The sequence below is a fragment of the Streptomyces sp. NPDC057963 genome, assembly GCF_042887155.1.
Taxonomy (GTDB): domain Bacteria; phylum Actinomycetota; class Actinomycetes; order Streptomycetales; family Streptomycetaceae; genus Streptomyces.
In genome coordinates this window covers 1-100,882 of the sequence record NZ_JBHVPX010000019.1, presented here as the reverse complement: position 1 = coordinate 100,882, position 100,882 = coordinate 1, and the positions used below count along the sequence as shown (strand labels likewise).

Below are 100,882 nucleotides of genomic sequence, written 5' to 3'. Positions count from 1 at the left end.
GACGCCTGCAACCCCGCATTCGCCAGCGCACGCCGAATCACCCGCTCCTGCGCAGGACCGTTCGGCGCCGTCAGCCCATTACTCGCCCCATCCTGATTGACCGCCGAACCAGCCACCACCGCCAGCACCGGATGCCCCAACCGCACCGCATCCGAAAGACACTCCACCACCACCACACCAGCACCCTCGGCAAAACCAGTGCCATCCGCCCCCTCCGCAAACGCCCTGCACCGGCCATCCGGGGAGAGTCCGCGTTTGCGCGCCATTCCGTCGATGGCGGCGGGCGTGGACATCACCGTGACACCACCGGCAAGTGCCAGGGAACACTCTCCCGACCGAACCGCCTGCGCCGCCAGATGCAACGCCACCAACGACGACGAACACGCCGTGTCCACCGTCACCGCCGGACCCTCCAACCCCAGCACATACGCCACCCGGCCCGACGCGACACTGCTCGTGCCGTTGTCGCTGAGGTAGTCGGCGACCTCCTGAGGCGCGTCGCCGGCGAAGCCCGTGATGTAGTCGGAATAGGTCACGCCGGTGTACACGCCGGTCGCACTGCCCGCCAGTGAACCCGGATCGATCCCCGCCCGTTCCAGCGCCTCCCACGACACCTCCAGCATCAACCGCTGCTGGGGATCCATCGCCGACGCCTCACGCGGACCGACCCGGAAGAACCCCGCATCAAACTCCGCGACCCCCTCCAGAAAACCACCACGCCACACCGACCCCCCAACCCCCCACCCACGATCCGCAGGCACCTCCGACGTCGCATCCCCACCCTTGGCAACCAACTCCCACAGGCCATCCATCGACACCACACCACCAGGCAACCGACACCCCACGCCCACCACCACAACCGGGTCGCCCACCACAACCGGGTCGTCCACCACAACCACCGACGGCACGGCCTCGGCGGACCGGGCCGCCGGGAACACGGCGTCGACCACCGCGCTGATCGTCGGGTGCTCGAACAGCAGGCTCGGGTCGAACCGGCGGCCCAGGAACTCCGAAAGCCTGCCGACCAGCTCCACAAGACCGCGGGAGCCGAGGCCGAACTCCGCCAGTGGGCGGTCCGCTTCCACCCGTTCAGGAGCCAGGTTCGCCTGCGCAGCGATGGCTTCGACCAGCCAGAGCCGAACCGACTCCGGGGTCACGACCGCTGCCGTGGTGGCGGGCGGTTCCTCGCTCCGCGCACGCGCGTCGGTCTCGTACCCACCGTCGAGATAGGCCGCGCGGCAGGCGTGCCGCTGGATCTTGCCGCTGCTCGTCTTGAAGATGGTGCGCGGCGGGATGAGGACCACGTCTCGCAGCGCCAGCCCGTGTCCGGCGCTCACCGCCCGCCGGATACGCTCTTCGATCTCCGCCGGTTCCCCTGCCCCGGGTTTCACCTCGGCCACCACGACCGGCTGTTCCCCGTCGACACCACCGTCGGCCGAAAACGCCGCCACGCAACCTGGACGGACCGCGCCGTGCGCGCCCTCCACGGTCAGCTCCAGATCCTGCGGGTAGTGGTTCACCCCGTCGATCACCAGCAGGTCCTTGTGCCTGCCGGTGACGAAGAGTTCCCCGGCCCGGACGAAACCGAGGTCTCCCGTTCGCAGGTAGCCTGCGCGCCCGCCGCCGAAGACCTCGCGGGTGGCCTGCTCGTCACCCCAGTACCCACGTGCGACACTCGGTCCGGCGACCCGGATCTCGCCTTCCTCGCCCTCGGCGCACTCGCCGTTGGCGGTGAGGTCGGCGATCACCACCGACACCCCGCTGGGCGGTTTGCCCGCTCCGACCACCTCGGCCCCCCGCCGGTCGCCGTCGGCCCGCGGCCGCTCGACCACGGTCGGCGCACTCCCGATCGCGGTCCCGCTCACCAACAGGGTCGCCTCGGCCAGACCGTAGACCGGTTGCAGAGCTTCCGGCCGGAAACCCGCCGACGCGAACCGGTCCGCGAACCGCCGCAGCGTGTCCGCCCGCACCGGCTCCGCGCCGTTGAAGGCCACGCGCCAGTACCCGAGATCGAGGCTGTCCACCCACTCCGGCGAGGCGCGGCGTGCGCCGAGTTCGTAGGCGAAGTTGGGTCCGCCGCTGGTGTGCGCCCGGTAGTGCGACACCGCGGTGAGCCACCGCTGGGGCCGTTCCAGGAAGTGCAGCGGCGAAAACAGGACAGAGCTCATCCCGGTGTACACGGTCTGCAGCACGGGACCGATCAGTCCCATGTCGTGGAACATGGGCAGCCAGCTGACCGTGAGCACGCCGTCCCACGAAGCGGCCAGTTCGGGCGTGTGGCCCATGACTTCGGCGATCGCCTGCTGATTGTGCAGGAGGTTGCCGTGGGTGACCACGACTCCGCGCGGGGCACTCGTCGAGCCGGAGGTGTACTGGAGGAACGCGACCGAGTCCGCTTCAAGCGCCGGCCGGTGCCAGGGCGTGGTGTCGTCCGGTATTTCCTCGGTGGCCACCCAGGTCAGCCCGGCCAGCTCCGGCAGGGACTCGACCGCGGCACCGACGCCGTCGATGACGTACCTGGTTGACAGCACGGTGTCGATGCCCGCGTCGGCAACCACCTGGCGCAGCCGACGTAGCGACCGGTCGACGTCCCCCGGCCGCGGCAGCGGCGCAGGCACGGCCACGACCGCGCCGGCCAGGCAGCCGAGGAAACCGCTGACGAACTCCAGCCCCGGCGGGTACAGCAGCAGCGCCCGCCGGCCGGCCCGCCCGCGCTCCCGCAGGAAAGCCGCGATCGACCGCACCCGGCGCCCGAGCTCGCCGTAGGACAGTTCGGTGACATCCCCGTCGACGTCCCCGGTCTCCAGGAACCGATAGACGATGCGCTCGGGCTGCTGAGCCTCCCGAGCCGCCAGCACGTCCGAGAACGAGGGGTAGGTCATCTGACTCCAGCCATCAGAGTGCGCCATACGCGGCTCAGTCTAGCCTCGATCGTGCATGATGGTCCGTCAATTCGCTTACTGGCTCTTGCTGTTAGTTCAGAGCGGGGAATTCCGTTTGGGGCAGGATGATGGCCCGGTTGTCGCGTCGGGTGGGCGCCGGGCTCCACTTCGCCGGTGGGACGGTGCGGGTTGTCGGGATGTTCGGAGTGGCTGGTCAGCCTGGATTCGGAGGGTGTGGAGCCTGTCGGTTGCGTGGGCCGTCCGGACCCGCATTCGAGCGGCGGGTACAGCCACGACGCGCCGTGGACCGCCCGCGTCGGGCAGGGCCGAGGGCGGCAACGGCACCTACCCGTCGAGACCGCCCCGAGGCCCCTGCCGCATTCCTTGGCGGGCCCGGACCGGCCGGGGCTGCCGGTGCGGCCGGCCGCCGCTCACCGTGCGCGTCGGACACCTCGATCCGTAGGACGGCCCCGGGAGCGCGGGGCAGCACCAGCTCGAAATCCCGCCCCGGCATCCGATGCGCCAGGTGGTCCCGGCCGGCCTGAAGGCCGCCCCCTCACAGGACAGCCATCAGCCTCCCAAAACCCACCAGGCCACCGCGATCGCACTGAGCATCAGCGGCGGCGCCAGCCACCAGGGGCCCATCGCGCGCCGAACCGTGGGAGGGACGACCGTGACGAGCAGTCCGAGGCCGCTGACCACGATGGCGAGAAAGCACATCAGTGTGATCGCACCGTACGCGTCCTGGTCCCAGCTCCCCGAAGGGCGAGTGATCAGCGCCGTACAGCAACAGAATGCTGCGATCGCATAGAGGAGTGTCAGCGGTACAGCCATGACCCGTCGAAGGCAGCCGCTGTCGTCCCCGGGCGCACGTGTGGTTTCGAACTGGTCGGACATCAGCGCAGTACTTTCCTGGCGTTGTCGAGGCCGTTTGAATCCCCGGCCGTACGCCTGGGCCTTGTCGCCCTCCCAGTAGGGCCCACCGTCGTACCGCGCGGCAAGTTCTTGGTACTGGGCTGACGCCATCTCCTCTGCGGGCACGTTGGCGAACTCACCCTCCTCTTTGAGTTGCGCCAGGTATTCGGACGCGATGAAGATGTTCCGCCCGGGGTCCTGGAGGGACTCCTCCACGACGGCGCGCTGGTGCTCGGTCAGGTTGTCCGGATCATAACTGCCGAGCTGTGCCGTGTAGTCCTGTTTCGGTCCGCTGCCGGGCAGACGAGTCAGAGGGTTGCTGCCGGCCTCGTGGGCCTCACGCTGCATGGCGGCGGTGGCGGCGGTGGCGGCGGTGGCAGAGAAGATCTCCACCCGTGGGCCGCCACGGTCGTCTGCGTCGACGAGCTCGGGCCGGTGATCCCGCGTACTTCCGCAGTGTGAACCCGGGTTCGCAGAGGCCCGGCCGGCGTGCCGGTGCCGTAGGTCCTCGGCCGCCGGTACGGACGTCAAAGAGGCGGCAGGTTGAGCTCGGTGCGGGTCTCACCGACGAGGCGGTGCGAGCCGAGGACGACGATCAGGCCGCCGGGGCCCGCGAGTTCGGCGGCCCGGCGCAACGCCGAGGGGGTGTCTTCGGCGGTGAGGCAGGAGCCTCGGCCGGCGGAGGCGAGGCTGTCGCGCAAGGTGGTGGGGGCGGCGGCCTGGTGGAAGTCGGTGCGGGTGAGAACCAGGGGCCAGTGGGAGGGAAGCGGGGCCAGCATGGCGGCGACGTCTTTGTCCTTCGTCGCGGAGAAGACCAGTACGGGTGACGGTCCTGGGCGGCCGTCAGCGTGGGCGTGACGCAGGATCTCCGGAGCGACGGTGGTGACGCCCTGCGGGTTGGTGGCGCCGTCGAGAAGGACACGGCCGGTCCACTCGTCCAACCGGGCGTCGGGGACGAGTTCGAGACGGCCGGGCCAGCGTGTGGCAGCCAGTCGTTCGCAAAGCCGTTCGCTCTCCGGCTCGCGGATGTGGCCGCGCTCGGCCATCGCGTCCACCGCGGCGATGGCGACCGCGAGGTTGTGGTGCTGGTGTGCACCGGGCAGCGGGCAGGGGAGGTCGCGGTGCGTGGCACGGGGGGTGGTGACGTCGACCCGTGTCACCGGGCCGCCGTCGTCGGCGCTGCCGACGGTGCGGGCGGTGTAGTGGATCTCGCGGTCCATGCGCCACACCGAGAGTCCGGCCCGCTCCGCAAGGACCTGCTCCGCGGCGGTGGCCGCCTCGGGGGCGAGCCGTCCCAGGACCACGTGGTCCCCGTCCTGCGCGGCTGCGACCTTGGCCCGGGCGATCTGCGCCAAGGACCCTCCGAGCAGCCTGATGTGATCGAGGCCGATGCCGGTGACGACCTTCACGTCCATGCCGAGCTCCCTGGCCGCGGCCCTGCTCCCGCCGATGCCCGCTTCGGCCACCGCCAGGGGCACGCCCGCCCGGCGGAAGTGCACGGCTGCGGTTGCCGCGAAGATGCCCTGAGCCAGCACGGGCAGTCCGTGCCGCTCGATGGCCTGCCACACCTCGGAGAATGCCGCGGTGTACTCGGCGCGCGTGACAGGAACCCCGTCGATCCGGATCCGCTCCCTCGGCTCCTGCAGGTGCGGGCTGGGCATGCTGCCCACCCGTGCGCCGGTGGCGGTCACGGCCGACACCGCGAACGCGCAGGTCGATCCCTTGCCGTTCGTCCCGACCACCAGCATCCCGCGCAATCCGCGCTCGGGATGCCCCAGCACCTCCAGCAGTCCGGGAACGTTCGCCTGCCGCACCGACCGGGGCAGACCATGGGGATTCTCGTGCATCCTTTCAAGGATGTTCACGCATTCCTGGTAATCCATCCCATGATGATGCCCCTCCGAGCACCGGTCAGATGCCTTGCCACGCAGGCGAGTTGCTCCTGCGCGGGGCGGTCCGCCGCGGCGGCCCGACTTGGTCGGTCCCGGTGCTGCTTCCTGTACTTCGACTGCCCAGCCCCCGGACGGACGGACACGGCCGCGCCCCGAACCCTGGTCTCAGCCGGCGATGTGCCGCCCGAGGGACTGCGGCAGGGGCGGCCCCTCCTCCTGACACCTGCTGATACCGCGCGCGCTTCCCCGCTCCGGGGTCGAGACCGGCTGGGGAAGGGGTAAGGCTTGGAATGACAACCTGAAGCCACTTGATTCAATGTGAAACGACCGGCGGCCCGACCGGGGGTCGACAGCCCAGCTGGTTCTCTTCGGTTCGGCTTCCTCCCGGCAGCGCCGCGCGTTTACTCCGTGCCCGGCGTGCGCTCCGGGCGCCGCCGTGCGGCCGGTCCTGCCGTGTCCCGGGCGGTCGGTCGGCACCGCCCCGGGGCGTCGGAGCAGAGAAGGAGCCTCCGGTGAAGTTCATCAATGAGAAGCTGCGTGCCCCGCCCCGGTCGGCGGCCCGCGTGCCGGCAACGCCTTCGGTCTCCGCCGGCGACTGCGGTCTGCTCCTTGTCAGGATCACCTTCGGCCTCCTCATGGCAGGACACGGGTGTCAGAAACTCTTCGGAATATTCGGCGGTGAAGGTCTCACCGCAACGGGCAGGGGCTTCGCCGATCTGGGCTACCGCCCCGGAGTGGTGTACGCCGCCGTCGGCGGCGCCTCCGAGTTCTTCGGCGGCCTCGGTCTGGCTCTGGGACTGTTCACCCCACTGGCGTCGGCCGTACTGATCGGCGTAATGATCAATGCCATGGTGACCGTCACCGCGGTACACGGCCTGTGGGAGACAGAAGGCGGCGTCGAGTACAACGTGTGCATCGCGGTCGTGGCACTGGCCGTCGCCGCCATCGGCCCCGGGCGGCTCGCCCTCGACAGACCCTTCCGCTGGGGGAAGGGCGGCTGGCCGGAAGCCGCCTTCGCCCTGTGTGCCGGCGGCATCGGCGCCGCCGTCGTCCTGAGCCTTTGAATTCCGGACAGAAGAGGGTGACGCGGATCGTTCCGGCCCATCAGACGCCCGCACCCTGCGTGCAGCCGGCCTGCCGCACCGCCGGTGAGTCCGGGGGCGGTTCCGCAGCCGTACGGCGTCGGGGCCGGTGAGCGAGCAGGCGGCCGCCGATCGGAATCAGTCACCGCCCCGCCCACCCCCCTGTTGCCCCGTGCACCCCGTGCGCGGGGTGCACCCTGTTGACCCGTGCACCCCGCAGGGATGCAAACGGGAGGTGGTCTCCGCGCGGTGCGTGTCCGGCGCGCGCGTCACTTGGTATGACGGTCGAGCGGCGAGTCGTAGGCCCGGCCGTCCCCAGGCAGGTTTCCGATGGGCCGACCGCGGCTGGTCACCAGGCGCGGTGGTGAGCTGCCCCCGCCGTTCACCCGGCATCTCTGGAGGCGCCGTGACAGAGCTGGACCGGCCATACACGCGCACACCCCTGGACGGCCCGAATCCACGGGTGAGTTCGGGGATCAGGATCAGAAACTACCTGTCCACAACCGATCACAAGACGATCGGCAACATGTACCTGGCCACGGCGTTCGGATTCTTCCTGCTCGCCGGCATCCTGGCGATGCTGATGCGCGCGGAGCTGGCGCGGCCGGGGCTCCAGATCGTGAGTCCGGATCAGTACAACCAGCTGTTCACCATCCACGGCACCGTCATGATGCTGTTGTTCGCGACTCCCACGTTCGCCGGGTTCGCGAACGCCGTCATGCCGCTTCAGATCGGCGCGCCGGATGTCGCGTTCCCGCGCCTCAACGCGCTGACGTACTGGCTCTATCTCTTCGGCGGCCTGATCGTCGTCTCGGGACTCCTGCTTCCGAGTGGCGCCGCCTCCTTCGGATGGTTCGCCTACGCTCCGCTGAACGATGCCATCCACTCCCCGGGAGCCGGTGGGGACCTCTGGGCCATGGGGCTCGTCCTGGCCGGGCTGAGTACGACGCTGGGTTCGGTGAATTTCATCGCCACCATCGTCAGCTTGCGCGCCCCCGGCATGACGATGTTCCGCATGCCGATCTTCACGTGGAACATCCTCTTCACCTCCATTCTCGCGCTGCTGGCGTTTCCCGTGCTGACGGCGGCTCTGCTGGCGCTGATGGCGGACCGGAAGTTCGGCGCGCACGTCTACGACCCGGCCAATGGAGGTGCGCTGCTGTGGCAGCACCTCTTCTGGTTCTTCGGCCACCCGGAGGTATATATCGTCGCACTGCCGTTCTTCGGCGTGGTCACCGAAATCATCAGCGTCTTCAGTCGCAAACCCGTCTTCGGGTACATCGGCATGGTGGGGGCGACGATCGCCATCACCATGCTGTCCGCGGCGGTGTGGGCGCACCACATGTTCGCGACGGGCGCGGTTCTGCTGCCGTTCTTCTCGCTGATGTCGTTCCTCATCGCGGTGCCGACCGGGGTCAAGTTCTTCAACTGGATCGGCACGATGTGGGGAGGGAGCCTCACGTTCGAGACGCCGATGCTCTGGTCGATCGGTTTTCTCGTCACCTTCCTCCTGGGCGGGCTGAGCGGCGTGCTCGTCGCCTCACCCCCCATGGACTTCCACCTCACCGATTCCTACTTCGTCGTGGCCCACCTGCACTACGTTCTTTTCGGCACCATCGTCTTCGCCACGTTCGCCGGGTTCTACTTCTGGTGGCCCAAGATGACCGGGCGAATGCTTGACGAACGCCTCGGCAAGATTCATTTCTGGACGCTGTTCGTCGGCTTCCAGACCACTTTTCTGGTCCAGCACTGGCTGGGCGAGAGCGGAATGCCTCGACGTTATGCGGACTACCTCGCGGCCGACGGCTTCACCGCCCTCAACACGATCTCGTCGATCGGTGCCTTCCTGCTCGGCCTTTCCACCCTTCCTTTCCTGTACAACGTCTGGAGGACCGCCAAGCACGCGGCGAGGGTCGACGTGAACGATCCGTGGGGGTTCGGCCGGTCGCTGGAGTGGGCGACCTCCTGTCCGCCGCCGCGGCACAACTTCGAGGCACTGCCACGGATCCGCTCCGACTCCCCCGCCTTCGACCTCCACCACCCCGAGGTGCCCCGGTCGGGGACCACTGATCGTGAGGTGCCGACCCCTGATACGTCTGATACGTCCGGAGGACCTGGCGAATGAAATCCGAGGCGTATCTCTTCGCGGGTGTCGCGCTGTTCTTTCTCCTTACCGACGCGGCCTACATCGTGTTCGCCCGTGAGCCCGTGGGAGGAACCGCTCTCACGGTGTCCTTCGCCATGTCGGCGGTGATCTCGTTCTTCTGCGCCATGAACTACCGCCGCAAGGGCGAAAGGCCCGAAGACCGCCGGGATTCCCAGATCCAGGAACGCACCGGTGTGCTGGACTTCTTTCCGCCGCACAGCTTCTTCCCGGCACTGACGGCCGCCGGTATGGCACTGCTGAGTCTCGGCATCGTGTACGGGCTGTGGCTCTTCCTCATCGGGCTCGGCATCGCACTCGCCGGCGTCTTCGGGATGACCTTTCAGTTCGCCGGACGCGACGACTGACGCCTGGTGTCCCGGACGGTGCGTGGTCGGGCCCGCCCGGCGCCGGCCCGGTACGGGAGCGCTGTCAGCGCTCCTTGTCCGCCCCCGCGGTCGGCTTCTCCTCCGTTGCGGCGGCCGGGTCCTTCACCAGCTCCGCGATCCGCGCGCGTTCCTTCGCCGTCGCCGGCATGTCGACCCGATCGCGGTAGTACCAGGTGCTCAGCGCGGAGCGGAGTCCGGCCGTGTGCGATGCCCGCGTGCGCGGCGGGGCCGACGGCCGCGGGACGTCCCTGACCAGCAACCGGTAGCGCCGTTCGGCGGACAGCGGTTGATGGCTGTCGCTGATCCGCCCGTAGACACTCTGGCTCACTCTGCCTTTCGCCTCGCCCTCCTCCAGCAGCCGGCGGTCATGCGCTTGCATGGCCAGGCACACGCGCTTGGTGACCATGAAGGCGATCACCGGGCCCGCGATCAGGGCGGTCCTGAGGATCCAGGTCAGTGTTTCGACGGAGACGCGGAAGATGAACGCGCTCACGTCATTGCCCCCCGCGACGAGCAGGACCGCGTAGAAGACGATCGCCGCCACGCCCAGACCCGTACGAGTGGGGCGGTCGCGCGGCCGGTCGCACAAGTGATGCTCCATCAGGTCACCTGTCACCCATCTCTCGAAGTACGGGTACAGGTAGAGGACCATGAAGAGCACTCCGGGCAGCACCACAGCGGGCAGCAGGACATTCCACATGATGGTGTGCCCGACCGCTGTGGTCTCCCAGGGCGGCATCACCCGCAGCGCGCCCTCCAGGAAGCCCACGTACCAGTCCGGCTGCGAGCCGGTGGAGACGTGGTCGGTGCGGTAGGGGCCATAGCTCCAGACGGGGTTGATCTGGACGGCGGCCCCCAGCCAGGAAAGGACACCGACGACCATCAGGCTCAGGCCCGCGGACTTCGCGGTGAAATGCGGGAACATCGGCTGCCCGACGACATTTCGATTGGTCTTTCCCCGGGACGACCATTGCGTGTGCTTCAAGTAGACGACCAGCAGCAGATGCACGACGACCAGGGCGATCAACACGCCGGGCACGAACAACACATGAACGATATAGAGTCGCGGAATGATGACATCGCCCGGAAAACTCCCGCCCCACAGGAAGAAACCCAGGTAGGTGCCGACAACGGGAATAGCGGTCACGATCGTGTAGGCGGTGCGCAACCCGGTACCGGACAACAGGTCGTCCGGCAGGGAATACCCGGCGAATCCCTCCACCAGGGCAAGCATGAACAACGTGACGCCGATCATCCAGTTGATCTCGCGGGGCCTGCGGAACGCACCGGTGAAGAAGACCCGGAGCAGGTGCACGCCCAACGCGGCGACGAAGATGAGGGCCGCCCAGTGATGCATCTGACGAATCAGCAGCCCGCCCCGCACGTCGAAGCTGATGTCCAGCGTCGTCGCGTACGCCTGTGAGACCAGAACTCCTTGCAGAGGGACGTGCGAGCCCTCGTAGATTTCCTGCTCCATGCCCGGGTCGAAGAACAGGGTGAGGTAGCTGCCCGTCACCACGAGAGCGATGAGGCTGTACAGGGCGAGTTCACCCAGCAGAAAAGACCAGTGGTCGGGAAATGCCTTGCGCAGGAGCGCTCCGCCCGCCTCGGACACCGGCGCCCGGCGATCCATCGCAACGTATCCGGCAACGGCTGCCTGACGGACCTTCCGTTCCATCCTTTGCCTTCGTCTGCGGAACATCAAATCCGTCAGCTCCTTTCCTCTTGCGAGCCGTGTGGGGGCAGCGGCAGCGCCCGGGGCACGGACGGATATCGGCACTATGCGCGGTCGGGGGAGCACCGTTCCCGCATTAGGCAGAACATGGGCACGGCCTTCCTGCCGCATCGGCACGGGCCGCGCGCCGCTCGATTCTTCCGGGGCAGCATTCTCCCGGGGCCGGCGCCGAATCCCGCGTACACCGCCACGGTCGGCCCATTCCCCGGTCGGCACCCTCTGGGACAGCCCTTACGCGGGCGGCTGCGGCCGGGACGAAGAAGGTAATGCCTCGTTGTGTTTCAGCGGGGTGCCGGCCGTTCCGGGATGTGCTGGTGGCCGACGTCGCGGACGAGGTCCAGGCCGAGGACCCGGTCGAGGTGGGCGAAGGTCTCGAACTTGGCGCCGGACGGCACATCGGAGCGTTCCGCCACATCGGCGAGCAGGTCCAGTACGGCGGCGACATCGAGGTCGTCGACGAGCGCCGCGTGTGACTCCCGCAGCAGATCGGCGGGGATCGGCCGGGACGGCTCCTGCGCCCAGTCGGCCACCTGCCGGCGCCATTGCCGCAGCGTCCGCCGGGCCTCGGCCAGCGCCGCACCGGTGACCGTGACCGGCGTGGCGTAGGGACGGTGGAGTAGCAGCAACCGTACCGCCAGGGGATCGGCGGTCTCGGGCACGAGTACGTCCGGCCGGTCCGGGGAGAGGAGATGGCCGGGGTCGGGGACGCCCTCCTCCAGCAGGACCGTACCGACCCGGCCCACCTCGATCCGGCCCCCGCCCGTGGCATCACCGATGTCGGCGCCCTGGGCGACCACGTGCACGTCGGCGGGGCCGCCGAGTGCCGCGTCCGGGTGGTGGGCTCCGACGACGACGGGGGGATGGATGCCGAGCACCGCCATGACCCGGTCGAGCGCCGTGGTCTGGTCGGGGGTCAGCTCCGGGGTGGTGAGGACCGTGACGACCTGGAGGCCGTTCAGCTCCGCGGTGCGTGCCAGTACGTCACCGACCAGCGGCACACGCAGGTGCACCGGACCGATCCCGGTGCCGGTCCCGGTGGCGATGGCCGGCAGATGGACACAGCTGCGCAGCAGACGGCGGGGCGCGGCGGGGATTTCGACGAGGTGACCGGTGCGGGTGTCGGCGATACGCAGCATGGTCGGAGGCTAGTCGCGGGTGCCACCCGCGTGTGGGAGAAACCCGTCGGGGAGTCCAGCCGTCGTCCCGGCGCGGGGCCGGGGCAGGGCCGGGGCAGGGGCAGGGCCGGGGCAGGGGCAGGGCCGGGACGGGGCCGGGGCAGGGCAGGGGCAGGGCAGGGGCAGGGGCAGGGCCGGGACGGGGCCGGGACGGGGCCGGGACGGGGCCGGGGCACCCGTCCCCCGGCGACGCCCGTTCGTGGACCCATCGGGGTCGCCCTCGGCCGCCTGCCGTCCGCCGTTGGACGCGGCGCCGTGCGCCCCGCACGGCGGCAATCTCAGTTCTCCTCGGTCAGTTGCTCGTCCAGTTCGTCGAAGAGCAGTTCGCCGTGGTCGATCTGGCCGGTCCGGTAGGCGGATCGCGCCACCAGGTGGGCGGCGACCGGGCCGGTCATCAGCTGGAAGAACCCGATCAGCGCGAGGGTGGCGAGGTCCATGCCGCTGCGCAGCCGCAGGGCCACCCCGGCGAGGACCAGGAGCATGCCGAGGGTCTGCGGTTTGGTGGCGGCATGGCTGCGGGACAGCACGTCCGGCAGCCGCAGCATTCCGATCACACCGAGCAGGCAGATCGCCGCACCGATGAACACCAGTGCCGCACCGGCCGTGTCGAGGATCTGGAACCAGATGGTCATCGCGCGTCCCCCTCGGTCCCGTCCGTACCGCCGCTTCCGTCGCCGCGCTCGGTTCCGACCGCGTCTGCTCGCAGCGCCGGCCGGTCGCGCGCGGCGATGAATCGTGCGATGCCGACCGATCCCGTGAAGCCGAGGAAGGCCAGCACCAGCATGATCGGGAAGTAGAACGGGTCGCGCGCGAAGGCGGACTTGGCACCCAGGCCCGCGATGATGAGGGCGGCGCACACGTCCAGCGAGATGGCCCGGTCCAGCATGGAAGGGCCTCGCCAGATCCGGGTGAGGAGCCCCGCTCCGGCGATGACGATCACGACGACGGCCGCGGTGAGCAGCACCCGGTCGACGGTCTCCGGCGCGCTCACCCGCCCTCCCCCCTGCCGGGTCCAATCGGTGGGGGCGGTTCGGCGACGCGGGCGATCTCGTCGGACGTGCCGAAGGCCCGTACGGTCAGCTCCTCGATCCGCCATACCGAGCGCCGCGCCGCGTCGAGTACGGCGGGTCTGTCCGCGTCGAGGACGTGCAGGAAGACGGTGGCGGTGGCGCGGCGGACTTCGACGATCGACCCGCCGGGCACGTTCGACACCGCGACGGCGGTGGCCGCGAGCATCAGGTCCGAGCGGCACCGCAGCGGTACGGCGATGACGGCGGCCCGGTGCGGGTGGTCGACGAAGATCTGCCGGGTGACCCGTACGCCGGAGGTGTACATGTCGTAGAGCAGATAGCCGGCGAGCATGATGATGCCCCACGGGTGCAGGCGGAGCCCGAGGTCGACCCGGGGCAGCGGGAACGCCAGGCAGACCGCGACCGCGACGACCGCGCCGATCAGGATGTTGGCCCAGTTCAGGCTGGACCAGAGCAGCACCCAGATGAAGGTGAGCCAGGCGATCAGCGGGAGGTCCAGCACGCGTCCCCGGCCGCCGAACTCACAGCTGAAGGGGGGCAGGTCCTTGTTCCGGAAGGACAGCTTGACGAGGCGTTTCACCGGCCGAGCACCGCCTCCACGTAGGGGGTGCGTGCGATGAGTTCGGCGGCCGCGCGGTCGGTGTAGGAGGTCAGCGGACCGGCGAACACGGTGAAGGCGAGTCCGAGGGCGACGGCTGCCGCGGTGGCCGCGGTCATCGGCCGCGGCAGTTGCGTCGTGGTGGTGACGGCGTGTCCGTGCAGGGTGGCCGCGACCGCGAGCCCGGCGGGCTGATGGCGGTGGCGGACCGGTTCGTCGCCGCTGCCGCGGATGTGGTCGGGGCCCGCGTCGGCGTCGTTGTCCTCCTCGTCGGAATCGGCCTCCAGAACGGTGCCGGCCACGACCTGTCCCGGGGGCGCGGCCCGCCAGAACGCCAGGTTCCAGACCTTGGCCATCACGTACAGCGTGAGGAGGCTGGTCACCGCCGACCCGATGACGAGGAGCCACGCCCACACGCTGCCGTCGGCGACCCCGGCCCGCATCAGCCCGAGCTTGCCGATGAAGCCGGACAGCGGCGGGATACCGGCCAGGTTCATGGCGGGCACGAAGAAGAGGACGGCGAGCAGCGGGGACGCCTTGGCCAGTCCGCCGATCCGGGTGAGTTCGTTGGTGCCGCCCCGGCGTTCGATGAGCCCGGCCACCAGGAAGAGTGTGGTCTGGACGGTGATGTGGTGGGCGACGTAGACGATCGCGCCGCCGTACCCGTCCCGGGTGGCGAGGCCGATGCCGAAGACCATGTAGCCGATGTGGCTGATGAGGGTGAAGGAGAGCAGCCTCTTCAGGTCGGTCTGGGCGACGGCTCCGAGGATGCCGACGACCATCGAGGCGAGCGCGGCTGCCATCAGCAGGTCGCCGAGCCGGTTGCCGGGGAAGAGCAGGGTCTCCGTGCGCAGCATGCAGTACACGCCGACCTTGGTGAGCAGACCGGCGAAGACCGCGGTGACGGGGGCGGGCGCGGTCGGATAGGAGTCGGGGAGCCAGGCGGCGAGCGGGAAGACGGCGGCCTTGATGGCGAAGACGGTGAGCAGCATCGCCTGGATCAGGGTCTGCACCCCGAGCGGGAGTGCGGCGAGCCGGCCGGCCAGCTGCGCGAGGTTGGCGGTGCCGGTCGCCGCGTAGGTCATGGCGATGGCGGTGAGGAACAGCATCGACGAGAACAGCGAGATGATCACGTAGGTGGAGCCCGCGCGGATGCGGGATCCGGTGCCGCCGAGGGTGAGCAGGACGAAGCTGGCGACCAGCATGATCTCGAAGCCGACATAGAGATTGACGAGGTCACCGGCGAGGAAGGTGCAGGAGACCCCGGCGACCAGGATCAGGTACGCGGGGTGGAAGACCGCCACGGGTGTTTCCTCGTCCCGGTCGGCCATGCCCTGGCCCAGGGAGTAGACCAGCACGCAGAGCGTGATGGCGGAGGAGACGGTCAGCATCAGTCCGGAGAGCCGGTCGGCGACCAGGGTGATGCCGAGCGGCGGCGCGAAGTCCCCGAGGTGGACGGTGAGCGGGCCGCGGGTGTCGGCGGCGATCATCAGCGTGACGGAGAGCCCGAGCACGGCGGTGAGCACGGCGACGCTGACGAGGCGTTGGATCTTCTTGAGCCGGGTGCCGACGGCGAGGCTCAGGCCGGTGGCACAGAGCGGCAGCAGCACCGGCAGGGGGACGAGTGCGTTCATCCGGTGTCTCCCGGGTCGGCGTCGGGGCGGGAAGGTTTCTGTGCGCGGCCCTCGGGGTCCGCGTCGGCGTCGGGGCGGGACGTTCCCCGCGCATCGTCCTCGGGGCCGGCGTCGGGGCGGGACCGGCCCTGTGCGTAGTCCTCGGGGTCCGCGCCCAGTACGTCGTGCCAGAGGTCTCCCGTGGCGTACCGGCCGCGGGCCTGGAGTGCGCGGTCGGCGCGCAGCCTGGCCCGCAGGCGGCGGCGCTCCTCGCGGTACCGGGCGCGTTCCTCGTCCGTGACGTCGGAGGCGGCCCGGTACCGCTCGCGCAGTTCGTCCCGCTCCCCCAGCACCTCGGAGCGCAGTGCGATGCGCCGGTCCTCCTGGTCGTCGTGGACCTCGTCGGTGCCGGTCAGCTGGTGGCTTCGGTAGGCCATGGCGAGGAGGAACGCCGTGGTGGCGAGGGTGATGACGATCGCGGTCAGCGCGATGGCCTGCGGCAGGGGGTCGGTGACCTGCCCCAGCGGGACGCCGTAGAGGAGCGGTTCGCGGCCGGCCGATCCGGTCGCGGCGAGGACGAGCAGGTTGATGCCGTTGCTCGCGATCACCGCGCCGAGCAGGATGCGGGTGAGGGGCCGGGTGAGCATGAGGATGCCGCCGACCGCGCACAGCACCGCGGCGGTGGCCAGGAGCGAGGCGCTGACCGTCATCCGGGGCTTCCTCCCGTCCCGGGCGCCGCTCCCGGTGGCGTGCCGGTGCTCGCCGCCGCCTTCTCGAACGCCGCTCGCTCGATCTGCCGGTCGATCTTGGCGCCGAGCGCGCGCACGATGTCCAGCACCACACCCAGGACCAGCAGATAGACCCCGAAGTCGAAGAGGATCGGGGTGCCCAGGTGGTATTCACCGATCAGCGGCAGCCTGCCGTGGTGGGTCCAGGCGTGCAGGACCGTTCCGTCGATGAGACCGAGCAGGGCGACGCCGGTGGAGATGAACAACCCGAGGCCGGTGAAGAGTCCGGGCTGCAGCGGCGCGGCCTCGGCGAGTTCGAAGCGGCCGCCCGCCAGGTAACGAGTGATCAGGGCGAGTCCGGCGACGAGTCCGCCGACGAAGCCGCCGCCCGGCATGTTCTCGGCGCAGAACAGCAGGTACAACGAGAGCACCAGGACCGGGTGGAACAGCAGCCGGGCCACGACCTCGAAGACGATCGAACGGTGCTCGGGGGCGAGCGTGGCACCGGCAGCGAGCCAGCCGCGCTCCGGCGCCCCTTCGTCGCCGTGCGGAAGTCCCGTCATCTCCGAAGCGGTCAGCGACCAGGCGGTACGCCCCCGCGCCTCTTCCCGCAGCGACGCTCCCTCGGCGCGGCGGTGCAGATAGATCAGGCTCGTCACCCCGATCGCCGCCGCGGCGAGCACGGCGGACTCCCCCATCGTGTCCCAGGCGCGCAGGTCGACCAGAATGGTGGCCACGACGTCCTTGAGGCCGTGGTGGGCGGTCTCCTCCACCATGGCCGCGCCCGCCGGGCGTGCCGTACGGGCGGCCGCCGCGACCCAGACCACGACGCCGAGCGTCGCCGCCGCTGCCAGCGCCACCGGAATGCGTGCGGCACGCCGCCAGGCGCTGACCGATTCCTGGAAGTACACCGGCATCCGCCGCAGCACCAGCACGAACACGATCATCGACACGGTCTCGACGCAGAACTGGGTGAGTGCCAGGTCCGGAGCGCCCTGGACGACGAACAGCAGCGCCGCGCCGTATCCGGTCAGCCCGGCCAGGACCACGGCCTTCATCCGCCGGCTGACGGTGAGGCAGAGGAGAGCGGCCGCGCAGGTCAGCACGGCGATGGCGCCCTGCAGCGGGACGTCCCAGGCCCTCGGGACGACCGCCCCGTGCCAGGGCCGGTCCACACCGAGGACGGTGAGCTGGCCGGCCAGCATCACGAGCAGGGTGGTGGCGAGGTACACGGAGAGCGAGCCGCGCTGGACGAAGCCGGTGAGCTGGAGGGAGAGCCGCTCCAGGCCGAGCAGCAGATGCCCGAAGACACTGTCGGCGGTCGGCCAGGCGATCCGCCGGGACAGCCTGGTCACGGTGGTGCGGGCCATGAAGAGCACCACGCCGGCCGCCATGGCGACGGCCGAGAGCAGCAGGGCCGTCCCGAGTCCGTGCCAGAGCGCGAGATGGTAGGGATGCGCGGTCGGCGGGAACGTGTCCGCGTACGCGCTGAGCAGCCGGTCGACCCATCCGGCACCCGGTCCGAGCACCAGCCCGCCGACCGCGAGCAGCGCGGGCGGTGCGAGGAACGCCGGGCCGACCCGGTGCACCGGGGTGTCCTCGACCCCGGGTTTGCGGGCGAAGGCGCCCCAGATGAACCGCACGGTGTACGCGACGGTCAGCGCCGAGCCCGCGACCGTGACGCCCAGCGCCCAGCGGTCGGCCGTGTCGCCGTGCAGCAGTGCGTCGAACGCGGCCTCCTTCGCGGCGAAGCCGAGCAGCGGGGGCAGGGCGGCCATGGACGCGGCGGCGAGTACCGCGACCGCGCAGACGTGCGGCAGCGCCCGGCCGACGCCGGAGAGCTTGCGCAGATCGCGGGTACCGGCGGCGTGGTCGACGATGCCGGTGACGAGGAACAGCGGGGCCTTGAACAGGGCGTGGCCCAGGATCATGGCGGCGGCGGCCAGGGCCGTGTCCCGGTTGCCGGCCCCGGCGAGCAGGGTGAGGAAGCCGAGCTGGCTGACGGTGCCGTAGGCGAGGACGAGCTTGAGGTCGTTCAGGCGCAGTGCCCGCCAGCCGCCGAGCAGCATGGTCGCGGCACCGAGGACGATCACGACGGGCCGCCAGACCGGCACGTCGGCGAAGCCGGGGGCGAGCCGGGCGACCAGGTAGACACCGGCCTTCACCATCGCGGCGGCATGCAGATAGGCGCTGACGGGGGTGGGCGCGGCCATGGCGTTCGGCAGCCACAGGCTGAACGGCCAGATCGCCGACTTCGACAGGGCCCCGCACAGGATCAGCACGACCGCGACCGAGACGGCGAGGCTCGCCCCGGGCGGGTCGGCGAGGATGGCGGAGATCCGGAACGTGCCCGCCGACCGGCCGATGATCAGGAAACCGACGAACATCGCGAGGCCGCCGAGCGCGGTCACGACGAGTGCCTGGAGCGCGGAGCGGCGGCTGTGCCTCTGCTCGCTGTCGTACCCGATCAGCAGGTACGAGAAAACCGTGGTCAGCTCCCAGAACACATAGAGCGAGATCAGGTCGTCGGCGAGGACCAGGGCGAGCATGGCGCCCGCGAACGCGAGGAGGTTCCCGGCGAAGCCGGCCAGTTGAGGGGTTCCGTCGGTGAAGTACGAGGCGCAGTAGAGCAGGACGAGCGTGCCGATTCCGGCCGCGAGCAGCACCATGAGCTCGGCGAGCGCGTCGAGCCGAAGGTCGGCGGTGACGTCGTAGGCCGGCATCCACTGCCACGACCAGGTGACCGAGCCACCGGATGCGGCGGTGCTCCATTGCGTGGCCGCCCACCCGGTGGCGGCGGCCGGTGGCAGCGCGAGCACGACGAAGGCACGCCTGCCCAGCGCTCGTACCAGTGGTCGCGCGCAGGCGGCCAGGACGAAGTGACAGACGATGAGCGCGGTCATACGGCCCCGGGGGGCGTCCCGCGCCCGCCCCGGTCGGGCGTCCGGGGCCTGGACGATGCATCACGAACAAAGGGCACTAAATAGAGATATATCCCTGAACCCGCTTCACCCGTACGGCGCGCCGCGCCCGGCACGTCGCGCCAAGTTCACCGGTACCCCGCGCCGGCCCTCGCGGGCACCGGCCGGCGGCTCTCCCACCGGACCTCTCCCGCACCCTCGCGCTCGCTCGTGCTCGCCACAGACCCCGCTGCGGTCGCGGTACGGCGTGTTCCCGGTGCGTCCGCAGCCGCACAGCATCACCCGGGCCTCCTGGCGCGGCCCCCAGGGAGTGGCCGCTTCGAGGCCGCCGCGCAGATGGAGTACACCGTCGGCGTGCAGCGAGACATGGACGGGCACCTCCGATGGCCATCCGGCCCGCTACTCGAACCACCCCGGATCAGCTCGAACCGGGCACTCCGGGCCACGGTGATCGAGTTGTGCGTGATCAGTGATGCACTTGTGAGCCCACTTTCTTTTCATTTTTGCAGTGTGACTACTATCGATGTGTCGAAGTTCTCAACGGATTTGACCAGTCGTGAGGCTGGCATCATCGTCAAGGAGCACGCCCTGCGCACGCGCGCCTCACGGCGGACCGAATCGACCACCATGTCGTTGCGGACAGCCCTGCTCGTCCTGGCCATCGTCCCCGGCGTCGCCCTGGCCGCCCTCTGGGCCGTCACCAGTGGTCAGACCCTGCTGGACTTCCAACGCCAGGCAACCCAGGGGAAGTTGGCCCAGAAGGCGGGCCAGCCGTCCAACATCGTCTACTACAACCTGCAGGAGGAGCGCCGGCTCAGCGCCGAGGCGCTCTCCCGGCACAAGGGCCCCACCGACGCACTGGAGCGGCAGCGCAAGAAGACCGACGACGCGATCAGGAGTTTTCAGTCGCTCTCCGACGTGGCGACCGACGACGCCCCCGCCGAGGTCCGTGACGCGGTCGGCAAGGCCCGCGCGGAGATCAACCAACTGCCCGCCCAGCGCACCCTCGTCGACAACGGCGGCAGCGACCAGCAGAAGGCCGTGTACGGCTACTACACGGACCTGATCGCGGTCGACCTCGAACTCTTCACCGCGCTCAGCCATGTCGACAACGGCCGCATCACCACGCTCTCGCAGCCGCTCGTCGACCTCTTCTGGACCAAGGAGATGATCTCCCGTTCGGACGCGCTGCTGGCGCGCGGCTGGTCCAAGGGGAAGCTGAGCACCGAGGATCTGGCGCTGATCCGGGAGGCTGTTTCCGGCCAGTCGCTCCAGTACTCCACCAAGGTCGTCCCGTATCTGCCGTCGGACGAGAAGGCCATGTGGGAGAAGATCACCCGCAGTCCGGCCTGGCAGGCCAAGACGCGGGTGGAGAACGAGGTGCTGCGGCCGGCCGCTGCCGACGCCGGCGGCTTCGTCGGCGTCGGCGCCCAGGAGAGTACCTGGCGCGGCGCGATGGACGAGGTCTCTCCGCAGATCGAGAAGCTGCTGGAGCACCGCACCGCCCTCGTGGTCGAAGAGGGCAAGGGCAGTGTGATGTCGCTGCTGTTCAAGATGGTGCTGACCACGGTGGTCGGTCTGGTGGCCGTGATCGCGGTCATCTGGACCACCTGGCGCCTCACCCGCAACCTCCGCCGCAGGATCAGCAGGCTGCAGGAGCGGGCCGAGGAGCTGGAGAAGGACCTGCCCGATGTCGTCGAGCGGCTGGGCCGCGGCGAGCGCATCGATGTCGAGGCCGAGGCCCGCGCCATCGAGCACGACGGCAAGGGCGCCAAGGACGACGAGCTGACCCGGCTCGGTGAAGCGCTCAACCTGGCACGCACCAGTGCGCTGGCGGCCGCCGTCAAGCAGGCCGACCAGCACCGCGGCTTCGAGCGACTGCTCCAGCGCATCGCGCGCCGCACCCAGCAGTTGATCGGCCAGCAGCTGAAGAGGCTGGACGAGCTGGAGCGCAAGCACGAGGACCCCGAGGTGCTGGACGGCCTCTTCGACCTCGACCACCTCACCGCCCGACTGCGGCGGTACGAGGAGAACCTGGTGATCCTCGCGGGCGGCTCCCCGCACCGGCGCTGGCGCAAGCCGGTCCCGCTGCTGGACGTGATGCGTTCCGCCCAGGGCGAGGTGCAGGACTACCGGCGTGTGGTGCTGGACCTCGACGGCAGCCCCTGGCTGTCGGAACGGGCCGTCGGCCCGGTCTCGCACGTGCTCGCCGAGCTCATCGAGAACGCGCTCAGCTTCTCCCGGCCGCCCGCCCCGGTGGAGGTCAGGGCCGCCAGGGTGAGCCGCGGTCTGGCCATCGAGGTCGAGGACCGGGGCCTGGGGATGGAGGAGGACCAGCTGGCCGCGGCCAACGAGCTGATGGTCCGGCCGCCCCGGATGGACGTGCTCGCCCACTCCGACGACATCCGGCTCGGTCTGTACGTGATCGCACGCCTCGCGGACCAGCACGGCCTGCGGGTGGAGTTCCGCTCCTCGGCGTACGGCGGTACGCGGGTGGTCGTACTCGTCCCCGACGAACTCACCGTCTCCGAACCGCACTCCGGCCCGGTCGGGGTGCCGTCCCCCGCCGCTTCCTCGACAGCGGCCGCCGCGGCCCCCGCGGCCGGTGACGCACTGCCGACCCGTGTCCAGGGCCAGGCACTGGCCGGAGTCACCGCGCTGAACGCGGCGGGCGCGCCCTACGCCGCCGAGGAGCCGCCGTACCCGGCACCGGAGCGGGAGCGGGAACGGGAACGGGGACACCAGCCGTACCAGGCCCCGGACCAGCCGTACCCGGCTCCGCAGCAGCCGTACGCGGGACCGGAGAACGCGGTCCCGGCGCAGGACGATCCGTACGGGATGCCCGTCGGCCCGTACTCTGCACCGGCCGCACCGGCCGGGCCGTACGCCGCGCAGGAGACGCCTTACGACGCGGCCGAGCAGCCGTACATGACGGCCGCCGGCCAGTACCCCGTGGACCAGCCGCCGTACGCGACGCCGGAGAACCCGTACCCGGTGTCCGAGCAGTCCTACCCGGCTCCGCAGGGTTCGTACGCCGTCCCGTACCCTTCGGGCGGCATCGGGGCGGACCGTTCCGCCCTCCCCGGTTCGGACGTCGCCCGCCCCGCGCAGTTGCCGGTGTCCGTGCCCGACCATCCCGCGCCGCCGGAGCCGGACGCCGTCCGCCCGGAGGGCGGGTCCGGCCGGCTCGCCCTTCCCGCGCCCGGTGCGGAGCCCCCGCTGCCGCGCCGGGTGCGGCAGGCCAGCCTGGCGGACGAGCTGCGGATCGCCCCGGCCGCCCGGCCCGCCGCGCCCACGCCGCCGGGCCACGACGAGAACCCGCAGCTGCGACCGGCCCCTCGGCGGGCCGGAGCCGCGATCGGGGCGTTCCAGCGCCGCTCCCGCGCGGCCCGCGCGACCGACGAGACGACGACGCAGCCCACTCCGCCCGCCACCCCCCTCCCCACGAGAGAAGAACGGTCATGACACGCACAACCGCCACTCACCAGGATCTCGACTGGCTGCTCGACGGCCTGGTGGACTCGGTGGCCGAGACCCTGAACGCCGTGCTGCTCTCCGACGACGGTCTGGTGGTGAGCCACTCGCGCACCATCGACCGTGCCGACGCCGAGCGGCTGGCCGCCATCTGCACCGGCCAGCAGAGCCTGGCCCGCGGCGTCGGCCAGCTCTTCAACGGTGGCGGCGTCCACCAGGTGATCGTCGAACTGGCGGACCTCTGGCTCTTCATCATCTCGGCGGGCCAGGGCACCCACCTCGCGGTGATCGCCTCCCAGGAGGTGGACGCCGAGATCATGTCGCTGGCCATGCACAACCTCGTGCAGCAGGTCGGCAAGAAGCTCAGCACCCCCGTCCGTGGCGAGTTCGACGCCTTCGGTACCGGGGACGGGCAGCGCGCGTGACCCCGTACTGGGAGGAGGAGGCCGAGGAGGACGGGGCGGGCACGATGGTGCGCCCGTACACCATCACCCGGGGCCGGACCGCTCCCGAGCGGGACGACTTCAGTCTCATCACCGTGCTGACGACCGCAGAGGACCCGCGGGACGAGCACGGAGCGCCGATCCTGCCGGGGAGGCTCCAGCCGGAGCACCGGCTGATCCTGGAGCGCTGCCGCCGCCCGTCCGCGGTCGCCGAGGTCGCGTCCGACCTCGGCCTCCCGGTGTCGGTGACCAAGATCCTGCTGGCCGACCTCGTCGCCCAGGGCCTGCTGCTGGCCCGTGCCCCGCTCTCGGTGGCGCGGGCGGCGGGCGGGGCCGGCATGGGCCTGCTGGCCGCTGTTCGTGACGGACTCCGGAGACTCTGAACCAACATGACAAGCAGTCAGGCGGCCCCGGCCGCAGTCAAGATCCTCATCGCCGGAGGTTTCGGCGTCGGCAAGACCACCCTGGTGGGAGCGGTCAGCGAAGTCGCACCACTGCGCACCGAGGAGTACCTGACCAAGGCCAGCATCGGTGTCGACGACCTGGCCGGTGTCGGTCAGAAGGACACGACCACCGTGGCCCTGGACTTCGGCCGGATCACGGTCAGTTCCGAGCTGGTGGTCTACCTCTTCGGCACCCCCGGCCAGGAACGCTTCTGGTTCATGTGGAACGACCTGGTGAACGGGGCGCTCGGCGGTGTGGTGATCGCCGACACCCGCAGGCTGGAGACCAGTTTCGCGTCGATCGACTTCTACGAGAGCCGGGACATCCCGTTCGTGGTCGCGATCAACTGCTTCCACGGCCACAACACCCGCACACCGGACGAGATCAGAGCCGCTCTCGACCTCGATCCGCACGTTCCGCTGCTGATCGGCGACGTCCGCGAGCGGCCGTTCGGACGGGACGTGCTGCTGGCCCTGGTGGACCACCTGATGAGCCTGCCCGCCGCGGCCGGCTGACCGTTCCCTCCCCCGTACCTTCCGTACTTCTTCTCGTTCTGGAGAGATCTGAGATGGCATCACCCCTGCGCGTCCTGATTCACGGCGGCGGCATCGGCGGGCTCACCCTCGCCACCGCGCTGGCCCGGCGCGGCCACACCGTCGAGGTCGCCGAGCTCCGCGACGCACTGGAAGCGCTCGGCGTCGGCATCATCCAGCCGTCCAACGCCCTGCACGTCATGCGGGAGATCGGGGTGCTCGACGACTGCCTCAAGGCCGGCTTCGAGTGGGAGATCCTGACCATCGCCGACCCGGCCGGCACCACGCTCGCCGAGATACCGCAGCCGAGGATGGGCGACGCGCCCTCCAACAACGGCATCCCGCGCCCGGCCCTCGCCCGGGTGCTGAACACCGCAGCGGTCGCCGCCGGGGCCACCGTCCGCTTCGGCACCACCATCACCGAGCTGGCCGACGACGGCTCCGGCGTGGACGTCACCCTCTCCGACGGCTCCACCGGCCGCTGGGACCTCGTGGTCGGCTTCGACGGCATCGGGTCGCCTCTGCGCACCAGGCTGTACGGGGACCGCTACGTCCCCGAGTACACCGGTTTCGCCAACTGGCGGGTGACGGTTCCCCGGCAGCCCGGGGTACGGGGTGTGGTGATGGGCACCGCGGGCAAGGAGGCGAAGGCGCTGCTCACGCCGATCACCGAGGAGCTGATGTACCTGGGTGCGGTGTTCGCGGAGTCCGAGGACTTCCGCCCGGACCCGGAGCGGGCCCACGAGCAGCTCACGGAGCGGCTGGCGATGTTCTCCGGGCCGGTCGCCGAGGCGCTGGCCACGGTCACCGACCCGACCGCGGTGGTGTACTCGCGGATCTCCCAGGTGACGGTCGAGGAGCCGTGGCACGTCGGCCGGGTGGTGCTGGCCGGTGACGCCGCGCACGCCTCCACCCCGCACATCGCGCAGGGCGCGGCGATGGCCGTCGAGGACGCGCTGGTGCTCGCCGAGTCACTGGACGCCGAGGCCGACGTGGCCGCGGCCCTCGAAGCGTGGGAGGCACGCCGCCGGCCCCGGGCCATGTGGGTGCAGGCCATGTCCCGCGCGGTGCTGAAGGAGGAGACGGGCTGCGGGACCACGCCCGAGGAGGACGAGCTGCTGAAGGTCGGCATTCCCGGCGCGGCGCACGTGCTGGTGAAGCCGTACTGATCCCCGCCGGTCGGCGCCGGAGCGCATCCGTCCGCACCGGCCCGCGCCGGCCGGCGCGTCACCGGAGGTGGGTCCGGCCGCTCCGGCCCGTTCACGGCAGGACCGCCACCCCGTCGATCTCGACCAGCGCCTGTTCGTCCCAGAGCCTCGCCACGCCGATGACCGCCATCGCCGGATAGTCGCGGCCCGCCAACCGCCGCCAGATCCGGCCCAGTTCCCCGGCGTGGGCGCGGTAGTCGGCCACGTCGGTGGCGTACACGGTGACCCGGGCCAGGTCCGCCGGGGCGCCGCCGGCCGCGCGCAGGGCGGTGAGCAGATTGGTGAGCGCCGTCGCGAACTGCTCGGGCAGGCCCGCGCCGACGACCTTGCCGCCCTGGTCGAGGGCGGTCTGCCCGGCCAGGAAGACCAGTTGGCCGCCGGTGACCGTGACGGCGTGCGAGAAGCCCGCGGGCGGCGACAGCTCGGTGGGGTTGATCCGGTGGACGGGACTCATGCGGACGCCTCCCGGTTCGCGTACAGCTCCTTGGCGATGATCGTGCGCTGGACCTCGCTGGCGCCCTCGTAGATCCGTGGGGCACGGACCTCCCGGTAGAGGTGTTCGAGGAGGTGGCCGCGGCGCAGGGCGCGGGCTCCGTGCAGTTGGACGGCGGTGTCGACGACGTACTGCGCGGTCTCGGTGGCGTACAGCTTCGCCATGGCCGCGCGGCGCGGTACACCTGCCTCGCCCGCGTCGTACGCGGCGGCGGCCGCGTACACCAGGAGCCGGGCGGCTTCGGTGCGGGTGGCCATCTCGGCCACCTGGTGGGAGACGGCCTGAAGGTCCTTCAGCGGCCCCCCGAAGGCCGTACGCCGGGCGGTGTGCGTCACCGTGGCGTCGAGGGCGGCGCGGGACATGCCGACGGCGAACGCGCCGACGCTGGGGCGGAACAGGTTGAGGGTGTCCATCGCGACCCGGAAGCCGCGGTCCGGTTCGCCGAGCACATCGTCGGGGGTGACCGGGACGCCGTCGAAGACCAGCGCCCCGATGGGGTGCGGGGAGAGCATGTCGAGGGCCGTGCCGGTCAGCCCCGGCCGGTCGGCGGGGACCAGGAACGCGGTGACGCCACGGGATCCGGCGCCCTGGGTCGTGCGGGCGAAGACGGTGTAGAAGTCGGCCTCGGGCGCCTGGGAGATCCAGCACTTCTCGCCGGTCAGCCGCCAGCCGCCGGGCGCCTGTTCGGCCTTCAGGGCGAGGGCCGCCGCATCGGAGCCCGCGCCCTGTTCGCTCAGTGCGAAGGCGGCGACGGCGCGGCCCGCGCGCACTTCGGGGAGCCAGCGCTCGCGGTGGGCCGGGGTTCCCGCCCGGAGCACGGGGTGGGTGCCGAGGCCCTGGAGGGCCAGCGCCGTCTCGGCCTCCGTGCAGCCGCGGGCCAGGGACTCGCGGAGCAGGCAGAGGTCGAGGGCGCCGGAACTCAGCAGCCGGTCGAGGAGGCCCGACTCGCCGAGTGCGGCGATCAGGGGGCGGTTGACACGGCCCGGGTCGCCTTTCTCGGCGAGGGGGCGCAGTTGCTGCTCGGCAAGGACTCTCAACTCCTCGCACCAAGCGGTTTGTGCCGGATCGAGCGAGAATGCCGTCATACCGGCGCCTCTCTTGTCGCGTCTCGTCTTCTCGTCTTATCGCGGACCGTTGACTACCGTCACCCAAACGATACGCTCCAGAGGCGACAAGGGGGCGATCCGTTATGGAACCGAAGACCTCAGCGCACCTCGACACGTTCGCCAGGGAGCACCTGCCACCCACGGACCAGTGGCCGGAACTGCTCTTCGACCTTCCCGAACTGCGGTACCCGGTCCGCCTCAACTGCGCGGCCGAACTGCTGGACCGCACGGCCGACCGCCTCGGCCCCGACCGCCCCGCCTTCCGTACCCCCGACGGCGGGGTCTGGAGCTACGGGGAGCTGCGGGACCGGGTGGACCGGATCGCCCATGTCCTGACGTCCGGTCTGGGGGTCGTCCCCGGCAACCGCGTCCTGCTGCGCGGCCCCACCACACCCCATCTGGCCGCCTGCTGGCTCGCGGTGCTGAAGGCGGGCGCGATCGCCGTCACGGTGCTGGCCCAGCAACGGTCCGCCGAGCTCGCCACCATCTGCTCGATCGCCCGGGTGAGCCACGCGCTGTGCGACATCCGGTCGGTCGACGACCTGGTGGGGGCTCAGGTGCCGGGGCTGCGCATCACGGCGTACGGAGGTGACGGCCCGGACGATCTGCTCCGGCTGGCCGAGACCAGGTCGGGGCCGTACCGGCCGGTGGACACGGCGGCGGACGATGTCGCGCTGATCGCGTTCACCTCGGGCACCACCGGGCGCCCCAAGGGCTGCATGCACTTCCACCGGGACGTGCTCGCCGTCGCCGACACGTTCTCGCGCCATGTGCTGCGCCCCACGCCCGACGACGTCTTCGCGGGCAGTCCGCCGCTCGGGTTCACCTTCGGGCTCGGTGGTCTGGTGGTCTTCCCGCTGCGGGCGGGTGCCAGTGCCCTGCTGCTCGAAAGGTCCGGCCCGGCGCAGCTGCTGCCCGCGCTCGCCGCCCACCGTGTCTCGGTGCTGTTCACCGCGCCGACCGCGTACCGCGTGATGCTCGACCACCTCGACGAGCACGACCTGGGCGCGCTGCGCCGCTGCGTCTCGGCCGGCGAGAACCTCCCGGTCGCCACTTGGCGGTCCTGGTACGAGCGGACGGGTCTGCGCATCATCAACGGCATCGGCGCCACCGAGCTGCTGCACATCTTCATCTCCGCCGCCGGCGACGCGATCCGCCCCGGTTCCACCGGCATGCCCGTGCCCGGGTGGCAGGCCCGGGTGCTGGACCACGAGGGCAGACAGGTGCCGGACGGCGAGCCCGGACTCCTCGCCGTACGCGGTCCGGTGGGCTGCCGCTATCTCGCCGACGAACGTCAGCGGGACTACGTGGCCCACGGCTGGAATCTCACCGGCGACACCTATGTGCGCGACGCGGACGGCTACTTCCGCTACGTCGCCCGCGCCGACGACATGATCATCTCCTCCGGCTACAACATCGCGGGCCCCGAGGTCGAGGACGCCCTGCTGCGCCACCCCGCGGTGGCCGAGGCCGCGGTGGTGGGCCGGGCGGACGAGCTGCGCGGCCGGATCGTGGTGGCGTACGTGGTGCTGCGCGAGGGCACGGAGCTGTCGGCCGACGAGCTGCGTACGTACATGAAGGGCGAGCTGGCCCCGCACAAGTGCCCGCGCGTCGTCGAATTCCTGTCCGAACTCCCCCGGACGGCCACCGGGAAGCTCCAGCGCTTCCGGCTGCGGGACGGATGACCCGGTCCGAGGACCCGCCGAGGCGGCCGGCCCGGAAATACGGGTGCCGCCCCCGCGCACACCAGGCAGGATGAGGCATGCCCTGGACCTTCACCGATGACGTCGATGTCTTTCTCGATGCGGCGGGCGCCTCGCTGGCCGCCCGGCCCGCCGACAACACTCTGGTTCTCACCGTCACCGCGACCCTGCGCGCCGACGGCCCGCACGCCTACGGTGACGCCGCCCCGCTGCTGGGCTGGTGGCGCGGGGCGGACGGCGAGGTCGCGGGGACGCTGGTGCAGACCCCGCCGTATCCGCCGCTGCTGGGAACCGTCGCCCCGGAGGCGGTCGCCCCGCTCGCCGCCGCGCTCCCTCTGACCGGGATCAACGCGGACCGGTCCACCGCCGAGGCGCTGGCCGCCCTGTGGCCCGGCCACCGGGTCGACCAGGAGCAGCGGCTCTACCGGCTGGAGACTCTGGTTCCGCCCTCCCCGGCACCGTCGGGGAGGCCCCGGGCCGCCACCGCCGCGGACCGGGAGCTGCTGGTGCGCTGGCATCTCGCGTTCGCCGACCAGGTCGGCCAGCCCGGCACCCATGCCGAACGGGTCCTGGACGAGCGGACGGCGTCCGGCAGGCTGACCCTTTGGGAGGACGACGGCGTCCCGGTGTCGATGGCGGGCCTCTCACCGCGGATCGCGGGCACGGTACGAGTCGCGGCGGTCTACACGCCTCACGAATACCGCGGCCGGGGCTACGCGGCCGCGGTGACGGCGGAGGCCAGCCGGGCGGCACGGGAGGCCGGCGCGCAGGAGGTGCTGCTCTTCACCGACCTCGCCAACCCGACCAGCAACGGCGTGTACCGGCGCATCGGCTACCGGGCGGTCTCGGACCGGCTGCTGATCAGCGTGGTGGAGGAGCGGTGAGCGGACCGCCCGCACCGGCGTGGCCGCTGGATCACCGTCGGCCGTCACGGGCCCCGGCCCCGTGCCTCCGCCCCGCGTGCCCGTCCGTCACCCCAGAGTGAGCCGGGGCTTCGGTGCGTCCGTACGGCCGGTCGGCGGGGTGCGGCTGCCCGCCCGGTACGGGAGCGGCCAGGGCGCTCCCGGTCCGCTGTAGCCCTGGTCGGCCGCCGCGTGCAGCGTCCAGTGCGGGTCGTAGAGATGGGGGCGGGCCAGGGCGCAGAGGTCGGCCCGGCCCGCGAGCAGCAGGGAGTTGACGTCGTCCCAGGAGGAGATCGCGCCGACCGCGACGACCGGCACGCACAGTGTGTTGCGGATCCGGTCGGCGTACGGGGTCTGGTAGGAGCGGCCGAACTCCGGGTGCTCGTCGGGGACGACCTGGCCGGTCGAGACGTCGATGGCATCGGCTCCGTGGGCGACGAAGGCGCGGGCGATCTCGACGGCGTCCTCGGCCGTCGTGCCCCCCTCGGCCCAGTCCGTGGCGGAGATGCGGACGGTCATGGGCCGGTCGTCGGGCCAGGCGGCGCGGACCGCGTCGAAGACTTCGAGGGGGAAGCGGAGCCGGTTGTGCAGCGGTCCGCCGTACTGGTCGGTGCGGTGGTTGGTGAGCGGCGAGAGGAAGCCGGAGAGCAGATAGCCGTGGGCGCAGTGGAGCTCCAGCAGGTCGAAGCCGCAGCGGTCGGCGCGCCGGGCCGCCGCCGCGAACTGTTCGCGTACGGCGTCGAGTCCGGCCCGGTCCAGGGCGTGCGGGACCTGGTTGACGCCGTCCGCGTACGGGATCGGGGAGGCGGCGGTGAGCGGCCAGTTGCCGTCGTCGAGTGGCTGGTCGATGCCCTCCCACATGAGTTTGGTGGAGCCCTTGCGTCCGGAGTGGCCGAGCTGGACTCCGATGGCCGTCCCGGGCGCGCTCGCATGGACGAAGTCGGTGATCCGGTTCCAGGCCGCGGCCTGTTCGGGGGTGTAGAGGCCGGTGCAGCCGGGGGTGATGCGGCCCTCGGCGCTGACGCACACCATCTCCGTCATGACGAGCCCGGCGCCGCCGAGCGCGCGTGCGCCCAGATGGACGAGGTGGAAGTCGTCCGGGACGCCGTCGACGGCCGAGTACATGTCCATGGGTGAGACGACGACGCGGTTGCGGAGGTGGAGGCCGCGCAGCCTCAGCGGGGTGAACATCGGCGGGGTGCCCGGGGCGCAGCCGAACTCCTCCTCGACGGCGGCGGTGAAGGAGGCGTCGCGCAGCCGCAGGTTGTCGTGGGTGACACGGCGGCTGCGGGTGAGGAGGTTGAAGGCGAACTGGCGGGGCGGCTGGTCGACATGGGTGCCGAGCTCCTCGAACCAGCGCAGGCTGGCCGCGGCTGCCCGCTGGGTCGATTCGACGACCGGGCGGCGCTCGGCCTCGTACGCGGACAGCGCGGCGGGCAGGTCGGGCTGTTCCTCGATGCAGGCGGCGAGCGCGAGGGCGTCCTCGACGGCGAGTTTGGTGCCGGAGCCGATGGAGAAGTGCGCGGTGTGGGCGGAGTCGCCGATGAGGACCGTGTTGCCGTGCGACCAGCGGTCGTTGACGACGGTGCGGAAGGTGAGCCAGGAGGAGTGGTGGGAGCGCAGCGGCCGGCCGCCGAGCGCCTCGGTGAAGATCTCGGCGCAGCGCACGGTCGAGTGCTCGACGTCGCAGGTGTCGAATCCGGCGGCCCGCCAGACCTCCTCGCGCATCTCGACGATGGCGGTGGAGGAGCCGGCCGAGAAGGGGTAGGCGTGGAGCTGCATCACCCCGTACGCGGTCTCGGCGATCTCGAAGCGGAAGGCGTCGAGGGCGAAGTCGGCGGCGAGCCAGATGTAGCGGCATCGGTGGTCGGTGAGGCGGGGACCGAAGGTTTCGGCGTGCGCGGCGCGGGTGAGGCTGTGGACTCCGTCGGCGGCGATCACCAGGTCGTGGGTCGCGGCCAGCTCGGCGGCCGGCGGGGCCCCGGTGCGGAAGCGGAGGCGTATGCCGAGGGAGTCGCAGCGTTCGTGCAGGATCTCCAGGAGCCTGCGGCGGCCCAGCGCCGCGAAGCCGTGGCCCCCGGAGGTCTGGGTCACACCGCGGTGGACGATGTCGATGTCGTCCCACCGTACGAACTCGTCCTGGAGGGCCCGGTGGACGACGGGGTCGGCGTGCTCGATGCCGCCGAGGGTCTCGTCGGAGAGGACGACGCCGAAGCCGAAGGTGTCGTCCGGGGCGTTGCGCTCCCAGACGGTGATGTCCCGTTCCGGATCGAGCCGCTTGAGCAGGGCCGCGGCGTAGAGCCCGCCGGGCCCACCGCCTATGACGGCGATCCGTTTCACGCCGGACCGCTTCGCGGCGGAAGGATCTGCGCCGGGCGGCGCCGCCACCGAGGCGGACGGGCGTGCGCCGGGCGCCGCCACCACCATGCCTGACGGGTCTGCGCCGGACACCGCCACCACCGCGCCGGACGGGCTTGCACCGGACGGGCCTGTGCCGGGCGGCTTCGTGGCGGACGGTCCCGGGTCGGTCGCGCTCGGGTCGGTCGCGCTCGTGTCGGGTGGCATCGCGCTACCGCCCCTGCCACTTCGGTGGCCGCTTCTCGGTGAAGGCGGCGTGGAATTCGGTGTAGTCCTCGCCGTGCATCAGCAGGGCCTGGGTCGCGGCGTCCATCTCGACCGCGGCGGCGAGCGGCATGTCGAGTTCGGCGGTGAGCAGCGCCTTGGTCTGGGCGAGGGCGAGGGCCGGTCCGTCGGCGAGGCGGCGGGCGAGCGCCGCCGCGCGTACATCCGCCTCGCCTTCTTCGGTCAGTTCGCTGATCAGCCCGATCCGTTCCGCTTCGGGAGCCCGGACCGGTTCGCCGAGCATCAGCAGCCGGGTGGCGTGGCCGAGGCCGACGACGCGCGGCAGCAGGTAGGCGGCGCCCATGTCGCCGCCGGAGAGGCCGACCTTCGTGAAGAGGAAGGCGAAGCGGGCGGACGGGTCCGCGATCCGGAAGTCGGCGGCCAGCGCGAGAACCGCACCAGCACCCGCGGCCACGCCGTGTACGGCGGCGACGACGGGGAAGGGGGTTTCACGAAGGGCCCGCACCACCTGCCCGGTCATGCGGTTGAAATCGAGGAGCTGGGCGGTGTCCATGGCGAGTGTCGCGCCGATGATGTCGTCGACATCGCCGCCCGAGCAGAAACCGCGGCCCTCTCCCGCGAGCACCAGAGCGCGCACGGTGCGTTCGCGGGACAGCTCGGCGAGCAGATCGCGCAGGTCGGCGTAGGCGCCGAAGGTCAGCGCGTTGAGTTTCTCGGGACGGGCGAGGGTGACGGTGGCAACGCCGTCGTCCGTCGTCAGCCGGAGATGGCGCCAGTCGTCCGTACCGGGGGCGGAGCTGGGAAACGGACTCATGGAGGGGGCTCCCCTTCAGCCGTCGGGCCGCTGCCTGCAACTACCTGCGACCGAACTTATCACTCGTGCGTGACTCCCGTCACGAGCGCGCGATACGTGGAGCGTGAGAACCGCGAGACGAGGAGCGTGAGAACGCAGTGCCGAACGTCCCTTCCATTCCGGTCGGCAGACCCTTGTCCGACTCGTTGCACTTCGTAAGGTTGAAACCGAGAAGAGCTGTCGCCCAGAAAGCCCGCGAACTCCGGAACGGAAACGCCGCTGTGCCCCCCGATGTCCCCCTTCCCGCCTCCTGGCGGATTGCCCTGCCGCACTCGACGGTCGCCGTACCGGTCGCCCGCGCCCTGATCCGTACGGCCCTGGCGGACATCGACGCACCGGCCGATTCCGACACCGCCGAGCTCCTCACCGCCGAACTGGTCACCAACGCGGTGGAGCACACGCGCGGCGAGGAGCCGATCGAGCTGGTGGTGGAGCTGCTGCCGACCGGCTGCCAGGTGGAGGTGCACGACCGCAACCCCGCCCCGCCCGGCGATCTCTCCCATCCGGGGCCCGGTGGTGAGCCGGACCCCTGGCAGGAGCACGGCCGGGGTCTGCTGCTGATCCGCACGCTCAGCTCGTCGTGCGGTCACCGCACGACGGAGCACGGCAAGGCCGTGTGGTTCACCCTGCCGTCCCCTGCGCCTCGGAGCTGACCGGCCGCCCGCACCTCACCCCGGACCCCCGGTCACCCCGCCTCCGCGGCGGCCAGCCGGGAGCGGCCACGGCCGTAGAAGGCGTACACCGTCGCACCGACGGCCAGGAAGGCGGCGAACTGCACCCAGGTCGCCCAGCCCGTCCCGTACATCAGGTAGAGGCAGAAGCCGACCCCCAGGAGCGGGCTCAGCGGGTAGAGCGGCACCCGGAACGAGCCGGTCACCTCCGGGTTGCGGCGGCGCAGCACGATGACCGCGATGTTCACCGCGACCATGGTGGCGAGCGCGCCGATGGTCGTCAGGTTCACCACCACGCCGAGCGAGGAGAAGGCCGCCGGGACCGCGAAGACGACGGCCACGATCCAGGTGTTGGCGACCGGCGTCGACGTCCGCGGCGAGACCCGCTCGAAGATCCGCGGAATCAGGCCGTCACGGGACATCGACATCAGGATGCGGGTCTGTCCGTACATCACGGCGAGCACGACGGACGCGATCGCGACGACCGCCCCGAAGGCGATGACCCCGCCGCCGACGTTCGAGCCGGTGACCTGGTCGACGACGATCGAGAGCGCGGCCGGCCGGTCGGCGACGGCCTTCGGGCCGAGTGCTCCGATGGCGGCGAGCGCGACGGCGCAGTAGAGCAGGGTGACCAGACCGATGCAGATCAAGATCGCGATCGGGATGTTCCGCCGCGGGTTCTTGACCTCCTCGCCCGCGGTGGTGATGGCGTCGAAGCCGATGTACGAGAAGAACGCGAGCGACGCACCGGCGGTGACCCCGCCCGCCCCGTGGGCGAAGAACGGCGTGAGGTTCCCGTGTTCGAAGGCCGTGAACGCGATGGCGCAGAACATGACCAGAATGGTGATCTTGAGGACCGCCATCGCGGTGGTGGCCCCCGCGCTCTCCCGGACACCGCGCACCAGCAGGGTCGCGGCCATCGCGACCACCAGGACGGCGGGCAGATTGATCACTCCGCCGTCGCCCGGCCCCGCCGAGAGGGCCGCGGGCAGCTGCCGGCCGAACAGGCTGTTCAGCAGCTCGTTGACGTACTGGCTCCAGCCGACGGCGACCGCCGAGACCGAGACGCCGTACTCCAGCAGCAGACACCAGCCGACGAGGAAGGCGACACGCTCGCCGAGCGTCGCGTAGGCAAAGGAGTAGGAGCTGCCGGAGACCGGGATCGCGCTGCCCAGCTCGGCGAAGGAGAACGCGGTGAAGATGCAGGTGATCGCCGCGAGCACGAAGGACAGCACGACGGCGGGGCCCGCCTCGGCGACACTGTCGGAGAGGCCGACGAAGATGCCGGTGCCGACGACGGCGCCGACCCCGAAGCACACCAGCTGGAAGAGGCCCATGGTGCGCTTGAGGCCGTGCCCCTCCAGGTCGGCGCCGGACTCGGCGATCAGCTGGTGAGGGCTCTTGATGCGCGGCCCGGACGGGCGCGGGGGGCTCGGTGGGCGCAGCGGGCTCACGGGATGGTCTCTTCTCTGGTGGAGCATGTGGGGGAGGTGCGCCCCGGCGCCTGTGGGGGGCTCCGGGCGCCGTGGGCGGCACGCACGAAAGTGGGGTTCGAGCGTGCGAGCTCGAACCCCACCAAGAGGCACCATATTAGTCGTCTTCACGCATGTTCACCCAATCGGGCGCATGATCATGCAGTCACTGCCGCAGTCGCAGTCGTCAGCTCGCGGCCGCCGGGGCCGCGTCGCCCGGCACGCCCGCCAGGGTTGCCACCAGGACGGCCTTAATCGTGTGCATCCGGTTCTCGGCCTCGTCGAAGACGACCGAGTGCGCGGACTCGAAGACCTCGTCGGTGACCTCCAGCTCCGTCAGCCCGTGGGCCGCCGCGATCTCCTGCCCGACCTCGGTGCCGAGGTCGTGGAAGGCGGGGAGGCAGTGCAGGAACTTCACGTCGGCGTTGCGGGTGGCGCGCAGGACGTCCATGGTCACGGCGTACGGCGCGAGGGCCTCGATGCGCTCGCCCCAGACCTCCTTGGGCTCCCCCATGGAGACCCAGACATCGGTGGCGACGAAGTCCGCCCCCTCGACGCCTTCGGCGATGTCCTCGGTGAGCGTGATGGTCGCACCGCTCGCCCCGCCCACCCGGCGGGCCTCGGCGACGATCTCCGCGGCCGGCCAGTACGGCTTCGGCGCGACGATCCGCACGTCCATGCCCAGCAGCGCGCCGGTGACCAGGTAGGAGTTGCCCATGTTGAAGCGGGCGTCGCCGAGGTAGGCGAAGGCGATCCGCTCCAGCGGCTTCTCGCTGTGCTCGGCCATGGTGAGGACGTCGGCGAGCATCTGGGTCGGGTGCCAGTCGTCGGTGAGTCCGTTGAAGACCGGAACGCCGCCGTGGGCGGCCAGCTCCTCGACGGCCGCCTGACTGTCGCCCCGGTACTCGATGCCGTCGAACATCCTGCCGAGGACGCGGGCCGTGTCCTTCACCGACTCCTTGTGGCCCATCTGCGAACCGGAGGGGTCGAGATATGTCGTGGACGCACCCTGGTCGGCGGCGGCCACTTCGAAGGCGCAGCGGGTGCGGGTCGAGGTCTTCTCGAAGATGAGCGCGATGTTCTTGCCGCGCAGCCGCTGCGCTTCGGTCCCCGACTTCTTGGCAGCCTTGAGCTCGGCCGCGAGATCGATCAGGCCGCGGAACTCCTCGGCCGTGAAGTCCAGCTCCTTGAGGAAGTGGCGGCCTGCGAGGTCTATGGCCATGGGACTGCTCCTGGGTAGGGCGAGGATCGCACGTACGGTGAATTTGGAAGTCTATACGACACCATGCATCGCTATACGGAGCGCCTTCCTTGCGCCGCCCCGGCCCGCCTCTGCACCGCGTCCTCCGGGACTACACCGGGTCGCGCACCACGGGGCAGCTCATGCAGCGGGGGCCGCCCCGTCCCCGCCCGAGTTCGCTCCCGCGGATCTCGATGACCTCGATGCCCTCCTTGCGCAGATAGGTGTTGGTGGTCGCGTTGCGTTCGTACGCGACCACGACACCCGGCTCGACGGCCAGCACATTGCAGCCGTCGTCCCACTGCTCGCGCTGGGCGGCGTGCACGTCCTGAGTGGCCGTGAGGACCCGGATCGAGTCCAGGCCCAGGGCGTGCGCTATCGCGTCGTGCATGTGCTCGGGCGGATGGTCGGTGACCTTCAGGTCCCTCGGCCCGTCACCGGGCTCGATGGTGTACGAGCGGAGCATGCCCAGGCCCGCGTACTTGGTGAAGGTGTCGCCGTCGATCATCGTCATGACCGTGTCGAGGTGCATGAACGCCCGGCGCTTGGGCATGTCGAGCGCCACGATCGTGCGCGCCGAACCGGCGTCGAACAGTCCTCGGGCCAGCATTTCCACCGCCTGCGGGGTGGTGCGCTCGCTCATCCCGATGAGTACGGCGCCATGGCCGATGACCAGTACATCGCCGCCCTCGATGGTGGACGGGTAGTCGTCCTGCCCTTCCGACCAGTGGTGGAAGGCCCCGGCTTCCGGACCGGTGAAGAGCGGGTGGTGGCGGTAGATCGCCTCGAAGTGGACGGTCTCGCGCTGCCGGGCCGGCCAGCGCATCGCGTTGATGGAGACGCCGTCGTATATCCAGGCCGAGGTGTCCCGGGTGAAGAGGTGGTTGGGCAGCGGGCCGAGCAGGAAGTCGTCCAGGTCCATGACGTGGAAGCGGACGGAGGTCGGCTCGCTGTGCCGCTCCAGGAACTCCCGTTTGGTCATCCCGCCGACCAGCGCCCCGGCCAGCTCGGCGCTGGACAACTCCTCGAAGGCGGCCCGCAGATGCTCGGTGGCGAGCGGGCCGTACTCCTTCTCCTCGAAGACCCGGTCCAGGACCAGCCGCCTGGCCACCGGGATGTCCAGCGACTCACGGAGCAGATCACCGAAGAGGTGCACCTCCACTCCGCGGTCGCGCAGCACGTCCGCGAAGCCGTCGTGCTCCTGCCGGGCGCGGCGCACCCAGAGCACGTCGTCGAACAGGAGTGCGTCCTTGTTGCTGGGGGTGAGCCTCTTCAGTTCCAGATCGGGGCGGTGCAGGATGACGCGGCGCAGCCGCCCGGCCTCGGAGTCGACGTGGAATCCCATGTCTCCATCCTCACCGTGCGGAGCGCCGTTCACCCGGTGAATCGCCAGCGGGTTTTCCGTTGATCTCACTGTCGGTCCCACCGGAGAACCCGCTGACGTCTCGCCCTACAGCCGGGGGTCGACCGGCTCCGACTCCAGGGCCAGCACCGCGAACACCGCCTCGTGCACCCGCCACAGCGGCTCCCCGTCGGCCAGCCGGTCCAGTGCTTCGAGCCCCAGCGCGTACTCCCGGAGCGCCAACGAACGCTTGTGGCCCAGGAACCGGCCGCGCAGCCGCTCCAGGTTCTCCGGGCGGGTGTACTCGGGGCCGTAGATGATCCGGAGGTACTCCCGGCCGCGCACCTTGATGCCCGGCTGGACCAGCCTGCCCTTGCCGTCCCGTACGAGCGCGGCGAGCGGCTTGACGACCATGCCTTCGCCGCCGCGTCCGGTCATCTCCAGCCACCAGTCGACGCCGGAGCGTACCGACGCCTCGTCACCGGTGTCGACGACGAGCCTGCGGGTGACCTGGAGCAGCCCGGTCGGGTCGTGCTCCACCAGCCGGTCGAGCCAGGCCAGCTGCTCGTCGTGCGGTACGGAGGCCAGTGAACGGCCCTGCACGGCGAGGATCTGGAACGGCGCGAGCCGCACCCCGTCCAGCCCCTGGGTGCTCCAGCAGTAACGGCGGTACGCCTCGGTGAACGCGGCCGCGTCCTCGGCCCGCCCCCGCTGGCGTTCCGCGAGCGCGCCCACGTCCACGCCACGGGCCGCCGCTGCCGCGAGAGCCGCTTCGGCCTCCGGGAGGACGGCGCCGGAGGCGGCACCGACCGCGGCGTACTGCGTGCGCAGCAGTCCGGCCGCCTTGAGGGACCACGGCATCAGCTCGGCGTCGAGCAGCACCCAGTCGGTGTTCCACTCCTCCCAGAGTCCGGCGGCGGTGACGGCGGTGCGCAGCCTGTCGAGGATCACCTCGGTGAGTGCGACGTCGTCGAGGAACGGCCGTCCGGTGCGGGTGTACAGCGCCCCGGTCGGGCCTCCCCCACCGCCCGGGGCGCGGGAGGTGTCCGCCACGCCGAACCGCTCGTGGGCGGCGTTCGCGTCCCGGCAGACGAGCGCCACCGCACGCGAGCCCATGTGCTTCTCCTCGCACACGACCTGGGTGACGCCGTCCGCCCGGTACTGGGCGAAGGCCTCGGCCGGGTGCTCCAGATAACCGTCCTCGTGCGAGGTGGCGGTGGGCGCCATGGTCGGCGGAAGGTAGCCGAGCAACCGCGGGTCGACGGCGAACCGGCTCATGACTTCGAGCGCCGCCGCCGCGTTCTCCTCGCGGACCGCGATGCGGCCCAGGTGCCGGGTCTCCACGATCCGGCGCCCGTGCACATCGGCGAGGTCCAGCGGCCGGCCCTCCCGGCCTCCGGGGGCCTCGGTGGTCAGCGGCTTGGCCGGCTCGTACCAGACCTTCTCGGCGGGTACGTCGACGAGTTCGCGCTCCGGCCAGCGCAGCGCGGTCATCTTCCCGCCGAAGACCGCGCCGGTGTCCAGGCAGATGGTGTTGTTGACCCAGGAGGTGTGGGGCACCGGGGTATGGCCGTAGACCACCGTGGCACGGCCGCGGTACTCCTCCGCCCACGGGTAGCGCACGGGCAGGCCGAACTCGTCGGTCTCGCCCGTGGTGTCCCCGTACAGCGCGTGCGAGCGGACCCGTCCGGAGGTGCGCCCGTGGTACTTCTCGGGCAGTCCGGCGTGGCAGACGACGAGCTTGCCCCCGTCGAGCACGTAGTGGCTGACGAGCCCGTCGATGAACTCCCGCACCCGCTCCCGGAAGGCCGGGTCCTTCTCGTCCTCCCGGTCCAGCTGCTCGATGGTCTCGGCGAGTCCATGGGTGTGCTGGACCTGGCGGCCCTTGAGATAGCGGCCGAGCTTGTTCTCGTGGTTGCCGGGCACACACAGGGCGTTGCCCGCCGCCACCATGGACATGACGCGGCGCAGCACCCCGGGGCTGTCGGGGCCGCGGTCCACGAGGTCGCCGACGAAGACCGCCGTGCGCCCTTCGGGGTGCGCGCCGTCGACGTAGCCGAGCTTGCGGAGCAGGGACTCCAGCTCGGAACTGCAGCCGTGGATGTCACCGATGATGTCGAAGGGGCCGGTGAGGTGGCGCAGGTCGTTGTAGCGGCGCTCCAGCACCACTTCGGCGTGCTCCGCCTCCTCCTCGGTCCGCAGGATGTGCACCTTGCGGAAGCCCTCGCGCTCCAGGCCTCGCAACGAGCGGCGCAGCTCGCGGCGGTGGCGCTGGATGACGTGGCGCGGCATGTCGGCGCGGTCGGGGCGGGCCGCGTTGCGCGCGACGCAGACCTCCTCGGGCAGGTCGAGGACGATCGCGATGGGCAGCACGTCGTGGCTCCTGGCCAGTTGGACCAGCTGCCTGCGGCTCTCGGGCTGGACGCTGGTGGCGTCCACGACGGTCAGCCGCCCGGCGGCGAGCCGCTTGCCCGCGATGCAGTGCAGGACGTCGAAGGCGTCACGGCTGGCGCTCTGGTCGTTCTCGTCGTCGGCGACCAGGCCACGGCAGAAGTCCGAGGAGATGATCTCCGTCGGCTTGAAGTGCTTGCGGGCGAAGGTGGACTTGCCGGAACCGCTGGCTCCGATGAGGACCACGAGGCAGAGGTCGGTCACCGGCAGTGTGCGCGCGGTACTGGTCATGCGGCTTTCGCCTCCTTCTCGGTCCTGTTCCCGTTCTGTCGCCCGGTCCCGTCGGCTGCGGTCATGGTGAACACGGCCATCTGCGTGGGCGGTCCCACCTCGGGGTCGTCGGGCCCCACGGGGAGGAAGTCGACCCCGTACCCATGCCGCTGTGCCACCTCCCCGGCCCAGGCGCGGAACTCGGCCCTCGTCCACTCGAACCGGTGGTCGCCGTGGCGCACCTGTCCGGCCGGAAGGGTCTCCCAGCGGACGTTGTACTCGACGTTCGGCGTCGTCACGAGCACGGTCCGCGGCCGGGCGGAACCGAACACGGCGTACTCCAGCGCGGGCAGCCTCGGCAGGTCGAGGTGTTCGACGACCTCGCTCAGCACAGCCGCGTCATACCCCTTGAGCCGCTTGTCGGTGTAGGTCAGCGAGCCCTGCTGGAGCGTGACGCGTGCGGCCTGCCGCTCGCCCATCCGGTCCAGCTTCAGCCGGCGCGAGGCGATGGTGAGGGCGCGCATGGAGACGTCGACGCCGACGATCTCCGTGAAGCCCGCGTCCTTGAGCAGCGCCTGCACCAACTGGCCCTGCCCGCACCCCAGGTCGAGGACCCGGCTCGCGCCCGCGCCACGCAGCGCGCCGAGGATCGCGGTCCGCCGCTGCTCGGCGAGCGGCACCGGCTTCTCCTCGGTGTCGGTCGTCTCGTCCACCGCGTTGTCGATGCTCTCGACATCGAGGTCGTCCGACTCGGCGAGCCGTACCAGTTCGAGCTGCTGCATCGCCTGCCGGGTCAGCCCCCAACGCCGGGACAGATAGCGGCTGGTGATCAGCTTCTGCTCGGGGTGGTCGGCCAGCCAGCCCTCACCGGCCCGCAGCAGCTTGTCCACCTCGTCCGGCGCGACCCAGTAGTGCTTGGCGTCGTCCAGCACCGGCAGCAGGACGTACAGCTGCCGCAACGCGTCAGCGAGCCGCAACTCGCCCTCCAGCACCAGCCGTACGTACCGCGAGTCCCCCCACTCCGGGAACTGCTCGTCCAGAGGTACGGCCACGACGTCCACGCTCGTCCAGCCGAGCGGCCCGAAGAGCTTGCGCACCAGTTCCGCGCCACCGCGCGCCGGCAGAGCGGGTACCTCAATGCGCAGCGGAAGAGGCGCTTGCGCCCGGTCGGGCAGCGCGCGGCACACACCGTTCAGAGCGGACTTGAAGACGGCGCTCATCGCCACGGCGAGCAGCGAGGACGCCGCGTACGGGCGATCGTTGACGTACTGCGCCAGCGCGGCGTCGGGGGCGCCGCCGCGGCCCTTGCCCTTGCCGCGCCGCACCAGCGCCACGGGATCCACCTCCAGCAGGAGCGCCGCGGTGCAGAGCTCGGCGGATGCCTCGGGATAGAAGACATGCGCGGTGCCGTGGGAGGTGGAGAACGTCTGCGCCTTCCCGGGGTGCTTGTGCAGCAGGAAACCGAGGTCGGTAGCGGGACGTTCCGGGTTGCCGGTCGTGCTGATCGTCAGGAACACACATCCGAGTATGGTCCGGTTCGCTCGCGTCCCACCAGCGCATTTTCATGTGTCCGGACACCGCCGGCCCGCCCGTCCCACCGGCCCGTCCGTCCCCTTGACCCGCCCGTCCCCCGGCTTGCCCGTCCCCCTCGGCTCCCGCGGCCCCCTCGGTTCCGTTCATCCCTCTTCTCCGCCCCGCTTTCCTTCGTCTGCCGTCGTGCCGCCGAGCAGCCCCGCCAGCTCCGCGACGGTGTCCGGGCCGACCCGGCAGCAACCGCCCACGAGCCGGGCACCGGCATCCTGCCAGGCCCTTGCCCTTCCCGGATCGAACGTCGGGTCGCCGACCCACCCCCGGCCCCCGGCATCCCACCGCTCACCGCTGTTCGGATAGACGACCACCGGTTTCCCGGCCACCTCCGCCGCCACCCGCACCGCCCGGTCCGCATCCGCCGGATCACAGCAGTTCACCCCCACGGCCAGCACACGGTCGTTCCCCGTGGCGAGAGCGAAGGCCGTCTCCAGCGGTTGCCCTGCCCTGGTCCGGTCCCCCGCCACGCTGTAGGAGAGCCAGACGGGCAGTCCGCATCCCTCGACCGCCCGCAGCAGCGCCTCGGCCTCGTCGGTGTCCGGCACCGTCTCCAGCGCCAGCGCGTCGGGCCCGGCGGCGGCCAGCGCCTCGATCCGGGGGCGGTGGAACCGCTCCAGCTCCCGGACGGAGAGCCCGTAGCGGCCCCGGTACTCGCTGCCGTCCGCCAGCATCGCCCCGTACGGGCCGACCGAGGCGGCGACCCAGACCTCCCGCTCCACCCCTCCGGCGGCCCGCCGTGCCAGCCGCACACTGCGGGCGAACAGTTCCGCCGCCCGGGTCCGGCCGATCCCCCGCCGCTCGAATCCCTCGAACGTCGCCTGATAGCCGGCCGTGATGAGCACCTGCGCACCCGCCCGCACATAGGCCGCGTGCGCCGCCTCGATCTGCCCCGGCCCGTCGACCAGCAGCCGGGCCGACCACAGGGCGTCGGACAGATCGCAGCCCTGCGCCTCCAACTGGTTGGAGAGACCGCCGTCGAGCAGGAGCGTCCCCTCCGCGAGGGCCTGTTCGAGGGCACGGGCAGGCGGGTCCTGGGCCGACCGGGCGGTGTGCACGGGTGACTCCCCTCAAGTGCCGGGCTCCGGCGCGGCGGGCGAACCGGGAACGGACGCCGGCTCAGGTGGGCCGGAACCGGTCCCCGGCCCGGATGAGCCGGAACCGGTATCCGGCCCGGGTGGGCCGGAATCGCTCCCGGCTCAGGTGAGCTGGGACTGGACCTGGGAGGAGATCAGCTCCAGGTGGTCCAGATCGTCCAGGTCCAGGACCTGGAGGTAGATCCGGGACGACCCGATCGCGCCGTACCGCCCGATCTTGTCGACCACCTCGGCGGGCGAACCCGCGAGGCCGTTCTCCTTCAGCTCCGCCACCTCACGGCCGATGGCGGAGGCACGACGTGCCACCTCGGCATCGTTCCTGCCGACGCAGACCACCAGGGCGTTGGAGTACACCAGATCGTCCGGCCCCCGGCCGGCCGCCTCCGCCGCCTCCCCGACCCGGCCGAACTGCTTCTCGCTGTCCTCCAGCGAAGCGAAGGGGACATTGAACTCGTCCGCGTACCGGGCGGCCAGCCGCGGTGTGCGCGTCGCGCCGAGACCGCCGATCAGGACCGGCACCCTGGCCTGCGCCGGCTTGGGCAGCGCAGGCGAATCCGTCAGCTGGTAGTAGGTGCCGTCGAAGCTGAACGTCTTGCCGACCTCGGTCGCCCACAGCCCGGTGACGATGGCCAGCTGCTCCTCCAGCCGGCCGAACTTCTCCTTGGGGAACGGGATGCCGTAGGCCTTGTGCTCCTCCTCGAACCAGCCCGCCCCGAGGCCGAGCTCGACCCGCCCGCCGGACATCTGGTCGACCTGCGCCACCTGGATGGCGAGCACGCCGGGGAGCCGGAAGGTCCCCGCGGTCATGAGCGTGCCGAGACGGATCCGCTTGGTCTCGCGCGCCAGCCCGGCCAGGGTGATCCACGCATCGGTCGGGCCGGGCAGCCCGTCGCCCGGTCCCATGCGGAGGTAGTGGTCGGAGCGGTAGAAGGCGTCGAAGCCGAGATCCTCGGCCGCCTTGGCCACGGTGAGCAGGGTGTCGTAGGAGGCCCCTTGCTGGGGTTCGGTGAAGATTCGAAGATCCATGCACCCATCCTGCACCTCCGGACGCCGGTCCTTCCTCCCCTCCTCACTCCTCCCTCCTCGGTGCCACCACCGCCACTCGTCCTCCCTCCTCGGTGCCACCACCGCCACTCGCCACCGCCGAAGGACTGTACGGTCACGGCTGGCCCGCCGCCGAGCCCGCCGGTCCGCGGACCGCACCGTACGGGCCGTCCCGCTCCCGGCCGCGCTCCAGATCCTGCTGCCGCTCCCGCTCCTGCTCGTCGAGGCGCCGGAGCATTCCGTGCACCCGGTCCATGGACTCGTCGGCCGCGTCGATCGCCTCCATGCACTGCCAGTAGAGCCCCTGCTCGTCCGTCTCGCAGGCCACCCCGACCAAGGCCATCCCCACCTCCCCGAGCAGCGTGCCCAGTCCCGTCAGCGTCGCCCGCGGTTCGGCGAGCCCGGAGAGCTGCGCGGCCCGTGCCACCCCGGCCCGCGCCGCCGGGTGGTCCAGCGCCCCGCTGCTCCTCCCCCCGATTTCACTGAGCCCGCGCGCCTCGCCCCGTAACTCCTTGGGTCCGTCCACGGCAAGCCGGCTGCCGATCGCCTGAGCGAGCGCCTGGGCCTGCCATGCCTCGGCGATGATGTCCGGCGTGCCCCGGCTCTGCGCCAGCGCACGTCGACTCACTCCTACAAGCCGCTCCGCTTCCATGCGTTACCCCCGTCCGTACGAAAAGCCGCTCAACTCATTCATTACCCACAGTGAGGGCGTCAGCACCGAAAAGCCAGGGGAATTCGGAAATCTGTGGACACGAAGTCGACTGTGGACAAATCGATCACTCCGAAGAGTGACGATCCGGGGGTTCGGAGGTGTCCAGGCGCTCCGGCACCGGGAATCGGGCCTCGTTCCGCTCGATCTTCTCCGACAGCGCCGCCAGCGCGTCGATCCCCAGCACTTCGCAGAACTGCAGCAGATACGCGAGCACATCCGCGACCTCGTCCGCCACCCTGTGCGCCGTCTCGGGCCTCTCCATCACCCGCGCCGACTGCTCCGGCGTCAGCCACTGGAAGATCTCGACGAGTTCGGACGCCTCGACGCTCAGTGCCGCCGCCAGGTTCTTCGGGGTGTGGTACTGCTCCCAGTCCCGTGCGGCCGCGAACGCGGCGAGCCGTCGCTGCAGGGCCCGTACATCAAGTTCTGTCACGACTCCAGGTCTACCACCGTCACCCCGGGCGTCTCCCGGGCCCACAGCGCACCCGACTCGGTCACGGTGCCCACCAGTCCGAGGTGGCCGGCCGCCCCGGTCGACACCGCCAGATCCAGCAGTTCGCGCGACTGCCGTCCGTCCAGGTCCCGGTCGAATCCGTCGGCCAGCACGGTGAGCGTCTGCATGGCCGACGGCACCTCGCCCGCGGCGTCGACGGCGAGCGCCCCCGGGCCGGTGAGCAGCACCAGGGCGAGCGCGAGATACCGCAACTCGCCGTCGCCGAGCCGGCCGAGCGGCGTGACGCGTCCCCCGCCACGCCCGACCACCGCGCACAGCAACCCGTCCGCGAGCCGCTCCACACCGAGCCCGGTCACCGGCCCCGCGCATCCGGCGTGGGCGGCCGCGACCAGCCGGGCGAGCCGTGGGGCGTGCTGCGTGTGCGTACGCCCCAGCACGGCCGCGAGGTTGCCGCAGTCCCGGCGCAGCCGGCCGTCGCCCGCCGGTACCGGGGCACGCATGCGCGACGGCTGCGGATCGCAGGCGAAGACCGACCGCAGGGCCACGACCGTCTGTTCGGCGGCGGCCAGGACCCGTAACTGCCCCTCGGTCCGGCCCGCCACCCGCAGCGGCAGCAGAGACGTTCCGAGGCGGTCGTCCGGCAGCGGGGCGCGCGTCACCGGGACCGCGCCCGCGGTGTGCCAGGCCGCCTGGACGGTCGAGCGCCCCGGGTCGCGCAACGCGGTGGTGAGCAGAGTCTCGCCACCACCGGTGAGCCGTTCGCCGACGATGCGGAGGGTGGGCTCCGCCTGGACGGCGACATCGAGCCGTACCGGGCCCGCCGGGCCGTCCGTCGTGCAGCCGATCCGGAATCCTCGGCGGCCCTGGGCATCGGCCGCGGCCCCTTCCGGCACACAGCCCCCGGGGTCCGGGAACACCTCGTCGAGCACGTCCCCGCTGCCCAGCCGCGCCAGTGCCTCGTACGCCCGCAGGGCACTCGACTTGCCGCTGCCGCCGGGCCCGGCGAAGAGAGTGACGGGGCCGACCGGGAAGGTGGCGCCCCGGTGCGAGGCGAAGGCGGACAGCCGCAGTTCGGTGACGACGGGCCCGGCGGATCGGACGGGCCTGCGGGAACGCAGCACGGATTCCGGCCGGGCCGACGTACCGGAGGAAGCAACGGCAGACACGGGCGTAGCGGCGGTGGCAGCGGCACCACCCGGCGCGGACACACCCGCGGCGACGGAAGCGTCGGCGGACATGGACGTACCGGCGAGTGGTGGAAGGGGGGTGGTTTCCGGGCGGAGTGCAGTCATGGGCGGACCGTAAGCAGGCCCCGGACAGGAGAATCGTTCCGCCTGAACTACCTTCCTACGATCGGGCTACCTTCGCGGCGACTGTCGCGCCCGGACAACGTTCCCGGACGGCGTTCCCGGACGGCGTTCGCACGAACGGGACGGACCTGCCTCGCCGGTCCCTCCCGGCCACCCCCCGCCCGCGTTCCTCCTACGAACCGGGTACGCCCGCCGCCGTGACCCCTTCGACCTCCATGCCGGCCGGTGACAGCAGGAAGACATTCCGGTCGACCCGGTGCATTCCGCTGCCGAGCCCGAAGACGACCCCGCTGGTGAAGTCCAGGATGCGCTTGGCCACATCCGTCTCCGCGCTGGTCAGATCGAGCAGCACCGGGATCTGTGCGACCAGGTACTCCGCCACCTCCCGCGCGTCCGCGAAGACCTGGACCCGCAGCACGACGAGGCGCCGCTGTTCGGCTTCCGCGCTCTCGTCGGGGGCCGTGCGGTGATCGACCCGGGAGGGCCACTCGTTCCGGCTGCGCAGAGGCACGACCTGGGCAAGCCCCTCCCACTGCTCGTCCGTGACGTCGTACCTGTCGTACCTGCTCACCGGACCACCCCGTCTGTGCTTCGGTCGGCGTTGCGCCGGCTGCGCTCGCTGTTCATCGGGCAATTCTCTCGTCCCTCACCCGTTCGGCGTACCACCGACACGGTTCACGGGCCGATCGACACCGCCGACGGGCCGTCCGACGCGCTCCCGGCGGCTTCGCGCCGGTCCCTTTCCGCGGTCATGCCGACGGGGGTGAAACGTACCGGAAGCCGGACCAGCGCGCGGTGGAACGGCCCCTGCCGCCACTTCAGTCCGCTGACCGGAACGTCCAGTTCTGCGTCGCACAGCTGACTGGTCAGCTGCTCGATCGCGGTCATGGCGATGAGCAGCGCCGGCTGCTTCGCCGGGCACCGGTGCGGACCGGCCGACCAGGCCAGATGGGCACTGCCCCCGGACCGGATCCCGGAGTCCGAACGCCCGGGTACCGACTGGGAGTTGGCGGCAGCGTAGGAGACCAGGACCAGCTGTCCGGCGCGCAGCCGGACGCCGTGGAACTCCGTGTCGTGGCGTGGGTAGTGGGCCGCGAGATTGGCCAGCGGCGGGTCGTGCCAGAGGACCTCGTCGATCGCCTCGTGTGCCGTCATCGCGCCGCCGTGCAGCGAGCCCGCGTAGCGCACGTCGGTGAGCATGTGCAGCAGTGCGTTGCCGATCAGATTGGTCGTCGGATCGTGGCCCGCGCTCATGATCAGAGTGATCTGACGCACAGTCTCGTCATTGTCGAGATCGGCGGGATGGGCGAGCAGGTACGAGGTGAGGTCGCGCCGCGGCCTGGCACGCCGGTCGGCGACCAGCTCGGTGACGACCTCGACGAGATCGGCGTACGCGGTGGCGGCGTCCTCGGCGGAGTTGAACATGCCGGCGATGCCGTTGACGATGCGTTCGCTGTCGCCCGGCGGGACACCGAACCAGGTGACGAAGACGTGCACCGGGAGCCGTCGGGCGTACTGGGCGATCAGATCGCCGCTGCCGGTCGCGGCGAATTCCCCGATGAGCCGCTGGGCGACCCGGGCGACCTCGGCCCGCAGGACGTGCGGCTCGATCAGGGCGAGGCTGTCGTTGATGGCGTCGCGGTAGCGGGTGTGCACGTCGCCGTCGCTGAAGAGCGCGGTGGGCCGGTAGCCGAGCATGGGCAGGACCGGCGAGTCGTCGGGCACGGTGGCCTGCCAGGCGCGCGGGTCCTTGGTGAAGGTGTGGGGGTCGCGCAGCAGGTCGACGGCGGCCTGGTAGTCGGTGACCAGGAGGGCGTCGATGCCGGGGGCGAGCCGGACGGGGGCGAGGGGGCCGTGTGCGCGCAGGCGACGGTAGTGGCTCTGCGGGTCGGCGGCGAAGTCCGGGCCGTACAGCGCGAGGGGCTGCGGCGGCTGCACAGGCGGTGTCATGAGGGGTCCTCGGGCCGGGGCATTCGGGTCAGCACGTGCTCGGCCAGCGCGATCAGCGCGTCGATGCTGCCGCGGCGTTCGCGGGCGTCGCACTGCACCAGCGGGGTCTCGGGCGCGAGGTCGAGGTGTTTGCGCAGGACCTCGTCCGGGTGGGCGGGGGCGTCGGGGAAGCGGTTGACGGCGACGGCGTACGGCAGCCCCTGCTCCTCGACCATGTCCATGACCGCGAAGGAGTCGGCGAGCCTGCGGGTGTCGACCAGGACGAGAGCCCCGAGCGCGCCGCGCGCGATGTCCTCCCAGAGAGGCAGGAAGCGCTGCTGGCCCGGGGTGCCGAACATGTAGAGCACCAGGTCGTCGAGGACGGTGAGCCGGCCGAAGTCGATGGCGACGGTGGTCGTGGTCTTGTCCGGCAGCCCCGCGGTGTCGTCGAACCGGGTGCTGGACTGGGTCATCGCCTCTTCGGTGTGGAGCGTGGCGATCTCCGACAGGGTACGGATCAGGGTGGTCTTGCCCACGCCGAAGGGCCCCGTGACGACGAGCTTCATCAGGGTCCGGGCGGCGGGCGGCAGATAGCCGATGCCGGCCCGGTCAGTGGAGGGAGCGGAGTCCAACGAGCAGCCTCTCGACGAGCGACCGGTCGATCTCCCCGGCGCTGGGGATGGGCGGTCGGGTGTGCAGGTGTCCGGCGGCCGCGAGGTCCGTGGCCAGGAAGACGGTGGCGCTGACCGGCAGTTCCAGGTGGGCCGCGCATTCGACGACGGTGAGCGCGCCCGGTTCGAGCAGCTCGCACAGTCTGCGTTGTTCCCAGCCGGTGTCCGGGGGCAGGTCCGTGCCGGTGCGTACGAGTACGGCGAGCCGGTCGAGCGCGGGACCGGCGGGCCGGGTCCGGCCGCCGGTGACCAGATAGGCGGGGATCAGACGGCGTCCGCGGCCGGAGGTCATGGCCGGGCGGTGGTGTCCGGTTGGCGGGCGGGCGCGTTCATCGCCCGGGTCAGGGCGGTGACCTGCACCTGCATCTGGTAGGCGATGTCGCCGAGCTTGGCTCCGGGTTCCGCGAACAGGGCGAGGGTGGTGTTGTTCCCGGCCGGTACGACGATGGCGAAGCCCTGGTCGGACTCGACGACCGTCTGGGCCAGGCTCGGCGCCTCGACGTCGGTGAAGGCCGTCGTGAACGCGCGGGCCGCGGCGTGCAGCGTGGCGGTCATGGCGGCGACCCGTTCGCCGGATGCCCGGTCCAGGCCCGGCGACGCGCCTTCGACGAGGCCGTCGCCGGTGGCGACCACGGCGTGCTGGACTCCGGGCAGTTCCAGCAGGGGGGTCAGCACCCATGCGAGGTCACCGGTGGTGGGGGTGGGGGCGCTCACGTCTCGTCGTCTCCTCGGTCGTTCTGGTCGTCCTGGTCGTTCCGGTCGTTCCGGGGGGCGTGGCCGTCCGGTGCCGGTGCGGTCGGCCGTCCGGCGGTGCTCCTGCCGTTGAGGGTGCCCTGCTGGAGCGCCGCCCAGGAAGCCCCGGCCTCTTCAGGTGTACGGGACACCTTTTCCCGGTCCGGGGTGACGGTGGCGGGCGCGGACCGGGCCGGGGCCGGACGTGGTGCCCGTCGGCGCCGGCTGGGCAGTTCGGCGGGGTGCCCGCCGGCGGGGCGCGGCGCGGGGGCGGGCTCCGGCCCGGCGGAGGCGGACGAAGCGGCCTGTGCCTGCACCGGCTTCGGGGCGAGGGCGGAGAGGGTCCGGTCGTCCTCCAGCACGGTCAGCAGGTGGGCGGGGACGCGCAGGATCGTACGCATTCCGCCGAACGGCGAAGCCTCGATGTGGCAGCTGAAGCCGTACTGCACGACGAGCCGGCCGACGACGGCGAAGCCGGTCTGCGGTGGATCGCCCAGCTCGGTCAGGAGCACTTCGGACGGACCCGTCAGCAGGGCGCGGGCCCGGTCGAGCGCGTCGTCGTCCATGCCGATGCCCGCGTCGTCGACGACCAGGAACGCGCCGCGGCCGCCGCTCTGCTGGACGGTCACCTGGACATCGGTGTCCGGGTGCGAGTAGGCGGTGGCATTGGCCAGCAGTTCGGCGAGCGCGATCGCGAGGGGCTCGGCGGCGCGGGCCACGAGCGCCAGCCGTTCGTCGCGCAGATGGTTGGCGACCTTGATCCGTTCGTAGCCGGCGACCCGGGACTGGGCGCCGAGCACGATCTCGACGAGCGGCGAGTTCCGGCGGGCGAGCCCCGGCCAGGCGTCGCAGAGCACGGCGGTGGCCTGGGTGCGCCGCAGCGCCAGTTCGTTGCGGAAGTCCAGTTGCAGGATCCGCGGGTCGTCGTACTCGTGCTGGAGCTCGTGCAGCAGTTGCTGGGACTGGTTGAGCAGGGACTGGATCTTGGCGGAGGTACCGCGCATCGCCGCACGGGCCGCCGCGTCGACGCGCCCGCGTTCCTCGACGACCGCGGTGCGGGCGGCCTGCACTGCCTCGGTGAGCAAGCGGGCGGCATCGCCGTCGACGTCGGCCGCCTCCCGCAGTCCGGGCACCCGGGCGGTGGGATGGGAGAGGGCGAGCGCGGCGGCGGGTATCCGCTTGCGGGCCAGCTGCCGGATCTCGTCGGTGAGGGCGGCGGTACGGGCCGCGGCGGCCTTCGACTGCCGTTCGGCCAGCTCGGCGCGGGCCAGGGCCAGGTACTCCGAGCGAGCCGCGTTCTGCGCGCGGGCAGCCGCCGCCACGGCAGCAGCGACGGCGATCACCGCCACGATCCATCCCATGCCGTCACCGCGTTTCTGTTGTCTGATCGGTCTTCCGGCCGAAGCGGCGGCGGAAGCTCCGCTTACTTCTCCGCAGGACCCGCCGGCTCACGGGACTGCTCCACTTCTTGCGCGACCACGGCGACGTCGGTCATCACCTGGAGCACTCCGGGCAGTTCGGAGCCGTCGAGCTGCCGGTACTCGCTGCCGATGGTCACCACCAGCCGCTCGGGGAGGCCCAGCTCCGGATAGCGTCCTTCGCCGATGACCCGGCGGGCCGCTTCGAGGGCCGGAACCCCGGCGGCGTGGAAGGCGTGGGAACGCTCGCGCACGTACTCCAGGTACACGATGTGATCGCGCACCCCGGCCCGGTCGAGGACCGGTCCGTGTCCGGGGACGACGGTCTCCGCGCCGGTGGCCAGCACCCGTTCGCAGGCCGCGATCACGTTGCTCAGCGGGCCCGCCCAGTGGACCGGGTGGTCGCCGGGCCGGGCGGGGGTGGAGGAGAAGATGATGTCCCCGCTGAACACCGCGCTCTGCGCGGGCAGGTGGACCATGAGGTCGCCGGTGGTGTGCGCGGACGGCAGGGCGGAGATCTGGACCGGGTACTCCCCCAGGGTCAGTTCGAGCTCCCCGGTGAAGTACGTGGTCGGCTGCACCGGCTCGGTGTGGGACCAGTCGAAGGGACCGAAGTGGCGTCCGAGGTAGGCGCCCAGCGCGGTGGCCGGATCGCCGGTGGTGACGAGCGCGTGCTGCTGCTTCGGCGTGGGCTCGTAGTGGATGTGCTCCCGGGCCTCGCGGGTCGCGATGATCTCCGCGTCCGGGAGTACGCCCGCGCCCCAGAAGTGGTCCCCGTTCGCGTGGGTGACGATCACCCGGTCGATGGAGACACCGTCGGGCAGCCGCTTCGTGGATTCGGCCAGGAACTGGCCGGCCAGCACGGCGTCGTACGGGGTGTCGATCCAGAGCGCGCCACGGGGCGAGACGAGGAGACCGCAATTGGCCAGCCCCCAGCCTCGCTTCGGCGGAAGCCATGCGTACAGGCCCCGCCCCAGGTCAACGACGTCTCCACCCGTGATCGACATGGACGCGATTATGCCGACCGCGTTCCGGCCATGCGTTCGAACTCGGCCACCGCAGCCTTCCATTGGCGCAAAATCGCCCCTCACGCCCTTCGGCCGCGGCGGCTCGGTGACCCTACGAAACCGTCACTTCGCACCCCCATGGGGCACCTTCCGGACAATCGCCTTCACATCCCCCGGTGAGGTCACCCATCGCGGGCGACACCTCTCGGGCGGGCATCAAACCGGAATGCGCCGATTACCCACCGAGCATGGCTGAAAACAGCCGTACCGCGACCTCCGGTGACCGCGCCGGACAGCGCGGTCGCCGAAGGTCGCCGCAACGCTCGGCTTCCTAGCGGACCTGACCGCGTTCGAAGTAGGCGACGAGCTCGGGGTCGAGGGCCGGTACGTCGTACGGCGCACCGCCCTCGCGCAGGGAACGGGTGGCGAGCACACCGGCGGCGACGCTCATCCGGGCGGCGACCGGCGAGGTGTCGGTGACGCCCCCGTCGCGCACGAACCGGCAGAACTCCTCCATGATCCGGGTGTCGCCGCCGCCGTGCGAGCCACCGGCGTCCGGCACCTGGTAGGTGATGTCGGCGTCGCCGCGGTAGCCGCTGGGGCCGGTGTTCCAGACCTTGACCTCGTCGCCGGGGCCGTCGCCGAAGTTCTCCAGACGCCCCTCGGTGCCGATGACGGTGTAGTTCCGCCAGTAGTCCGGGGTGAAGTGGCACTGCTGGTAGGCCGCCACGACGCCGTTGTCGAGCTGCATGTTCATCACCGAGACGTCCTCGACGTCCACGATGTGGTGCAGGTCCTTGCGGGCCGTCGGCGGCCAGTCGAACTCGCGCAGCCAGTTCGCCGGGCGCGGGGTGTCCGGCTCGCGGCGCGGCAGGTCGCCGTAGACGAGGAGGTCGCCGAGTGCGTTGACGCGGCGGGTGTAGCCGCCGGCCAGCCAGTGCAGGACGTCGATGTCGTGGGCGGCCTTCTGGAGCAGCAGACCGGTGGTGCGGGTCCGGTCGGCGTGCCAGTCCTTGAAGTAGTAGTCACCGCCGTAGCCCACGAAGTGCCGCACCCACACGGTCTTGGGCTCGCCGATGTCGCCGCGGGCGATGATGTCGCGCATCAGCCGCACGACGCCCATGTGGCGCATGTTGTGTCCGACGTACAGCCGCGTCCCCGTCTCGTACGCGGCACGCAGGACGTTGTCGCAGCTCTCGACGGTGATGCCGAGCGGCTTCTCGACGAAGACGGCCTTGCCGGCCCGGAGCGCGTCGATGGCGATGATCTCGTGGGTGTCGTCCGGGGTGGCGACGATGACCGCGTCGAGGTCGTCGCGGTCGAGGAGCAGCTTGTAGTCCTCGACCGCGACGTCGGTGCCGAACCGCTCGGCCTCACGCCGGCGCACCTCGGGGTCGAGGTCGCAGACGGCGGTGATCGCCGAACCCTGTCCGGGGTGGTGGGCGGACATCGCGATGGAACGGCGCAGGCCGAGCCCGATGACGCCGAGTCGCAGGTCTGACACGGTGGTCCCTTCTGTCTGTACTGGTGGTGCGGGCGGGTCCGTACGGATGGTGCGGGCGGGTCGTTACGGATGGTGCGGGCGGGTCCGTACGGATGGTGCGGGCGGGGGCTACTTGCCGGCGAGCGAGGCCTCGTACTCGGCCCGCATCTTGTCGCCGCCGCCGGAGCGCCACTTGCGCAGCTCCTCCTTGTAGGCCGAGATCGGCTTGCGGCCCGCGATGATGTCCTTCTGGATGTCGCTCATGGCCGTGGTGAGCGAGGCGCCCTTGCGGGTGTACGTGTCGGAGAAGTGACCGCTGACCGGGCTCGACTGGTTGATCTTGAGGAGCTCCTGCTGCCAGCCGTGGATCCGGCGGGCCAGCTCCGCCTTGCCCGGCAGGTAGATGTACTCGGGCCCGGCGGCCAGGAAGGCGAGCGGCATGGCGGTGGTGACGGCCTCGGCCTCGCCCTTGGGGGTGAGCTCGACGTCGCCGCCGGACGTGCGGGTGAAGTGCTTGCCCTCGATGCCGTTGTCGAGGAACAGCCGCTCCTCGGTACCGAACGGAGCGGCCAGGTAGTCCAGCACGCCCAGCAGCATCTTGACCCGCTTGTCGTCGGCCTTCTTGCTGATGGCGGTGTAGCCGACGGAGCCGTATCCCATGCTGTACCGGGGCTGCGCGCCCGGCTTGGCGGCGAACGGCACGATGACGCCGAACGGGAAGTCGTACGTCTTGGCGTCCACCAGGAAGCTGGGGAAGGACTGCACGTAGGCGCCCAGCGAGCCCTGCGCCATCTTCTCCATGGTGGTGGAGAGGTTGGGGTCGGGCCAGAAGAGACCGGCCTTGGCCACCTTGACGCCGAACGCCAGGGCCTCCTGGTACTCCTCGGTCTCGTACATGTGGGTGAGCTTGCCACCCTCCAGCCGCCAGTTGCTGGGGGCGCCGAACCACTGGCCGAACATGCCGACGTGGTTCACGTACGCCGGCTCCAGGACGTACTTGTTGCGCTTGGCGTCCAGGAGCTCCTTGCCCTTGGCGAGGAAGTCCTCGGCGCTGGTGAACTTGGCGCCGCCGACCGGCCTCCAGAAGTCCTCGTTGACGACGTAGACCTGGCCCATGGAGCCGTAGGCGACGGTGACGCCGCGGATCTTGCCGTTGATCACGGCGGTCTTCCAGGCGGTGGTCGGCAGGTTCGCCAGGTTGGGGTACTTCTTGACCGCGTCGCCGGACAGGTGCGGCGTGAGGTCGTGGAACTTGGCGTCCAGCAGCTCGGGCACCCGCTGGATGCCCTGGTTCGGCGGGAACCAGACCAGGTCGGGGATGTCGCCGCTGGCCATCATGGCGTTGAACTTGGTGAGGTACGCGTCGACGCCCTGGTCGACGACGATCGTCATGTCGAACTGCGCCCCGAGGCGCTTGTTCAGCTCCTGCCAGTAGGCGTTCTTGGCCTGCGGCGGCGCGGGCGTGGTGAACGTCTCGGTGAGGGCCGTGATCCGGCTGCCGTCGCCGGGCGCCTTGGCCACGGACCTGGTCAGCTGCTTCGGGTAGCGCAGGTACGTGGCGTCCAGCCCGGCCGCGTTGCCCGCGAGGTCAGCGGGGGCGGTCTGCGCGGCGACGTACGCCGGGAGCTTCAGCTTGGCGGACGCCTTGGCCCCGCCCTTGCTGATGGTGGCGCCGCTGCCGCACGCGGTCAGGGACGTCAGGCCGGCCGCGGTCAGGCCGGCGATCCCCGCCGCGCCCATGAAACCGCGCCTGGACAAGTTGGTGGACATGGGTGCTCCTTGAAGTGTGTGAAGTGCGTGGGGCGGGGTCCGGGCGGGCGGATCAGCCCTTGATCGCCCCGGTCAGAACGCCCTTGACGAAGAACTTCTGCAGGAAGGGGTAGACGCAGAAGATGGGCACGATGGCGATGATCAGCACGGCCATCTGCAAGGAGGTCGCGGGCGGCACCGCATGGACGCCCATGGCCTGCGCGTTGATGCTCTGGCCGTTGAGGACGTAGCTGCGCAGGATCACCTGGATGGGGAACTTGCTGGAGTCGTTGAGGTAGAGCACCGCGTTGAAGAAGCTGTTCCAGTAGCCGACCGCGTAGAACAGCCCGACCACGGCGAGGACCGCCTTGGAGAGCGGGAGGACGATCCGGAACAGGACGGTCACCTCACCCGCCCCGTCGATCCGGGCGGCGTCGTAGAGCTCCTCGGGAATGCTCTGGAAGAACGAGCGCACGACCACGATGTTGAACGCGTTGAGCAGTACCGGAAGGATCAGCGCGGCATAGGTGTCGAGCATCTTGAACTGCTGGACGGCCAGGTACGTGGGGATGATGCCGGGGGCGAAGAGGAAGGTGCCCAGCACCAGCAGCAGGATCGGCTTGCCGAGGACGGTGCCGGGCCGCGAGGTGCCGTACGCGATCATCACCGTGCACGCCAGGCTCAGCGCGGTGCCGATCAGCGTGATGCAGATGGAGACCAGGGCCGCCTGGGTGACGACCCCGCCGGAGAGGATGACCCGGTACGCCTCCAGCGTCGGGTGCTTGGGCAGCAGGACGTAGCCGCCGTTGGCGTTGAGCTCTTCGCGTCCGGCGAGGCTGGTGCCGATGGCGAGGACGAACGGGTAGAGCACGATCACGGTCAGGACGACCAGGGCCGCCGCCTTCGCGCCCTGTCCGTACCAGTGGGGGCGCTCCATCCACGGCGGGCGGCCGGACGAGGCGCGCCGGGGGCCGGACCGGGCGGTGCGCAGCCGTGACGAAAGGGTCTGCTGACTCATCGGTACACTCCCTGCTCACCGAAACGGTGGGCCAGCTTGTTGGCGGCGAGGATGAGGGCGAATCCGATGACGCCCTTCATGAGACCCGCGGCCGTGCTCATCCCCCAGTCGCCGTCGATGACGCCGTGGAAGTAGACGTAGGTGTCCATGACTTCGGAGGCGTCCGGACCGACGGCGTCGCGCTGCAGGATGATCTGCTCGAAGCCGACCGAGAGGATGTCGCCGAGCCGGAGGATCAGCAGCATGAGGATCACCGGCCGGATGCCCGGCAGGGTGATGTGCCAGATCCTGCGCAGCCAGCCGGCTCCGTCCATGGCGGCGGACTCGTACTGGCCCATGTCGATCGAGGCGATCGACGCCAGGAAGATGATCGTCCCCCAGCCGCAGTCCTTCCAGATGGCCTGGGCGGTGATCAGCAGCTTGAAGGTGCCGGGGTCCGTCATCACGTTGCCGATGGTGACCCCGTGCTCCATCAGGAGCGTGGTGACCGAACCGGCGCCGCCGAGCACCTGCTTGAACATCGCGACCACGACGACCCAGGACAGGAAGTGCGGGAGGTACACGACGGTCTGGATGAACCGCTTGATCTTCTCGCTGATGAGCGAGTTGAGCAGCAGCGCCAGGGCGATCGGTGCGGGGAAGTAGAGGAGCAGCTGGATCGCGGTGATCTGCAGGGTGTTGGAGACCGCGCTCCAGAAGTCCGGTTCGGCGAGCAGCGCGGTGAAGTTCGCGAGGCCGACGAACGGGCTCTGCTTGAAGCCCAGGAACGGCTGGTAGTCCTGGAAGGCGATGACGTTGCCTGCGAGCGGCAGGTAGAAGAAGAGCGCGAAGTACAGGACGCCCGGCAGGCAGAACAGCAGAAGTGCCTTGTCCCGCTTGAGGCGGTGCCGGAGCGGCTGCCGTATTCGCAGGTCTTTGCGCTTCTTCCCGGCGGGGCGATCCGCGTCGTCGCGGTCTTGGGGCTGCGGCACAGGCGACCGCACGGCCGAGACCGGCGCATCTGCCATCGTCACAGGCACCTCCAGGGCTGATGGAGCAAGGGAGTGTCCCGCATCCATGGAGACGGCCCGCACCACCGTGGGTGTGCGACCGGCGCTCCTTCGCGGCGACAGCCACATAGTTCACGACGGTGCACCCGGATGGCAAGAGTTGTTCATTTCACAGAGGTAACGAACATCTATTGACACAGAAAAAGTTTCTATATGGGCACCCCGAACACGGCGAGCGACCACCCAAGATCCGAAATAGGGCACAGAAGCAGCATGTAAGCGCCACCGAAGTGACCGTCAGGAGGCCCTGCCCGTGACCCCGCGTCCGGGTCGCGGGCGCCCCACCGTGCTCGATCATGCGTTCAAGATCACTTGTGCCGACATTCTCAAGCACCCGTGGGGCGCCACCCTCACACCCTCCGCACCCGGCACCTGGCACGCCGCATGCCGCACGCCGCACGCCGCACGCAGAAGCGGCGGGCCGCCACCTCGATGGTGGCAACCCGCCGCTCCGTCGGCGCTGTTCAGACGGCGATGACGGTGACGCCGGCCTCCGTGAAGCGGGCGGTCGCCTCGGGCGCGATGCCCTTGTCGGTGACCAGGAAGTCGACCTGCCCGAGATCGCAGACCCTGGCGAAGGCCCGCTTGCCGATCTTCGAGGAATCGGCCGCCACGACCACCCGCTGCGCCTGCTGGGCGAGCAGCCGGTTGATGCTGGCCTCGCCCTCGTGGTGGACGTACGCACCGCGTTCGGTGTCGATCGCGTTGACGCCCAGCACGGCGACATCCAGGGTGATTTCGCCCAGTACACCGCTGGCCAGCGGGCCCGTCAGCTCGTACGACTGCGGCCTGGCCACCCCACCGGTCACCACGATCTTGATCTGCGGCCGGATCACCAGCTCGTTGGCGATGTTGAGGGCGTTGGTGACCACGGTCAGAGTCGGCTGACCGCCCATCCCCGCCGCGGTGTCGCCGACGACGTCGGAGCGCACCGCCAGCGAACGGGCCACCTCGGTCAGTGTCGTACCGCCGGTCAGCCCCACCACTTCGCCCACCGCCACCAGTTCGGAGACGGCACGGCCGATGGCCTGCTTCTCGGGGGCGTGGCGGCCGGTCTTGTAGCGCAGGGCCAGCTCGTAACTGACACCGTGCGCGACCGCGCCACCGCGGGTGCGGGTGAGCAGCTGCTGCTCGGCGAGCTGGTCCAGGTCGCGGCGGATGGTCGCGGCCGAGACATCCAGCGTGGCGGCGGCGCCCTCGACCTCCACCCGGCCGTTCTTACCCACCAGTTCCAGCAGCGCGTTCCACCGGGCATCCCTGGACAAGAGAACTCTCCTTACGGGCCCGGGCTTCGGGCACCCATCCCCTTGGGTACGGTCACCGGACACGCGCAAGCGTCGCACAAGGCTCCGTCCAGTCAAGCCTCCTGCACGCGGAATGCTTGATAATGCTCGTAGATCGCGTATAGCGTGCGCAAACGAGCATCTCACTACGAGTACGGAGTGCAAAAGTGTCATTTGTCGAGATCGAGACGGCCAGTCAGCCGGAGTGCTGGCGCCGCGCCGCCGAGCTGGCCCAGACCCAGGCCGCCGCTCTGCCCGCCGCCGGTGAGCGCATCGCGGTCGTCGGCTGCGGCACCTCGTTCTACATGGCCCAGGCCTACGCCGCGCTCCGTGAGGAGTCCGGGCAGGGCGAGTCCGATGCCTTCGCCGCCTCGGAGTTCCCCTTCGGCCGCCGCTACGACCGGGTCGTCGCCCTCACCCGTTCGGGCACCACGACCGAGGTGCTGGCCCTGCTCGACCGGCTCCGCGGTGTCACCCGCACCGTGGCCATCACCGCCGACCCCGACACCCCGGTCATGACGTCCGCCGACGAGGTCGTCGTGCTCGACTTCGCCGACGAGCAGTCCGTCGTGCAGACCCGGTTCGCGACCACCCTGCTCACCCTGCTCCGCGCCCACCTCGGTCTGCACACCGACGCCGTGGCCCGCGACGCGGAGACCGCACTGGCCGAGCCGCTGCCCGAGGGGCTGCTGGAGTGCACCCAGTTCACCTTCCTGGGACGCGGCTGGACGGCGGGGCTCGCCAACGAGGCCGCGCTGAAGATGAAGGAGGCGTCGCTGTCCTGGACGGAGGCGTACCCGGCGATGGAGTACCGCCACGGCCCCATCAGCATCGCCACCACCGGCACCGCGACCTGGATGTTCGGCACCGCCCCCGAGGGGCTCGCCGAGCAGGTGCTCGCGACCGGTGCCCGCTGGGTGGAGAGCGACCTGGACCCGCTGGCCGAGCTGGTCCGCGTCCAGCGGCTGGCCATCGCCCGCGCCGCCGCCCGCGGCCTGGACCCGGACAGTCCGCGCCACCTGACCCGCTCGGTGGTCCTCGCGGACGCCTGACCGCCCGATGGACATCGTCGAGCGCACGTTCGGCGGTGCGGACGGGGACGCCCGCGTTCATGAGGGCTTCCTCGCCATGCCCGCGCGTGGCCCCGTACGCGGCGGCGTCGGGGTGCTCGTGCTCTCCGGGTCCAGTGGACGCATCGAGGACGAGCGGTGCCGGATCCTGGCCCGGGAGGGCATGACCGCGTTGTCGATCCGCTGGTTCGGCGGCCCCGGGCAGCCGCCCGGGATCTGCGAAGTCCCGCTGGAGGCGTTCGGGGCCGCGATCGAGGTGCTCCGCGCGGGCGGTGCCCGGCGGATCGGCGTCCTGGGTGTGTCCAAGGGGGCGGAGGCCGCCCTGCACCTGGCCGTGCTGCTGCCCGGTGTCGACGCGGTGGTGGCGCTCTCACCCACCTCGACGACCTGGGCGAACGTCGGCCCCGGCCGGGACGGCCGGAACCGGCCCTGCCGGTCTTCCTGGTCCTGGCGGGGCGAACCGCTGCCGTTCGTTCCGTACGACGACTCCTGGGCACCGGTGCCCATACCGCCGACGGGCGCTCCTGTCGCCGTCCGTGGCTGGTACGAGCTCAGCCGGCGGACGTTCGCCGACCGCGTCGACGCGGCGGCCATCGCGGTGGAGAAGTCCGCCGCCGAACTCGTGCTCGTCGCCGGCGGGGACGACGCGATGTGGCCCTCGCTGCCCTGGGCCGAGGAACTGGCCGCCCGTCGCAGGGCGGCCGGCCGGCCCGTACGGGTGATCAGCAGCCCCGACGCGGGCCACCGGCCACGGCTTCCGGGCGAGAGCCCGGCCGCGGCCTCCACGCACTTCCTGTACGGGGGCACGCCGACGGCGGACGCCGCACTCGGGGCGGCGGCCTGGCCCTGCATACTCGATGCGCTCCGCGGAGCACATCGGGGCGGCGTCTGACGGCGCCCCGCGGACGGGCGTCCACCGTGGCCGCGGCCCGGCCGGGAGGCCGGGACGGGGCCCGCGGTCGCGACGGGACCGACGGCCGTCACGACCGTCGGCCCGCCCTCCCGCCGGCACCGCCTCGGTCAGGACTCCTCGAAGTGGACGTCCAGGACCGCGTCGAGTTCCTCCGCCCACTTCTTGAGGTCGCTCCTGGCCGGCGCCTCGACCTCGGCGTTGAACCACCGGCGGGTCGACATGTGGACCGTGACGGTGAACCGGCGGCCGAACCGGGGGGTCTTCACCTCGACCGCACCGATCTCGTCCCAGTGGAAATCGGCCTCCTGATCGTCCAGCCGGAACCGGACCCCCTCACGGTCCGCGGTGATCGAGCCACGGCGGTCGCTCACCTCGAATACGGGGCCGTCCTCCACCTCCTTGCCGTCGGCCGCGGCGCCCGCGGACACCGCCTCCGTAACGGCATCGTCGGGAGCGGCCGCGTCGGACACCCGCTCGTCCGTCTGCTCCTGGCCACTCGGCTCCTGGCCACTCGGCTCCTGGCCTGTCGTCTGTTCCTCGCCTGTCTGCTCCTGGTCCGTCCGCTCCTCGTCCTTCTCTTCCTGGGCTCTGTGCTCCCGGCTCGTATCCGGCGTACCGGCAGGGGCAGGGGCCGTGAGACCAGGGATGTACGCCGGGTCTGTCCCTGCGGCGTACCCGGGCTGGGTGTTCGGATCTATGCGCTGCTCCACGGCGGGCAGTATGGCCGACGAACCTGTACGAGACCAGTGACCACCGCGCCGCGCGCCTGTCTCTCCCCGCCGGGCCCGCGTACCGCGTCACCGGTCCCGCGCCGCCAGCAGTTCCGTCACCCGGTCCAGCGGGAGCGCCGGAACGTGGTGGCCCGCCCGGCCGGTCATCGCGTGTGCGCCCGTGAGCACGTTGAGCACCGCTTCCTCCACCGACTCGACCACCGCCCCGTAGAAGGGATCCATCCGGCCCCATGGCACGAAGCGCATCGACTCGTACGGTGCACTGCCGTCGTCCTCGGGAAACGTGCTGGTCAGCGCGGACGGGTTGGCCGTGGAGAAAGCCAGGAAGAGGTCCCCGGAGAAGTGGCTGCCGGTGGTGCCGGTGCGGGCCAGGCCCAGCGTGACCCGGCGGGCCAACGCCTTGCACTGTCCGGGCAGCAGGGGTGCGTCGGTCGCCACGACCACGATCACCGATCCCGCGCCGGGCGGCACCGGCCGCTCCCCACCGGGTACCGGTCCGGGCGCCGCCTCCCCGACCGGATCGGACAACTCGCGCCCCACCGGCACACCGGCCACCACCAGTTCGCGCCGCGCGCCGAAGTTGGCCTGCACGAAGGCGCCCACGGTGTAGCGGTCCTCGCCGTACTCCACCACCCGCGAAGCGGTCCCCGAGCCGCCCTTGAAGCCGTAGCAGCGCATGCCGGTTCCGCCGCCGACGCACCCCTCCTCGACCGGGCCGGACCCGGCCGCCTCGATCGCGGCCGCCGCGTGCCGGGGCTCCACGGCCGTGCCGTGGATGTCGTTGAGGTGGCCGTCCCAGGTCTCCGTGACCACCGGCAGCAGCCACTCCGGCGCCATGTCGCGGCGGTTGGCGCGCACCCACTCGACCACGCCCCGGTGCACCGGCCCCACCGCGTACGTGTTGGTGATGACCACCGGGACGGCGAGCGATCCGCTCTCCTCGATCCAGGCCGTTCCGGTCATCTCCCCGTTGCCGTTGAAGGAGTGCCAGCCGGCCGCGCAGGGCGTACCGACTCCGTCCCGGCCGCGTGGCAGGAGGGCCGTCACCCCGGTGCGCACGTCGTCGCCCTCGACGAGGGTGACGTACCCGACCTCGACACCGGGTACGTCCGTGATCGCGTTCCAGGCACCCGGCTCGCCGCTCAGCGGGATGCCCAATTCACGTGCACGCCTGCGGTCTTCGCTCATGTGATCTCCGCTCATGCGGACAGAGCGTACGGGTGGACCCGCATCCTGGACGAGAGGGGAGCGGCGGCACTCGTCGTCTCCGCTCCCCCTCGCTACCCGGCGGGCGTGTCCGGCTCGTTCTCGACGGCGATCGCGGTCGCCACGAGACCGTCCGCGACCAGCCAGCGGCCGCGGAAACCCGTCGGGGCCGCGTTCGCCGCCGCCCCGGCGGCCCGGTCCGGCTCAGGGGCGGAGATCAGCAGCGCGGCCGTGAACGTACCGTTCGAGTGGAGCACGATGTCGGCCTGTTCGAAACCGAGCCAGCGGTGGGTGAGCGGGAACCACGCCTTGTAGACGCTCTCCTTCGCACTGAACAGCAGCCGGTCCCAGTGGATCTCGGGGGACACGCCGCGCAACTCGCGCTCGCGCCGCTGTTCCGTCGCGAGGGCTATGGTCTCGTGCACCCCGTCGGGCAGCGGCTCGTGCGGTTCGGCGTCCACGCCGACGGAGAGCATGTCCTCCCGGCGGGCGACCACGGCGGCCCGGTAGCCGGTGCAGTGGGTCATGCTCCCGACCACCCCGTCCGGCCATATCGGCGCCCCCCGTTCGCCCTTCAGGATGGGCACGGGCGCGAGACCCAGCGTGCCCAGCGCGCGGCGGGCGCACCAGCGCGCGGTGGTGAACTCCTTGCGCCGGGACTCCACGGAGTTGCGGATCAGTTCCTCCTCGCCGGGGAAGAGCACCGCGTCGGACGGGTCGGAGAGTGCCTCGGCCACCGCGACCCGCGACGGCAGAATCTTCTCGATCATGTTCTCCCTCGTACCGGCTGGTCGGTCCATCCTCTGCATCGTCCCCGAAGCCTGCCCAAAGTGTGCGGGGTTCCGCCAGTGCCCCTGGCGCTTCCGATGACGTTCTCACACCGAGGAACGGCGCATACCGGTCCAGTTTTCACCTACCGGACCGGTGTGGCACCGCTCAGGTCAGGACCGAGGGATCGGGTTCCGCCTCGGCGAGGCCCGGCCAGCGGATCCGCGTGGCACACAGGGATACGAGGACGGCCGAGGCCGCGACGGCGCCCATGCCCCACACCAGGCTGCCGGCGCTCGCTATGAAACCGATCACCGCGGGGCCGGCCAGCAGCCCCGTCGTTCCCATGGCGGCGACCAGGGCCAGTGCGTCCGTGCCCTGTCCCGCGGCGGCCACGTAGACGCACGGTGTCACGGCCGCGACGCCCAGGCCGACGCAGGCGAATCCGATCAGCGTCGGCACCACGCCACCGGCCAGCAGGGCCAGTGCCAGTCCCGCACCGGCCACCGCGCCGCCGACCCGGACGATGCGTCCGTCGCCCCAGCGGCTGCGCCAGCCGTCGGCGAAGATACGAGCGAGCACCATCATGACCGAGACGACCGCGATGCCCATGGGCGCCAGCGACGGGGCCGCGTCGACGACGTCCTTCATGTAGAGCGCGGACCAGTCGTTCATGGCGCCTTCGGTCACCGTGCCGAACACCATCGCGAGGCCCATCCAGATCGTCACGCGGGACGGCAGGGTCAGTTTGCGGCGGCTCTTCTCCTGAGCCTGCGGGTCCTCCGTCAGCAGTCCCGACCGGGTGAGTCCGACCAGCAGCAGAAGGAGGACGGCGGCCACACCGAAATGCGCCGCGACGGCCGGCGTCACCATGTTCATACCGGAGGCGAGCAGCGCGGCGAACAAGGAACCCGCGCTGAACGTCGCGTGCAGCTTCGCCATGGCGGTTCGCCCGTACGTGACTTCGAGAGCCGCCCCCTGCGCGTTCATCGCGACGTTCAGGCTCCCCACCGCGATGCCGTCGCAGCAGATGACCGCGAGTGCGACCGGGTAGTTCGGTGCCACGGACAGCGCGAGCAGGAGCAGGCTCAGGCAGACGGCCGACAGAAGCGCGAGGCGCCGGGATCCCAGCCGCTTCATCAACACCGCCACGAGGGGGAACGATGCCGCCGCGCCCGCACCGCAGGCCATCAGCAGAAGGCCCAGTTCGGCCTCCGTCAGGTCGAGCCGAGCCTTGATCGCGGGGAGCCGCGAGGCCCAGGTGGCGTACTGGAATCCGAGGAAGCAGAACAGTGCCGCGATCGCCAGTTGCGCCCGGCGGAATTCATCACGAACGCCAAACACAGGAAATCAGCCCACTTCGTCTTCGAGAGGTGCCCCGTACAACAGGTCGTGGGCGAGGTTCGTCTTCTTCCCGGTACGGCCGCCGCCCGGCACCGTCCTGGACATGTACACCGCATCCGCCCCGTAACCGGCCGGGGGTGCGACCTCGTGGCGGGCCGTGTATCCGTTCGCCGACCAGAAGGTGTCGCTGCCCGAGACGGCGACCAGAGAGATCTCCTCGTATCCCTTGGCCGCGGCCGTTCCCATGACGTGGCGCAGGAGACGCTTCGCCAGCCCTCTGCCACGAGATTCCTCGGCGACGACGAGATCGTGCAGATGCAGATTGCGCGAATGGAAGACGACGCCTTCCGTCCGGTTCAGATCCGGATACTCGGACACCGGGTAGGGCAACGCCAGCAGATAGCCCGCCAACCGCCGCTCCACGTCCAGCGCGAAGCACGTGGCCGGCGAGGCGTGGGCCTTGGACCGTAGCGCGGCCCGCCCCTCCGACAGCCCGTCCTTGGCGTACACCCCGGCTTCCAGCGCCGTGATGCCGTCCCAGTCGCCTTCGGAGATGTGCCGTATGCGTACGTCGTGAATCATCTACTCCTGCCCTTCCGGGGTCGGTTCGGCACCGGAAGGCCCGCCGTGGCGTTCTCCGTGTGTCCAGGTGTACGGAAGCGGGTCGAACCCGTTGAACCCCTGCGTCATGTAGCTGGTGACGTAGGCACCGCAGGAGAGGACCCAGACCGGATCCCCCGACGCGAGCGACTCGGGTACGGAGACGAGACGGTGCTCATGGGCGTAGGCGTCGTCGCTGTCGCACGTGGGCCCCGCGACAACGGCCGGCACGCATGGCTCGTCGGTGCGGGAGGGAAACCACAGCCGGTACTGCAACTGGTCCATCTCGTACAGGCCGTTGAACTTCCCACAGCTCAGGTACAGCCAGTGCTGCCGTTCACCGTCCCTCTGCTGCCTGGACGACAGCCGGGACACATGCGCTCTGATCGCACCGTGGTCGGCGACGAGATGGCGCCCCGGCTCCATGAGGAATTCCAGAGGGGATTGCGACACTTCCCCGAGCCGCTGCATTCCCTCCCGGATCACGGCGAAGATCTTGTCCACCGGGGGATCCAGTGGCCTGCCGCGGTTGTCGAGATATCCGAGCGCGGGGAGGCCCCCGCCGAGATTGACGTGGTCCAGCAGGATCTCTCGCCGGTTCAGGGCCGTGATCACCTCGGCAAGGTGCTCGAACGCGTCCTGCCAGGCCTCGGACGTCATCTGCTGCGAGCCGACGTGAACGGACAGGCCGGCCGGTGTCAGACCGGCCGACCGAGCCGCTTCCAGCACGCGCACCGCGTCGGCCCCCGAGCATCCGAATTTCCGGCTGAGCCCCCACAGCGCCCCGTCACCGCTGGTGGCGAGCCGGCAGAAGACCCGGGAACCAGCAGCGTGGGCGGCTATCGCGGCCACGTCCTCCAGGCTGTCGGTCGCGAAGTCCCGGATGCCCAGCCGGTACGCGTCGACGATGTTGCGGTCGGACTTGATGGTGTTGCCGTAATGGATCCTGCCGGTCGGTACACCGGTCCTGATGGCTTGCGCGATCTCCGCGGGACTCGCCGCGTCGAAGCCGGACCCCTTCTTCGCCAGACAGGCCAGAACCTCGTCCACCGGACAAGCCTTCATGGCAAATCGGACGGAGATGCCCGGCAACTCCCTTACCAGTGCTTCGTATTGCGCTTCGATCCCGCCGAGGTCGAAGACGATCCGGTCCTCGATGGCCGCCGTCAGGGCGGCGCGCATGTCCGCGTTCAGTCGCATCGTGGGGGTCCTGGCCCGGCTACCGGCTCGACCGGCGGACACCGGTGGACCCGCTCGCCCGCATCAGTGGCCCCCATGCCTCGATCAGCAGGGCGAAGTCCTCGATGTCCCCCTGGGCCTCTTCGAGCAGTCGTCCACCGCGCGCCGCCAGTAGATCGGCGAACTCGGCGTATCTTCCGCCCAGTTCACGATACGAACGGTCGAGGACACTCAGCCGGTGCACGTTCTCCGCCCGGTCCAGCCGGGCGCTCTCCCTGACCAGTCCGGCGACGGCGTCCGGCCGGACGTGATGCCGTTCGTCGAGCAGCGACGCACCGGCCGCGGCCATCCTGTCGTAGATGAAGTTGAAGTAGAGCATGGACAGGAAGAACTTCGTCAACCGCATCTGATAGGCCAGGAACCCCGTGTCGGTTCTGCGTTCGGCCGTGTAGAAGTTGACGATGTTGCGGTTGTGCAGGACACCAGGCAGCGTGCCGTCGTACACGAGGTGCATGAGGAAGTAGTCGCTGCCGATGGTGTCGGTCGCGGGCGGCAGCGGTACGCGCTCGTACACCTCGTGCCGGAAAGAGATGTTGCACATGTCCACGCGCATCGGGTCGACATGGGCCAGGGTCGAATGATCGCGGACGAACGGCTCGGCGCCCGCCCCTCTGAAGGACTCGTCGACCAGTTCTCTCTTCTGTTCGTCCGACCACTGACGAGGGGCCCAGAGGCTGACGACGTCGTAGTAGATACCGCTGTCCAGCCGGGCGATCTCACCGATGTCCACCGACAGTTCGCCGACGAAGGAGCTGCCCACCATCACCACCGGCTTGTGTGCGTGCTCCGGGGCCAGCGTGGTCTCGGACACGCCGTGCGCCGCGTCGATCGCGGCCTTTCCGAGCGAGGTGAGCTCATGGTGGATGGGAAAGACGGGCTCACCGTCCAGGACCTGATAGGTGCTGTCCGAATCCCTGCGGTGGATCGACCGGCACCCGAGCGCGCTGCCGATCAGGAACGCGCGGTTGGTGCAGGCGCCGTAGGAGACACCGGCCGGAAGCATGAGGTCGAGGACGAGCTCCGGCTTGCTGACACCGGAACGCCGGATCACCCGCTGGAGGAAGTCCCGCTGCTCCGCTTCGTCGAGGTGGTGCACGATCACGTTCGGTGCGCGGCGGGAGTCGCCGAGGACTCCGGCGTGCTCCGCGAACGCCTCGGCGTCGGAGGAGTCCAGGATCAGCAGGTGCACCTCGACATCGAAGTGACCGGCCGCGTAGTCCGCTTCCTCGCCCAGGGCCGAAATCGTCGCGGCGCAGGCCCTGTTCGTGGGAAGGGTCAGGCAGATTTTGCGCATGCCGGCTCTCCGGTCGAGCGTACGGGTTCCTGTCCGGTCCACGAGGTGAGTCCCAGCAGCTTCTCGCCGAGTCCGTCCAGCGCGGCGGTGCCGTACCTGAGGGATTCGTGCTTCGTCACGTCCCCGACCAGCGTCCCGTTCCAGTCCGGCGTGGTGAGACGGCGCCACGACTCGACCCTGGACCGCCGCAGCGCGTCGTGGGATTCCAGGGCCGGCATCATCGAGAGGTACTGAACCGCGCGCACCCCGTTCTCCGAGGTGTTGCGTGCCACGCCGTGCGCGAGCAGACCGTTCCAGATCAGCAGGTCGCCGGCCTTGAGCTCCGGTCGCACCACGGGGAAGTCCGCCCGGCCGGCATCCGGCCTGATCGGATCCCGGTCCGCCGGCTGAGCCACCTTCCACTCCTCGAACCGCCGGAACAGCTCGGGCGAGCACTGGAAACCACCCAGCTCCGGCCGGGTGTCGTTCAGTGCGATGATCCCCTGGACCCGCTGCGGCAGAACACCGAGTGTGGTGTCGACATCCCAATGGAGCTCGATGTCGAAGCCCTTGTCCGTGGGGGCGATGAGGGCGCGGTCGCGGTTCTTGACATTGGGCGGGTTGAGGTTGAGCCGGTCCAGGGTCACCCACAGTTCCTCGCAGTCCCAGACGTCGACGAACGCGTCGTAGACGCGCCGCGCCTGGCGGCTGTCCCACTGGAGCTGGTGGTGGTACGCCTCGACGAATCCATAGACGTGCAGCTCTCTGTCCAGATCCGACCGGAACGGCCTGTCCTCGTACCAGCTGTCGGGCCGGGCGGGATCGAGGCCCTGGAAGTCCCAGGTGAAATCGAACAGCCGCTTCGCCGCCGCGGCGGGAATCGCCTCCTTCACGATGACGTAGCCGTACGTCTGCCAGAAGGCGTAGTCCTCCTCGGAGAGCACGCGGAGCTCTCGCGACTTGACGATGTCCCTCAACGGCGTCCGGGCCAGATACGCCTCGCCGTCGGAGCTGAAGTAGGGGCGGTCCGATGGAGCTCGATGCAGATAGGGGTCGGGCGTCGGCATGCAATCACTCCAGGGCTCGAAGTTCTCAGTGGCTCTCGGCGGGGCCGAGCGACTGACGTGGCCCGGTCGCCCGGCCACGGCAGAGCGATGGCGGGACCGCGGCGCGTGCCGGCTGCCGCCGCCTCGTCGTCGAGGATCACGGCACCGGCAGGGACGGTGTTGTCAGAGAGTCATGCGGACGGTGTCGCGGTGACCGCGCGAGCCGGGGACGGCCGAGGCCCTTCCTTCCGACTGCCGCGACCAGGCACCAGGCACCGTGTCAGGTCGGTCCGGCGACGCGTTCGGGCTTGTGGAAGTGGACGGTTCCCAGTGTCTTGCTCACGTCTTCGCGGTCCTCCGGTCGAGCAGTTCCCACCTCGACTTTTGTCGACCGCCGGGCAGGCAACAACCCTTTCGGTGCACGCCGAATCGCCGCAGTTGCGCCCCGCGTGCCGCGTGGACGCCGCGAGGGATCAGGCCATGATCGGTCCTCGGCCCGAAGAAGGGGCTGGTTTCCATCAATTGACCGTCCGTCACATAAAAATAAGCATGCCCATGACAATCACAGCGGAGATCCGCCATCAGGATCCGGGCCGGAACCCGAGGCGGTCGCGCTATCGGACGCCGCGTCCGTGCGCCAGTTCCGCGCCGTCCGCCGGCTGTCGATTCATGAGGCACTCCGCCAGCGCCATGCCCTCGCGGTTGAGTTCGTAGAGGACGCGGGTGCCCGCCCGGTGGCGTTGCACCACGCCGGCGGAGACCAGGGCCGAAAGGTGCTGGGAGACCGTGCTGGCGGCGAGTCCCAGATGGTCGGCGAGTGCGGATGTGGTGATGGGTACCGCCAGTTCACGGACCACGGAGGCGCGCCCCCGGCCCAGCAGGATCGCCAGACGGTCCGCACGCTGCGGCCGGTCCGCGCCGTCCCGCTTCGGTTCCGCGCGCAGGAGGCCCGCTCCCCGCGCCGCGAAGGAGACCACCGTCCGCCCCTCGGCCACGGACCACCAGTGGGTGCCGTCCGCGAGCAGCATCGGCACGGCGGTCAGGCGGTCCGCGCCGTCCGTCCGCTCACGGGGCAGTCCGAGTTCATGGAGCAGTGCCACTCCCCCGCTCATTGCCAGGGTGCGCGAGCGGAAGAGGATCTCCTCCTCCAGGGAACGCGCCAGACCGACCCCGCGAGGCTCGATGGCGGCTCGCCAGAAGTGGGCGAACTCCACGGCCAGATAGCGCAGTTGCGACTCGGGATCACGGATCAGCGCGGCAATCAGCGGATCGGCGAACGCCCGCGGGTACTCCCGGGCGAGTTCGTCGCGGACCAGTCCGGGCGCCGTGCGCGCGATGCCGTCGAGCTCACCGGCGATGCTCGACCTGCGCGAAGTGACGCCCGCGGTCAGGAACGAGGGGATGCGCCCCCGGGGCCGGGCCAGCGCGGCAACGGCCCTCAGGCGCGGCGTCAGCGCCCCGTACGCCTCACGGGCCCACGCCGAATGCGGCCAGGGCGCGTCGGGGCCGTACCGGCTCAGCAGTGCGATACCGCCGAACGCCTGCCACAGCTCGCACAACGCCAGCCGCACGTCCGGGGCCTGCCGGTTCACCGGCTCCCCCGGCCTTCGCACACCCGGGCCCCCGCCTCGGCGACAGGATCCGGCACGAATGCCAACTGCTCCGCGCCTGAAGGACGTTCACCTGGAGGAAGATACGCGCCCACGACGGAAGCACGTGCCGACTCGAACATGAACCCCGCCCATTCATCGTGGTCCAGACCAATGATGAACGAGCTTTCGACAACCGCCCGGCGACTGTCAAGGATCTTGTGCCCCAGGTCACACGACCATTACGCACGGTGCGTCAGTGCATACTTTCAGCGAGATGAGTTGGTCTAGACATGTTGGCTCAACGCCTGTTAGGTTCACGCCCGTGACGCACCCCGCAGACGACGGAGCGCCGGGCCCACCCGCCTTCGGCGTACGGTGAACCCAGCGCTGGCGCCGGACAACTACCTTTTGTGATCAGACCAGTTCGGCGGTGAAGAGGAAGTTGCGCGGAACGTCCGTCACCTGGCGCGGCAGGACGAGATAGGGCCAACGGCCGGAGCCTTCCTCGCCCGGCTGCTTGATCTCCCGGACACTCCAGCCGCACTCGTCGAGCAGCTCCTCCGGCGTATCGGTGCCGAAGAGCCAGGGGGCCCCGTCCTCCTCGAGCGCCTTGATGAACGGGCGGGCCACCGGGTTGCTGAGCGCCGCGGTACTGATCAGGTCGCCGGCCACCAGCGCTCCGGGGGCGGAGAGCCGGGCCAGGGAGGCGAGCAGTCCGCGTACGGAGCTCTCCTCCAAGTAGTACAGCAGCCCTTCGACGATCCACAGCGTGCGCGCCCCACCGCTGAACCCGGCGTCGTGCAGCGCCGACTCCCAGGAACCGGCGAGGTCGACACCGACGGTCGTACGGGTCAGCCCTTCCGCCGGCTCGACACCGGCCAGCAGTTCGTCCTTGACCTCCAGCAGCGCGGCCCGGTCGAGTTCGAACACGGAAGCCTTGCGGCCCCAGTCCAACCGGTAGGGGCGGGTGTCCATGCCCGCGGCGACGAACACGACCTGATCGATGTCGTGTGCCGTGAGCGAGTTCAGCAGTACCTGGTCGAGATAGGCCGTGCGGAGCGCCAGATATTCGACGGTGACCGGACTCGCATAGCGCTCAAGCAGGGTGAATCCGGTGTCGCCCGCCACGGTCCGCGCGTACGGGTCGCTGAACAGCGCGTCGTCGCGCTCGGTTTCGAGAGCGCGGGCCGCGGCGGTCCACTGGGCGGTGTAGGAAACGGCTTCCATCACGGTGGGCTCCTCGGGAAGGGGCGGGCCGGGTGTCACTGCGCACCACGGCCCGGTTCGAAGTCGGGTCGGTCGAGAACCGCGGACAGCACAGCGGACAGGCTTCGGCCGGGGTCCGGCGCGCCGTCCCGGCTGCGCCAGGCCACGAAACCGTCGGGCCTGGCCAGGAGTGCGCCGCAGGCGCCGATACCGGCCGCGCGTTCCCAGCCGGCCGTCGGGTCGCCGGTCCCGGCGCCGTCTCCGCCGATCCGGTGCACGCCGAGATCGAGCCCGGCCGCCGCCGCGATCTTCTCGGCGGCGTCGCACCAGTCGCCGCCGTCGGGTCCGGCGAACAGCGTCCAGCGCGAGGCCGCCAGGTCGAGGGTCGAGACGCGCTCGCCGGCCACGGTCACCCAGTGATGCGGCAGGCGGGAGCCCGGGGCGCCGTCGAGCGAGGCGGCGATGTCCTCGGTGGACGGGAGCTCGGGCCGGGGATCGACGACGGCGGCCGAGTCGTACCGGTAACCGAGGTGCACCAGAGGCGTGTTGGCGACCCCGGCCTCCTGGCGCTGCGCCCCGGCGAACGGGTTCCAGTGCAGGGTCGGGTTCTTCAGCCGGAGCATGGCCTGCCGCAGGGTGAAGGCGGCCACGGGGTGCCGTTCGGCGTGGTACGTGTCCAGGAGCCCTTCGCCCGCCGTGCCGCGCAGCACCTGGGCCAGCTTCCAGGCGAGGTTGTGGGCGTCGGCGATTCCGGTGTTCATGCCGAAGGCGCCGAGCGGCGGGATGGTGTGGGCGGCGTCGCCGGCCAGGAAGACCCGGCCGTCCCTGAACCGTTCGGCGACGCGGGCCGTCAGCCGCCACGGGGCGGTGCTGAGGATCTCCACGTCCACGTCGGGCACACCGATGGCGGCGCGGACCAGTTGCTCGCACCGCTCCTGGGTGAAGTCCTCCGGCCCCTGGCCCTCCGCGGGGTCGTAGTCGACGTGCAGCATCCAGCGTTCTTCGGCGTCGACGGTGATCAGCACGGCCCAGGCGCCGGGCGCGGTGATGTCGGTCATGAACGGGATGCTGCCGAACCTGCCGTACAGATCGGCCCGGAAGACGATGTTCATCTTGGGCACGCCGAGGACGCCGGGGCCCTCGGCTCCGATGCCGAGTGCGCGTCGGACGGTGCTGGACGCGCCGTCGGCGGCGACCACGTAGTCGGCGCGCACGGTGCTGCCGTCGGCGAACCGGACGACGGCCCCGTCGTCGTGGGACTCCACGGATGTCACGGCGGCGTCGTGGCGCACCGTCGCTCCGGCGGCGCGAGCGGCCGGGGCGAGCAGTGCGTCGATCCGGTCCTGGGGGCAGTTGCCCGCCACCTCGACGGGGGTCACGGCGGCGAGCGCGGGGTTGCGGAAGTCCAGGGGGCCGCCGCCCGGCGGGAAGGACGCCTCGGCCAGGGTGGGTACGGAGTCCCGCCAGGACGCGGTGCGGGGCCGTACGGACGCCGCCGCGATGTCCCGCTCCAGGCCGGCTTCGCGGAAGAGTTCCATGGTGCGCTCGTTGATGCCGAGCGCCCGGGGGTGCTTCGTCGGTCCGGGCCGGCGTTCCACGACCAGCGCGGGGATGCCATGGCGGCCGAGGAAGAGGGCGGTGGCGAGTCCGACGGTGCCACCGCCGACGATGAGTACGGGGACTCTGGTGTCGGTCATGGGTTCCTCACTTGTGGCCTGCGGGGGCGCTGCCGCCCCCGGGAGCGGCGGCTCCGGCGGGCCGGACGCCGGGGGGCGGCCCCGGGCGCCGCATCTCCTTGGCGAGCCGGGTGCTCACCAGGACGCCGATCACGCAGATGATCGCGGTGACCATGAAGACGCTGGTGAGGGCCGAGCTGAGGCCGGAGCGGAGCAGTTCCACCAGGTCGGCGGGGAAGGCGGACTTCTCCGAGAAGAGCATCTCGCTGACGCCCCGCGGTCCGGCCTGCCTGACGAGTTCCTCGGCCTGGCCCGTGAGCTGCTTGGTCTCGTTGACGAACAGGTAGTACTGGAGGACACCGAGCATGCTCACCCCGATCATGCCGCCGAACTCACGGGCGAGCTGGGTGATCGACGATCCGATGCCCATCAGATGCGGCGGCAGCGCGGACTGGACCGCGATCATGAGGACCGGCAGACCGACCCCGGTGCCCGCCCCGATCAGCAGCGTGTACGCGGCGGTGGTCCAGGCGGACGTGCCGGTGTCCATCGTCATCAGGGTGCCGAATCCGACGGCGAGCAGGAACATGGAGAGCATTCCCATCGCCCGGATGCCCACCTTGAAGATGGCGCGGCCGGCGAAGAGACTGCCCACGATGCTGGCGACCTGGAAGGGGAAGAGGGTGAGCCCGGTCTTCCCGATCGAGCCGCCGGTGACCCCCTGGGCGAAGACGGGCACGAAGAAGATCGCGCTGTACATCACCAGGCCGATGACGAAGTTCACGACGAACGCCGCGGTCAGGGTGCTGTTGGAGAACAGCGAGAGGGGGATGATCGGTGATGCGTGCCGACGCTCGACGATCAGGAACACGACGAACGCCGCGATGCCGGTGACGAGGGCCGCCCATACGGTCCACTCCCCCAGGTCCCGCTTCTCCCCCGCCTCGTAGAGGGCGAAGAGCACCCCGGCGATCGAGTAGGTGATGAGGACGGCGCCGAGGATGTCGACCTTCTGCCCGGTGGCCTCGGTCCGGTGCTCCTGGTAGTTGCGGTGGATGAGCCAGGCGGCGATCAGCAGCAGCGGCGGGTTGATGAAGAACGCCCACCGCCATCCGACGTACTCGCCGATCCCGCTGCCGACCAGCGGGCCGAGCAGACTGCTCAGACCGAACACGGAGGCGAAGACGCCTTGCAGCCTGCTGCGCAGCCGCGGCGGGAACTGGAGCCCGATGGCCGCCATGCCGATGGGGAAGAGCGCCGCCGCGCCGAGGCCCTGCACCGCCCGCGCCGCCACCAGCTCGACCATGCCCTGGGCGACTCCGCACCATACGGAGCCCACCAGGAAAATGGTGATGCCTATATAGATCATGCGCTTCCGGCCGAAATGGTCGGAGAATTTTCCGTAGAGCGGGAGCAGCGCGGTGAGCGCGAGCATATAGCTGCCGAACACCCAGGCCGACAACTCCACATGTCCGAACTCCGCGACAATGGTGGGAGTTACGGTTCCCGCGATGGTCGAGTCGAGCGCCGAGACCGTCATAGCCAGAATGAAGCCCCATACAGGGGTCAGCAAATGACCTATCGGTTCCTTCTCGGTCTTTGTCGCAGCACTCATCCGCAACGGTTTCCTTTCCCCTGTCAACAAGCTCTGAAGGACCTTCCGCCCAGCCTGCCGGGAGCATCCGCACTGATCAACTTCCCAACGACGCAGTCTCCGTGGCGCCTCTTCCCGGTTGCGCACACCGTGACACCCGGACGGAATGGCGACTACCGTTTGCCGCGACACATACATGGAAGGGGCACTTTGATGACCGGACAGAGCGGCACCGCCAGGGGGTTCGGCACGCGAGCCGAGGTCAATATCCCAATTATCAATGAATACCGGGCAAACCGCACAGAGAAGGGGCCCGACGAGCGGGGCGCCGGCCTGCTCCTGCTGACCACGACCGGGGCACGCTCCGGGCTTCCCCGCACCAGTCCGCTCGGCTACACCACCGATGCGGGTCACCTGGTCGTCGTGGGGGCCAAGGGCGGTGCCTCGGGCCATCCCGACTGGTACCGGAATCTACTGGTGAACCCCGAAGTCACGGTGGAACAGGGGCCGCAGACCTTCCGCGCGCTGGCCACCGAGGCCGAGGGCGGGGAGCGGGCCCGGCTGTACGAACAGCATGTGAGCCTCTTCCCGGTCTACCGCGACTACGAGAAGAAGACCGACCGCCTCTTCCCGGTCGTCGTGCTGAAGCCTACCGACGGCTGACGGGAGCTCATCGCGCTGCCGTAGGGGCAGCGGAAATAGGGGGCAGGGGCCGGGCGTATTCGCCGGGCCTCTGCCCCTTTTTCATGGTGTCCGTCCGGGCCCCGCTTCCCAAAGACGCAAGCTCGCGCGTTTCCCGTCCAGAATGCGCAGCGGACCACTCCTGTTCCCCGGCCAATACTTGAGCACATCAGCCAGTGGAGGAGCAGGTTTCAGTGGACGTCATACGCGACCGAATGATTGCGGGACAGTCCTCCATCCTGGGGGTCTACAACTTCCTGGAGGAGAACGAAAGCCTGTCCGCGGAACAACTCGCGGCACGCGGGCGGCATCTCATGCGCGCACAACTAGAATTTGCACGGCAGGAGTCGCCCTACTTCGCGAATGTCCTGCGCCATCACCCGACTGACGATCTGCTGAACTCTCCGGAACGCTGGGCCGATCTGCCGTTCATGGACAAGTCCGTCCTGCTCAAGAACTTCGACATGGTCAGGACCCGGACGGACATCTCTTTCCCGCACGTGGCGCAGTACCTGTCGGACCGGTCCCTGGTGGACGAGCCGTTCAACGGTTCGGACCTCCTGGTGGTCAGCACCGCCGGCACCTCGGGCAAGCCCGGCTACTTCGTCTACGACCCGCGCGAGCAGGCCCACATCCGCGCCCAGTACTTCCGCTTCATGCGGGCGATCCTGGCCGGGATCAAGCCGCAGGGCCCGCTGCGGTCGGCGGCGATCATCGTCACCGGAGCCCACATGATCGGGTACAAGATGCAGCAGCATCTGCCGCCCGAGTTCTTCCGCATGATTCCGGTCCTGCGGGAGGGGCGCGCGGTCACCGTCGAGGAAACCGCGGCGGAGCTGGCGGACTTCAACCCGCAGGTACTCACCTGCTTCGGTTCGACGCTGCGCATGCTCACCGAGTACAAGGAGGCCAATCCGGACTTCTCCTGGCGTCCGCTCGCACTGATCAACACCGGCGCGACGCTGGAACGGGATGTGCAGCGGCGGGCGCTCGCGGCCTTCGAGGGCGTGCGCATCTTCGACCTCTACGGCTCCACGGACACCGGCTACATCGGCTGGACGTGCGAGCAGGGTTCGATGCACCTCAACACGGACTGCATGCGGATCGAGATCCTCGACGAGGACAACCGCCCCGTCGCGGACGGTGAGTTCGGATCGATCGTCATCAGCACCTACTGGCACCGCACCCTGCCGATCATCCGGTACCGGCTCGGCGATCTGATGTCGGTGAGCACCGACGGCTGTGCCTGCGGCCGGAGCCTTCCCGTGGTCAAGGAGCTTCTCGGCCGGGAGAACACCCTGCTCTACCGGCGTGCCGAGACAGGTGTCGCACCGGTCCCGCAGGGCGTCTTCATGGAGATGTTCGAGACGATCAGCGGCGTCCGCCGCTTCCGTCTGGTGCAGGAGACCCTCGACCGGGTGACCGTGTCCGTGGTGCCGCTGCCGGACAGCGCGCCGGGGCTGGCCGAGCGGGTCGCCGAGCGGGTGACCCCCGTCTTCGGTGAGGGCGCCTCGGTGGACGTACGGATCGTGGATGCTCTCGTACCGCCTGCGTCGGGCAAGCTCCTCCCGGTGGAGCGGCTCTTCGATCCGGCCGCGGAGCGCGCGGGCCTGCGATGAGAACGGGCTTCGCCGACCTCCACCACGCGGTCCTCAAGACCGACCTGTGCAGCTACTGCGGTGCCTGCGTACCGGCCTGCCCGGTCGACGTGCTCTCGTACGCGAAGGAGCAGCCGGTCATCGACGGGTCCTGCGCGTCCGGCTGCCGGGTGTGCTTCGACGTCTGCCCGGAGAACCGGGCGGGCGGCACGGTGCTCCAGGACTACATGGCGGACCACCGGCCCGATGAGGAACGGCAGTTGGTGGGCCGGCTGACCGACCCCGAGCTGCTGGCCCGGACCGGTTCGGGCGGACTGACGACCGGGCTCGCGCTGTATCTCCTGGAGTCCGGTCGCGTCGACGGAGTGGTCATGACGGGGTTCGGCGGGGACTCGGCCTGGGAACCGCGTCCGCTGATCGCGACCACGCGCGGCGAGGTGATCGCGGCGAGCGGTCCCAAGTACGCGCTCAGCCCCACACTCTCCGTGCTGGACCGCATCGCCGAGGAGGGACACGAACGGGTCATGCTCGTGGGGCTGCCCTGCCACATCGAATCGCTGCGACAGCTCCAGGCGGCCCAGGACCGGCTGGAGGAAGGGCCGCGCCGCGCGGTGCGGGCCATCACCCACGCGGTCGGACTGTGGTGCGGCAACAACTTCCGTACCGAGGGGACCGAGCGTTTCATCTCCGCCGTCGGAGTCGACCCGGCCCGGGTCACGGAAGTGGGGTACACACGACGCGACGGCAGGCTCGAATTCAGCGTCAGCACTCCGGACGGCTCCACCGGAACCCCGTTCGGCCAGTACCTGGGCTATCTGCTCGCCGGACAGACGGCCCCCTCCTGCCAGGGCTGCCGCCGCTGGCACGCCGCCTACGCCGACGTCTCCGTCGGTGGCCTGGACACCCCCGGACTGAAGTGGTCCGGATTCATGGTGCAGACGCGCGAGGGCCACGACCTGGTCAGCGGCGCCGAGGCCGCCGGCTACATCACCGTGCAGGACATGTCGCCCAACGAACGCGCCTGGCTCGCACGGAAGAACCAAGGATCCCGCGGGTTCGGAACCCCGAAACCGCTCTACAGCAAGGGGAACCAACGTTGAACGAGGGGAAGAGTCTGCGCACACGCCGCCTGATGTCCGAAGCGGGACGGTCACTGATCGTTCCCATGGACCACGGCATCAGCGTCGGCGCGACCACAGGGCTGCGTGACATCGCCGCGACGGTCGAACAGGTCTCCGACGGAGGCGCCAACGGTGTCGTCCTGCACAAGGGGCTGGTCCCCACCGTGCAGGGCAGCCTGAGGCCCGAGACGGCACTGATCGTGCACATGAGTGCCTCGACCTCACTGGGCGCCCACATCAACCGGAAGGTGGCGGTCTGCACCGTCGCCGAGGCGGTGCGGCTCGGCGCGGACGCGGTGAGCCTGCACATCAACGCCGGCACCGAGACCGAGCCCGAGCAGATCGTGGACACCGCCAAGATCGCCGAGGAGTGCGCCCTGTGGGGGGTGCCCCTGCTGGCCATGGTGTACGTCCGCAGTTCACCGGAGGACGAGCACAACCCCGTGAAGGTGGGCCACGCGGCCCGGATGGCGGCCGAACTCGGCGCCGATCTGGTCAAGTGCCACTACACCGGGGATCCCGAAACGTTCTCCCGGATCGTCGAGGGCTGCCCGGTCCCGATCCTGATCGCCGGCGGGGCGGCGCACGGAGACGTGCGCAAGCTCTTCACGACCGTGGCCGAGGCGCTCGACGCGGGTGCGGCGGGGGTGTCGATGGGCCGCAACATCTTCGAGTCGCCCGACACGACGGCCCTGACCCGCCATCTCGGCAAGCTCATCCACCACGGGTGGTCCGCGGACCGGGTCTACGCCGCCTACCAGGAACACCTCTCCTGCGACGCGCCGCTCGCGGCCGTCTGAGCCGCAATGTCCGGCCGTTCCGTTCCGGCCGTCTCCTCTGCATCTCCCTCTCCTCTCATCGAACAGAAGGCGAACATGACTGACGTCATCGACGACAAGCCCAAGGCCGCTTCGAACAAGCAGCGGGTTCCGGCACCGGCCAAGAAGACGACCGCCGCTGAGCCGGCCCCCGTGCAGGCCCCGCTGCCTCCCGGCAAGAAGTACACCTGGCACGACTTCCGCAAGATCGCCGGACGCCCCGACACCGCCGAGATCTTCGAGGCCGTGCAGCGCCTGCACGGCGACGGGGGCGGCGTCGTCATCGACGAGGAGCACCTGTCGCTGGTGCCCGCCGGTCTTCAGAAGATCAAGCTGTTCTCCGGTGTCCCGTCCCAGGAGAAGCTCGACCGGATCCGCAAGGACTACGACGTCCTCGTGCTGGACGCGGCGGTCGTGGCGAGCAACTGGTTCGTCGAGAACGAGTCCAGGATCGGCATCCCGGTCGGTGCCTCGGTCGACGTCGTCGACCCGCGCTCGCTGGAGCAGGCCGTCGAGATGACCCGTGTGGTCAAGCTCCTGCTGGTGACGTTCAAGGACACCACCAAGATCCCGCTGGAGATCGTCCTCGCGGACGCGCAGAACCACGGCTGCCAGACGGTCATGGGTGTGCAGGACAGCGTGGAGGCCAATGTGGTCTTCGGTGTCCTGGAGATCGGCGCCGACGGTGTTCTCGTCGACGTCGACGATCTGACCGCGGTCCACCGTCTCCACGAGGTGCTCGTGGCGGCACAGCGCACCCACGGACAGCAGCTGCAGAAGCTGACGATCATCGAGACCCGGCACGTGGGCATGGGCGACCGGGCCTGCCTCGACTTCACCTCGTACATGGGGCTCGACGAAGGGGTGCTGCTCGGCTGCTTCTCCGGCGGCGGCATTCTCGCCACCAGCGAGACCCACCCGCTGCCCTACATGCCGACCCGGCCGTTCCGGGTCAACGCGGGTGCCCTGCAGATGTACGTACTGGCACCGGACAACCGCACGTGGTACCTGTCCGACCTGCGGGCCGGCATGGAGGTGCTGGCGGTCCGGACGGACGGCACGGCACGTCCGGTCACCGTGGGCCGCGTCAAGATCGAGCGGCGTCCGATGCTGCAGATCATCGCGGAGGCCCCGGACGGCACCCGGATCACCACGATCATGCAGGAGGACTGGCACGTCCGGGTGTTCGGCACCGACTCCAAGCCGCGCAACATCACCGAACTCAAGCCCGGCGACGAGGTGTTCGGCTTCACCCAGGAGCCCGGCCGGCACGTGGGCGTCAAAGTGGATGAGCTGATCATTGAGCAGTGACGCATGGGACGGCATCGAGGTGGTCGACGCCCATGCCCATGCCAATCGGGCACTGGTACCGCGACTGCTCGCCACCATGGCGGCGGAGAACGTCTCGGCGGCCTTCCTGGTCGCCGGGGGCGTCGTCTCCCCCATGGAGCTGTCCCACACCATCGTGACGGAAGGTCCCGGCCGGGACGTCGACGCCGACAACGCCGAGCTGCTGGAGGCCATCGAGGGCGAACCCTCGCTCGCCGCCTTCTGCTTCGTCAACCCGCACCGGGCGGCCGGCGAGGCCGACCGGAAGCTCGTCGAGGAGTGCGCCGGGATCAAGTTCGCCCCCGGGGTGCACGGCATCGGTCATCTCGACCCCCGGGTCCAGTCGTACGTCGACCTCGCGGCGGAGCGGGGCCTGCCCGTCTACTCGCACTGCATCGGCAACGGTGCGCTCTCGGTCGAGTCGTACGCACGACTCGCCCGCCGCAACCCCGAGGTGACATTCATCCTGGGGCACGCCGGGCGCGGCAACTTCGATCTGGACGCCGCGCAGGAGATCCGGGACACCGAGAACGTGCTGTTCGAGACGTCCGGCGGATTCGACTTCGTGATCAAGAACGCGGTGGAGACGCTCGGTGCCGAACGGGTCGTGTTCGGCTCGGAGTTCCCCATCCAGCACCCGAGGGTCGAGCTGACCAAACTCGCCCTGGCCGTCGCCGAAGCGGATCTGCCGGCGGTCCTCGGGGGCAACATCCGCCGCGTCACACACACCAGGAAGGGAGGAAGCACATGACGGACCAGGACCTGCTGGCCGGCATCGTGGGCCACGCCTACCGCAACGCGCCGTACCTGCGGGCGAAGTACCGGAACGCGGGCGTCGATCCGGCGGACTGGTCGGACGGGCTCTTCGCCCGGCTGCCGTTCACCACGAAGGACGATCTGCGCCTCGCCTATCCGGAGGGCCTGCTCGCCGTCGAGCGGTCCGAGATCGCGGTCGTCCACGAGTCCAGCGGTACGACCGGCGAGCCCACTCCGGCGTACTTCACCCGGGGCGACATCGACGAGTGGCTGGAGCGGATGCTGTTCAACGGCGTCGCGCTGACGGAGCAGGACGTCGTGCTCGTCAAGACGCCGTACTCGATGCTCACCACCGCCCATCAGATGCACGGGGCGGCGCAGCGGGCCGGTGCCACGGTCGTCCCGGCGGGCAACCGGACCGAGTTGATGCCGTACAGCCGTGCACTGCGGCTGTTGCGCGACTACCGGGTGACGGTCGCCTACTGCATGCCCGTCGAGCTGATGCTCTTCGCCCGTCGGGCCCTCGACGCCGGTCTCGACCCGGCCGAGGACTTCCCGGACCTGAGGGCGGCGGTGGTCAACGGCGAGGTGCTCAGCCCCGCCAAGAAGCGCTTCCTGGAGGAGCTCTGGTCCGTCACGCTCTTCCCGGACTACGGCTCCACGGAGACCACCACGCTCGGTGGCGCGTGCGCGTACGGCACCCTGCACCTGTGGTCGGACCGCTTCCGCTTCGAGGTCCTCGACATGGCGAGCGGCCGGTGCACCCCGCGCGGCACGGGTGAGCTGGTCGTCACCTCGTACCACCGCCGGGCCATGCCGATCGTGCGGTACCGCATGGGGGACATCGTGACCGTGACCGACGCGTCGTGTCCGTGCGGCAGCGACCGGCCGCAGGTCCGGGTCCACGGCAGGGAGGCCGACCGCTTCTCGGTCCGCGGGCGTGAGCTGTTCCCGATCGACGTCGAGGACGTCGTGTACGGGGCGCTGTACGGCTGCGAACCGGTCTTCTGGTCCGGCGAGGTGGACGGCGACCGTCTGGCCCTGGAGCTGGAGGCCACGGAATCCGGGATCGCCGAAGTCCGGCGGCGGTCCGGAGAACTGGCCGCGGCGCTCGAAGGGCGTCTCGGGATGGGCTCCACCATCAGCGTCGTCCCGCCGGGCACCCGGATGACGCTCGACCGCCGCACCGAGCAGGAAGCCATGTTCAAACCCGTCTATCTGCGCACGCGTGGTCAGAGCGGGCGCGGCCTCGACTACACCGGTACTTCCCAGGAGAACTGACATGACTGACATCAGCGCACGGCCGTCGATTCCGGCCGAGGCCAAGGCCGAGATGTGGAAGGCGATGTACTTCCGTGCCCAGGCCGGCATGGAGCGGTACATGGTCTCCAACTACGGCTACGGCGCCATCGACGAGTGGATCGACTTCTCCTCCGAGGCGACCGCCAAGCAGTCCGACCGCTACAAGACCGAGGGCGCGCTTCCCTTCACCGAGAACCTCACCCGGATCCTGGGCGACTGCTGGGGGTCGGACGTCACGGTGCACGAGGCGTCGGTCGAGGCGTCGAAGCTCGACATCGACAACTGCGGCATCCTCTCCTACCGGCAGGGCGCGGCGAAGCTGGGCATCGAGCTGACCTTCGACGACCCGTGCCGCGAGTACTGCACGAAGCTCCAGTCGTCCATCGCCGCCAAGCAGGACCTCACGGCGACGTTCGAGCTCAGGCCCGGCGGCTGCTCGTGGTGCTTCACCAGGAACACGGAGACCGACGCGGAGGCGTCATGACGTCCGCCCTCCACGACGCGCCGGCCGGCGCTCTCGACGCGGACCGGCTGCGGCTGCTGCGTACGACACTGGCCCAGGCCGCCAAGTCCCCGTTCTACGCCCCGGTGCTGGCCGGCCTGGGGGCGGCCGAACTGGCGGAGGCGGACTTCGGCCTGCTGCGACGGCTGCCGTTCACCGACAAGGCTGATCTGCGCGAGGCGGGGCTGCGCATCCTGTCCGTGCCGCTCGCGGAGACCGTCCGCTACTACGAGTCGTCCGGCACCACCGGTACACCCACGCCGACGCCCAAGACGAAGAAGGACATCGCGGCCAACACGCGCGGTCTGCTGCTGAACTGGCAGCGCATCCTGCGGCCGCACCAGGACAAGGCGATCCTGCTCGTGCCCTCGGACATCGCGCCGGTGGCCGACGCGATGGTCTACGGCCTGGAGTCGATGAACGTCTTCAGCGTCCGTGCGTTCCCCTTCACCCGGGGCGTCTCCGGGTGGGACCAGATCGTACGGATCTGCCAGCAGACCGGCATCAACACCGTCCTCACCACCCCGGGTCTGAGCCTGCACTTCTACGCGGAGCTCAAGAGCCGCGGCATCGACCCGACCGCCTTCGGCATCCGCAACATCCTGCTCCTGGGCGAGCTGCTCACGGAGCCCATGCGGGCCATGCTGGAGCGGATGTGGGACGCCCAGGTCTACATCAACTCCTACGGATCCTCGGAGATGGGGACCTGCTCCACCTCGTGCCCCGAGAAGCGCATGCATCTGCTGGAGCACATGTACCACTTCGAGTGGGTGGACCCCCAGACCGGTGCGCCCACGTCGGCGGAGGTCGCCGAGCTCGTCGTCACCACGCTGACCGCGGACGCCCGGCCGCTGCTCCGCTACCGCACCGGGGACCTGGTGCGCCGTCGGCCCGGCGGCTGCGCCTGTGGTCTCGAACTGCCGGTGGTGGAGGTGCTGGGCCGCACCACCGACGAGCTGGAGATCGCGGGCCGCCGGCTGCGTCCTTACGACATCGAGGAGATCGTCTACGCGATTCCGGGCCTCCTCGGCTACTGCATCCGCTTCGAGGACGACGGCCGGCCCCTGCTCTGCCTGGAGGTGGAGCGGGACCACCAGGACGACGCCCGGTGCGCCGAGATCGTCCGGCTCGCCGAGACGGCCCTGGCCGCGCGCGAACTGCCGCTGGAGGTCGAGCTGTCCTTCGACTTCAACGAACTCACCAAGCGGGGAGGTGGCTTCAAGAATTGGAAACTCACCCACGTAGTGCGGAAATGACCGTCCGGAGAGCCTGGCAGCTCGACGGCTGGGTCACCACGGTCCGGCTGAGCGACGACCGGGTGGCTGCGGCCGTCGCCCCCGGGCGGCTCGCCCTGGGCAGCTGGGGAAGTGCCGCACCGGACCATCTGATCGGTTTCGACAGCGCCGTCACCGACATCGCCGTCCATCCGGACGGCTGGCTGCTCTCCCTGGAGGCGGGGGCCGTCGTACTGGTCTCCCCCCAGGGCCGGCGGCTGGAACGGCGCAACGGGGTCGGCGGTTGGCGCCTGGCACCGGACGCGCACGGCCATCTCGCGGTGAGCCGGAACGGTTCCGTCGCTCTGATCGACCGTCATCTGAACGTGCTGTGGGCCGAGTCGGGGCCCTCCGCCTGGGACATCTGCCTCGGGCACGACCGGGTCACCACGCCGAGCACCGAAGGCTCGGTGACCTGCCGGGCCCACGCGACCGGGGAACTGCTCTGGGAACGCACCGAGGGCTTCCCGGTGTACGGATGCGCCGCGGTCGACGAGGGCTTCGCGGTGGGCACGGCCGAGGGCGCGCTGATCGTCCTCGACCTGTCCGGCGCGCCGCTGCACCGCCGGGAGACCCACGCCGTACGCATGGTGACCAGCGACGACGGAGGGCTGCTGGCGGCCTGCGTGGACGGAACCCTGCGGTCGTACGACTCCGGGCTCTCGGAGCGCTGGCGCTTCACCACGGGGTCCTGGGTGAAGGGCGTGGACGCCCGGTCCGGCACCATCGCCGTCGCCTCCGCCGACCATCACCTCTACCTCCTGGACCGCGAGGGCCGTGAACTCGGCCGCCACCGGGCCGGCCACACGGTCCTGTCGGTCGCACGGGAGGGCGGCCGGCTCGCCGCCGGTTCGGCCGACGGGCTGCTCTACTTCCTCGTTCCGCCGTCCTGACCCCGCCGCCCGCCGTCACCACTCACTTTCCAGCCCGACATTCAAAGGAGCACCACACATGTCTGACTACCTCGCGTCGAAGGTGGACGCCTGCGTCGTCGGTGCCGGACCCCATGGCCTCGCGCTGGCGAAGGCCCTGCTGGACGCGGGCCACAGCGTCGCCGTGGTGGACCGGGAAACCGACCGTTCGAGCAAGCGCCAGACCATGCTGATACAGCCGGGCGCCATCAAGGTGCTGGACTCCCTGGGGGTGCGCGAGGCGGTGGAGGCGGACACCCACCGGCTGGACGGCTACGACTACTACGTCGACGGGGACCGCATCGCCGCGCTGCGCTACGCCGACATCGAGGACAGCCCGTTCGCGTACGGCCTGGGCGTGCCGTACCGGGTCATGCAGCACGCGTTCCTCGACGAGCTCCTCAAGCACCCCGGCTTCCAGATCTTCGACGGGTCGGTGGTCGGTTCCCTGCTGAAAGACGCCTACGGCGTCCTCAACGGGGTGGCCTTCACCCAGGACGGCGCCGAGCGCGTCCTGGAATGCCGGCTGGTGGTCGCCGCGGACGGTGAGGGCTCCCCCACCCGTGACCTCGCCGGCATCCCGGTACAGCCCGCCGCCTGGGACTACGAGGCGATCACCTTCCTCGCGCCGCGCCCCGACGACTGGCCGTCGGTGCTGAGCAACTACCGTGCCAGCGACAACCGCTACCTCGGTCTGGCCGCCTATGCGCCCGACGAGGTCAGTGTGCTGTGGGGCATCCGCAGCGGTTCGTTCGACGAGGTGAAGGCGCAGGGGTTCGAGACGTTCCTGGAGCGGATCCTCTCGGTGGAGCCGCGGCTGCGCCCGAGCCTGAAGGGTCTGCGCGGCTGGGAGGACGTACGCCACCACACCTTCCCCGGGCACATCGCCGACACGTGGGTGGCCGACGGTGTGATGCTGATCGGCTCCACCGCGCACAGCCTGACCACGTTCGGCGGGCAGAACATGAACCTGGCGCTGTACGACGCCCAGTCCGCGGCCAGGACGGCCGCTCGGGCGCTCGCCGAGAACGACGTCTCGGCCGGCTCGCTGGCCGAGTACGAGAAGGAGCGCCGGCCGCTGGTCGAGAACATCGCCAAGTTCCAGACCCAGGCCGCGGCTCCGGACACCGACGGTTCGGGCGGCCCTGCCGCGCAGGCCGTCGCCGCCGGACTGCAACAGATGTTCCGTTCGATGGCCCTCGGTCCGAGCGCCTGGCAGACCGCGCCCGCCGCGTCGGCCGCGGGGTCTTCCCGGGGCCCGGGTGCCTTCGACCCTTCGATGATCCCGACCGAGATCTACCGCTTCGACTTCCGCTACGACGCCGCACTCAACTGGGCCTGGAAGAAGGCTCCGAAGAACGATCCGGTGATGACCGAGATCGGCATGTACGCCTGGGAGAAGAACGTTCCGATCATCGGTCCGCTGTCCGGGCGTCTGCTGTGGCAGCTGGCGAAGATGTCCGGCGCCAAGCGGGTGTTCGAGTTCGGTTCGGCGGTCGGGTTCTCCACCATCTGGCTGGCCCGCGCCGTCGGCCCCGAGGGCAAGGTCTACTACACCGAGTCCGATCCCGAACTCGCCGCCAAGGCCGCGTCGTTTATCGAGAAGGCGGGTGTCTCGGACCGGGTCGAGATCCTGGTCGGGGACGCGATGGAGTCCTTCCGTTCGGTCGAGGGCGACTTCGACCTCATCCTGTGCGACATCGACAAGCGGCTCTATCCGGAGGTGTTCGCCGTGGCTCTGCCCCGGCTGGTCGGCGGCGGACTGTTCGTCGCCGACAACATCTTCTGGAACGGAGACGCGCTGACCGGCTACACGCGGGACCCGATGGGCAAGGCGATCGGTGAGACGGTGGACGCGATGCTCGCCGAGGAATCCCTGTTCACCACCCTGATCCCGCTCGGGGACGGGCTCGCGGTCGGATACAAGGAATGACCGTCCGGCTCGTCGCGCTCGGCGGCAGTATCGGGCACTCCGGCCGGCCGTCGCGGACCGAGACCGCGCTGCGGCGCGCGGCGGCCGCCGCGGTCGGCGCCGGGGCGGAGGCGGAGTTCTTCGTCGGAGAGCAGTTGCGGCTGCCGCTCTACGATCCCTCGTCGTCCGTCCGGGACCCGAAGGCACGGCGGATGCTGGAGGCCGTGCGGCAGGCCGATGCGCTGCTGATCGCGTCACCCGCGTACCACGGCGCGGTCTCCGGTCTGGTCAAGAACGCGTTGGACTACTTCGAGGATCTGCGCGAGGACTCCCGTCCGTATCTGGAACAGCGGGTGGTCGGCTGCATCGGGGTGGGGGCGGGGCCGCAGGGCCCGGCCGCCGCGCTGCGCAGCCTGCGGGACATCGTGCACGCGCTGCGCGGCTGGCCGGCACCGCTCGGTGTGGTGATCGGCGCCGCGGCCACCGATCTCTCGGGCGGTCCGGAGGACCGCACGGCGGACCAGCTGAGTTCGATGGGGATCGAGGTCACCGATTTCGCCCGCACCCGGGCGGCGGCACGTCCGCTGCTCGGCTGACGGGACGGCAGAAGGAACCATGGCGCCGAGCGGGGCCATGCCAGCGACGGAAAGGGGGCTCACTCGATGGAACACCCCATCATCTACGGCGTGTGTCATGACCTCCGGGTTGCCCGGGTAACGGTCCGCGGCGCTCCCACGCAGTCGTGGGTCGTTGCGGAGATCTTCCGGACCTTGGCCGATTCCGGCATCAGGTCGGACATGGCTCAGAACACCTCCGCGCCCGGCGGCCGGAACGATCTGTCCTTCGTCGTCGACGAGCGCGACTCGGCGACGGCGATGGCCGTGCTGGAGCAGGTGCGCGACACCCTGTGTTTCGACTCGGTCCGGGTGGACATCGGGGTCGGCAGGGTCTCGCTGGTCGGCGCCAGTCTGCGGTCCAACTCGGAGATCATCGCCCGGTACTTCGAGTCGCTGCGCGATGCGGATGTCGCGGTGGAGATGGTCGCCGCCACGGACAACTTCATCGCGGTGGTGACCCGGGAACGGGACGCGGACAGGGCTTCCAGACATCTCAAGTCCACTTTCCAGCAAGGCGAACCGAGTCCACTGCTGAAGTAGGCGCCCTGTCCTTTATGTTGAAAGTACAGACATGAGAACGGGCGGCCGTGCGGGCGGGCCGGCGACGAGAGGGCTTGAATGCGAGACCAGCACAGCACCCCACGGCATGTCCCCGTCCTGATAGTCGGAGGGAGTCTGAGCGGTCTGTCGGCTGCTCTGTTCCTCGCCGCCGAGGGCGTCGAGTGCCTGCTGGTCGAGCAGCGGCCGGGTACGTCGGTGCATCCGCGGGCGCGGCTGGTGACGGCCCGCTCGATGGAACTGTTCCGCTCGGTGGGGATCGAGGACGCGGTCCGCGAGGCGGGTGATCCCGGACCCATCGGTTTCGTCGTGGTGGACACGCTGGCCGACGAGCACTACGTGCCGACCGGCAACCACCACGACGAGACGCTCGACATCAGCCCGACCGGGATGCGCCTGTGCGATCAGCAGCGGTTGGAGCCGCTGGTGCTGGGGCGCGCGCGGGAACTGGGCGCCGAGGTGCGGTTCGGGACCCGTTTCGACGGCCTCGTCCAGGACGCGGACGGGGTCACGGCGACGCTGCACGAGACCGACGGTTCGGGGAGCTGGACGGTGCGCTGCGACTATCTGCTGGCGGCCGACGGGATCCGCAGCCCGGTACGGGAGGCGCTCGGCATCGGACGCCATGGGCCGGGGGCTCTCGGACGCTCGGTGAGCGCGATCTTCGACGCCGATCTGGAACCGGTGCTCCGGGGGCGGCGGGCGATGGCCGTCATCGTCAAGAAGGCCGGCGCCTTCCTGTTCGCCCGCGGCAGCAGCGAGTCCCGGATGTGGCAGCTCGGCTTCCCGCTGTTCGAGGGCATCGACCCTTCCGAGGACGGTTTGCGGGAGAGCACCCGGGCGTTGGTCCGGGTGGCCGCGGACGACCCCGGGACCGAGGTCACGGTGCACAGCGCCATGGCGTGGGAGAGCGCGGCCCTGGTCGCCGACCGCTTCCGGTCCGGCCGGGTCTTCCTGGTGGGTGACTCCGCGCACGCGATGCCGCCCGCCGGTGGGTTCGGCGGCAACACCGGGGTCCAGGACGGTCACAACCTCGCCTGGAAGCTGGCCGCCGTGCTGGCGGGCGCCGCGGGCGAGACCCTGCTCGACACCTACGACGCCGAGCGCCGTCCGGTCGCGGACTACACGGTGCAGGAGACCCTGGCCCGGATCGGGCAGTCGTCGTCCGAGTCCCGGGCGACCGTGCAACTCGGCTACTGCTACCCGTCTTTGCTCACGGCCGCCCGTGAGTGCCGCGGCTCGGACGAGCCGGCCGGTGACGCCGCGGTGTCCGAGGACCCGCACCGCCCGTCGGGGCGCCCGGGGACCCGGGCCCCGCATGTCGTGCTGGAGCACGAGGGACGGCGGATCTCGGCGCTGGATCTGTTCGGCGGCGGTTTCGTCCTGCTGACCGCCGCTCCGGGCGGTGCCTGGGACGTGGCGGCCGAACCGCTCGACGCGCGGGAGCCCGCCGTGGCCGTGCGCCGGATCGTCGGCCCGGAACACCGGGCGGTGCCCGGTGAGGGGCCGGTGTACGTCGATGTCGAGGGAACGTTCCTCTCCTCCTACGGCATCGGCGCCGAGGGCGCCGTACTGGTCCGGCCCGACGGCTTCATCGGCTGGCGGACGTCCGAGGAGTGCTCGCGTGCGCGTCGGCGGCTGAGCGCGGCGGCACTCGGCCTCATCGGTCACGCGGCGTCCGGAACCCCGCGCTGATCCGCGGTCGGCCGCCGCGGCCCCCCGAGTCCGTCCGGATCACCGGACGGACTCGGAGGCTTGGGCGGTGCCGGGGTCAGGCGCTCTCGGGCACGGCACAGGACGAGTCGAGATCCCGTGCGGCGAGCGCGAGAACGAACGCGAGAATGCCGCGGGTGCGTACGGGGTTGATTCCCGTCAGCTGTTCGATCCGCTCCAGACGGTAGGTCAGGGTCCGCCGCGCGACGTTGAGCCGACGGGCCGTCCTGGTCCTGTCCAGGTCCATGAGATAGAGCGTACGGAGCGTCTTGAGGAGCTCCGGGGTCTCCACGATCGGATCGATCAGGGAGATCAACTGCCTGCGGTACTCGCTGTCCCTGGAGATGGCGAGCTCGCTGATGACCTGGTTGCTCTCGACCGTCTTGCCGTCGAGCCCGGCGATGTTGGCGAGCGACTCGATCCTGGCGGCCTGCTGGATGGCCACGGCGAGCTCCGAACGGGGTGCGATGACCGCGCCGGCGGGCGCGGCGAAGGTGATACCCACCCGCTTGAGCGTCTCCACGATCTGTCCGGCCTGTTCGTCCGGGCCGCTGTGCGAGCGGATCGGAGCCAGGATGCACAGATGGCGGCCGGCCTGGCAGCTCAGTCCCAGGTCTCCGGTCGTCAGTGCGGCCGAGGCACGCGCCACGGTGGCGGCGCTCGGCGCGATCTCACCGACCACCCGGCCGGCCACGGCCACGTACTCCTTCGCCGGTGTGTGGTGCGCGGTGGCCGCGAGTTCGTCGGTCGTGGCTCCGTTGAGCATGAGATCCGCGAGTACCCGGCGCGAGGTGTCGAGCCCGGCCTGCTTCTGGGCGTGGACGTAGGCGAGGCTGATCGCGGCGGTGATCTCCTTCACTCCGGTGGATGCCCACTGGGTCAGGGAAACCAGCTCACTCTGCTCCCCGGGCCGGGCCGAGACCCAGCAGTCGGCGACGGCGACCGAGCAGCCGACCTCCCAGGCGTGCAGCAGGGGTGCGATGCGCTCCCCCCGCTCGGCGAGCTGCACGGCGAGTGCGGCACACCTCGCGATTTCTTCCGCGGGCAGGTGCCCCCCCTGCCGGTAGAGCTCCAGTCCCCTGTCGAGGACCGAGCGCACGAGCTCCGCGCTGCCTGCCGAGCCGACCAGGCCCCCGCCCTCCGCATACATCTGCACCTTCAACCAGATTTCCTGGGCGATTTCTTCCGTACGCGCCGCAAGCCTGGAAAGTATGTCTCCGCGAGAAAGCTCCAAAGTACCCATCACATGCCCCCATACATGTAGCGATACACTCCGGCCGTCCAAAATTCAACCACGTCAGACCAACCACCGCCGACCCCGCAGATGAGCAGAAATCCTGCCGGGGTGGCTCGAAGGGCGCGGAGCACGAAGAGCCGAAAACAGCGCCCAATCTTGCACAGATTCGAACTGACTTCCATCCGGTTGCCTCCACCCCCCACAGCAGTGACTATGACCTGCATCACACATACCGATTGTTGTACTTCCCTTGGCTATTCCTTTACGGAGTATCGGGAACTCTGCGCCAGCGTTCGGCCGCGCCACTGCAACTCGCCACCGGCATTCCGGATCCGCTCGCCACTCCCGCAATGCCATGCAAAACCGGCCACGACGGCACCGACCGCCGTCCGAGAGCTCAGCCGCAACGCATCCGGCCTGTCCCAAGGTGCTTCCCAGGTGTGCAGGCTCCCCCACCCGGCTTCGACACTGAGCATGCGGAGCAACCCGCGGCGGAGCCGATAGTGGAACCGGTACAGCGGCCGCATCGGCACGCGACGACTGCGGCAGGCTGCCGTTGCTCATAAGAGCCAAGGGGGACCGCAGTGTTCTTGGATCACGTAACTTTCGCTGTACACGATCTTGACGAATCAATTACGCAAATAGAAGACGCGCTGGGCGTCTCCTTCGAGGTTCCCACCGCCACCATTCCTGGAATAACGGGCCGGGTTGTCGCCCTGAACGGAAGTTTCCTGGAAATCATGGCGGTTTCCGAACCCGACCAGGCCACCCTTTCCCCGTTCGGGAAGAAATTCGTCCAGTATCTGGCGGAGCGAGGTCCGGGCATCTTCTCGGCCACGCTGTGCACCGAAGATCTCGCGAACCTTCAGAAGAATTTGCCGGACACCGTCAAGAACTGTGGACCCATTTCCACCTGGGTGCCTCAGCCGGACGGCTCAAAAATTCATTTCTCCTCGCTGTTCTTCGGTCAGTACCACCTGATGCCGTGGGTCATCGAGTACCACTCCGAGCTGCCCGACGTGCCGATCGACATGCGGCTGCGCTCCGCCACGATCCAGGTGTCGGACCTGGCCTCGGCGGTGCGGCACTACCGGCTGGTGTACGGCATTCCGGAGGACCGGGTGCGGCTCGACGGCGAATCCGCCGTGCTCCTGCTCCACAACAGCTCCCTGGTGTTGGAGCAGGCCGCCCCCGAGGGGCTGTCCGCGGTGGAGATCGAGGCGCCCGGCAGATCCCTCCGGCTGACGTTCGACGACAACGGGCTGGGCTTCGCCGCGCTGTGATTCCCGGCCCCGCGCCCGACGCCCGGCACCGAGAAAGGAACACGCACGTATGAAGAATCGATTCCTGGAAGGACGCATCGGGCCGGTCTCCGAGGAGATAACCGCGCTCGATCTTCCGGTCACCGGCCGGATTCCCACCGAACTCAACGGCCGCTATCTCCGCAACGGCCCCAATCCGGTGGGTATTGAGGACCCTCAGGCCTATCACTGGTTCACCGGCGACGGCATGGTCCACGGTGTGCGGCTGCGGAACGGCAGTGCCGAGTGGTACCGCAATCGCTGGGTCCGCTCCCGGAGCGTGGCCGAACGGCTCGGCGAGCCGTGGCCGGCCGGTCCCGTCTTCGCCGACCGGGACGCGGCGGCCAACACCCATGTCATCGGACACGCGGGCCGCACCCTCGCCCTCGTCGAGGCCGGCATCCGCCCGTACGAGATGAGCTACGAGCTGGACACGCTCGGCCCGTTCGACTTCGGCGGGGGCCTGCCGGGCGGATACACGGCACACACCAAGCGCGACGCGGTGACCGGTGAACTGCACGCGGTGGCGTACTACGCGGGCTGGGACCACGTCCAGTACATCGTCATCGACGCCGGGGGCACCGTCACCCGCACCGTGAACGTGCCGGTCGAGGACGGGCCGATGATGCACGACTTCGCCCTCACCCAGAAGTACGCGGTGATCTACGACCTGCCGATCACCTACAACGCCCCTCTCGCCAGGACCGGGGCCCGGCTGCCGTACGCCTGGAACAACGACCACCAGGCCCGCATCGGTCTGCTGCCCCGGCACGGCGGCTCCGACGAGGTCCGCTGGTTCGACCTCGAACCGTGCTGGGTCTTCCACACCCTCAACGCGTACGACGAGGACGACACGGTCGTGGTGGACCTCACCAGGTTCCCGCGCATGCTGCAGAAGGGCGGACTCGACGGCAACTCCGCTCCCGTTCTGGACCGTTGGACGATCAACCTGCAATCCGGCAAGGTGCTCCAGGAGACACTCGACGACGAGAACCAGGAGTTCCCCCGGGTCGACGAACGCGTCGTGTCGCTCAAGCACCGGTACGGCTACACCGTGGCGTCCGACGCGGTGTTCGACACCGGATCGGGCGAGGTGATGCTCAAGCGCGACTACGCGAAGGGGACGACGGAGCGACGGCTGTTCCCCGTCGACTCCGCGGTCGCCGAGGCGGTCTTCGCTCCTGCCGTGCCCGACGCCCCGGAGGACCACGGCTACGTCATGGCCTATGTCTTCGACCCGGAACGCGACGCCACGGATCTCCTCATCCTGTCCGCGCAGGATTTCACCGGCGAACCCGTGGCCCGGGTGCATCTCCCCGTACGCGTTCCGCCCGGCTTCCACGGCAGTTGGGTTCCCGACCTCGACTGAACACGCAGCCGTCCCGGACCGGCCGGCCCTCCGCCCGCCCGTCGTTCCTGCCGAAGGCAGCGGCGGGCGGGCGCCGTGGCTCTGTCAACCCCTTCTCCCGGGGCGCCGCCTGCCCACAGGTGAAGAACCCTCACCGGAATTGCGCACCTGGGAAGTCCCGGAATCGACTGAACCAGGCGGTTGTTGCACCTCATTGATTCGAGATGCAATCATCCTGAAGTCTGTCTTCGTACGCGTCGACTTTACGTCTCTCTATCAGTTCTCGGAGGTACGGAGAGTGTTCCATCCGCGATATTCCTCACCTCCTCGTACCGAAAAAACGACGGCACACGACGACCCGCGTTCCGAAGAGGACGGGGCGGCGAAGACACTGTCCGAGCGCGCGGCCCCGCTGGCCCGGCTGACGGACGCCTTCGCCCTGACACGCACCCGGGCCGGACAGATCGTGCAGGTCAGCGGGGCAGTGGCGAGCGGCAAGACGGAGTTGTTGCGGGTCTTCACCACAGCCGCCCGGGAAGAAGGCGCCCTCGTCCTGTCCGCGTCGGGCCGGGCGGTCGAGGGGGCGCAGCCCCAGGGGGTACTGACGCAGCTACTGGATTCACTGCCCGGGGAATTCACTGCCGATTCCGGGGGCGAATCAACGGCACAGGGCCGGTCGGCCGCTTCCCGGATCTTCAGCGAAACCGTTCTGGAGATCTCACGTCATACCCCGGTAATCATTGCCGTCGATGACGTGCAGCACGCGGACACGGCATCGCTCGACATTGTCATGTCCCTGCTTCACGGCTGGGAGGGCGCCCGGATCCTCACGGTGCTGGCCTGCCGTACGGGTGAGCCGGCCGAGAACCTCGCCCTCTACCGCACCCTGCCCTCGCACCGGGAGGTGACCCAGGTCCGGCTGTCGATGCTGTCGGCGTACGGTACGCGCGATCTGCTCACCCGCGCGCTCGGACCGGTGGCCGGCGCGCGGCTCGCACCCGCCTGGCACGCAATGACCGGAGGAAACCCCGTACTCCTCGGCGCACTTGCGCAGTACGGCACACCGTCCGGCGGCGAAACGGCGGGAGTACGGGAGGACGCCCCCGGCCACGAGGCGTTCGGTCACGCCGTGATGCGCTGCCTGTGGCGGGCGGGGACGGCCGTCCTGCATACCGCTCAGGCGCTGGCCACTCTCGGCGAGGTCGCCACCCCCGTCCTGCTCGCCAGGCTGCTCGGCACCTCCCCGCAGAGCGTCCGGCGCGCTCTCGCCGAGCTGACGAGCATGGGGTTCACCGACGGAGGGCAGCTCAGGTCGCCCGGGATCGGGGAGAGCATCCGCACCGGTGTCCCGTCGACAGCCCGGTGCCACTTCCAGTTGCGCGCCGCTCGGCTCCTCTACCACGACGGCGCCGACGTGGAGACCATCGCCCCGCTGATCGAGTCCGCGGGAGGCAGCAGCGAGGACTGGGCCGTGCGCGCGCTCCTGGAAACGGCGCAGCGCCACACAGAGGGCCCGCGCTCCGAACTGAGGATTCGCTATCTGCGGCTGGCTCATCGCACCGGCGCCGACGGACCGCAGGCCGAGCGGGTGACCGTGGCACTGGCCGAGGCGCTGTGGCAGACCGACCCGGCTCTCGCCTTCCGGTACGCGGCCCAGCTGTCCGCACCGGACCGGCGCGGCAGCCTGCCGGGCGGCGCCGAACCGTTGCTGGCCAAGTGTCTGCTGTGGGGCGGCGAGGTCGACGAGGCCGCCGCGCTGCTCTCGTCGGCGCCGCCCGACACGGCGCCGGACGCCTTCAATCAGGTGCGGGTGTGGTTCTCGTACCTCTATCCCGGCTTCGACACGTCGGCCGCCGTCGGCCCGTACCGGCCGCGGGGCAGGGCCGACAGGGAGCCGGCCGGCCGCGGGGCGCACGCCATGGCCGCGCCGTTCCCCCCGGGTACCGCTCACTGCCACCCGGGCGGGGCCGCCGAAAGGCTGCGCGGGGTACGGCTGACGGAGGGGTCGCTTCCTCATGTGGCGATCGCGCTGGCCGAGTTGCTCGCGGCGGGGCACACCCGTGAGGCCGCATGGTCGGCCGACCGGCTCCTGGAACAGGCGGCGGAGAACCGGGCTCCGTTGTGGACGGCGATCCTCACCGCCTGCCGGGCGGAGATCGCGCTGCGCCTGGACGATCCGGCCGAGGCGGAACGCCTGGCACGCCTGGCACTCGACGAGATCTCCGAGGCCGGCTGGGGAGTCGCCCTCGCCGGTCCGCTGTCCACTCTGATCACCGCTCTCGTCGAGCAGGGGCGGGCCGAGGAGGCCGCACCGCTGGCCGACCGGGTGCTGCCGCCCCACACCTTCCGGGGCAGCGCGGGGCCGGGGTTCCTCGCGGCGCGCGGCCGCTACAACCTCGCGGTGGGCGAGCCCCGGCGCGCGCTGCTGGATTTCGAACGCTGCGGCGAGCTCCTGCGGACCTGGTCCGTCGATCTTCCTCTGCTGTCGGACTGGCGGGTCGGTGTGGGAGAGGCACAGCTGCGCCTGGACCGGCCGCACGACGCCCGCCGCATTCTGAAGGCCCAGCTCCGGGAGTCCGACGGCCGCTGCCCGCGGATCGAGGGCCAGATCCGGCATCTGCTGGCCGAGGCGGCGGCGGTCGCCGGCCGGGTACCCCCTCAACGGACGGCGGGCGAACAGGAATCCGCGTCGCGTCTCAGCAAGGCCGAGCTGCGCGTGGTGGCCCTCGCGTCGTCCGGCCGGAGCAACCGCGAGATCGCCGGTGACCTGTTCATCACCGTCAGCACCGTCGAGCAGCATCTCACCCGGGTCTACCGCAAGCTCGGCATCTCCGGCCGCGCCGAACTCGTCGAGTACGCCCGCGCCTGGAACAGCGAGGTCCCCCTCCTAGGGGGCGCCCCGCAGGATTAGGGGTTGGTGAGCCCAGAACGGCCCACTTAACGTGGAGACCGTTTGCACAAATCGATCGTTGCCCAGCGACGGAACGGGAGTGTGCTGATGGAGGACTTGGCTGCCGCAGCCGAGATACGGCTCGGAACGTTCGGCGGGGGCGGGGTTCCTGGAGCCCCCGGTGCCCCGGCGCCACCGACCGGGATCAGATACGAGGTACTGGGCCCCCTGCGGGTGAGAGGCCCCAGGAGCAGTGGGTTCATCAGCGCTCCGAAGATGGAGGCGGTGCTCGCCCTCCTCCTGGTACGAGCGGGGCAGGTCGTGTCCATGGACGCGCTGGTGGCGGAGATCTGGGGAGACCGGGCGCCCCGCAGAGTCATCGCGTCCCTGCAGGTGTACGTGTCGAACCTGCGGAAGCTGCTGGCCGCCCCGGGACGGGAGGAGAGTCCGATCGTGACGCGGGCGCCCGGCTACCTGTTGAATCTCTCGGACGACGAGCTGGACCTGCACGACTTCCAGCGCTTTCTCCAGCTCGGCAAGGAGCACGCGCGCGCCAAGCGTCACGAGCAGGCCGTCGGGTCGTTCCGGCACGCCCTGGCCCTGTGCCGGGGCTCCGCGTTCAGCGGGATCGAGGACATCCAGGCGATCAAGTCCTTCGCCACCTGGTGCGACGAACTGCGCCTGGAGTGCTCGGAATTGCTGTTCGAATCGAAGCTGGCGCTCGGGGAGCACCGCGATCTGATCGGTGATCTGCACACGCTGGTCACCGACTATCCGCTGCGGGAGGCGTTCCACCGTCAGCTGATGCTCGCCCTGTACCGTTCGGACCGTCAGGCCGACGCCCTGGCCGCCTATCGGTCTCTGCGCGACAACCTCTACCACGAGCTCGGCCTCGCGCCCTGCCGGGGCCTCCGCGATCTCCAGCAGGCGATCCTGGTCTCCGACAGCAGGCTCGAATATCTGGAAGCAGTGTGAACCACGAGGGGAATCGATGACCGACAGCGACCTGTGGATCAGGCGCTTCCAGCCCGGCCCGCCGTCCGGCCCCCGGCTGGTGTGTTTCCCGTACGCGGGTGGGGCGGCCAGCTACTTCCATCCCCTGGCCACCTCGTTGCAGCAGAACGCCGGGGTGCTGGCCGTCCAGTACCCGGGCCGGCAGGAGCGCAGGTCCGAGGAGACGCTGCGCGATCTGCACACGCTCGCCGACCGGGTGGCCGCCGCGCTGTCGCCGTACCGCGACAGGCCTCTGGTCTTCTTCGGCCACAGCATGGGCGCGGTCGTCGCCCATGAGGTCGCTCTGCGTCTCACCGACGACGGCGAGGGCCCCGTGGAACTGTTCGCGTCCGGGCGACGCGCGCCGTCGCGCCACCACGACGACAAGGTGCGGCTGCTCGACGACGACGGGCTGGTCCGGGAGCTGAAGAGTCTGGCCGGTACCGCCCCCGCACTCCTCGACGACGAGGAGATCCTGCAGATGGTGCTCCCGTCGATCCGTGGGGACTACTGGGCCGTGGAGACCTACCGTCACCGCCCCGGAACGATGCTCTCGTGCCCCGTCACCGTGCTCACCGGTGACCGCGACACGCGTGTGTCCCTCGATGACGCACGAGCCTGGCGGGAGCACACCACGGGCCGGTTCGCCCTGGAGACGTTCAGCGGCGGGCACTTCTTCATCAATGACCACACGGAGGCCATCGCCGGGCTGCTGCGCCGTCGGCTGTCCGAACTCGCCCCGCGTCCGTCCGCCGCGCACGCCGTCCGGCCGGATCGCTGACCTCTCGCGTACCGCCTTTCTTCCGGACAGCCCTTACGGAGGCCGGCCGACTGCCCGCCCGCGGATCCCGCGGGCGGGCAGTTCCGTGTCACCGTGCTACCCGTCCGTCCGCGGCTCCGCCCCGGGCACCGGCTCCCCGACGAGTTCGATCCGCAGATATCCGGCCAGCCGCTCCAGCGTGGGGTGGTCGTACACCGCCATCGGCGTCAGCGTGAGTCCGGTGACCGTGCACAGCCGGTTGCGCAGCTCCAGTGCGGTGAACGAGGAGAACCCGAGCTCAAGGAAGTCCGCCGTGGTGTCCACCAGCTCGGCCGACGGGTAGCCGAGCACGGTGGCGGCGTGCTTCCGGATCAGCTCCAGCAGGAGCGCCTCCTGAGCGCTCGGGGACAGCTCCGCCAACTGGTCCGGCAGGGCGCTCGGTCCCGGTTCGGGACGCTCGGACCGGGCCGTCAGGAACGGCTCCGCCTCCGGTACGCCGGCGATCAGCGACTCCGGTCCCCGGCCGGAGAACTCGGGCACGAACCGCTCCCAGTCGATGTCCGCCACCACCGACGTGGCCTCGCCGCTCGCCAGCGCCCGGCCGAGGGCGCGGACCGCCATCCTGGGGCGCATCGCGTGGTGCCCGGACGCCCCGGCGGATCCCCCGTCGCCGGACCAGCGGCCCCAGATCACCGAGGTGCCCGGCAGGCCGAGCCCCCGGCGGTGGTGGACCAGCGCGTCCAGGAAGGCGTGCACCCCGGCATCCTCGCCGGGTCCCGGAGTGCCGAAGAGACCCGAAGCCGAGGAGAACACCACGAACGATTCGAGGTCCGCGCCCCGGGTCAGCTCGTCCAGGTGTACCGCGGCCGCCACTTGGGCGTCCGCTCCTGCGCGGACGCCCGTACGGTGCGCGTCCCACGTCCCGCCGTGCATCGCGCCGGCGTGCACGACGGCGGTCAGCGGGGACTCCACGGGGATCGCCGCGAGGACCGCGGCCAGCCCCTCACGGTCGGCCGGGTCGCAATGGGCCGTGTCGACAACGGCGCCGAGGGCGGACAGTTCGGCGGCGAGCCGGGGCAGTCCGTCGGAGCGTTCGGCAGTGATCAGAATCCGCGCGGCCCCGTTGCGTACGAGCCATCGGGCCGCTTCCGTACCCGGAACGGTGTCGCCGCCTGTGACGAGTACGGTGCCGGAGACGACGCGCCCGTCAGCCGCTCGGATGCCCGCGCCGGAGACCCTGGTCAGGTGGCGTACGAAGGTACCGGAGGCCCGGACCGCCACCTGATTCTCCCCATGGGGGTCGGTGAGCACCGCGGAGAACGCCGCGCCTGCCCGTACGTCCAGGATCTCGGGCAGATCGACGACGCCGCAGGGCCGGCCGCCGTCCGCCACCGACGCCCTGGCCGTACCCCAGAGCCTGGCCTGTCCGGGGCGGGTCAGCGGGTCGGCCGATCCCACGGACACCGCGCCCCGGGTCACGTACCAGAGTGGGGCGTCGATCCCGGCGCCGACGAGCGCTTCGTGCAGCACCTGGTGCAAGGCGGTCCCGGGCTCGGCGGTGTGTGCGGTGGTGCCTGCGCCGAGGGCGGCGAACGACAGGACACCGCTGAGCGGCAGATCGTCGCTGAGCACACCGCTGATCCGCTTGGCGAGGACGGCCGCAGAGCCGGGATCGGCCGGATCCACGGGCAGTTGCACGACTCGGGCGCCGCGCTCCCTCAGTACCTGAAGTGCCCATGTCGTGGGCTCGGAGGCGGCTGTGGTCTCGGGGGCGGCCGTGTGTTCGGAGCCGGCCGCGGTCGCGGAGACGGCCCTGGTCTCGGCGTCCGGCGGGGTGAGTATGAGCCAGGTGCCGGACGGTTCCGTCCCGTCTTGGTGCTTCAGCGGCCGCCAGCGCAGCCCGTAGCGCCACTGGCTCTGCTTGCGCCAGGCCGCCAGCGCGGGCAGCACGGCCCGCAGCGAGGCGCTCTGCTCGTCGCCCAGCTCCAGTGATTCGGCCAGATCCGCGAGGTCGCCCCGCTCGACGTCTTCCCAGAACACGTCCTCCGCGTCGTTGCGTGTCGCGTCGGCCTGGACGGGGGCCGGGTTGTCGAGCCAGTAGTTCTCCCGCTGGAACGGGTAGGTCGGCAGGTCGATCACCCCGCCCCGGGCGGGGATGAAGCCACTCCAGTCGACCTCCGCACCATGCACGTGGACATGAGCGAGCGCCTTGAGCAGGGTCACCAGCTGCG

The 100,882-nt window shown here is 70.4% G+C and carries 83 protein-coding genes; 32 read left to right on the top strand and 51 right to left on the bottom strand.

The window, feature by feature from the left end:
* The 3 genes from ACFVT1_RS32575 to ACFVT1_RS32565 all read right to left on the bottom strand — a co-directional run.
* Positions 1-2,909 (bottom strand): beta-ketoacyl synthase N-terminal-like domain-containing protein (locus tag ACFVT1_RS32575; RefSeq protein ID WP_389802002.1); only part of this gene is annotated, 2,909 nt, incomplete at its 3' end.
* Positions 2,910-3,452: 543 nt separating this feature from the next.
* A complete protein-coding gene (locus ACFVT1_RS32570) occupies positions 3,453-4,190 on the bottom strand; it encodes a hypothetical protein (RefSeq protein ID WP_389801999.1) in 738 nt (245 codons plus the stop codon).
* A gap of 134 nt (positions 4,191-4,324) precedes the next feature.
* Positions 4,325-5,680, bottom strand: coding sequence for a bifunctional folylpolyglutamate synthase/dihydrofolate synthase (locus ACFVT1_RS32565; protein WP_389801996.1), 1,356 nt, complete (start codon positions 5,678-5,680; stop codon positions 4,325-4,327).
* A 542-nt stretch (positions 5,681-6,222) separates the two neighbouring features.
* Between ACFVT1_RS32565 and ACFVT1_RS32560 the strand changes: the two genes are divergently transcribed.
* The 3 genes from ACFVT1_RS32560 (at position 6,223) to ACFVT1_RS32550 (ending at position 9,282) form a co-directional block, all read left to right on the top strand.
* Positions 6,223-6,753, top strand: a complete 531-nt coding sequence (locus tag ACFVT1_RS32560) for a DoxX family protein (protein WP_389802018.1) — start codon at positions 6,223-6,225, stop codon at positions 6,751-6,753.
* Positions 6,754-7,213: 460 nt separating this feature from the next.
* Positions 7,214-8,896 (top strand): cytochrome c oxidase subunit I, encoded by a 1,683-nt coding sequence (gene ctaD / locus ACFVT1_RS32555; protein WP_389802015.1) that lies wholly within the window; start codon positions 7,214-7,216, stop codon positions 8,894-8,896.
* Positions 8,893-9,282, top strand: coding sequence for a cytochrome c oxidase subunit 4 (locus ACFVT1_RS32550; RefSeq protein WP_389801993.1), 390 nt, complete (start codon positions 8,893-8,895; stop codon positions 9,280-9,282). Before ctaD ends, ACFVT1_RS32550 begins: the two co-directional genes overlap by 4 nt.
* Positions 9,283-9,346: 64 nt before the next feature.
* Here the strand turns inward: ACFVT1_RS32550 and ACFVT1_RS32545 are convergent, their stop codons facing one another.
* The 8 genes from ACFVT1_RS32545 to ACFVT1_RS32510 form a co-directional block, all read right to left on the bottom strand.
* Complete coding sequence (locus tag ACFVT1_RS32545; RefSeq protein WP_389801990.1) at positions 9,347-11,008, bottom strand: cytochrome bc complex cytochrome b subunit; 1,662 nt, start codon at positions 11,006-11,008, stop codon at positions 9,347-9,349.
* Between the two features lie 311 nt (positions 11,009-11,319).
* Positions 11,320-12,174 carry a hypothetical protein gene (locus ACFVT1_RS32540; RefSeq protein WP_389801987.1) on the bottom strand — a complete coding sequence of 285 codons (855 nt, stop codon included), beginning with the start codon at positions 12,172-12,174 and terminating at the stop codon, positions 11,320-11,322.
* Between the two features lie 317 nt (positions 12,175-12,491).
* A complete protein-coding gene (mnhG, locus tag ACFVT1_RS32535) occupies positions 12,492-12,845 on the bottom strand; it encodes a monovalent cation/H(+) antiporter subunit G (RefSeq protein ID WP_389801984.1) in 354 nt (117 codons plus the stop codon).
* On the bottom strand, positions 12,842-13,204 hold the full coding sequence (locus ACFVT1_RS32530; protein ID WP_389801982.1) for a monovalent cation/H+ antiporter complex subunit F: 363 nt from the start codon (positions 13,202-13,204) through the stop codon (positions 12,842-12,844). Before ACFVT1_RS32530 ends, mnhG begins: the two co-directional genes overlap by 4 nt.
* Positions 13,201-13,824 (bottom strand): Na+/H+ antiporter subunit E, encoded by a 624-nt coding sequence (locus tag ACFVT1_RS32525; protein ID WP_389801979.1) that lies wholly within the window; start codon positions 13,822-13,824, stop codon positions 13,201-13,203. Before ACFVT1_RS32525 ends, ACFVT1_RS32530 begins: the two co-directional genes overlap by 4 nt.
* A complete protein-coding gene (locus tag ACFVT1_RS32520) occupies positions 13,821-15,476 on the bottom strand; it encodes a Na+/H+ antiporter subunit D (protein WP_389801977.1) in 1,656 nt (551 codons plus the stop codon). Before ACFVT1_RS32520 ends, ACFVT1_RS32525 begins: the two co-directional genes overlap by 4 nt.
* Positions 15,473-16,165, bottom strand: coding sequence for a Na(+)/H(+) antiporter subunit C (locus ACFVT1_RS32515; protein ID WP_389801975.1), 693 nt, complete (start codon positions 16,163-16,165; stop codon positions 15,473-15,475). The genes ACFVT1_RS32520 and ACFVT1_RS32515 overlap by 4 nt, the downstream gene beginning before the upstream one ends.
* The gene (locus ACFVT1_RS32510; RefSeq protein WP_389801972.1) at positions 16,162-19,086 is read right to left on the bottom strand and encodes a Na+/H+ antiporter subunit A; all 2,925 of its coding nucleotides are present in this window, start codon (positions 19,084-19,086) and stop codon (positions 16,162-16,164) included. Before ACFVT1_RS32510 ends, ACFVT1_RS32515 begins: the two co-directional genes overlap by 4 nt.
* A 528-nt stretch (positions 19,087-19,614) precedes the next feature.
* Here ACFVT1_RS32510 and ACFVT1_RS32505 point away from each other — a divergent pair.
* From ACFVT1_RS32505 to ACFVT1_RS32485, 5 genes are read left to right on the top strand one after another with little or no spacing between them, the layout of a single operon-like run.
* On the top strand, positions 19,615-22,569 hold the full coding sequence (locus ACFVT1_RS32505; protein WP_389801970.1) for a nitrate- and nitrite sensing domain-containing protein: 2,955 nt from the start codon (positions 19,615-19,617) through the stop codon (positions 22,567-22,569).
* The gene (locus ACFVT1_RS32500) at positions 22,566-23,003 is read left to right on the top strand and encodes a roadblock/LC7 domain-containing protein (RefSeq protein ID WP_362201898.1); all 438 of its coding nucleotides are present in this window, start codon (positions 22,566-22,568) and stop codon (positions 23,001-23,003) included. The genes ACFVT1_RS32505 and ACFVT1_RS32500 overlap by 4 nt, the downstream gene beginning before the upstream one ends.
* Positions 23,000-23,404: a DUF742 domain-containing protein gene (locus ACFVT1_RS32495; RefSeq protein ID WP_389801966.1), complete on the top strand. Its 405-nt coding sequence runs from the start codon at positions 23,000-23,002 to the stop codon at positions 23,402-23,404. The genes ACFVT1_RS32500 and ACFVT1_RS32495 overlap by 4 nt, the downstream gene beginning before the upstream one ends.
* A 6-nt stretch (positions 23,405-23,410) precedes the next feature.
* On the top strand, positions 23,411-23,980 hold the full coding sequence (locus ACFVT1_RS32490; RefSeq protein ID WP_326768382.1) for an ATP/GTP-binding protein: 570 nt from the start codon (positions 23,411-23,413) through the stop codon (positions 23,978-23,980).
* A gap of 53 nt (positions 23,981-24,033) precedes the next feature.
* Positions 24,034-25,167 carry an FAD-dependent monooxygenase gene (locus tag ACFVT1_RS32485; protein ID WP_389801963.1) on the top strand — a complete coding sequence of 378 codons (1,134 nt, stop codon included), beginning with the start codon at positions 24,034-24,036 and terminating at the stop codon, positions 25,165-25,167.
* Positions 25,168-25,258: 91 nt separating this feature from the next.
* Here the strand turns inward: ACFVT1_RS32485 and ACFVT1_RS32480 are convergent, their stop codons facing one another.
* The gene (locus ACFVT1_RS32480; protein WP_389801960.1) at positions 25,259-25,660 is read right to left on the bottom strand and encodes a RidA family protein; all 402 of its coding nucleotides are present in this window, start codon (positions 25,658-25,660) and stop codon (positions 25,259-25,261) included.
* Positions 25,657-26,784: an acyl-CoA dehydrogenase family protein gene (locus ACFVT1_RS32475; RefSeq protein WP_389801957.1), complete on the bottom strand. Its 1,128-nt coding sequence runs from the start codon at positions 26,782-26,784 to the stop codon at positions 25,657-25,659. Before ACFVT1_RS32475 ends, ACFVT1_RS32480 begins: the two co-directional genes overlap by 4 nt.
* A 104-nt stretch (positions 26,785-26,888) precedes the next feature.
* Here ACFVT1_RS32475 and ACFVT1_RS32470 point away from each other — a divergent pair, with 104 nt between their 5' ends.
* Both ACFVT1_RS32470 and ACFVT1_RS32465 read left to right on the top strand, forming a co-directional pair.
* Positions 26,889-28,490 carry an AMP-binding protein gene (locus tag ACFVT1_RS32470; protein WP_389801954.1) on the top strand — a complete coding sequence of 534 codons (1,602 nt, stop codon included), beginning with the start codon at positions 26,889-26,891 and terminating at the stop codon, positions 28,488-28,490.
* 77 nt (positions 28,491-28,567) lie between these two features.
* Positions 28,568-29,392 (top strand): GNAT family N-acetyltransferase, encoded by an 825-nt coding sequence (locus ACFVT1_RS32465; protein ID WP_389801951.1) that lies wholly within the window; start codon positions 28,568-28,570, stop codon positions 29,390-29,392.
* A gap of 87 nt (positions 29,393-29,479) precedes the next feature.
* Here ACFVT1_RS32465 and ACFVT1_RS32460 read toward each other — a convergent pair whose 3' ends face one another.
* Entirely contained in the window at positions 29,480-31,837 is a 2,358-nt protein-coding gene (locus ACFVT1_RS32460; protein WP_389802012.1) for a bifunctional salicylyl-CoA 5-hydroxylase/oxidoreductase, read from the bottom strand.
* Between the two features lie 142 nt (positions 31,838-31,979).
* A complete protein-coding gene (locus ACFVT1_RS32455) occupies positions 31,980-32,807 on the bottom strand; it encodes an enoyl-CoA hydratase family protein (protein ID WP_389801948.1) in 828 nt (275 codons plus the stop codon).
* Between the two features lie 260 nt (positions 32,808-33,067).
* Here ACFVT1_RS32455 and ACFVT1_RS32450 point away from each other — a divergent pair, with 260 nt between their 5' ends.
* Positions 33,068-33,499, top strand: coding sequence for an ATP-binding protein (locus tag ACFVT1_RS32450; RefSeq protein ID WP_389801945.1), 432 nt, complete (start codon positions 33,068-33,070; stop codon positions 33,497-33,499).
* 32 nt (positions 33,500-33,531) lie between these two features.
* On the opposite strand, the gene ACFVT1_RS32445 is transcribed toward ACFVT1_RS32450, so the two are convergent.
* The 22 genes from ACFVT1_RS32445 to ACFVT1_RS32340 all read right to left on the bottom strand — a co-directional run bounded on the left by ACFVT1_RS32445 (position 33,532) and on the right by ACFVT1_RS32340 (position 58,754).
* On the bottom strand, positions 33,532-34,998 hold the full coding sequence (locus ACFVT1_RS32445; RefSeq protein WP_389801942.1) for an amino acid permease: 1,467 nt from the start codon (positions 34,996-34,998) through the stop codon (positions 33,532-33,534).
* Positions 34,999-35,176: 178 nt separating this feature from the next.
* Entirely contained in the window at positions 35,177-36,211 is a 1,035-nt protein-coding gene (gene argF, locus ACFVT1_RS32440; protein ID WP_389801939.1) for an ornithine carbamoyltransferase, read from the bottom strand.
* A 130-nt stretch (positions 36,212-36,341) separates the two neighbouring features.
* Positions 36,342-37,574 carry an arginine deiminase gene (locus ACFVT1_RS32435; RefSeq protein ID WP_362201934.1) on the bottom strand — a complete coding sequence of 411 codons (1,233 nt, stop codon included), beginning with the start codon at positions 37,572-37,574 and terminating at the stop codon, positions 36,342-36,344.
* Between the two features lie 105 nt (positions 37,575-37,679).
* Entirely contained in the window at positions 37,680-40,253 is a 2,574-nt protein-coding gene (locus tag ACFVT1_RS32430; protein WP_389801936.1) for a polynucleotide kinase-phosphatase, read from the bottom strand.
* On the bottom strand, positions 40,250-41,749 hold the full coding sequence (locus tag ACFVT1_RS32425; protein WP_389801933.1) for a 3' terminal RNA ribose 2'-O-methyltransferase Hen1: 1,500 nt from the start codon (positions 41,747-41,749) through the stop codon (positions 40,250-40,252). Before ACFVT1_RS32425 ends, ACFVT1_RS32430 begins: the two co-directional genes overlap by 4 nt.
* A 159-nt stretch (positions 41,750-41,908) precedes the next feature.
* On the bottom strand, positions 41,909-42,874 hold the full coding sequence (gene mmuM, locus ACFVT1_RS32420; protein WP_389801930.1) for a homocysteine S-methyltransferase: 966 nt from the start codon (positions 42,872-42,874) through the stop codon (positions 41,909-41,911).
* 141 nt (positions 42,875-43,015) lie between these two features.
* On the bottom strand, positions 43,016-43,939 hold the full coding sequence (locus ACFVT1_RS32415; RefSeq protein ID WP_389801927.1) for an LLM class F420-dependent oxidoreductase: 924 nt from the start codon (positions 43,937-43,939) through the stop codon (positions 43,016-43,018).
* Positions 43,940-44,072: 133 nt separating this feature from the next.
* A complete protein-coding gene (locus ACFVT1_RS32410; RefSeq protein WP_389801925.1) occupies positions 44,073-44,609 on the bottom strand; it encodes a DUF6099 family protein in 537 nt (178 codons plus the stop codon).
* A 124-nt stretch (positions 44,610-44,733) separates the two neighbouring features.
* On the bottom strand, positions 44,734-45,102 hold the full coding sequence (locus tag ACFVT1_RS32405; RefSeq protein ID WP_389801922.1) for a nucleotide pyrophosphohydrolase: 369 nt from the start codon (positions 45,100-45,102) through the stop codon (positions 44,734-44,736).
* A complete protein-coding gene (locus ACFVT1_RS32400) occupies positions 45,099-46,415 on the bottom strand; it encodes an AAA family ATPase (RefSeq protein WP_389801919.1) in 1,317 nt (438 codons plus the stop codon). Before ACFVT1_RS32400 ends, ACFVT1_RS32405 begins: the two co-directional genes overlap by 4 nt.
* Positions 46,416-46,605: 190 nt before the next feature.
* Positions 46,606-47,004, bottom strand: coding sequence for a cell division protein SepF (locus ACFVT1_RS32395; protein ID WP_389801916.1), 399 nt, complete (start codon positions 47,002-47,004; stop codon positions 46,606-46,608).
* 104 nt (positions 47,005-47,108) lie between these two features.
* The gene (locus ACFVT1_RS32390; RefSeq protein ID WP_389801913.1) at positions 47,109-48,383 is read right to left on the bottom strand and encodes a cytochrome P450; all 1,275 of its coding nucleotides are present in this window, start codon (positions 48,381-48,383) and stop codon (positions 47,109-47,111) included.
* On the bottom strand, positions 48,380-48,994 hold the full coding sequence (locus ACFVT1_RS32385) for an ATP/GTP-binding protein (protein WP_362201964.1): 615 nt from the start codon (positions 48,992-48,994) through the stop codon (positions 48,380-48,382). Before ACFVT1_RS32385 ends, ACFVT1_RS32390 begins: the two co-directional genes overlap by 4 nt.
* Positions 48,972-49,325, bottom strand: a complete 354-nt coding sequence (locus ACFVT1_RS32380; protein ID WP_389801909.1) for a DUF742 domain-containing protein — start codon at positions 49,323-49,325, stop codon at positions 48,972-48,974. Before ACFVT1_RS32380 ends, ACFVT1_RS32385 begins: the two co-directional genes overlap by 23 nt.
* Positions 49,322-49,747 (bottom strand): roadblock/LC7 domain-containing protein, encoded by a 426-nt coding sequence (locus ACFVT1_RS32375; protein WP_362201970.1) that lies wholly within the window; start codon positions 49,745-49,747, stop codon positions 49,322-49,324. The genes ACFVT1_RS32380 and ACFVT1_RS32375 overlap by 4 nt, the downstream gene beginning before the upstream one ends.
* Positions 49,744-51,126 (bottom strand): ATP-binding protein, encoded by a 1,383-nt coding sequence (locus ACFVT1_RS32370; RefSeq protein WP_389801906.1) that lies wholly within the window; start codon positions 51,124-51,126, stop codon positions 49,744-49,746. The genes ACFVT1_RS32375 and ACFVT1_RS32370 overlap by 4 nt, the downstream gene beginning before the upstream one ends.
* A gap of 62 nt (positions 51,127-51,188) precedes the next feature.
* Positions 51,189-52,190 carry an MBL fold metallo-hydrolase gene (locus ACFVT1_RS32365; RefSeq protein ID WP_389801903.1) on the bottom strand — a complete coding sequence of 334 codons (1,002 nt, stop codon included), beginning with the start codon at positions 52,188-52,190 and terminating at the stop codon, positions 51,189-51,191.
* A gap of 331 nt (positions 52,191-52,521) precedes the next feature.
* Positions 52,522-53,694 carry a Gfo/Idh/MocA family protein gene (locus ACFVT1_RS32360; protein ID WP_389801900.1) on the bottom strand — a complete coding sequence of 391 codons (1,173 nt, stop codon included), beginning with the start codon at positions 53,692-53,694 and terminating at the stop codon, positions 52,522-52,524.
* A gap of 108 nt (positions 53,695-53,802) precedes the next feature.
* On the bottom strand, positions 53,803-55,443 hold the full coding sequence (locus tag ACFVT1_RS32355) for a hypothetical protein (protein ID WP_389801898.1): 1,641 nt from the start codon (positions 55,441-55,443) through the stop codon (positions 53,803-53,805).
* A 52-nt stretch (positions 55,444-55,495) separates the two neighbouring features.
* Positions 55,496-56,440 carry a carbohydrate ABC transporter permease gene (locus ACFVT1_RS32350; RefSeq protein WP_362201985.1) on the bottom strand — a complete coding sequence of 315 codons (945 nt, stop codon included), beginning with the start codon at positions 56,438-56,440 and terminating at the stop codon, positions 55,496-55,498.
* On the bottom strand, positions 56,437-57,447 hold the full coding sequence (locus ACFVT1_RS32345) for an ABC transporter permease (RefSeq protein ID WP_389801895.1): 1,011 nt from the start codon (positions 57,445-57,447) through the stop codon (positions 56,437-56,439). The genes ACFVT1_RS32350 and ACFVT1_RS32345 overlap by 4 nt, the downstream gene beginning before the upstream one ends.
* Before the next feature lie 506 nt (positions 57,448-57,953).
* Positions 57,954-58,754 (bottom strand): DeoR/GlpR family DNA-binding transcription regulator, encoded by an 801-nt coding sequence (locus ACFVT1_RS32340; protein WP_389801892.1) that lies wholly within the window; start codon positions 58,752-58,754, stop codon positions 57,954-57,956.
* Positions 58,755-58,939: 185 nt separating this feature from the next.
* On the opposite strand from ACFVT1_RS32340, the gene ACFVT1_RS32335 reads away from it, so the two are divergent.
* Both ACFVT1_RS32335 and ACFVT1_RS32330 read left to right on the top strand, forming a co-directional pair.
* Positions 58,940-59,824, top strand: a complete 885-nt coding sequence (locus ACFVT1_RS32335) for an SIS domain-containing protein (protein WP_389801889.1) — start codon at positions 58,940-58,942, stop codon at positions 59,822-59,824.
* A 7-nt stretch (positions 59,825-59,831) separates the two neighbouring features.
* Complete coding sequence (locus tag ACFVT1_RS32330) at positions 59,832-60,734, top strand: acyl-CoA thioester hydrolase/BAAT C-terminal domain-containing protein (protein ID WP_389801886.1); 903 nt, start codon at positions 59,832-59,834, stop codon at positions 60,732-60,734.
* Positions 60,735-60,862: 128 nt separating this feature from the next.
* Here the strand turns inward: ACFVT1_RS32330 and ACFVT1_RS32325 are convergent, their stop codons facing one another.
* The 12 genes from ACFVT1_RS32325 to ACFVT1_RS32270 form a co-directional block, all read right to left on the bottom strand.
* A complete protein-coding gene (locus tag ACFVT1_RS32325; RefSeq protein ID WP_389801883.1) occupies positions 60,863-61,465 on the bottom strand; it encodes a hypothetical protein in 603 nt (200 codons plus the stop codon).
* Positions 61,466-61,552: 87 nt separating this feature from the next.
* A complete protein-coding gene (locus ACFVT1_RS32320; RefSeq protein ID WP_389802009.1) occupies positions 61,553-62,674 on the bottom strand; it encodes a P1 family peptidase in 1,122 nt (373 codons plus the stop codon).
* Positions 62,675-62,766: 92 nt separating this feature from the next.
* Positions 62,767-63,462, bottom strand: a complete 696-nt coding sequence (locus tag ACFVT1_RS32315; protein ID WP_389801880.1) for a 4'-phosphopantetheinyl transferase — start codon at positions 63,460-63,462, stop codon at positions 62,767-62,769.
* A 166-nt stretch (positions 63,463-63,628) separates the two neighbouring features.
* The gene (locus tag ACFVT1_RS32310; protein ID WP_389801877.1) at positions 63,629-64,804 is read right to left on the bottom strand and encodes an MFS transporter; all 1,176 of its coding nucleotides are present in this window, start codon (positions 64,802-64,804) and stop codon (positions 63,629-63,631) included.
* Between the two features lie 6 nt (positions 64,805-64,810).
* Positions 64,811-65,386, bottom strand: coding sequence for a GNAT family N-acetyltransferase (locus ACFVT1_RS32305; protein WP_389801873.1), 576 nt, complete (start codon positions 65,384-65,386; stop codon positions 64,811-64,813).
* Positions 65,387-66,604 carry a type III PLP-dependent enzyme gene (locus ACFVT1_RS32300; protein WP_389801870.1) on the bottom strand — a complete coding sequence of 406 codons (1,218 nt, stop codon included), beginning with the start codon at positions 66,602-66,604 and terminating at the stop codon, positions 65,387-65,389.
* Positions 66,605-66,623: 19 nt separating this feature from the next.
* Positions 66,624-67,937 (bottom strand): DUF6271 family protein, encoded by a 1,314-nt coding sequence (locus tag ACFVT1_RS32295; RefSeq protein WP_389801867.1) that lies wholly within the window; start codon positions 67,935-67,937, stop codon positions 66,624-66,626.
* Positions 67,919-68,983, bottom strand: a complete 1,065-nt coding sequence (locus tag ACFVT1_RS32290) for a phytanoyl-CoA dioxygenase family protein (RefSeq protein WP_389801864.1) — start codon at positions 68,981-68,983, stop codon at positions 67,919-67,921. The genes ACFVT1_RS32295 and ACFVT1_RS32290 overlap by 19 nt, the downstream gene beginning before the upstream one ends.
* 593 nt (positions 68,984-69,576) lie before the next feature.
* Positions 69,577-70,554 carry an ArsR/SmtB family transcription factor gene (locus ACFVT1_RS32285; RefSeq protein WP_389801861.1) on the bottom strand — a complete coding sequence of 326 codons (978 nt, stop codon included), beginning with the start codon at positions 70,552-70,554 and terminating at the stop codon, positions 69,577-69,579.
* A gap of 414 nt (positions 70,555-70,968) precedes the next feature.
* A complete protein-coding gene (locus ACFVT1_RS32280; protein WP_389802007.1) occupies positions 70,969-71,781 on the bottom strand; it encodes a class I SAM-dependent methyltransferase in 813 nt (270 codons plus the stop codon).
* 35 nt (positions 71,782-71,816) lie between these two features.
* Complete coding sequence (locus tag ACFVT1_RS32275; RefSeq protein WP_389801858.1) at positions 71,817-73,457, bottom strand: FAD-dependent monooxygenase; 1,641 nt, start codon at positions 73,455-73,457, stop codon at positions 71,817-71,819.
* 7 nt (positions 73,458-73,464) lie between these two features.
* A complete protein-coding gene (locus ACFVT1_RS32270; RefSeq protein WP_389801855.1) occupies positions 73,465-75,051 on the bottom strand; it encodes an MFS transporter in 1,587 nt (528 codons plus the stop codon).
* A 192-nt stretch (positions 75,052-75,243) separates the two neighbouring features.
* On the opposite strand from ACFVT1_RS32270, the gene ACFVT1_RS32265 reads away from it, so the two are divergent.
* The 14 genes from ACFVT1_RS32265 (at position 75,244) to ACFVT1_RS32200 (ending at position 90,104) form a co-directional block, all read left to right on the top strand.
* The gene (locus ACFVT1_RS32265; RefSeq protein WP_389801852.1) at positions 75,244-75,693 is read left to right on the top strand and encodes a nitroreductase family deazaflavin-dependent oxidoreductase; all 450 of its coding nucleotides are present in this window, start codon (positions 75,244-75,246) and stop codon (positions 75,691-75,693) included.
* A 212-nt stretch (positions 75,694-75,905) separates the two neighbouring features.
* Positions 75,906-77,330 carry a phenylacetate--CoA ligase family protein gene (locus tag ACFVT1_RS32260; protein WP_389801849.1) on the top strand — a complete coding sequence of 475 codons (1,425 nt, stop codon included), beginning with the start codon at positions 75,906-75,908 and terminating at the stop codon, positions 77,328-77,330.
* Positions 77,327-78,409: a Coenzyme F420 hydrogenase/dehydrogenase, beta subunit C-terminal domain gene (locus tag ACFVT1_RS32255; RefSeq protein WP_389801846.1), complete on the top strand. Its 1,083-nt coding sequence runs from the start codon at positions 77,327-77,329 to the stop codon at positions 78,407-78,409. Before ACFVT1_RS32260 ends, ACFVT1_RS32255 begins: the two co-directional genes overlap by 4 nt.
* Positions 78,406-79,230, top strand: coding sequence for a class I fructose-bisphosphate aldolase family protein (locus ACFVT1_RS32250; protein ID WP_389801843.1), 825 nt, complete (start codon positions 78,406-78,408; stop codon positions 79,228-79,230). Before ACFVT1_RS32255 ends, ACFVT1_RS32250 begins: the two co-directional genes overlap by 4 nt.
* A gap of 75 nt (positions 79,231-79,305) precedes the next feature.
* On the top strand, positions 79,306-80,559 hold the full coding sequence (locus ACFVT1_RS32245; RefSeq protein WP_389801841.1) for a 3-dehydroquinate synthase II: 1,254 nt from the start codon (positions 79,306-79,308) through the stop codon (positions 80,557-80,559).
* Positions 80,549-81,328 carry an amidohydrolase family protein gene (locus ACFVT1_RS32240; protein ID WP_389801838.1) on the top strand — a complete coding sequence of 260 codons (780 nt, stop codon included), beginning with the start codon at positions 80,549-80,551 and terminating at the stop codon, positions 81,326-81,328. Before ACFVT1_RS32245 ends, ACFVT1_RS32240 begins: the two co-directional genes overlap by 11 nt.
* Positions 81,325-82,614: a phenylacetate--CoA ligase family protein gene (locus tag ACFVT1_RS32235; protein WP_389801835.1), complete on the top strand. Its 1,290-nt coding sequence runs from the start codon at positions 81,325-81,327 to the stop codon at positions 82,612-82,614. The genes ACFVT1_RS32240 and ACFVT1_RS32235 overlap by 4 nt, the downstream gene beginning before the upstream one ends.
* Position 82,615: 1 nt before the next feature.
* A complete protein-coding gene (locus tag ACFVT1_RS32230) occupies positions 82,616-83,119 on the top strand; it encodes a hypothetical protein (RefSeq protein ID WP_389801832.1) in 504 nt (167 codons plus the stop codon).
* On the top strand, positions 83,116-84,393 hold the full coding sequence (locus tag ACFVT1_RS32225) for a phenylacetate--CoA ligase family protein (protein ID WP_389801829.1): 1,278 nt from the start codon (positions 83,116-83,118) through the stop codon (positions 84,391-84,393). The genes ACFVT1_RS32230 and ACFVT1_RS32225 overlap by 4 nt, the downstream gene beginning before the upstream one ends.
* Positions 84,390-85,304 carry a WD40 repeat domain-containing protein gene (locus tag ACFVT1_RS32220; RefSeq protein WP_389801826.1) on the top strand — a complete coding sequence of 305 codons (915 nt, stop codon included), beginning with the start codon at positions 84,390-84,392 and terminating at the stop codon, positions 85,302-85,304. The genes ACFVT1_RS32225 and ACFVT1_RS32220 overlap by 4 nt, the downstream gene beginning before the upstream one ends.
* Before the next feature lie 58 nt (positions 85,305-85,362).
* The gene (locus ACFVT1_RS32215) at positions 85,363-87,255 is read left to right on the top strand and encodes an FAD-dependent monooxygenase (protein ID WP_389801823.1); all 1,893 of its coding nucleotides are present in this window, start codon (positions 85,363-85,365) and stop codon (positions 87,253-87,255) included.
* A complete protein-coding gene (locus ACFVT1_RS32210; protein ID WP_389801820.1) occupies positions 87,252-87,830 on the top strand; it encodes an NADPH-dependent FMN reductase in 579 nt (192 codons plus the stop codon). The genes ACFVT1_RS32215 and ACFVT1_RS32210 overlap by 4 nt, the downstream gene beginning before the upstream one ends.
* A gap of 201 nt (positions 87,831-88,031) precedes the next feature.
* Positions 88,032-88,391, top strand: coding sequence for an ACT domain-containing protein (locus ACFVT1_RS32205; RefSeq protein ID WP_389801817.1), 360 nt, complete (start codon positions 88,032-88,034; stop codon positions 88,389-88,391).
* A 78-nt stretch (positions 88,392-88,469) separates the two neighbouring features.
* Positions 88,470-90,104: an FAD-dependent monooxygenase gene (locus tag ACFVT1_RS32200; RefSeq protein WP_389801814.1), complete on the top strand. Its 1,635-nt coding sequence runs from the start codon at positions 88,470-88,472 to the stop codon at positions 90,102-90,104.
* Between the two features lie 76 nt (positions 90,105-90,180).
* On the opposite strand, the gene ACFVT1_RS32195 is transcribed toward ACFVT1_RS32200, so the two are convergent.
* On the bottom strand, positions 90,181-91,278 hold the full coding sequence (locus tag ACFVT1_RS32195; RefSeq protein ID WP_389802004.1) for a PucR family transcriptional regulator: 1,098 nt from the start codon (positions 91,276-91,278) through the stop codon (positions 90,181-90,183).
* A 665-nt stretch (positions 91,279-91,943) separates the two neighbouring features.
* On the opposite strand from ACFVT1_RS32195, the gene ACFVT1_RS32190 reads away from it, so the two are divergent.
* From ACFVT1_RS32190 to ACFVT1_RS32170, 5 genes are all read left to right on the top strand, one after another.
* A complete protein-coding gene (locus tag ACFVT1_RS32190; protein WP_389801811.1) occupies positions 91,944-92,642 on the top strand; it encodes a VOC family protein in 699 nt (232 codons plus the stop codon).
* Positions 92,643-92,691: 49 nt separating this feature from the next.
* Entirely contained in the window at positions 92,692-94,029 is a 1,338-nt protein-coding gene (locus tag ACFVT1_RS32185; protein WP_389801808.1) for a carotenoid oxygenase family protein, read from the top strand.
* 277 nt (positions 94,030-94,306) lie between these two features.
* Positions 94,307-96,919, top strand: coding sequence for an AAA family ATPase (locus ACFVT1_RS32180; RefSeq protein ID WP_389801805.1), 2,613 nt, complete (start codon positions 94,307-94,309; stop codon positions 96,917-96,919).
* An 87-nt stretch (positions 96,920-97,006) separates the two neighbouring features.
* Positions 97,007-97,873, top strand: coding sequence for a BTAD domain-containing putative transcriptional regulator (locus ACFVT1_RS32175; RefSeq protein WP_389801802.1), 867 nt, complete (start codon positions 97,007-97,009; stop codon positions 97,871-97,873).
* Positions 97,874-97,889: 16 nt separating this feature from the next.
* A complete protein-coding gene (locus tag ACFVT1_RS32170; protein WP_389801800.1) occupies positions 97,890-98,672 on the top strand; it encodes a thioesterase II family protein in 783 nt (260 codons plus the stop codon).
* Between the two features lie 96 nt (positions 98,673-98,768).
* Here ACFVT1_RS32170 and ACFVT1_RS32165 read toward each other — a convergent pair.
* On the bottom strand, positions 98,769-100,882 hold a 2,114-nt coding region (locus ACFVT1_RS32165), incomplete at its 5' end, for a KR domain-containing protein (RefSeq protein WP_389801797.1).

Bases quoted from the DNA above. Each gene is read 5' to 3' on its own strand.
- ACFVT1_RS32430 (WP_389801936.1), bottom strand. From the start codon at position 40,253: ATGACCAGTACCGCGCGCACACTGCCGGTGACCGACCTCTGCCTCGTG.
- ACFVT1_RS32315 (WP_389801880.1), bottom strand. From the start codon at position 63,462: ATGATCGAGAAGATTCTGCCGTCGCGGGTCGCGGTGGCCGAGGCACTC.
- ACFVT1_RS32330 (WP_389801886.1), top strand. From the start codon at position 59,832: ATGGACATCGTCGAGCGCACGTTCGGCGGTGCGGACGGGGACGCCCGC.
- ACFVT1_RS32320 (WP_389802009.1), bottom strand. From the start codon at position 62,674: ATGAGCGAAGACCGCAGGCGTGCACGTGAATTGGGCATCCCGCTGAGC.
- ACFVT1_RS32445 (WP_389801942.1), bottom strand. From the start codon at position 34,998: ATGCTCCACCAGAGAAGAGACCATCCCGTGAGCCCGCTGCGCCCACCG.
- ACFVT1_RS32300 (WP_389801870.1), bottom strand. From the start codon at position 66,604: ATGCGACTGAACGCGGACATGCGCGCCGCCCTGACGGCGGCCATCGAG.
- ACFVT1_RS32435 (WP_362201934.1), bottom strand. From the start codon at position 37,574: ATGGGATTCCACGTCGACTCCGAGGCCGGGCGGCTGCGCCGCGTCATC.
- ACFVT1_RS32400 (WP_389801919.1), bottom strand. From the start codon at position 46,415: ATGACTGCACTCCGCCCGGAAACCACCCCCCTTCCACCACTCGCCGGT.
- ACFVT1_RS32170 (WP_389801800.1), top strand. From the start codon at position 97,890: ATGACCGACAGCGACCTGTGGATCAGGCGCTTCCAGCCCGGCCCGCCG.
- ACFVT1_RS32490 (WP_326768382.1), top strand. From the start codon at position 23,411: ATGACAAGCAGTCAGGCGGCCCCGGCCGCAGTCAAGATCCTCATCGCC.
- ACFVT1_RS32550 (WP_389801993.1), top strand. From the start codon at position 8,893: ATGAAATCCGAGGCGTATCTCTTCGCGGGTGTCGCGCTGTTCTTTCTC.
- ACFVT1_RS32480 (WP_389801960.1), bottom strand. From the start codon at position 25,660: ATGAGTCCCGTCCACCGGATCAACCCCACCGAGCTGTCGCCGCCCGCG.
- ACFVT1_RS32355 (WP_389801898.1), bottom strand. From the start codon at position 55,443: ATGTCCACCAACTTGTCCAGGCGCGGTTTCATGGGCGCGGCGGGGATC.
- ACFVT1_RS32540 (WP_389801987.1), bottom strand. From the start codon at position 12,174: ATGCTGCGTATCGCCGACACCCGCACCGGTCACCTCGTCGAAATCCCC.
- ACFVT1_RS32305 (WP_389801873.1), bottom strand. From the start codon at position 65,386: ATGATTCACGACGTACGCATACGGCACATCTCCGAAGGCGACTGGGAC.
- mnhG (WP_389801984.1), bottom strand. From the start codon at position 12,845: ATGACCATCTGGTTCCAGATCCTCGACACGGCCGGTGCGGCACTGGTG.
- ACFVT1_RS32280 (WP_389802007.1), bottom strand. From the start codon at position 71,781: ATGGAAGCCGTTTCCTACACCGCCCAGTGGACCGCCGCGGCCCGCGCT.
- ACFVT1_RS32520 (WP_389801977.1), bottom strand. From the start codon at position 15,476: ATGAACGCACTCGTCCCCCTGCCGGTGCTGCTGCCGCTCTGTGCCACC.
- ACFVT1_RS32290 (WP_389801864.1), bottom strand. From the start codon at position 68,983: ATGCCGACGCCCGACCCCTATCTGCATCGAGCTCCATCGGACCGCCCC.
- ACFVT1_RS32510 (WP_389801972.1), bottom strand. From the start codon at position 19,086: ATGACCGCGCTCATCGTCTGTCACTTCGTCCTGGCCGCCTGCGCGCGA.
- ACFVT1_RS32235 (WP_389801835.1), top strand. From the start codon at position 81,325: ATGACGGACCAGGACCTGCTGGCCGGCATCGTGGGCCACGCCTACCGC.
- ACFVT1_RS32220 (WP_389801826.1), top strand. From the start codon at position 84,390: ATGACCGTCCGGAGAGCCTGGCAGCTCGACGGCTGGGTCACCACGGTC.
- ACFVT1_RS32415 (WP_389801927.1), bottom strand. From the start codon at position 43,939: ATGGATCTTCGAATCTTCACCGAACCCCAGCAAGGGGCCTCCTACGAC.
- ACFVT1_RS32270 (WP_389801855.1), bottom strand. From the start codon at position 75,051: ATGAGTGCTGCGACAAAGACCGAGAAGGAACCGATAGGTCATTTGCTG.
- ACFVT1_RS32255 (WP_389801846.1), top strand. From the start codon at position 77,327: ATGAGAACGGGCTTCGCCGACCTCCACCACGCGGTCCTCAAGACCGAC.
- ACFVT1_RS32390 (WP_389801913.1), bottom strand. From the start codon at position 48,383: ATGACACCGCCTGTGCAGCCGCCGCAGCCCCTCGCGCTGTACGGCCCG.
- ACFVT1_RS32205 (WP_389801817.1), top strand. From the start codon at position 88,032: ATGGCTCAGAACACCTCCGCGCCCGGCGGCCGGAACGATCTGTCCTTC.
- ACFVT1_RS32200 (WP_389801814.1), top strand. From the start codon at position 88,470: ATGCGAGACCAGCACAGCACCCCACGGCATGTCCCCGTCCTGATAGTC.
- ACFVT1_RS32230 (WP_389801832.1), top strand. From the start codon at position 82,616: ATGACTGACATCAGCGCACGGCCGTCGATTCCGGCCGAGGCCAAGGCC.
- ACFVT1_RS32215 (WP_389801823.1), top strand. From the start codon at position 85,363: ATGTCTGACTACCTCGCGTCGAAGGTGGACGCCTGCGTCGTCGGTGCC.
- ACFVT1_RS32465 (WP_389801951.1), top strand. From the start codon at position 28,568: ATGCCCTGGACCTTCACCGATGACGTCGATGTCTTTCTCGATGCGGCG.
- ACFVT1_RS32500 (WP_362201898.1), top strand. From the start codon at position 22,566: ATGACACGCACAACCGCCACTCACCAGGATCTCGACTGGCTGCTCGAC.
- ACFVT1_RS32515 (WP_389801975.1), bottom strand. From the start codon at position 16,165: ATGACGGTCAGCGCCTCGCTCCTGGCCACCGCCGCGGTGCTGTGCGCG.
- ACFVT1_RS32455 (WP_389801948.1), bottom strand. From the start codon at position 32,807: ATGAGTCCGTTTCCCAGCTCCGCCCCCGGTACGGACGACTGGCGCCAT.
- ACFVT1_RS32265 (WP_389801852.1), top strand. From the start codon at position 75,244: ATGACCGGACAGAGCGGCACCGCCAGGGGGTTCGGCACGCGAGCCGAG.
- ACFVT1_RS32475 (WP_389801957.1), bottom strand. From the start codon at position 26,784: ATGACGGCATTCTCGCTCGATCCGGCACAAACCGCTTGGTGCGAGGAG.
- ACFVT1_RS32380 (WP_389801909.1), bottom strand. From the start codon at position 49,325: ATGACCTCCGGCCGCGGACGCCGTCTGATCCCCGCCTATCTGGTCACC.
- ACFVT1_RS32470 (WP_389801954.1), top strand. From the start codon at position 26,889: ATGGAACCGAAGACCTCAGCGCACCTCGACACGTTCGCCAGGGAGCAC.
- ACFVT1_RS32210 (WP_389801820.1), top strand. From the start codon at position 87,252: ATGACCGTCCGGCTCGTCGCGCTCGGCGGCAGTATCGGGCACTCCGGC.
- ACFVT1_RS32185 (WP_389801808.1), top strand. From the start codon at position 92,692: ATGAAGAATCGATTCCTGGAAGGACGCATCGGGCCGGTCTCCGAGGAG.
- ACFVT1_RS32485 (WP_389801963.1), top strand. From the start codon at position 24,034: ATGGCATCACCCCTGCGCGTCCTGATTCACGGCGGCGGCATCGGCGGG.
- ACFVT1_RS32350 (WP_362201985.1), bottom strand. From the start codon at position 56,440: ATGAGTCAGCAGACCCTTTCGTCACGGCTGCGCACCGCCCGGTCCGGC.
- ACFVT1_RS32410 (WP_389801925.1), bottom strand. From the start codon at position 44,609: ATGGAAGCGGAGCGGCTTGTAGGAGTGAGTCGACGTGCGCTGGCGCAG.
- ACFVT1_RS32460 (WP_389802012.1), bottom strand. From the start codon at position 31,837: ATGGTGGTGGCGGCGCCCGGCGCACGCCCGTCCGCCTCGGTGGCGGCG.
- ACFVT1_RS32275 (WP_389801858.1), bottom strand. From the start codon at position 73,457: ATGACCGACACCAGAGTCCCCGTACTCATCGTCGGCGGTGGCACCGTC.
- ACFVT1_RS32565 (WP_389801996.1), bottom strand. From the start codon at position 5,680: ATGGATTACCAGGAATGCGTGAACATCCTTGAAAGGATGCACGAGAAT.
- ACFVT1_RS32295 (WP_389801867.1), bottom strand. From the start codon at position 67,937: ATGCGCAAAATCTGCCTGACCCTTCCCACGAACAGGGCCTGCGCCGCG.
- ACFVT1_RS32365 (WP_389801903.1), bottom strand. From the start codon at position 52,190: ATGTCGATCACGGGTGGAGACGTCGTTGACCTGGGGCGGGGCCTGTAC.
- ACFVT1_RS32370 (WP_389801906.1), bottom strand. From the start codon at position 51,126: ATGGGATGGATCGTGGCGGTGATCGCCGTCGCTGCTGCCGTGGCGGCG.
- ACFVT1_RS32245 (WP_389801841.1), top strand. From the start codon at position 79,306: ATGACTGACGTCATCGACGACAAGCCCAAGGCCGCTTCGAACAAGCAG.
- ACFVT1_RS32345 (WP_389801895.1), bottom strand. From the start codon at position 57,447: ATGGCAGATGCGCCGGTCTCGGCCGTGCGGTCGCCTGTGCCGCAGCCC.
- ACFVT1_RS32175 (WP_389801802.1), top strand. From the start codon at position 97,007: ATGGAGGACTTGGCTGCCGCAGCCGAGATACGGCTCGGAACGTTCGGC.
- ACFVT1_RS32225 (WP_389801829.1), top strand. From the start codon at position 83,116: ATGACGTCCGCCCTCCACGACGCGCCGGCCGGCGCTCTCGACGCGGAC.
- argF (WP_389801939.1), bottom strand. From the start codon at position 36,211: ATGGCCATAGACCTCGCAGGCCGCCACTTCCTCAAGGAGCTGGACTTC.